This is a genomic window from Cryobacterium sp. HLT2-28, from assembly GCF_004402495.1.
Classification (GTDB): Bacteria; Actinomycetota; Actinomycetes; order Actinomycetales; family Microbacteriaceae; genus Cryobacterium; species Cryobacterium mannosilyticum.
On the sequence record NZ_SOFH01000016.1, the window covers coordinates 1 to 113,413 of the forward strand.

General features: G+C 70.8%; 103 protein-coding genes and 1 pseudogene (1 of these 104 cut by a window edge). 62 read left to right on the forward strand and 42 right to left on the reverse strand.

The features are described 5' to 3' along the window. Positions 1-245 (reverse strand): hypothetical protein (locus tag E3O48_RS17870; protein WP_370249301.1); only part of this gene is annotated, 245 nt, incomplete at its 3' end. A gap of 111 nt (positions 246-356) precedes the next feature. Further along, positions 357-824: a VOC family protein gene (locus E3O48_RS06115; RefSeq protein WP_134537720.1), complete on the reverse strand. Its 468-nt coding sequence runs from the start codon at positions 822-824 to the stop codon at positions 357-359. Between the two features lie 233 nt (positions 825-1,057). Between E3O48_RS06115 and E3O48_RS17600 the strand changes: the two genes are divergently transcribed. The 4 genes from E3O48_RS17600 to E3O48_RS06135 all read left to right on the forward strand — a co-directional run bounded on the left by E3O48_RS17600 (position 1,058) and on the right by E3O48_RS06135 (position 6,863). Then, positions 1,058-3,007, forward strand: coding sequence for a DUF2207 domain-containing protein (locus tag E3O48_RS17600; protein WP_166788633.1), 1,950 nt, complete (start codon positions 1,058-1,060; stop codon positions 3,005-3,007). Further along, on the forward strand, positions 3,007-3,360 hold the full coding sequence (locus E3O48_RS06125) for a DUF6804 family protein (protein ID WP_241974946.1): 354 nt from the start codon (positions 3,007-3,009) through the stop codon (positions 3,358-3,360). Before E3O48_RS17600 ends, E3O48_RS06125 begins: the two co-directional genes overlap by 1 nt. Positions 3,361-3,545: 185 nt before the next feature. Then, on the forward strand, positions 3,546-5,726 hold the full coding sequence (locus tag E3O48_RS06130) for a DEAD/DEAH box helicase (protein WP_134537721.1): 2,181 nt from the start codon (positions 3,546-3,548) through the stop codon (positions 5,724-5,726). A gap of 108 nt (positions 5,727-5,834) precedes the next feature. Continuing rightward, positions 5,835-6,863, forward strand: a complete 1,029-nt coding sequence (locus tag E3O48_RS06135) for a 6-phosphofructokinase (protein WP_134510279.1) — start codon at positions 5,835-5,837, stop codon at positions 6,861-6,863. A gap of 91 nt (positions 6,864-6,954) precedes the next feature. Here the strand turns inward: E3O48_RS06135 and E3O48_RS06140 are convergent, their stop codons facing one another. Further along, a complete protein-coding gene (locus tag E3O48_RS06140; RefSeq protein ID WP_134510281.1) occupies positions 6,955-7,209 on the reverse strand; it encodes a mycoredoxin in 255 nt (84 codons plus the stop codon). A 78-nt stretch (positions 7,210-7,287) separates the two neighbouring features. Between E3O48_RS06140 and E3O48_RS06145 the strand changes: the two genes are divergently transcribed. The 3 genes from E3O48_RS06145 (at position 7,288) to E3O48_RS06155 (ending at position 9,396) form a co-directional block, all read left to right on the forward strand. Then, positions 7,288-7,761: an 8-oxo-dGTP diphosphatase gene (locus E3O48_RS06145; protein ID WP_134537722.1), complete on the forward strand. Its 474-nt coding sequence runs from the start codon at positions 7,288-7,290 to the stop codon at positions 7,759-7,761. A 115-nt stretch (positions 7,762-7,876) separates the two neighbouring features. Continuing rightward, positions 7,877-9,067 (forward strand): inorganic phosphate transporter, encoded by a 1,191-nt coding sequence (locus tag E3O48_RS06150; protein ID WP_134537811.1) that lies wholly within the window; start codon positions 7,877-7,879, stop codon positions 9,065-9,067. Continuing rightward, on the forward strand, positions 9,064-9,396 hold the full coding sequence (locus E3O48_RS06155) for a peptidase (RefSeq protein WP_134537723.1): 333 nt from the start codon (positions 9,064-9,066) through the stop codon (positions 9,394-9,396). The genes E3O48_RS06150 and E3O48_RS06155 overlap by 4 nt, the downstream gene beginning before the upstream one ends. A gap of 95 nt (positions 9,397-9,491) precedes the next feature. Here E3O48_RS06155 and E3O48_RS06160 read toward each other — a convergent pair whose 3' ends face one another. Further along, the gene (locus E3O48_RS06160) at positions 9,492-10,769 is read right to left on the reverse strand and encodes a uracil-xanthine permease family protein (RefSeq protein ID WP_134537724.1); all 1,278 of its coding nucleotides are present in this window, start codon (positions 10,767-10,769) and stop codon (positions 9,492-9,494) included. Positions 10,770-10,829: 60 nt separating this feature from the next. Between E3O48_RS06160 and E3O48_RS06165 the strand changes: the two genes are divergently transcribed. The 3 genes from E3O48_RS06165 (at position 10,830) to E3O48_RS06175 (ending at position 14,415) form a co-directional block, all read left to right on the forward strand. After that, positions 10,830-12,401, forward strand: coding sequence for a carboxylesterase/lipase family protein (locus E3O48_RS06165; protein ID WP_134537725.1), 1,572 nt, complete (start codon positions 10,830-10,832; stop codon positions 12,399-12,401). A 114-nt stretch (positions 12,402-12,515) separates the two neighbouring features. Next, positions 12,516-13,973: an NCS2 family permease gene (locus E3O48_RS06170; RefSeq protein ID WP_134537726.1), complete on the forward strand. Its 1,458-nt coding sequence runs from the start codon at positions 12,516-12,518 to the stop codon at positions 13,971-13,973. Positions 13,974-14,091: 118 nt separating this feature from the next. Then, the gene (locus E3O48_RS06175; RefSeq protein WP_241982429.1) at positions 14,092-14,415 is read left to right on the forward strand and encodes a DUF4190 domain-containing protein; all 324 of its coding nucleotides are present in this window, start codon (positions 14,092-14,094) and stop codon (positions 14,413-14,415) included. Positions 14,416-14,440: 25 nt separating this feature from the next. Here E3O48_RS06175 and E3O48_RS06180 read toward each other — a convergent pair whose 3' ends face one another. The 5 genes from E3O48_RS06180 to E3O48_RS06200 all read right to left on the reverse strand — a co-directional run bounded on the left by E3O48_RS06180 (position 14,441) and on the right by E3O48_RS06200 (position 19,609). Next, positions 14,441-15,187, reverse strand: a complete 747-nt coding sequence (locus E3O48_RS06180) for a FadR/GntR family transcriptional regulator (protein WP_134537727.1) — start codon at positions 15,185-15,187, stop codon at positions 14,441-14,443. Positions 15,188-15,251: 64 nt separating this feature from the next. After that, entirely contained in the window at positions 15,252-16,043 is a 792-nt protein-coding gene (locus tag E3O48_RS06185; protein WP_166788634.1) for a 3-oxoacyl-ACP reductase, read from the reverse strand. Between the two features lie 53 nt (positions 16,044-16,096). Then, positions 16,097-17,458, reverse strand: a complete 1,362-nt coding sequence (locus E3O48_RS06190; RefSeq protein ID WP_134537728.1) for an aldehyde dehydrogenase — start codon at positions 17,456-17,458, stop codon at positions 16,097-16,099. Next, positions 17,455-18,255, reverse strand: a complete 801-nt coding sequence (locus E3O48_RS06195; RefSeq protein ID WP_134537729.1) for a gamma-glutamyl-gamma-aminobutyrate hydrolase family protein — start codon at positions 18,253-18,255, stop codon at positions 17,455-17,457. The genes E3O48_RS06190 and E3O48_RS06195 overlap by 4 nt, the downstream gene beginning before the upstream one ends. Beyond that, positions 18,242-19,609 (reverse strand): glutamine synthetase family protein, encoded by a 1,368-nt coding sequence (locus tag E3O48_RS06200; RefSeq protein WP_134537730.1) that lies wholly within the window; start codon positions 19,607-19,609, stop codon positions 18,242-18,244. Before E3O48_RS06200 ends, E3O48_RS06195 begins: the two co-directional genes overlap by 14 nt. A 218-nt stretch (positions 19,610-19,827) precedes the next feature. Here E3O48_RS06200 and E3O48_RS06205 point away from each other — a divergent pair, with 218 nt between their 5' ends. Next, positions 19,828-21,372, forward strand: a complete 1,545-nt coding sequence (locus E3O48_RS06205) for an amino acid permease (protein ID WP_134510303.1) — start codon at positions 19,828-19,830, stop codon at positions 21,370-21,372. Positions 21,373-21,470: 98 nt separating this feature from the next. Further along, positions 21,471-22,385 carry an alpha/beta fold hydrolase gene (locus E3O48_RS06210; RefSeq protein ID WP_134537731.1) on the forward strand — a complete coding sequence of 305 codons (915 nt, stop codon included), beginning with the start codon at positions 21,471-21,473 and terminating at the stop codon, positions 22,383-22,385. A 29-nt stretch (positions 22,386-22,414) separates the two neighbouring features. On the opposite strand, the gene E3O48_RS06215 is transcribed toward E3O48_RS06210, so the two are convergent. The 3 genes from E3O48_RS06215 to E3O48_RS06225 all read right to left on the reverse strand — a co-directional run bounded on the left by E3O48_RS06215 (position 22,415) and on the right by E3O48_RS06225 (position 25,772). Then, positions 22,415-23,188 carry a glycosyltransferase family 2 protein gene (locus E3O48_RS06215; protein WP_134537732.1) on the reverse strand — a complete coding sequence of 258 codons (774 nt, stop codon included), beginning with the start codon at positions 23,186-23,188 and terminating at the stop codon, positions 22,415-22,417. A 79-nt stretch (positions 23,189-23,267) separates the two neighbouring features. Then, on the reverse strand, positions 23,268-24,143 hold the full coding sequence (locus E3O48_RS06220; protein ID WP_134537733.1) for a fumarylacetoacetate hydrolase family protein: 876 nt from the start codon (positions 24,141-24,143) through the stop codon (positions 23,268-23,270). Positions 24,144-24,191: 48 nt separating this feature from the next. Continuing rightward, entirely contained in the window at positions 24,192-25,772 is a 1,581-nt protein-coding gene (locus E3O48_RS06225; protein WP_134537813.1) for an AlkA N-terminal domain-containing protein, read from the reverse strand. Between the two features lie 238 nt (positions 25,773-26,010). On the opposite strand from E3O48_RS06225, the gene E3O48_RS06230 reads away from it, so the two are divergent. The 5 genes from E3O48_RS06230 (at position 26,011) to E3O48_RS06250 (ending at position 30,328) form a co-directional block, all read left to right on the forward strand. Continuing rightward, entirely contained in the window at positions 26,011-27,405 is a 1,395-nt protein-coding gene (locus E3O48_RS06230; RefSeq protein WP_134537734.1) for an FAD-binding oxidoreductase, read from the forward strand. A 67-nt stretch (positions 27,406-27,472) separates the two neighbouring features. After that, entirely contained in the window at positions 27,473-28,690 is a 1,218-nt protein-coding gene (locus E3O48_RS06235; RefSeq protein WP_134537735.1) for a PrsW family intramembrane metalloprotease, read from the forward strand. 249 nt (positions 28,691-28,939) lie between these two features. Next, complete coding sequence (locus E3O48_RS06240; RefSeq protein WP_134510315.1) at positions 28,940-29,311, forward strand: FKBP-type peptidyl-prolyl cis-trans isomerase; 372 nt, start codon at positions 28,940-28,942, stop codon at positions 29,309-29,311. A gap of 175 nt (positions 29,312-29,486) precedes the next feature. Beyond that, positions 29,487-29,909: a hypothetical protein gene (locus tag E3O48_RS06245; RefSeq protein ID WP_134537736.1), complete on the forward strand. Its 423-nt coding sequence runs from the start codon at positions 29,487-29,489 to the stop codon at positions 29,907-29,909. Continuing rightward, on the forward strand, positions 29,906-30,328 hold the full coding sequence (locus E3O48_RS06250) for a YkvA family protein (protein WP_134537737.1): 423 nt from the start codon (positions 29,906-29,908) through the stop codon (positions 30,326-30,328). Before E3O48_RS06245 ends, E3O48_RS06250 begins: the two co-directional genes overlap by 4 nt. A 99-nt stretch (positions 30,329-30,427) precedes the next feature. Here the strand turns inward: E3O48_RS06250 and E3O48_RS06255 are convergent, their stop codons facing one another. The 5 genes from E3O48_RS06255 to E3O48_RS06275 all read right to left on the reverse strand — a co-directional run bounded on the left by E3O48_RS06255 (position 30,428) and on the right by E3O48_RS06275 (position 34,213). Beyond that, positions 30,428-31,285 (reverse strand): SDR family NAD(P)-dependent oxidoreductase, encoded by an 858-nt coding sequence (locus E3O48_RS06255; RefSeq protein ID WP_134537738.1) that lies wholly within the window; start codon positions 31,283-31,285, stop codon positions 30,428-30,430. 10 nt (positions 31,286-31,295) lie between these two features. Next, positions 31,296-31,721 carry a pyridoxamine 5'-phosphate oxidase family protein gene (locus tag E3O48_RS06260; protein ID WP_134537739.1) on the reverse strand — a complete coding sequence of 142 codons (426 nt, stop codon included), beginning with the start codon at positions 31,719-31,721 and terminating at the stop codon, positions 31,296-31,298. Between the two features lie 74 nt (positions 31,722-31,795). Further along, the gene (locus tag E3O48_RS06265; protein WP_174774765.1) at positions 31,796-32,152 is read right to left on the reverse strand and encodes a protealysin inhibitor emfourin; all 357 of its coding nucleotides are present in this window, start codon (positions 32,150-32,152) and stop codon (positions 31,796-31,798) included. 25 nt (positions 32,153-32,177) lie between these two features. Further along, positions 32,178-33,356 carry a M4 family metallopeptidase gene (locus tag E3O48_RS06270; protein ID WP_174774766.1) on the reverse strand — a complete coding sequence of 393 codons (1,179 nt, stop codon included), beginning with the start codon at positions 33,354-33,356 and terminating at the stop codon, positions 32,178-32,180. 95 nt (positions 33,357-33,451) lie between these two features. After that, positions 33,452-34,213: an SDR family NAD(P)-dependent oxidoreductase gene (locus tag E3O48_RS06275; RefSeq protein ID WP_134537740.1), complete on the reverse strand. Its 762-nt coding sequence runs from the start codon at positions 34,211-34,213 to the stop codon at positions 33,452-33,454. 107 nt (positions 34,214-34,320) lie between these two features. Between E3O48_RS06275 and E3O48_RS06280 the strand changes: the two genes are divergently transcribed. Then, positions 34,321-35,241: an LLM class flavin-dependent oxidoreductase gene (locus E3O48_RS06280; protein WP_134537741.1), complete on the forward strand. Its 921-nt coding sequence runs from the start codon at positions 34,321-34,323 to the stop codon at positions 35,239-35,241. Between the two features lie 426 nt (positions 35,242-35,667). Here E3O48_RS06280 and E3O48_RS06285 read toward each other — a convergent pair whose 3' ends face one another. The 3 genes from E3O48_RS06285 to nirB are packed head-to-tail and all read right to left on the reverse strand — an operon-like array spanning position 35,668 to position 40,636. After that, positions 35,668-36,792 carry a uroporphyrinogen-III synthase gene (locus tag E3O48_RS06285; RefSeq protein ID WP_134537742.1) on the reverse strand — a complete coding sequence of 375 codons (1,125 nt, stop codon included), beginning with the start codon at positions 36,790-36,792 and terminating at the stop codon, positions 35,668-35,670. A 52-nt stretch (positions 36,793-36,844) separates the two neighbouring features. After that, positions 36,845-37,945 carry a uroporphyrinogen-III C-methyltransferase gene (cobA, locus tag E3O48_RS06290; protein WP_134537743.1) on the reverse strand — a complete coding sequence of 367 codons (1,101 nt, stop codon included), beginning with the start codon at positions 37,943-37,945 and terminating at the stop codon, positions 36,845-36,847. Between the two features lie 3 nt (positions 37,946-37,948). Further along, positions 37,949-40,636: a nitrite reductase large subunit NirB gene (gene nirB / locus E3O48_RS06295; RefSeq protein ID WP_134537744.1), complete on the reverse strand. Its 2,688-nt coding sequence runs from the start codon at positions 40,634-40,636 to the stop codon at positions 37,949-37,951. A gap of 233 nt (positions 40,637-40,869) precedes the next feature. Here nirB and nirD point away from each other — a divergent pair, with 233 nt between their 5' ends. The 13 genes from nirD (at position 40,870) to E3O48_RS06360 (ending at position 54,370) form a co-directional block, all read left to right on the forward strand. Then, complete coding sequence (gene nirD / locus E3O48_RS06300; RefSeq protein ID WP_370249317.1) at positions 40,870-41,268, forward strand: nitrite reductase small subunit NirD; 399 nt, start codon at positions 40,870-40,872, stop codon at positions 41,266-41,268. A 70-nt stretch (positions 41,269-41,338) separates the two neighbouring features. Further along, entirely contained in the window at positions 41,339-42,793 is a 1,455-nt protein-coding gene (locus tag E3O48_RS06305) for an MFS transporter (RefSeq protein WP_134537745.1), read from the forward strand. A gap of 113 nt (positions 42,794-42,906) precedes the next feature. Continuing rightward, entirely contained in the window at positions 42,907-45,006 is a 2,100-nt protein-coding gene (locus E3O48_RS06310) for a molybdopterin oxidoreductase family protein (protein WP_134537746.1), read from the forward strand. Next, positions 44,999-46,660: an FAD-dependent oxidoreductase gene (locus E3O48_RS06315; RefSeq protein ID WP_134510743.1), complete on the forward strand. Its 1,662-nt coding sequence runs from the start codon at positions 44,999-45,001 to the stop codon at positions 46,658-46,660. Before E3O48_RS06310 ends, E3O48_RS06315 begins: the two co-directional genes overlap by 8 nt. Positions 46,661-46,769: 109 nt before the next feature. Next, positions 46,770-47,891, forward strand: a complete 1,122-nt coding sequence (locus E3O48_RS06320) for an AI-2E family transporter (protein WP_134537747.1) — start codon at positions 46,770-46,772, stop codon at positions 47,889-47,891. Continuing rightward, a complete protein-coding gene (locus E3O48_RS06325; RefSeq protein ID WP_241982430.1) occupies positions 47,888-48,598 on the forward strand; it encodes a maleylpyruvate isomerase N-terminal domain-containing protein in 711 nt (236 codons plus the stop codon). Before E3O48_RS06320 ends, E3O48_RS06325 begins: the two co-directional genes overlap by 4 nt. Positions 48,599-48,845: 247 nt before the next feature. Next, positions 48,846-49,115 (forward strand): 30S ribosomal protein S15, encoded by a 270-nt coding sequence (gene rpsO / locus E3O48_RS06330; RefSeq protein ID WP_134537748.1) that lies wholly within the window; start codon positions 48,846-48,848, stop codon positions 49,113-49,115. 216 nt (positions 49,116-49,331) lie between these two features. After that, entirely contained in the window at positions 49,332-49,649 is a 318-nt protein-coding gene (locus tag E3O48_RS06335) for a hypothetical protein (RefSeq protein ID WP_134537749.1), read from the forward strand. 1 nt (position 49,650) lies between these two features. Further along, entirely contained in the window at positions 49,651-50,637 is a 987-nt protein-coding gene (locus E3O48_RS06340) for an FAD:protein FMN transferase (protein WP_134537750.1), read from the forward strand. Further along, on the forward strand, positions 50,634-51,191 hold the full coding sequence (locus E3O48_RS06345; RefSeq protein WP_134537751.1) for a ferric reductase-like transmembrane domain-containing protein: 558 nt from the start codon (positions 50,634-50,636) through the stop codon (positions 51,189-51,191). Before E3O48_RS06340 ends, E3O48_RS06345 begins: the two co-directional genes overlap by 4 nt. Further along, the gene (locus tag E3O48_RS06350; protein ID WP_198413031.1) at positions 51,188-52,438 is read left to right on the forward strand and encodes an NADH-ubiquinone oxidoreductase-F iron-sulfur binding region domain-containing protein; all 1,251 of its coding nucleotides are present in this window, start codon (positions 51,188-51,190) and stop codon (positions 52,436-52,438) included. Before E3O48_RS06345 ends, E3O48_RS06350 begins: the two co-directional genes overlap by 4 nt. A 61-nt stretch (positions 52,439-52,499) precedes the next feature. After that, positions 52,500-52,745, forward strand: a complete 246-nt coding sequence (locus E3O48_RS06355) for a ferredoxin (RefSeq protein WP_134537752.1) — start codon at positions 52,500-52,502, stop codon at positions 52,743-52,745. Between the two features lie 89 nt (positions 52,746-52,834). Continuing rightward, a complete protein-coding gene (locus tag E3O48_RS06360; RefSeq protein ID WP_134537753.1) occupies positions 52,835-54,370 on the forward strand; it encodes an amino acid permease in 1,536 nt (511 codons plus the stop codon). A gap of 192 nt (positions 54,371-54,562) precedes the next feature. On the opposite strand, the gene E3O48_RS06365 is transcribed toward E3O48_RS06360, so the two are convergent. Both E3O48_RS06365 and E3O48_RS18310 read right to left on the reverse strand, forming a co-directional pair. Continuing rightward, complete coding sequence (locus E3O48_RS06365; protein WP_134537754.1) at positions 54,563-56,257, reverse strand: alpha-glucosidase; 1,695 nt, start codon at positions 56,255-56,257, stop codon at positions 54,563-54,565. Continuing rightward, positions 56,254-56,411, reverse strand: a pseudogene (locus E3O48_RS18310) (carbohydrate ABC transporter permease); the annotation flags it as partial. The pseudogene E3O48_RS18310 and the gene E3O48_RS06365, both read right to left, overlap by 4 nt. 49 nt (positions 56,412-56,460) lie before the next feature. On the opposite strand from E3O48_RS18310, the gene E3O48_RS06375 reads away from it, so the two are divergent. Then, positions 56,461-57,579: an LLM class flavin-dependent oxidoreductase gene (locus E3O48_RS06375; RefSeq protein ID WP_134537755.1), complete on the forward strand. Its 1,119-nt coding sequence runs from the start codon at positions 56,461-56,463 to the stop codon at positions 57,577-57,579. 67 nt (positions 57,580-57,646) lie between these two features. On the opposite strand, the gene E3O48_RS06380 is transcribed toward E3O48_RS06375, so the two are convergent. Both E3O48_RS06380 and E3O48_RS06385 read right to left on the reverse strand, forming a co-directional pair. Beyond that, positions 57,647-58,882 carry a low temperature requirement protein A gene (locus E3O48_RS06380; protein WP_134537756.1) on the reverse strand — a complete coding sequence of 412 codons (1,236 nt, stop codon included), beginning with the start codon at positions 58,880-58,882 and terminating at the stop codon, positions 57,647-57,649. Between the two features lie 262 nt (positions 58,883-59,144). After that, a complete protein-coding gene (locus E3O48_RS06385) occupies positions 59,145-61,553 on the reverse strand; it encodes an immune inhibitor A domain-containing protein (RefSeq protein WP_198413032.1) in 2,409 nt (802 codons plus the stop codon). A 231-nt stretch (positions 61,554-61,784) separates the two neighbouring features. Between E3O48_RS06385 and E3O48_RS06390 the strand changes: the two genes are divergently transcribed. From E3O48_RS06390 to E3O48_RS06400, 3 genes are all read left to right on the forward strand, one after another. Next, positions 61,785-62,762, forward strand: coding sequence for a dihydroorotate dehydrogenase (locus E3O48_RS06390; protein ID WP_134537757.1), 978 nt, complete (start codon positions 61,785-61,787; stop codon positions 62,760-62,762). Next, on the forward strand, positions 62,759-63,679 hold the full coding sequence (locus E3O48_RS06395) for a dihydroorotate oxidase electron transfer subunit (RefSeq protein WP_198413033.1): 921 nt from the start codon (positions 62,759-62,761) through the stop codon (positions 63,677-63,679). The genes E3O48_RS06390 and E3O48_RS06395 overlap by 4 nt, the downstream gene beginning before the upstream one ends. Positions 63,680-64,008: 329 nt before the next feature. After that, a complete protein-coding gene (locus tag E3O48_RS06400; RefSeq protein ID WP_134537758.1) occupies positions 64,009-66,282 on the forward strand; it encodes a polyribonucleotide nucleotidyltransferase in 2,274 nt (757 codons plus the stop codon). Positions 66,283-66,655: 373 nt separating this feature from the next. On the opposite strand, the gene E3O48_RS06405 is transcribed toward E3O48_RS06400, so the two are convergent. From E3O48_RS06405 to E3O48_RS06415, 3 genes are read right to left on the reverse strand one after another with little or no spacing between them, the layout of a single operon-like run. Beyond that, positions 66,656-67,078, reverse strand: coding sequence for a hypothetical protein (locus E3O48_RS06405; RefSeq protein WP_134510461.1), 423 nt, complete (start codon positions 67,076-67,078; stop codon positions 66,656-66,658). Next, positions 67,075-68,160 (reverse strand): MAB_1171c family putative transporter, encoded by a 1,086-nt coding sequence (locus E3O48_RS06410; protein ID WP_134537759.1) that lies wholly within the window; start codon positions 68,158-68,160, stop codon positions 67,075-67,077. Before E3O48_RS06410 ends, E3O48_RS06405 begins: the two co-directional genes overlap by 4 nt. Continuing rightward, positions 68,160-68,651: a hypothetical protein gene (locus tag E3O48_RS06415; protein ID WP_134510463.1), complete on the reverse strand. Its 492-nt coding sequence runs from the start codon at positions 68,649-68,651 to the stop codon at positions 68,160-68,162. Before E3O48_RS06415 ends, E3O48_RS06410 begins: the two co-directional genes overlap by 1 nt. Before the next feature lie 327 nt (positions 68,652-68,978). Here E3O48_RS06415 and E3O48_RS06420 point away from each other — a divergent pair, with 327 nt between their 5' ends. Beyond that, positions 68,979-69,320: a metalloregulator ArsR/SmtB family transcription factor gene (locus E3O48_RS06420; RefSeq protein ID WP_241974979.1), complete on the forward strand. Its 342-nt coding sequence runs from the start codon at positions 68,979-68,981 to the stop codon at positions 69,318-69,320. 16 nt (positions 69,321-69,336) lie between these two features. Here E3O48_RS06420 and E3O48_RS06425 read toward each other — a convergent pair whose 3' ends face one another. The 7 genes from E3O48_RS06425 to E3O48_RS06455 all read right to left on the reverse strand — a co-directional run bounded on the left by E3O48_RS06425 (position 69,337) and on the right by E3O48_RS06455 (position 77,286). After that, the gene (locus E3O48_RS06425; RefSeq protein WP_198413034.1) at positions 69,337-70,905 is read right to left on the reverse strand and encodes an NADH-quinone oxidoreductase subunit C; all 1,569 of its coding nucleotides are present in this window, start codon (positions 70,903-70,905) and stop codon (positions 69,337-69,339) included. Then, positions 70,902-72,425: a proton-conducting transporter membrane subunit gene (locus E3O48_RS06430; RefSeq protein ID WP_134537760.1), complete on the reverse strand. Its 1,524-nt coding sequence runs from the start codon at positions 72,423-72,425 to the stop codon at positions 70,902-70,904. Before E3O48_RS06430 ends, E3O48_RS06425 begins: the two co-directional genes overlap by 4 nt. Next, entirely contained in the window at positions 72,425-73,081 is a 657-nt protein-coding gene (locus E3O48_RS06435; protein WP_134537761.1) for a hypothetical protein, read from the reverse strand. The genes E3O48_RS06430 and E3O48_RS06435 overlap by 1 nt, the downstream gene beginning before the upstream one ends. A gap of 8 nt (positions 73,082-73,089) precedes the next feature. After that, entirely contained in the window at positions 73,090-74,034 is a 945-nt protein-coding gene (locus E3O48_RS06440; protein WP_198413035.1) for a respiratory chain complex I subunit 1 family protein, read from the reverse strand. Beyond that, positions 74,031-76,052 (reverse strand): proton-conducting transporter membrane subunit, encoded by a 2,022-nt coding sequence (locus E3O48_RS06445; protein ID WP_134537762.1) that lies wholly within the window; start codon positions 76,050-76,052, stop codon positions 74,031-74,033. Before E3O48_RS06445 ends, E3O48_RS06440 begins: the two co-directional genes overlap by 4 nt. Further along, entirely contained in the window at positions 76,049-76,534 is a 486-nt protein-coding gene (locus E3O48_RS06450; RefSeq protein WP_134537763.1) for an NADH-quinone oxidoreductase subunit B family protein, read from the reverse strand. The genes E3O48_RS06445 and E3O48_RS06450 overlap by 4 nt, the downstream gene beginning before the upstream one ends. Positions 76,535-76,791: 257 nt before the next feature. After that, entirely contained in the window at positions 76,792-77,286 is a 495-nt protein-coding gene (locus E3O48_RS06455) for an Lrp/AsnC family transcriptional regulator (RefSeq protein WP_134537764.1), read from the reverse strand. 134 nt (positions 77,287-77,420) lie between these two features. On the opposite strand from E3O48_RS06455, the gene pdhA reads away from it, so the two are divergent. From pdhA to E3O48_RS06475, 4 genes are all read left to right on the forward strand, one after another. Then, positions 77,421-78,530, forward strand: a complete 1,110-nt coding sequence (gene pdhA, locus E3O48_RS06460) for a pyruvate dehydrogenase (acetyl-transferring) E1 component subunit alpha (RefSeq protein ID WP_134537765.1) — start codon at positions 77,421-77,423, stop codon at positions 78,528-78,530. A gap of 149 nt (positions 78,531-78,679) precedes the next feature. Further along, on the forward strand, positions 78,680-79,642 hold the full coding sequence (locus E3O48_RS06465) for an alpha-ketoacid dehydrogenase subunit beta (protein WP_134537822.1): 963 nt from the start codon (positions 78,680-78,682) through the stop codon (positions 79,640-79,642). Beyond that, positions 79,639-81,075, forward strand: a complete 1,437-nt coding sequence (locus tag E3O48_RS06470) for a dihydrolipoamide acetyltransferase family protein (protein ID WP_134537766.1) — start codon at positions 79,639-79,641, stop codon at positions 81,073-81,075. Before E3O48_RS06465 ends, E3O48_RS06470 begins: the two co-directional genes overlap by 4 nt. Before the next feature lie 217 nt (positions 81,076-81,292). Next, positions 81,293-81,955, forward strand: a complete 663-nt coding sequence (locus E3O48_RS06475) for a VOC family protein (protein ID WP_134537767.1) — start codon at positions 81,293-81,295, stop codon at positions 81,953-81,955. Here E3O48_RS06475 and E3O48_RS06480 read toward each other — a convergent pair. Then, positions 81,949-82,581, reverse strand: a complete 633-nt coding sequence (locus E3O48_RS06480; protein WP_134537823.1) for a TetR/AcrR family transcriptional regulator — start codon at positions 82,579-82,581, stop codon at positions 81,949-81,951. The two genes, E3O48_RS06475 and E3O48_RS06480, sit on opposite strands and share 7 nt — an antisense overlap. A 183-nt stretch (positions 82,582-82,764) precedes the next feature. Here E3O48_RS06480 and E3O48_RS06485 point away from each other — a divergent pair, with 183 nt between their 5' ends. From E3O48_RS06485 to E3O48_RS06505, 5 genes are read left to right on the forward strand one after another with little or no spacing between them, the layout of a single operon-like run. After that, on the forward strand, positions 82,765-84,372 hold the full coding sequence (locus E3O48_RS06485; protein ID WP_134537768.1) for a carboxyl transferase domain-containing protein: 1,608 nt from the start codon (positions 82,765-82,767) through the stop codon (positions 84,370-84,372). A gap of 5 nt (positions 84,373-84,377) precedes the next feature. Next, on the forward strand, positions 84,378-86,465 hold the full coding sequence (locus E3O48_RS06490) for a biotin carboxylase N-terminal domain-containing protein (RefSeq protein ID WP_134537769.1): 2,088 nt from the start codon (positions 84,378-84,380) through the stop codon (positions 86,463-86,465). Then, positions 86,462-87,628, forward strand: a complete 1,167-nt coding sequence (locus E3O48_RS06495; RefSeq protein ID WP_134537770.1) for an acyl-CoA dehydrogenase family protein — start codon at positions 86,462-86,464, stop codon at positions 87,626-87,628. The genes E3O48_RS06490 and E3O48_RS06495 overlap by 4 nt, the downstream gene beginning before the upstream one ends. Before the next feature lie 13 nt (positions 87,629-87,641). Beyond that, positions 87,642-88,127 carry a MaoC family dehydratase gene (locus tag E3O48_RS06500; RefSeq protein ID WP_134510476.1) on the forward strand — a complete coding sequence of 162 codons (486 nt, stop codon included), beginning with the start codon at positions 87,642-87,644 and terminating at the stop codon, positions 88,125-88,127. Further along, on the forward strand, positions 88,124-88,936 hold the full coding sequence (locus E3O48_RS06505) for a CoA ester lyase (RefSeq protein ID WP_134537771.1): 813 nt from the start codon (positions 88,124-88,126) through the stop codon (positions 88,934-88,936). The genes E3O48_RS06500 and E3O48_RS06505 overlap by 4 nt, the downstream gene beginning before the upstream one ends. A 112-nt stretch (positions 88,937-89,048) precedes the next feature. On the opposite strand, the gene E3O48_RS06510 is transcribed toward E3O48_RS06505, so the two are convergent. Next, complete coding sequence (locus E3O48_RS06510; RefSeq protein ID WP_134537772.1) at positions 89,049-89,552, reverse strand: glutathione peroxidase; 504 nt, start codon at positions 89,550-89,552, stop codon at positions 89,049-89,051. 347 nt (positions 89,553-89,899) lie between these two features. Between E3O48_RS06510 and E3O48_RS06515 the strand changes: the two genes are divergently transcribed. Then, positions 89,900-91,606 carry a ribonuclease J gene (locus E3O48_RS06515; RefSeq protein WP_198413036.1) on the forward strand — a complete coding sequence of 569 codons (1,707 nt, stop codon included), beginning with the start codon at positions 89,900-89,902 and terminating at the stop codon, positions 91,604-91,606. 67 nt (positions 91,607-91,673) lie between these two features. Continuing rightward, positions 91,674-93,782 (forward strand): transglycosylase domain-containing protein, encoded by a 2,109-nt coding sequence (locus E3O48_RS06520; RefSeq protein ID WP_134537773.1) that lies wholly within the window; start codon positions 91,674-91,676, stop codon positions 93,780-93,782. A 25-nt stretch (positions 93,783-93,807) separates the two neighbouring features. Here E3O48_RS06520 and E3O48_RS06525 read toward each other — a convergent pair whose 3' ends face one another. After that, positions 93,808-95,427, reverse strand: coding sequence for a peptide chain release factor 3 (locus E3O48_RS06525; protein ID WP_134537774.1), 1,620 nt, complete (start codon positions 95,425-95,427; stop codon positions 93,808-93,810). 205 nt (positions 95,428-95,632) lie between these two features. On the opposite strand from E3O48_RS06525, the gene E3O48_RS06530 reads away from it, so the two are divergent. The 3 genes from E3O48_RS06530 (at position 95,633) to E3O48_RS06540 (ending at position 98,850) form a co-directional block, all read left to right on the forward strand. Beyond that, entirely contained in the window at positions 95,633-96,691 is a 1,059-nt protein-coding gene (locus E3O48_RS06530) for an aldo/keto reductase (protein ID WP_134537775.1), read from the forward strand. Between the two features lie 111 nt (positions 96,692-96,802). Next, complete coding sequence (locus tag E3O48_RS06535) at positions 96,803-98,158, forward strand: pitrilysin family protein (RefSeq protein WP_134537776.1); 1,356 nt, start codon at positions 96,803-96,805, stop codon at positions 98,156-98,158. A gap of 89 nt (positions 98,159-98,247) precedes the next feature. Continuing rightward, positions 98,248-98,850, forward strand: coding sequence for a histidine phosphatase family protein (locus tag E3O48_RS06540; RefSeq protein WP_134510483.1), 603 nt, complete (start codon positions 98,248-98,250; stop codon positions 98,848-98,850). 76 nt (positions 98,851-98,926) lie between these two features. Here E3O48_RS06540 and E3O48_RS06545 read toward each other — a convergent pair whose 3' ends face one another. Then, entirely contained in the window at positions 98,927-99,433 is a 507-nt protein-coding gene (locus E3O48_RS06545; protein ID WP_134537777.1) for a GNAT family N-acetyltransferase, read from the reverse strand. A 63-nt stretch (positions 99,434-99,496) separates the two neighbouring features. Here E3O48_RS06545 and dapB point away from each other — a divergent pair, with 63 nt between their 5' ends. Together dapB and E3O48_RS06555 are read left to right on the forward strand one after the other, a co-directional pair. Beyond that, a complete protein-coding gene (gene dapB / locus E3O48_RS06550) occupies positions 99,497-100,339 on the forward strand; it encodes a 4-hydroxy-tetrahydrodipicolinate reductase (RefSeq protein WP_134537778.1) in 843 nt (280 codons plus the stop codon). Next, positions 100,336-100,797: a tetratricopeptide repeat protein gene (locus tag E3O48_RS06555; RefSeq protein WP_134537779.1), complete on the forward strand. Its 462-nt coding sequence runs from the start codon at positions 100,336-100,338 to the stop codon at positions 100,795-100,797. The genes dapB and E3O48_RS06555 overlap by 4 nt, the downstream gene beginning before the upstream one ends. A 25-nt stretch (positions 100,798-100,822) precedes the next feature. Here the strand turns inward: E3O48_RS06555 and E3O48_RS06560 are convergent, their stop codons facing one another. From E3O48_RS06560 to E3O48_RS06575, 4 genes are all read right to left on the reverse strand, one after another. Then, on the reverse strand, positions 100,823-101,713 hold the full coding sequence (locus tag E3O48_RS06560; RefSeq protein WP_134537780.1) for a TIGR01777 family oxidoreductase: 891 nt from the start codon (positions 101,711-101,713) through the stop codon (positions 100,823-100,825). A gap of 15 nt (positions 101,714-101,728) precedes the next feature. After that, positions 101,729-102,154: an OsmC family peroxiredoxin gene (locus tag E3O48_RS06565; protein WP_134537781.1), complete on the reverse strand. Its 426-nt coding sequence runs from the start codon at positions 102,152-102,154 to the stop codon at positions 101,729-101,731. Positions 102,155-102,240: 86 nt separating this feature from the next. Further along, the gene (locus tag E3O48_RS06570) at positions 102,241-102,762 is read right to left on the reverse strand and encodes a DUF4395 family protein (RefSeq protein ID WP_134537782.1); all 522 of its coding nucleotides are present in this window, start codon (positions 102,760-102,762) and stop codon (positions 102,241-102,243) included. Continuing rightward, entirely contained in the window at positions 102,743-103,192 is a 450-nt protein-coding gene (locus E3O48_RS06575; protein WP_134510490.1) for a thioredoxin family protein, read from the reverse strand. Before E3O48_RS06575 ends, E3O48_RS06570 begins: the two co-directional genes overlap by 20 nt. Before the next feature lie 119 nt (positions 103,193-103,311). Between E3O48_RS06575 and dapA the strand changes: the two genes are divergently transcribed. From dapA to miaB, 10 genes are all read left to right on the forward strand, one after another. Next, positions 103,312-104,289, forward strand: coding sequence for a 4-hydroxy-tetrahydrodipicolinate synthase (gene dapA, locus E3O48_RS06580; protein ID WP_134537783.1), 978 nt, complete (start codon positions 103,312-103,314; stop codon positions 104,287-104,289). Between the two features lie 28 nt (positions 104,290-104,317). Next, positions 104,318-105,994: a ribonuclease J gene (locus E3O48_RS06585; RefSeq protein ID WP_134510492.1), complete on the forward strand. Its 1,677-nt coding sequence runs from the start codon at positions 104,318-104,320 to the stop codon at positions 105,992-105,994. A gap of 168 nt (positions 105,995-106,162) precedes the next feature. Next, entirely contained in the window at positions 106,163-109,027 is a 2,865-nt protein-coding gene (locus E3O48_RS06590; protein ID WP_134537784.1) for a DNA translocase FtsK, read from the forward strand. A 3-nt stretch (positions 109,028-109,030) separates the two neighbouring features. Then, positions 109,031-109,630 carry a CDP-diacylglycerol--glycerol-3-phosphate 3-phosphatidyltransferase gene (gene pgsA / locus E3O48_RS06595; RefSeq protein WP_134537785.1) on the forward strand — a complete coding sequence of 200 codons (600 nt, stop codon included), beginning with the start codon at positions 109,031-109,033 and terminating at the stop codon, positions 109,628-109,630. 5 nt (positions 109,631-109,635) lie between these two features. After that, entirely contained in the window at positions 109,636-110,142 is a 507-nt protein-coding gene (locus tag E3O48_RS06600; RefSeq protein WP_134537786.1) for a CinA family protein, read from the forward strand. 168 nt (positions 110,143-110,310) lie between these two features. Then, positions 110,311-110,619 carry a helix-turn-helix domain-containing protein gene (locus tag E3O48_RS06605; protein ID WP_134510496.1) on the forward strand — a complete coding sequence of 103 codons (309 nt, stop codon included), beginning with the start codon at positions 110,311-110,313 and terminating at the stop codon, positions 110,617-110,619. 31 nt (positions 110,620-110,650) lie between these two features. After that, positions 110,651-110,872 (forward strand): DUF3046 domain-containing protein, encoded by a 222-nt coding sequence (locus E3O48_RS06610; RefSeq protein WP_134537787.1) that lies wholly within the window; start codon positions 110,651-110,653, stop codon positions 110,870-110,872. Positions 110,873-111,190: 318 nt separating this feature from the next. Next, complete coding sequence (gene recA / locus E3O48_RS06615; protein WP_134510498.1) at positions 111,191-112,330, forward strand: recombinase RecA; 1,140 nt, start codon at positions 111,191-111,193, stop codon at positions 112,328-112,330. A 5-nt stretch (positions 112,331-112,335) separates the two neighbouring features. Continuing rightward, complete coding sequence (locus E3O48_RS06620) at positions 112,336-113,127, forward strand: regulatory protein RecX (RefSeq protein ID WP_134537788.1); 792 nt, start codon at positions 112,336-112,338, stop codon at positions 113,125-113,127. 132 nt (positions 113,128-113,259) lie between these two features. Beyond that, a protein-coding gene (gene miaB, locus E3O48_RS06625; RefSeq protein WP_134537824.1) for a tRNA (N6-isopentenyl adenosine(37)-C2)-methylthiotransferase MiaB crosses the window boundary here: on the forward strand, positions 113,260-113,413 show its 5' portion. 1,457 nt of this gene lie beyond the right edge of the window; 154 of the gene's 1,611 nt are visible here — the first part of the coding sequence; it begins with the start codon at positions 113,260-113,262; the stop codon falls past the right edge of the window.

The window sequence follows — 113,413 nt, forward strand, 5'->3', positions numbered from 1 at the left end:
CTGAGCAGCCCGAACGCGATCCCGTCCAGGGCCGCGGCTACGGCCTCCCGCGCCCGCCCGATCCGTTGCGCCGGCCCGGCGCCGTCCGGATCAGGCCCGACCGGAACAGGCCCGGCCGGAACAGACCCGTCCGAAACAGACCCGGCCGGGGCGCCAGTCGACTCCGAGCCGGTCAGGCCGAACGCTGACCGATTCGCCGCCCCTGCCGGGGCGGCCTGTGACTGCGGATCCGAGGCTCCTGCCATGTCACCAGTGTACGCCGAATCGAACACAAAGTTGAGACTTTGTCATAAAAATGTCTTCAGAAATCGAGACAATGTTCGAATTAGTGCGTTCAAGCGGTGGTGGCGGGCGCGTCAGGCCGATGCGGCCTTCGACGGGGCGTCGCCCTCGTCGGCCAGCGATTCGGAGAATCGGACGAGGTAGCCGTCCGGGTCCTGGACCAGGAACTGGGACACCCCGGCTCTGGTGTCTCCCGTTCGGTACCACGTCGTTTCCGGGGCCAGGAAGAGCGGCCAGCCCGCCGCCGCGAGGCGATCGACCAGGGGCGCTATCGCCGGAACCGCAACCTGGAAGTTCACGCCGCGGCCGAGGGGCCGGTCCAGGGAGCCCGTGACCCAGTCGCGGCCGATCCCGATTTGGTCGAGCATGAGGTGCGCCGTCCCGCAGCAGAGGTAGGCGAATCCGTCCTCCGGCCGGTCGTAGAGCACCTCGAACCCGCAGAGCGTCACCCAGAACCCGAGGCTGGCCGCGAGGTCGCCGACCATCAGTTCCGGCACGAGGCCGGGGAATTCCCTGATGCTTCGTTCCGTCTCGTTGTCCATGCCTCCCAGTATGGTGGCGGGCGATGGACCAGCGGTCGGGTTCGACGTCGAACCGCGTCAGGCCCGGTTGTCGTCGAGCTCGAACACCTTCAACAGCTCGGCGATCGCCGTCGCGCGCTCCTCGCCGCCCGCCTCGAACATGGCCGTCACGTGGCTGCAGGGCAGCCCAGTTCCCGGTACCCCCTGTGGGGTACCGGCAAATCGGTCGGGGCGCCCTGAGTAGAGTTGGGGGCATGCGTCGACTGGTTCGCCTTCTCCTGTCCGGTTCACTGGTGGTCGCGGTGTCGCTCGGGGCGCTCGTGCTGCTCGGGGGGACGGCCTCATCACCGGCCAGCGCATCGGCGGCAGGAATGACGACCGCCGCGCAACCGGTGGCAGCGCCCGGCATCGTCCGCTCCGGCACCGACGATTTCACCTTCGACTCCTGGCGCTCCGAGTTCCGGCTCGGCCTCACCGCGGACGGCCACTCCAGCCTCACCACCACCGAGACGATCGTGGCACGGTTCCCGGACATCGACCAGAACCACGGCATCCGTCGCGCCATCCCCACCCACTACGACGGCCACCCGACCGGGCTCACCCTGGTCGGCGTCACCGACGAGAACGGCACACCCCGGGCTTTCGAGAGCGAGACCACCAGCGACAACGGGCCCGAGTTCCTCACCGTGACGATCGCGGCCGACGACTTCGTGCACGGCGCGCAGACCTACGTGATCACCTACCGCCAGATCGACGTCACCCTCGTTCCCGACAACGCGAACGACGAGGAGTTCTACTGGGAGGTCAACGGCACAGGCTGGAACCAGCCGTTCGGCGACGTTTCGGCCACGCTGACCGTGGCCGACGCGCTCGTGCCCCGGCTCGCCGGCCGGACGGACTGCTACCAGGGCGGCATCGACTCCTCCGCTGCCTGCGCCGGCCTGACCGGTTCGGCCGACGGCAGCCAGGTCACGGCAACCGCCGGAGCCCTCGGCCCGCACGAGGGGCTCACCATGGTGGTCGCGTTCGAACCCGGCACCTTCGTGCCCCGGGACTCGTCCTTCACGGCGAACCCGTTCCCGAGCATCGGCCTCGGTGCGGCCCTGATCGGCCTGATCGGGGCGATCATCGCCTCCGTGCAGCGGGCCACCCGCTGGCGCAGCGCTCCGGGTCGCCCCACCATCATCGCCGAGTACCTCCCGCCGAAGGGGGTCAACCTGCTCCAGGCCGGCGACGTGTCAGCGGCGTCCGCCAAGGCCATGGCCGCCCAGTTCCTCTCCTTCGCCGTGCGCGGCAACGTGCGGGTGCTCGAGGGTGACGGCAAGAAGCACTACCTGCTCGAGCTGCGGCACTCCCGCAGTCTCGACCAGACCGAGCACGCGGTGCTCGCCAAGCTCTTCCCCGGCCTCGCCCCCGGCACGCTGCGCGACCTGAAGGCGAAGGACACGGGGCTGGCGACCGCGCTCCTGGCCGAACAGCGCTCCAACCGCAAACGGATGCTCAGTGACGGCCTCCGGGAACACAAGGGCGGCTCGACCCGCCGCCGGCTGCTGTTCGCGGCCGTGGCCAGCGCCGTGATCGCGGTCGTCGCGAGCATCATCGGCCTGGTCGCCGAGATCGGCGGAGGCTGGCCGGCCCTGGTGCTCGTGCTGGGCATCCTCTTCGCCGTGGTCACGATGATCATGGCCGGGAGCGTGCGGCCGCTCACCGCGGCCGGCTCCGAGCTGCGCGACTACCTCACGGGCGTCAAACTCTACATCGGCGTGGCCGAAGCCGACCGGCTGCGTGTTCTGCAGAGCCCGGTCGGCGCCCTCCGGTCGCCGTACCGGCCCGACCCGGCCGAGGTGCTGGCCGACGCCGGGCTCGACCCGACCGGCCTGCCAGCCGGCGCGATGGATCCGAACCGGCCGTTGCAGGTGCTGAAACTCTACGAACGGCTGCTGCCCTACGCCGTGCTGTTCGGCCAGGAGAAGGAGTGGTCCGGCGTGCTCGGTGAGTACTACACGCAGAGCGGCACCCAGCCGGACTGGTACGCCGGAAGCGCCGGCTTCAACGCCGGTTACTTCGCGGCGGGCATCAGCTCGTTCGCGAGTTCCACCTCGGCCGCCTGGTCGGGAACGGCGTCCAGCTCGTCCAGCTCGGGCGGAGGAGGCGGGGGTTCCGTCGGCGGGGGCGGCGGCGGCGGCGGGGGAGGGGGCGTCTGATGGGTACTCCCGTTGCTCCCACCTTCACCCGGTCCGCGCTCGCACCCGGCCTGCTCGGCGCCATGGCGCTGCTCGGCGGCCTCGCCCTGCTCGATTCGCCCGGCTACATCGTCATCCGCTACGCCGTGAGCATCCTGGCGCTGATCGTCTGCGTCTTCGCCTGGCAGGCACGGTCCTGGTGGTGGCTGCTGCTGCTCGGCCCGATCGCCGTGCTCTGGAACCCGGTCTTCGTGATCGCGCTGCACGGGCAGGGCTGGGTGTCCGCCCAATTCGCGGCCGCGCTGGCCTTCATCGTCGCCGGCGTGCTCACCAAGGTGCCGGTGCAGCGGGCCGGTGGTGCGGGCGTAGACTGAATCAGCGCCTTGAAAGCCCGGCCACCGTCTTGACCGTGCCGCTCCCCGAAAAACGTGGGCTGCACGAATATGGTTGACGCGGTGTTCGATTCAGGGTTCGGCGTATCGATCGCACCGGCATCCACGGATGCCGCAACACGACGAGCGCGGCTCCGTCTGCCGTGCTGCTGTGAAGTTGGAGAAGAATGGCATACACCCGCCACCAGGCCGCAGGTTCGAACAACCGTGCCGCGGCCGGAGGCCGCGCCAGGCAGCGGCCCCGTTCCCGCGACGACGACGCGCCCATCATCCCCATCCTCGCCCGCAAGGTGCGCGAGGTGGAGGCGAAGGCGCAGACCGGTGGCAAGCTCGGCCCGACCAACCGCACCAAGTACCAGGTCATCGCCCTGCTCATGCGCGAGGAGCGCGCCAGGGTCAAGGCCGACAAGGAACTCACCGACGCGAACCGGGCTGAACTGCTCAAACGCCTCGACGGCATCGCCCAGATCCTCGCGAAGACGGCCGCCCGCGACACCAGCCTGATCACCCTGCTCGAACCCGACGCCGGTGTCTCCACCGTCGCGCAGCGGTTCCGCCGTGACTGGCTGCTCGAATCCGGGGCCGAGCTCAGCCCCGACGAACTCATCATCACCCGCGAACCGGAGGCCAAGCCCGAGGTCGCCGAGAACCAGGTCGTCCCGCAGTCGGTGAAGGCCCGCCAGCTCGCGAACCCGTTCCTGGCCCCCGACTTCAGCGCGGCCCAGGCCCGCCCCGTCGTCTCCGCCCGCCGGCTCGCGAACTGGGACCTGATCGGCCCGTTGTTCAAATCGTTCGAGTACGGGTCCGGCGGCCAGGCCGCCAGCATGGACCTGCCGGAGGCACCCAAGGTCGACCGGCTGTCACCTCCCGGGATGGAGCTGATGCGTCACCAGGCCCGGTTCGTGGAGAACGCGCGTCTCGGCCACCGCAGCTACCTGCTCGCCGACGAGCCGGGGCTCGGGAAGACGGCGCAGAGCCTGCTCGCGGCATCCGTCGCCGGCGCCTACCCGCTGCTGGCCATCGTGCCCAACGTGGTCAAGATGAACTGGGTGCGCGAAGTCGAAATGTGGACCCCGCACCGCCGGGCCACCGTCATCCACGGTGACGGCCAGACCCTCGACGCGTTCGCCGACGTCGTCATCGTCAACTACGACGTGCTCGACCGGCACCGCACCTGGCTCGGCACGCTCGGCTTCAAGGGCATGGTCGTCGACGAGGCCCACTTCATCAAGAACCTGCAATCCCAGCGGTCCAAGCACGTGCTGGCCCTGGCCGAGCAGATCCGCCGCCGCACCCCGGGCGGGAATCCGCTCCTGATGGCGCTGACCGGAACGCCGCTGATCAACGACGTCGACGACTTCCGCGCGATCTGGCAGTTCCTCGGCTGGATCGACGGCGACAAGCCCACCCCGAAGCTCATGCAGCGGCTCGAAGCGACCGGGCTGACCCCCGCCGACCCCGGCTTCTACGCCGAGGCGCGCGCCGCCGTGATCGACATGGGTATCGTGCGCCGCCGCAAGATCGACGTCGCCGCCGACCTGCCGGCCAAGCGGATCGCCGACCTCCCGGTCGAACTCGACGACGACCTGGGCCGGTCCATCCGCCAGGCCGAGCGCGAACTCGCCGCCCGCCTGGTCACCCGGTACAACGGCCTCGTCGCCGCCCGGCACCCGGGCGAGAAGTACCCCGTGCTCACCGAGGAGCAGCGTGCCGCGTTCATCCGCGCCGTCGCCCACGCCGAACTCGAGGAATCCAAGGGCCAGACCACGGGGGAGAACGTCTTCACCATGGTGCGCAAGATCGGCCAGGCCAAGGCCGGCCTCGCCGCGGACTACACGGTCCAGCTCGCGCACTCGGTGGGCAAGGTCGTGTTCTTCGCCAAGCACATCGACGTTATGGACGCCGCCGAGGACATCTTCGCCAAGCGCGGCCTGCGCTCCGTCTCACTGCGCGGCGACCAGACGGCCCTGGCCCGCCAGGCCGCGATCGACTCGTTCAACAACGACCCGGGCGTCGCCGTCGTGGTCTGCTCCCTCTCCGCGGCCGGCGTCGGCGTCAACCTGCAGGCCGCGTCGAACGTCGTGCTCGCCGAGCTCAGCTGGACCGCCGCCGAACAGACGCAGGCCATCGACCGGGTGCACCGGATCGGCCAGGACGAACCCGTCACCGCGTGGCGGATCATCGCCGCCCACACCATCGACGCTCGCATCGCCGAACTGATCGGCAGCAAGCAGGGCCTCGCGGCCCGCGCGCTCGACGGGGCGGAGGACGAGATATCGTCCGCCGACTCCGTTCAGGCCAGCGCATTGATCTATCTGCTCACCCAGGCACTTGACGGGGAGTTGTAGGAGCGCCCCTCACCGGCGTTGATTTGAATCCGGGCCCATTACGGGACCATCATTAGGAGGCGGTGAAGGCGCCGACATGGTTAATCGTGCATGAAGGAGCTGTCACAAATGAAAATTGGTATCCTCACCAGCGGTGGAGACTGCCCAGGACTGAACGCCGTTATTCGCGGCTCCGTCCTTAAAGGCGTTCGCGTTCTCGATGCCGAATTCGTCGGTATTCGGAACGGCTGGAAAGGCCTGGTAGAAGGCGACTTTATGACCCTGGACCGGCACAGCGTGCGCGGTCTTTCCCGCCAGGGAGGCACCATCCTCGGCAGCTCCCGCACGAACCCGTTCGAGGGCGATCGCGGCGGCCCCGTTAACATCCAGAAGACGATGGACGCAGAGGGCATCGACGCGATCATCGCGATCGGCGGCGAGGGCACCCTCACCGCGGCACGCCGGCTGACGGATGCCGGGATCAAGATCGTCGGCGTCCCCAAGACGATCGACAACGACCTCGAGGCGACCGACTATTCGTTCGGCTTCAACACCGCCGTGGAAATCGCCACCGAGGCCATCGACCGCCTCCGCACCACCGCTGACTCGCACGGCCGCTGCATGATCGTCGAGGTCATGGGCCGCCACGTGGGCTGGATCGCCCTGCACGCCGGCATGGCCGGTGGAGCCCACGCCATCCTCACCCCCGAGCAGCCGCAGACCATCGACCAGATCTGCGAGTGGGTGCTGCACGTTCGCGACCGCGGCCGCGCACCCGTGCTCGTCGTGTCGGAGGGCTTCAAGCTCGCCGGCATGGACGAGGCGCTCTCCACCAAGGGCCTCGACGCGTTCAACCGCCCCCGCCTCGGCGGCATCAGCGAAATGATCGCCCCCATGGTCGAGGAGCGCACGGGCATCGAAACCCGCGCGACGGTCCTCGGCCACACCCAGCGCGGCGGCGCCCCGTCGGCCTACGACCGGGTGCTCGCCACCCGCCTCGGCATGGCGGCCGTCGACGCCGTCTACGCCGGCCAGTGGGGCTCCATGGTTTCGCTGCGCGGCACCGACATCGAGATCGTCAGCATCGCCGACGCCACCATCGGCCTGAAGACCGTCCCGCAGGCCCGCTACGACGAGGCCGCGGTTCTCTTCGGCTAAACCCGTCCGGATCGGAACCGAGGGGTCCCGAACCGTTCTTCCCGCACGGGGAAGTCCGGTTCGGGACCCCTCGTCGGTTCCCCGCCCGGAGTCAGGCCAGTTTGGCCTGCACCTGCGCGAGCGACGGGTTCGTCGCCGCCGACCCGTCGGGGAAGAGCACGGTCGGCACCGTGCGGTTGCCGCCGTTGAGGCTCATCACGAGCTCTGATGTGCCGTCGACCTCTTCGACGTTCACCTCGGTGTAGCCGATGCCGACCCGGTCGAGCTGGGACTTCAGGCGAGAGCAGTAGCCGCACCAGGTCGTCGTGAACATGGTGATGGTTCCGGATGCGGGCACGAAGTTCATCCCCGCAGCCTAACAAGGCCCGGCCCGGGCAACGCTGGGAACCCCGCTCCAGCCCGCCGGCGCCAGTACCATGGGGCCATGGCCCTTCCCCAGGTGTGCGTCTGCTACCTCACCCGCCGGAGCCCTGACGGGGCTCTCCAGGTGCTGCTCGGCCGAAAAAAGAAGGGCCTGGGCCTCGGCAACATCGTCGGCCTCGGCGGCAAGCTCGAGCCGGGGGAGACCCCCGTGCAGGCGGCGGTGCGCGAAATCGAGGAGGAGTCCGGGCTGTCCGTCGCGGAGGCCGATCTGTCGCCCCGCGGAGTGCTGACCTACCTGTTCCCGCACCGGGAGTCCTGGAGCCAGGAGTCCACCGTCTTCGTCTGCGCCCGGTGGGAGGGGATTCCGCGCGAGTCCGACGAGCTGGATCCCGAGTGGTTCGACGTGGCATCCCTGCCCGTGGACGAGATGTGGGACGACGCCAGGCACTGGCTGCCGGGGGTGCTGTCCGGGATCCCGGTGCGGGCCACCTTCACCTTCGGCGAGGACCTCGCATCCGTGGTCGCGCGGAGCTGAATTGACCTGCCTGCCTCAGGCTGTCAGGATCAATGGAGAAGCTTGATCGCACGGCCTCCGCGGGGAAGCGAACGGATTCGGCACTCCCACTTCAACACAGTCAAGAGAGATGCCGGTGGATTTCACCCTGATCGTTGTGCTGGTCATCGCACTGGCCCTGGTTTTCGACTTCACCAACGGGTTCCATGACACCGCGAATGCGATGGCAACCCCGATCGCGACCGGCGCCATGCGCCCCAAGGTCGCCGTCGGCCTGGCCGCCGTGCTCAACCTCGTCGGCGCCTTCCTCTCCACCGAGGTGGCGAAGACGGTGTCGGGCGGAATCATCCGCGAGGGCGACGGCGGGGTGCAGATCACGCCGGAGATCATCTTCGCGGGCCTGATCGGTGCCATCGTCTGGAACCTGATCACCTGGCTGCGCGGACTGCCGTCCAGTTCCAGCCACGCCCTGTTCGGCGGGCTGATCGGCGCGGCGATCATCGGGATCGGCTTCCAGTCCGTCGACTACACCGTGGTCGTGGCCAAGGTGATCCTGCCCGCGCTGATCGCGCCGCTCACCGTGGGTGTGGTCGCGTTCATCGCCACCCGGCTCGCCTACTTCATCACCCGGCGGGACACCGGCCGTGCGGACGGCCGGGGCGGTTTCCGCTACGCCCAGATCTTCTCCTCCTCGCTCGTTGCCCTCTCCCACGGCACCAACGACGCGCAGAAGACGATGGGCGTGATCACACTCACCCTGATCGCCGGCGGCGTGCAGTCGGTCGGCAGCGGCCCCCAGCTCTGGGTGATCGTCGTCTGCGCCCTGGCCATCGCCATCGGCACCTACACCGGCGGCTGGCGGATCATCCACACCATGGGCCGGGGCCTGACCGACGTCAAGCCGGCCCAGGGCTTCGCGGCCGAGACCAGCACCGCGGCGACCATCCTCGCCTCCAGCCACCTCGGCTTCGCCCTCTCCACCACCCAGGTGGCCTCCGGTTCGGTGATCGGCTCCGGCCTCGGTCGCCGCGGCGCCACCGTGCGCTGGGGGATGGCCGGCCAGATCGCGCTCGGCTGGGTGCTCACCCTGCCGGCCTCCGCCATCATGGGCGCCTTCGCCGCGGGCTTCGCCCTGCTCGGGCCGGTCGGCATCGTGATCGACCTGATCCTCGGCTCGCTCGTCGTCGTGCTGCTGTTCCGCCGCGCCCAGCGCAGCCGCATCTCGCACGACAACCTGCACGACATCGATGACGCCGGCCGCGTCGTCAAGATCCGCAAGACACCGCGCAAGATCGCGCGCCGGGACCGGAAGAAGGTCGCGCTGTGATCGACTGGGCAGCATTCGTCGTCGTCGCCGGGGCGTCGCTCCTCGGCTCCGTTGTGGTGGTGAGTCTGTACTCCCTCGGCCTGCGGCTGCTGACCAGCGCCGGCCGCGCCCTCGTCGTCGACCCGCAGTCGTTCACCGGAGCGATCACCATCCTCACCCCGAAGCGGGCGGCCAAGGAAGCCAGGCGCGCCCGGAAGACGGCATCCGCGAACCCGCTCACCGTGGGCCAGAAGCGCCTCGCCCTGGTCGGCGCGTACGCCTGCTTCGTGCTCTGCGTCGGCGCGGTGCTCTACGGCGTCTACCTGATCGTGCCGGCCCTGCACCGCTAGCCCCCGTCGGCCCCAGCCGCCCAAACGTTGAATTCGAAACACGTTCTGCCGGGGATGTCGGCGCGGGAAGGGACCGGCGGGGGCGGGGGCCGGAGTCAGCGGTCGGTGCCGCGCAGGCGGCCGACCCAGCTCATCAGGTGGTAGACCACGATCGCGGCGATCGTTCCGAGCGCGATCCCGTTGAAGCTGAGCGCCCCGATGGTGAAGGTGTAGTCGGCGATGCCGATGATCAGCGCCGTCGCGGCGGTGAACTGGTTGACCGGGCGGCTGAAGTCCACCTTGTTGTCGAGCCAGATCTTCACGCCGATGATGCCGATCAGGCCGTAGAGCGCGGTGGTGACCCCGCCGAGCACGCCGGCCGGGATCGTGTTGATCACGGAGCCGATCTTGGGGGAGAGGCCGAGCAGGATCGCCACGATGCCGGCCACCCAGTAGGCGGCGGTGGAATAGATCCGGGTGGCTGCCATCACGCCGATGTTCTCGCCGTAGGTGGTGGTCCCCGACCCGCCGCTGAACCCGGCGAGCATGGTGGCCAGGCCGTCGGCCATCAGGGCGCGACCGGTGTACCGGTTCACCTTCGCATCCGTCATCTGGGCGACGCCCTTGATGTGGCCGACGTTCTCGGCCACCAGCACCAGCACGACCGGCAGGAACGCCGGCAGCAGGCCGAACACGGCGGGGTTCTCGAACGGGTTCGCGGGGCCGGTGAACTGGGGCAGGCCGAACCAGGGCGCCGCGGCCACCTTGCCGAAGTCGACCTCGCCGAACGAGACGGCGGCCAGGTAGCCGATGACGACGCCGATGAAGATCGAGAGCCGGCCGAGGATGCCGTTGAACAGCACGGTCGAGAGGATGACCGCGGCGAGCGTGATGATCGCGGTCAACGGGGCGGCGGCGAAATTGCTCTTCGCAACCGGGGCCAGGTTGAAACCGATCAGGGCCACGATCGCGCCCGACACGACGGGCGGCATCAGGGTGTCGATCCAGCCGGTCCCGGTGAGCTGCACGACCAGGCCGATGACGGCCAGGAGGAATCCGACCACGACGATGCCGAACAGGGCACTGCCCATCCCGGCCGTGGCCGTCGCGGCGGTGATCGGGGCGATGAACGCGAACGAGGAGCCGAGATAGCTGGGCAGCTTATTGCGCGTGATCAGGAGGAACAGCAGGGTGCCGATGCCGGAGAAGAGCAGGGTCGTGCTCGGGGGGAAGCCCGTGAGCAGCGGCACGAGGAAGGTGGCCCCGAACATCGCCACCACGTGCTGGGCGCCGATCCCGATGGTCAGCGGCCAGTTCAGGCGCTCGCCCGGGCCGACCACGTCCTGGGCTCCGACCGTCTTTCCGTCGCCGTGCAGGGTCCAGGGCAGTGCCATGTGTGTCTCGTTTCTTGTCTGACGTCTCCTGCGATCGTAGTGAAGAATTAGGATCGGACGGTGACCCGACCCGTGCAGACCACCCGCGAAGACACGCTCGACGTCCCGATTTCGACCGGCACGGTGCGGGGAATCAGGGAGCGCGGCGTGCGCGCCTGGCGGGGCATCCCCTACGCGGCGCCGCCGGTGGGTGCGCTCCGGTTCCGGGCTCCGCAGCCTGCCCCGGCCTGGCCGGGGGTGCGCGACGCCCAGCGCTGGGGGCCGGTCGCGCCGCAGAGCCACCGCGGCCAGTTCATCGGCGCGCACCCGAGGATCCCGCAGGGCGAGGACTGCCTGAACCTCAACGTGATCGCCCCCGACGCCCCCGTCGACCCGGGCAACCTCCGGCCGGTGATGGTCTTCATCCACGGCGGCGCCTACAGCGTGGGGTCCTCCCGCGAGGTGCCCCGGCAGGGCGAGGGTCTGGTGCGCCGTGGCGGGGTGCTCTACGTCAGCCTGAACTACCGCCTGGGCGCCCTCGGCTACCTCGACTTCAGCCGCTACGGCAGCGCCGAGCGCCCGTTCGAGAGCAATCTCGGCCTGCGCGACCAGGTTGCGGCCCTGCAGTGGGTGCGGGAGAACATCCGCAGGTTCGGCGGCGACCCGGATGCCGTCACCCTGTTCGGCGAGTCGGCCGGCGGGAACGCGGTGACGACCCTGATGACCGTGCCGAGCGCTGCCGGGTTGTTCCAGCGCGCGATCGCGCAGAGCGCCCCGCCGAACGCCGTCTACCTGCCGGAGCAGTCCGGGGAGTGGGCCCGCGACTTCGTCGAGATCCTCCGGCGCGCCACCGGTCAGGGCCCGGACGGCGCGGCCGAGGGACCGGCCGCCGACGCGGCCTCGCTGCTCCTCGCCGTCGACCCGGCCGTGCTCGCGGCGGCGACCACCGAACTCACCCTCCGCGCCCCCGACCGGTACCCCGGCACCATCCCGCTCTCGCCGGTGATCGACGGCACGTTCCTTCCCGAGCGGCCGCTCGACGCATTCAAGGGCGGACGTGCCCACCGGATCCCCCTGATCATCGGCACGAACGCGCGGGAGGGCTCGCTGTTCAGCGGCCGGATCGACATCCTGGCGACCACCCCGAAACGGATCAGCGCGATCTTCGTCAACACCAAGAAGAAGGCCCGCCGGGCGCTCAAGGCGCAGTACCCGGGCATCCCCGCGCTGCGGCCGGCGCTCGACTTCGGCGGCGACTTCTCGTTCTGGTATCCGAGCGTGAAGGTGGGGGAGCGGCACTCCCGTTACGCGCCGGTCTACTTCTACCGCTTCGACGCGGCGCCCCGGCTGGTGCGGCTGCTCGGCCTCGACGCCACCCACGGCCTGGAACTCTTCCCCCTGTTCGACCGGCTCGACGGCTGGTTCGGCCGGTCGATGACCGCGCTCGGCGGCCGCCGGGCGTTCGCGGCGATCGGCGCGAGGATGCAGCGCTGGTGGCTCGCCTTCGCCGCCACGGGGGAGCCGGATGCGGCGTGGCCGCCCTACGACGAGGCCGGCCGTCGCACGCTCATCATCGACGCCGTCGACCGGGTCGAATCCGATCCGCTCGGTGACCGCCGGGTCGCCTGGGGCAGGTTCGTGCCCCACGTCTGACCCTCGCACGGGGCCGCGTCCGGCGGGAGCTCCCGCGGGCCGTAAACTAGGGAACTGAAAATACGCTGAGTCGGACACCAGGAGCACACCATTTCTGCAACAGAGACCCACACCATGACCGAGCCCACCCCGAAGCCGGGCGCGAAGGCCAGGCTTGACCGCTACTTCGAGATCACGGGACGCGGTTCCACCTGGGGCCGGGAGATCCGCGGCGGACTGGTCACGTTCGTCACAATGGCGTACATCGTCATCCTGAACCCGCTCATCCTCGGTGGTTTCAGCGCCGACCAGGCGTCGGTCGACGTTGTCGGCGGCTGGCTGCCCAACGCGCAGGTCGCGGCCGTCACGGCCCTCACCGCCGGCGTCATGACGATCCTCTTCGGCGTGATCGCCCGGCTGCCGTTCGGTTTCGCCGCCGGCCTCGGCATCAACTCGTTCCTCGCGGTCAGCGTCGTCGGCCAGGTCACCTGGCCGGAGGCGATGGGCCTCGTGCTGATCAACGGGCTGATCATCGTGCTGCTCGCCTCCACCGGGCTGCGGGAACTCATCTTCAACGCGGTCCCGCGCCAGCTCAAGATCGCCATCACCGTGGGGATCGGCCTGTTCATCGCCTTCATCGGCCTGGTCGACTCCGGCTTTGTGCGCTCCAGCGGCACGGCATCCCCGCCGGTGCAGCTCGGCGACAACGGCTCGATCGTCAGCCTGCCGACGACCGTGTTCGTGATCGGCCTGATCATCCTCGGCATCCTCGTCGCCCGCAAGGTCAAGGCCGCGCTGCTGATCGGCATCCTCGGCACCACCATCATCGCCGTCATCCTCGAGGCCATCTTCAAGGTCGGCCCGTCGCTCGGCCAGAACCCCGACGGCTGGAACCTCAACGCTCCCGTGCTGCCGACCACCGTCGTCGCCCTGCCCGACCTCGGCCTGATCGGCCAGGTCAGCTTCGGCGCGTTCGACCGGATCGGCGTGCTCGCCGCGATGATGCTGGTCTTCACCCTCGTCTTCACCAACTTCTTCGACGCGATGGGCACCATGACCGGCCTCGCCAACGAGGCAGGGCTCGCAGACGACAAGGGCAACTTCCCCCGGCTCAAGTCCGCGCTGATCGTCGAGGGCGTCGGCGCCGTCCTGGGCGGCGCCACCTCCGGCTCCTCGAACACCGTGTTCATCGAGTCCGGCGCCGGCATCGGCGAGGGCGCCCGCACCGGCCTGGCCAACGTCGTCACCGGCGCCCTGTTCCTGGCCGCGATGTTCTTCACGCCGCTCACCCAGATCGTGCCGCTCGAGGTGGCCGCGGCCGCCCTCGTGATCGTCGGCGCGATGATGGTGTCGCAGATCCGCTTCATCGACTTCTCCGAGTTCTCGATCGTATTCCCGGTGTTCCTCACGATCATCGTCATGCCGCTCACCTACTCGATCGCCAACGGCATCGGCGCCGGCTTCGTCAGCTGGGTGCTGGTGCGCTCCTTCTCGGGCAAGGCGAAGGAGATCAGCCCGCTGCTCTGGATCGTCGCGGCCGGGTTCCTGGTCTACTTCGTCCGCGGACCGATCCAGGCGCTGCTCGGCGCCTGACCGACGGGAACCCCCGGGTCCATTCGGGGGCTAACCCCATGGCCGGCGTTCCGGGGCGGCCGTAACGTGATGGGGAGAGCCGCACCAGCGGCTCTCCCAACCAGAAGGAGCATCACCCATGTCAACCATCGCCCCGGATCAGGCGCCGGTTTCATTTCCCCAGCCGGCACCGGCCACCCCCCAGACGGCCGCCCCGAGCAGCCCCCTCGCCGTGTCCAGCCTCGTGCTCGGACTGGTCTCGATCCTGGCCGGCTGGACGTTCCTGGCCCCGCTCGCCGGGCTGATCACCGGCATCCTCGCCCTCGGCCGGGAGCCGCAGGCGCGCACCATGGCGCTGTGGGGCATCGTGCTCAACGCGGTGATGCTCGCCGGCGCCGTCATCGTCGTGCTGCTCGCGCTGGGCTTCGGCCTCGCGTTGCTGCCGTTCGCCTTCGTCTTCTAGAACCCGCCGGGCGCCCGGCCGAGGATCATTCCAGGAAGCCGCGCAGGAGCAGGGCCGTGCCGGCCAGATGCTCGGTCATCGCCTGCGCGGCCGTATCCGCCCGGCCGGTCAGGATCGCCGTGACGATCTGCTCATGCTGCAGATCCGAGTGGGCGATGTTCGGCCCGAGTGACGGGATGTTGTCGAGCAGCTCGTTCACCCGCATCCGCACCTCCGCCAGCAGCGGCACGAGCGACGCCGACCCGGCCAGTTCGCCGATGGTCAGGTGCAGCCGGGAGTCCAGCCGGCGGTAGTCCTCTCCGGTGGCCCCGATCGAGTCGCTCAGGCTGTTCCAGAGCACCTCGCGCTCACCCGGCGTCAGGGCTCGGGCGGCCGCGTGCCGGGCGGCGCCGACCTCGAGGATCTCCCGCAGGGCCAGGATGTCCTCGATCTCCGCCGCGCCGATCTCGCGCCGGGCCACCAGCTCGCCGCCGGGGTCCACCCCCGGGGTCTGCGCCGGCAGCTCGGCGCTGACGAAGGTTCCGCCGTAGCGGCCGCGCCGTGAGACGAGGTAGCCGGCCTCCGCGAGGGAGGCGATCGCGTCCCGCAGGGTGTCCCGGCTCACCGCCAGCATGGCGGACAGCTCCCGCTCGGCCGGCAGCCGCTCACCCGGGCCGATCAGGCCCAGCCGCACGGTCTGGAGCAGTCGTTGCACGGTCTCCTCGAACGCGTTGCCGCCGTGCACGGGGCGCAGCAGCAGCCCGCTGTCCAGGCCTGGCTGGTCGTCGATCATGGTGTCGTCCCTGCTTCGTGCGTGTTCCCCGGTCACCCGGGCTTTCAGTCCACCACGTTCCGGCTCAGACCGGCGTCACGTAGGCCGAGCTGATGCCCCCGTCGACCAGGAAGGTGGAGCCGGTGATGAAGGACGAGTCGTCGCTTGCCAGGAACGCGACGGCGGCCGCGAGCTCCTCCGGCTCGGCGAAACGCCCCACCGGGATGTGCACGAGCCGCCGGGCCGCGCGCTCCGGATCCTTCGCGAACAACTCCTGCAGCAACGGGGTGTTCACCGGCCCCGGGCAGAGCGCGTTCACCCGGATTCCCTGGCGGGCGAACTGCACGCCCAGTTCGCGGCTCATCGCGAGCACGCCGCCCTTCGACGCGGTGTAGGAGATCTGGCTCGTCGCCGAGCCGAGCACGGCCACGAACGAGGCCGTGTTGATGATCGACCCGCTGCCCTGCCTGACCATGTAACGGAGCGCGGCCCGGCAGCAGAGGTAGACCGACTTGAGGTTGACGTCCTGCACCTTCTGCCAGGCCGGCAGCTCGGTCGTCTCGATCGAGTCGTCGTCGGGCGGGGAGATCCCGGCGTTGTTGAAGGCCACGTCGACGGACCCGTAGGTGAGGTACGCGGTGTCGAAGAGAGCGTTGACCTCATCCTCATCCGTCACGTCGACCCGCACGAAGAGGCCGTCGACGAGTTCGGCCGCGGTGAGCCCCGCCTTCTCGTCGAGGTCGCCGATCACGACGGTGGCACCCTCCGCGGCGAACCGCCGCGCGGTGGCCAGGCCGATGCCGCTGGCGCCGCCGGTGACGACGGCCACCTTGCCGGCGAGCCGCCGGGTGAGGTCGATGGGGGTGAGGCTGCTCATGGGTTGCTCCTTCGATGGACTGACCGGGACTGGGGGTTCCCGCTGGCGGGAACTCAGTCGACGGCGATGAACACGTTCTTCGTCTCGGTGAAATTGAGCGGGGCATCCGGGCCGAGTTCGCGGCCGAGGCCCGACTGCTTGAACCCGCCGAACGGGGTCGAATAGCGCACCGAGGAGTGCGAGTTGACCGAGAGGTTCCCGGATTCGACGGCCCGGGCGACCCGGATGGCCCGGCCGACGTCCCTGGTCCAGATCGAGCCCGACAGCCCGTACTCGGTGTCGTTGGCCAGGCGCACGGCGTCGGCCTCGTCGTCGAAGGGGAGCACGGTCACGACCGGTCCGAAGATCTCCTCCGTGACGGTACGGTCGGTCCGGGACGCGGGGGTGAGCACGGTCGGCGGGAACCAGAACCCCGGCCCGTCGGGCACGGAGCCGCGAATCGCGACGGGGGAGCCGTCCGGCACGAACGCGGCAACGGCCGCGAGATGGCCCTTCGATACGAGCGGGCCCATCTCGGTGGCCGGATCGGCCGGGTCGCCGACCCGCACCCCGGCCACGGCCGGTTCGAGCAGCTCCATGAACCGGTCGTAGACGCCGCGTTCGACCAGGATGCGGCTGCGCGCGCAACAGTCCTGGCCCGCGTTCTCGAACACGCCGTACGGCGCCGTCGCGGCGGCCTTCTCCAGGTCGGAGTCGGCGAAGACGATGTTGGCGCTCTTGCCGCCGAGCTCGAGGGTGACCCTTTTCACCTGCTCGGCGCAGCCGGCCATGATCCGTTTGCCGACCGCTGTCGACCCGGTGAAGACGACCTTGCGCACGGCCGGGTGGGTGACGAACCGTTCGCCGATCACCGACCCGCGCCCGGGAAGCACCTGGAACAGCCCCTCCGGCAGGCCGGCCTCCACGGCCAGCTCGCCCAGGCGGATGCTGGACAACGGCGTCCACTCGGCCGGCTTGAGCAGCACGGCGTTGCCGGCCGCGAGGGCCGGGGCGAAACCCCAGGCCGCGATCGTCATCGGGAAGTTCCACGGGGTGATGATCCCGACCACGCCGAGCGGTTCGTTGAACGTCACGTCGAGGCCGCCGGCCACCGGGATCTGGCGGCCGAACATGCGCTCGGGCGCCGCGGCATAGTAGGAGAGCACGTCGCGCACCTGGCCCGCCTCCCAGCGGGCCTGGCCGATCGGATGCCCGGAGTTGGCGACCTCGATCAGGGCGAGCGTCTCCCGGTCGCCGTCCACCGCCTCCGCGAACCGGCGCAGGATGGCGGCCTTGTCGGCGGGGGCGACGGGCGCCCAGCGCCGCTGCGCGCCCACCGCGCGGGCGATGGCCTCGTCGGTGGCGTCCCGGTCGAGGTGCTCGACCACGGCGACCTCGGTCTCGTCGGCCGGGTTGATGACGGTGTAGCTGCTCACGAGGGGTCCCTTCGGCCGTGGCGGGTGCTGTCGTGGTCGGCCTGGCCGCGGTTGCGTCCGGCGCGGTACCGGTCGGCCGCCTCGACGAGCCCGGTGAACAGGCGCAGGTCGTCGGCCACCTGCTCGGGGTGCCATTGCACGGCAACCCCGAACGAAACGGCCGGGAGTTCGACGGCCTGGATCACCCCGTCGCTGGTGCGGGCGCTCACGACGAGGCCGTCGCCGAGCGCGTCGATCGACTGGTGGTGGTAGACCGGCACGCGGTGCGGTCCGGCGAGGGCGTCGAACAGGCCGTGCAGGCGCGAGTGCGGCTCGACCCTGACGTCGACGGTGTTGAACACGCCCTCCCCGGCCTGGTAGCCGCCGTGGCCGACCAGGTCGGGCAGGTGCTGGTGCAGGGTTCCGCCGAGCGCCACGTTCAGCAGTTGTGCGCCGCGGCAGATGCCGAGGAACGGCAGGCGCCGGTCGATCGCCTGCCGGAGCAGCTCGTCCTCCCAGGCGTCGCGGTCGGGTCGGGGCTCGTCGGTGGCGGGGTGCGCCGTCTGGCCGTAGCGCGCCGGGTCGACGTCCTTGCCGCCGGTGACGACGAGGCCGTCGAGGCTGTCGAGCACCCGGCCGACGGAGTCCGGATCGGCCGGCTGAGGGGGCAGCAGCACGGCGATGCCGCCGGCCCGGATCACCGAGTCGAAATAGACCCGGGGCAGGAACGCGGCCGGCACGTCCCACACCCCGGTGCGGGACTGCTCGAGGTACGTGGTCAGGCCGATCAGCGGGCGGGCCGGGTCAGAGGCGCTCAAAGCCGCGCACCCGCTCCCAGTCGGTCACCGCCGCGTCGTACGCCGACAGTTCGATCCTCGCGTTGTTGAGGTAGTGGTCGACGACGTCGTCGCCGAACGCCTCCCGGGCCACCACGGAGGTCGCGAACAGGGCGGTGGCCTCGCGGAGCGACGCCGGCACGCGCACGGCGTCGCTGTCGTACGCGTTGCCGGTGAAGGCATCGCCCAGTTCCAGCTCGTTCTCGATGCCGTACAGACCGGCCGCGATCAGGGCGCTCACGGCCAGGTACTGGTTCACGTCGCCGCCGGGAACCCGGTTCTCCACCCGCATGCCGAGACCGCGGCCCACCACGCGGAGGGCGCAGGTGCGGTTGTCGAAGCCCCAGGCGACCGCGGTCGGCGCGAAACTGCCCTCGACGTACCGCTTGTAGGAGTTGATGTTGGGGGCCGAGAACAGGGTCAGTTCCCGCATCACGGCCAGCTGGCCGGCCACGAACTGACGGAACACGGTGGACATCCCGTCGTCCGCCGCCGGGTCGGCGAAGACGGCCTCCCCGCCGGTGCCGCGGAGGCTGATGTGGATGTGGCAGCTGTTGCCCTCCCGCTCGTTGAACTTGGCCATGAAGGTGAGGCTCTTGCCGTGGGCGCCGGCGATCTCCTTCGCGCCGTTCTTGTAGATCGAGTGGTTGTCGCAGGTCTCCAGCGCGGTGGCATACCGGAACGCGATCTCCTGCTGGCCCAGGTTGCACTCGCCCTTGACTCCCTCGCAGTACATTCCGGCGCCGTCCATGGCAGTGCGGATGTCGCGCAGCAGCGGCTCCATCCGGGTGGACGCGAGCAGGGCGTAGTCGATGTTGTAGTCCGTCGCGGGGGTCAGGTCGCGGTAGCCCTTCTTCCAGGCCTCCCGGTAGTCGTCGTCGAAGACCATGAACTCCAGCTCGGTGCCGACGAACGGTACCAGGCCGCGGTCGGAGAGCCGGGCGAGCTGGGCCTTGAGGATCTGCCGCGGCGAGGCGACCACGGGCGCGCCGCCCGGCCAGCGCAGGTCGGCGGTGACGAGGGCCGTGCCCGGCAGCCACGGCGCGCGGCGCAGGGTGGCGAGGTCGGGGATCATCGCCATGTCGCCGTAGCCGTGCGCCCAGCTGGACATGGCGTAGCCGTCGACCGTGTTCATCTCGACGTCGACGGCCAGCAGGTAGTTGCAGCACTCGGCGCCGTGCGTCGCGACGTCCTCGAGGAAGAGCCGGGCGGAGACGCGTTTGCCGACCAGCCGGCCCTGCATGTCCGTGAAGGCGACGATGACCGTGTCGATCTCGCCCACCCCGACCAGGCCGGCCAGGTCTTCCAGCGACAGATTTCCGGTGCGGGGTGTCATGAGCTTCTCCTCGATGAGCCGGTCAAAAGGTGAACTTGTCGACCATTAGAACACAGAACACCCGAATCGAGGCAGGCATATTTTAGCTCATCGCCGAAGAAACAATCTCCCAAAGGTATGTACACGCCACCATTGGGGTTCTATAGTCGTGCCAAGAAAACTGACGGCGTTGTTCGGTCCCGGTGGGCGCGCGCAACCAGAGCGTAAAGGAAACCAGGATGTCCAAAGACACCTTGAACGTCTCGGGCGTGCAGTACACGACGGCGGAGGCAGGCTACTTCGAGAAACGCGGGCTCAGGCGCAGCGCGGGCATCTGGGGGCTCTGGGGCCTCGCCGTGGCGGCGGTCATCTCCGGCGACTTCTCCGGCTGGAACTTCGGCATCGACTTCGCCGGTTTCGGCGGGATGCTGATCGCCTTCGCCCTGCTGATCGTGATGTATTACGGCATGATCTTCAGCATCGGCGAGATGGCGTCGGCGATGCCGCACACCGGTGGGGCCTACTCGTTCGCCCGGGCGGCGATGGGACCGTGGGGCGGCTTCGTCACCGGCCTCGCCGAGACGATCGAGTACGTGGCGACCACCGCGGTGATCGTCTACTTCTCCGCCTCCTACGCCGACGGGATCACCAGCGAGCTGCTCGGCGTCTCCCTGCCGGCCTGGGTCTGGTGGGTCATCCTCTACGCGGTGTTCATCGCGCTCAACGCGGCCGGGGCCGCGATCTCGTTCCGGTTCGCGATCGTCGTCTCGATCATCTCGATCGCGATCCTGCTCGTGTTCTCGGCGATGGCGATCTTCTCCGGGCTGTTCAGCGTCGACAAGCTCTTCGACATCGCCCCGGATGCCGGCCAGACCACGTTCCTGCCGCACGGCGTGATCCCGATCCTGTTCGCCCTGCCGTACGCCATGTGGTTCTTCCTCGGCATCGAGGAGCTGCCGCTGGCCGCCGAGGAATCGCACAACCCGGTGCGCGACATCCCGCGGGCCGGGCTCATCGCCCGCACCACCCTCATCATCACCGGCCTGCTCGTGCTGTTCCTCAACACGGGGATCGTCGGGGCCGGGAGCATCGCGACCGCCGGAGAGCCGCTGCTCGACGGCTTCCGCGCCATCGTCGGCGACGGGGCGGCCGCGGTCCTGGCCCTGTTCGCGCTCGTCGGGCTGCTCGCCTCGCTGCAGGGCATCATGTTCGCCTACGGGCGCAACATGTACTCGCTGTCCCGGGCCGGCTACTACCCCAAGTTCCTCTCCCTGACCGGCAAACGGCAGACCCCCGCGATGGCCCTCCTGGTCGGAGCCGTGTTCGGGTTCGTCGCCCTGGTCCTGGTCGACGCGCTCGGCGGCGCGACCGGCGTCGCCGGGGCGATCGTGCTGAACATCGCCGTCTGGGGCGCGGTGATCGCCTACGTGCTGCAGATGACGTCGTTCGTGATCCTGCGGCGCAAGTTCCCGAAGGCCAGCCGCCCCTACCGCAGCCCCTGGGGCGTTCCTGGTGCGGTGATCGCCGGCATCCTCTCGCTCGCGATCTTCTTCGGCTTCTTCATCAACGAGCCGGCCCGGCCGGCGATCGTGGCGATCGCCGTGGTCTACCTGGTGATGCTGCTGATCTTCGCGCTCTACGGGCGTACCCGCCTCGTGCTCTCGCCGGAGGAGGAGTACGCGGTGTCGGGCGGCCTGCACGGCGACCCGCAGAAGGAAGGGTACGGCGGCGCCGTCGAAGAGGAGCTCCTGGCCCTGGACGGACGGGACGAACCGAAGGCCTGACCTCGGCTCGGGTTCGCAGCCGGCGGGGACGCCCGTCCCGTCGGGGCGGGCGTCGCGTGCGCCTCGCGGCGGAATCGCCGGAGCGCTACTCTGACGGCATGTCCACACGGCTGCGCCGAAGCAGGAGCGAACCGGATGCCGACCCCGTCGACCTGGCCGCCGAGCTGGACCGCGCCCTCCCCGACCGGGACTGGACGGTGCTGCCGCCGGAGAGCCGGGTCTTCCGGTTTCCGGCACCGAGCGGCGCGCTGGCCGCCATGGCCCTCGGCGACCCGGCGCATCCGCGGGTGGTGCTCGTGCCCGGCGCCACCGGGTCGAAGGAGGACTTCGTTCTGCTCGCCCCGCTCCTGGCCGAAGCCGGCTACCTCGTCGAGAGCTTCGACCTGGCCGGTCAGTACGAGTCGGCGTCGGCCGGCGCGGCGCCGGGTGAACCGTTCCGCTACGACCTCTTCGTCGACGACGTGATCGCGTTCCTCTCCATCGGCTCCTCGCCCGCCCACGTGCTCGGCTACTCGTTCGCCGGCATCGTCGCCGAGATCGCGCTCGCCGAACGCCCCGACCTGTTCGCGTCGCTGACGCTGCTGGGCGCACCGCCGCAGCCGGGCCAGGTCTTCCGCCGGGTGCGCTGGATCGGCCCGCTGAGCTGGGTCATCACGGCGCGCGGGATCGCCTCGCTGATGATCTGGGGACTGCTCAGCAACCGCAACCACGTGCCGCCCGGCCGCCTGGGGCTCGTGCGGCACCGGTTCGACTACACGGTCAGGCGGAGCGTGGATGAGATCGTCGGCCTGATGAAGCGTTCGCCCGACCTGCGCCGGCTGCTGCTGCGCTCGCCGATCCCGATGCTGGTAGCGGTCGGCGAGCGCGATCTCTGGCCGACCGCCCTGCACCGGGACTTCGCCAACCGGATCGGCGCCGAGCTTCGGGTCTACCCCACCGGCCACAGTCCCTGCGAGACCGCCCCGCACCAGCTGGCCAGGGACATGCTCGCCCTCTTCCAGGGCCGGCTCTGAGCTGGATGCCCTGAACGGATGCCGCTCCGCTAGGCCGGTTCGCGGCGCTCCTGCCCGGCTCGGTCGGCGGCTCCGGCACGCCAGGCACGTCGTGCGGCCCGGATCCGCCATGGCGAGGCCGCGGGCCAGTGCAGCGCGAGGGTGCGGTACGCCCACTCCAGTCGGCGCCGGAGCCCGGCCCAGGTCTGGAACGGCCGGGCCGAGATGCCCACCCGCAGGGTGTGCTGGTAGACGACCGTGATCGACGGTCCGAGGTGGAGGCTGAGGTCAAGGTCGTCGTGGATGTCCGCCCGGTCCCGGTGCACCTGCCCGCGCAGTTCGAGCCAGACGGCCCGGCGCATGGCGAAATTGGAGCCGAAGACCGGCGGCCTGGCCAGCCACAGCCCGATCGCCCGGAAGTAGCCGCCGATGTAGGCGACCCGGCCGAGCCTGGCCAGGGCCGGCGAGCAATCGTAGAAGTCGCCGGGGCCGGTAAGGATGTCCACCTCGGGGGATGCCGTCAGGGTCGCGTCGATCCTGGCGAGCCAGTCGACCGGCGGGATCGAGTCCGCGTCGAGCCGGGCGATCACCTCCCCGGTCGCCGCGTCGAACCCGGTCGACGCGGCCGGCCAGATCCCGGGAATGGGGGCCGGGAGGACGCGGGCGCCGGCGGCGCGGGCCACGGCGGCCGAGGCATCCGTGCTGCTGTTGTCGACGACGATGACCTCGTCGGCAGGGCGGGTCTGGGCCGCGAGCGCGGCGAGGCAGACGGCCAGGAAGCCCGCGTCGTTGTAGCACGGGATGACGACGGAGATCGTAGCCATGACATCCGCCTCTCCGTCCGAACCGGCTTCTGGGGCCGAGCCTACGCTCGCGCCGCCGATCCGGCCGGGCCTGCCGGGCTCAGAGCGCGCGGCAGTGGGTGGTCAGCAGGCCGATCTTGTCGATCGCCACGGTGACGGTCGACCGGTCCCTGAGGAACACCGGGGGCTTCCGGCTGTAGCCGGCGCCGCCCGGGCTGCCGGTGGAGATGAGGGTGCCCGGCAGCAGGGTCGACGTCGTCGACAGGTAGGCGATGATCTCCGCGACCGTTCGCACCATGTCGCCGCTGGAGGCGTCCTGCAGGAGGCGGCCGTCGACGTGGGTGGTCAGCCACAGGTCCTGCGGATCGCCGACCTCGTCGGCGGTGACGACCACCGGGCCGGTCGGAGTGAAGCCGTCGAAGGACTTGCAGCGCGACCACTGCGCTTCGGAGAACTGCAGGTCGCGGGCGGTGATGTCGTTGACGACCGTGTAGCCGAAGACGTAGTCGAGGGCGTCCTGCACCGCCACGTTCCGGGCGGCCCGGCCGATGATGACCCCGACCTCCGCCTCGTAGTCGACCTGGGTGGTCTGGTCGGTCGCCCAGGTGATGGTCGACTCGTGGCCGGTGAGCGAGTTGGGCCAGAGCGAGAACACGGTCGCCGCCGACTCCGAGCGGAGCTTCAGCTCGGAGGAGTGGGCGGCGTAGTTGGCGCCGATGGCGATGATCTGCGGCGGGCGGAGCACGGCGGAGGAGTACCGCAGCTCGTCGAGCGGGGTGAGGGTGGCGCCGTGCGACACGGCGTTCAGGGCCAGCGCGCGCACCCGGTCGTATTCCTCGTCGCCCTTCTCGATCAGGTCTTGAAGGTCGCGCGGGGCGTCGTCGATGATGTCGTCGAGGAACACCGCCGAGTCGTCGAAAACGGCGGCGAGACGGGGGGTGGACTGGCCATCAACTCTGAGGTGCGCGAATTTCACCTGTTCAGGCTATCGGCCGCCGGAGGGGTTTGCCTGTGGCCGGGCCGTTCAGGCCGGTTCCGGCGCGAAGGCGGGCGTGCCGGCCGCCCGCCACAGGTGCATGCCCGCGTAGCTGCGCCAGGGTGCCCAGCCGGCGCCGGCCGCGGCGAGCCGTTTCGGATCCGCGGGAAGGGACAGCCGCGCGGCTCCCTGCCGCAGGGCCAGGTCGCTGGTGAGCAGGATGTCGGGGCTGCCCAGCACCCGCATGGCCACGTAGCCGGCCGTCCACGGTCCGATCCCGGCCAGCGCGACCAGGTTCGACTCCAGTGTCTCCCTGGCCTGGCCGTAGGAGAGCACCAGGTCGCCGGAGGCGAGGGCCTCGGCGACCCGGATGACCGTGTCGATCCGTGCGGCCGGCCCGCGCAGCACGTCGCGGCCGTCGGCCGCGATCCGGGCGGCGGTCGGGAACAGCCGGGTCAGCCCCTGGCCGGCGCCGGCATCCGGGAACGGGTCGCCGAGGGCCTCGGCGAGGCGGGAGAGCGCCGTGCGGGCGGCCGCGACGGAGACCTGCTGGCCGAGCAGGGCGCGGAACAGGGTCTCCTCCGGGTCCATGCTGCCCGGCAGCCGGATGCCCGGGGTTCCGGCGACCGTGGCGGCCAGAAGCGGGTCGGCCGCCAGGGCCAGGTCGATCGCCTGGGCGTCGGCGTCGAGGTCGAGCAGGCGACGCACCCGGCTGACCAGCGGGGCGAGGTCGGCGAGGCTGGTCAGCCGGGCGACGCAGCCGATGAGCGGGGCGGCCGGGGTGCCGGCCAGGGACAGCTCGACCGCGGCGAAGCCGTTCGGCAGCCGGAGGGTGCGAGAGTAGGTGTCCGCGGTGGCCGCCTCGACGCCGGGGATCGCGCGCACGCCGAGGAAGCCGAGCACTCCCGGGCCGTCGAACGGCGCCCGGGCCGGTAGCTGCAGGGTGACGCTTGTGCCGATGCCCGGCTCGCGGGCCGGTTCGTCGCGCTGTGCGGCGGCCCGCTCGGCTCCGTTCTGGCCGGCGTCGTTCCGGCGGGCCCCGCTTCCGCGGGCCCACTTTTCGTCGGCCCCGTGCGGGTTCGCCTTGCCGGCCCGGGAGGCCCACTGCATCCTGCTCCGCAGCTCCGACGGCGTGCGTTCGTAGACGGCGGCGATGGTGTCGTTGAACTGGCGGATGCTGCCGAAACCGGCGGCGAAGGCGACCTCGCTGATCGGAAGTCCCGTGCCGAGCAGCAGCCGGGCGGTCTGCGCTCGGTGCGCTCGGGCGAGGGCGAGCGGGCCGGCGCCGAGCTCGTCGACGAGAACCCGGGTGAGGTGCCGTTCGCTGTAGCCGAGCCGCGCGGCCAGCCCGGTCACGCCCTCCCGCTCGACCGCGCCGTCGGCGATCAGCCGCATCGCCCGGGCGGCGAGGTCGTCGCGGACGTTCCAGTCGGGCGAGCCGGGCACGGCATCCGGCAGGCAGCGTTTGCAGGCGCGCAGGCCGGCCTCGTGGGCGGCGGCGCTGGTGAGGTAGAACGACACGTTCGACGGCTTCGGGGTGACGGCCGGACAGCTCGGCCGGCAGTAGATGCCGGTGGAATGCACACCGGTGATGAACTGCCCGTCGAACCGGGAATCCCGGGACGACATCGCGCGGTACCGCTCGGCGAAGTCCGGGTCGGCGGCCCCGGCTCCTGCCGCGGCGCGCGCCCCGGTGGGGGGAGTCACGGGCGGGCGCGGCGCCTGCTGGCTGAGTTCGGGCGGCTTCACGCTCCCAGCCTGACAGGTCCGGGACCACCCCGATAGCGGGAATCGGACATCACCGCGCCCGGGCCGCTCCCGGAGGCACCGGGCGCCGGGCAGTCCGGCCGGCCGGTACTGTGGCGGGATGACCGCATTGGAGCGACTGCAGGCCGAACTGGGCACCATCGTGAGCGTCGACCCGGCCGAGTTGTCGGCCGCCCGCGCCGACAAGTCCGGGTGGGTGGCCGCCGGGCTGCCGCTGGCGGTGGTGCGGGCCGGAACGGTCGAGCACGTGCAGGCGACGCTGCGGATCGCCTCGGAATGGCGCGTCCCGGTGGTCACCCGCGGCGCCGGGACCGGCCTGGCCGGGGGAGCCTGCGGCACCGACGGGTCGATCGTGCTCAGCGTCGCCGGGATGAACCGCATCCTCGAGATCCGGCCGGAGGACGAACTGGCGGTGGTCGAACCCGGCGTGATCAACCAGCAGCTGAACGACGCCCTCCTCGAGCACGGCCTCTGGTTCGCCCCCGACCCGGCCAGCAAAGCCATCTCCACCGTGGGCGGCAACATCGCGACCAATGCGGGCGGGCTGCTCTGCGCGAAGTACGGCGTGACGAGGGAGGCCGTGCTCGGGCTGACGGTTGTGCTCGCCGACGGCAGCCTGCTCCGCACCGGGCGGCGCACCGTCAAGGGCGTCACCGGCTACGACCTGACCGCGTTGCTGACCGGGTCGGAGGGCACCCTGGGCGTGATCGTCGAGGCGGTCGTGCGCGCCCGGGCGATCACCGCGGGGGAGACGGTGACGATCGGGGCGGTGTTCGCCGACGTCGCCGAGGCCGCCGCGGCATCCGCCCAGGTCACGGCGGCCAGGATCCGCCCGGCCGTGATGGAACTGATCGACCCCGTCGCCCTCGCCCTGATCGCGGCGCACCTCGGGCCGGCGGCGTCGGCCGGGCTGCCGCTCGGCTGGGGCGCGTTCCTGCTGCTGCAGACGGACGGGCCGGCCGCCCGGGCGGAGGCCGAGCAGGCCGTGGCCGTGCTCCGCGCGGCGGGCGGCGAGGCCCGGGTCTCCACGGATGCCGCCTCGGCCGAGCGACTGCTCGCCGTGCGGCGGGCCGCTCACCCCGCGCTGGCAGCCCACGGCCAGGTGCTGATCGAGGACGTCTGCGTGCCGCGGTCCCGGATGAAGGAGATGTTCGATCGGATCGCCGAGATCAGCGCGCGCACCGGCGTGCCGATCCCCACCATCGCCCACGCCGGTGACGGCAACCTGCATCCGAACTTCGTCATCCCCGTCGACCGGCTCCGCGGCGACGACGACCAGGTGGTCCCCGAGCCGATCTGGGCGGCGGCGGGTGAACTGTTCCGGGCCGCGCTCGACCTTGGCGGCACCCTCACCGGGGAGCACGGGGTGGGAGTGCTGAAGCGGCGCTGGCTGGCCGAGGAGCTCGGCGACACGAGCTTCGACCTGCAGCGACGGATCAAGACCGTGTTCGACCCGCTGGGCATCCTGAACCCCGGGACCATGTTCGCGTCCTGACCACGGGACCGGGTTCGCGTGCCGGCCGGCGGCGCGGAACGCCTCGGCCACCAGTAATGTGTTGCGCATGGCTTTCGAGACCCCGGTACCCGAACGATCCTCGGCCGCCCCCGAGGTGAACCCGGCGCTCCACCCGGTGCGGCAGGTCTGGACCACCCCGGTGCGCCGCCCCCGCGCTGCCGCGGTCGGGCTCGCGATCGTCGGGATCGTCGTCGCCGGTGCGGCGCTGCTGCTCGTCCTGGTCTACCTCTCCACCTTCCTCGGCCCCGGCGCGCTGCTCATCTGCCTCGCGCTGGCGCTCGTGCCGCTCAGCGTGATCCTGCTCGCGGTGCGCTGGATCGACCGGTGGGAGCCTGAGCCGAGGCCGGCGCTCTGGTTCGCTCTGCTCTGGGGTGCCGGGGTGTCCGTCGTCTCCGCCCTGGTCTTCGACCTCGGGGTCAAGCTGGCCCTGGCCGCCACCGGCGCGGCCGCGACCGGCGACGGCGCCGACTTCCTCACCGGCGTGATCCAGGCGCCGATCGTCGAGGAGACCGCGAAGGGCGCCGGCATCCTGCTGCTGTTCTGGGCGATGCGGCGCCGCTTCGACGGGCCGGTCGACGGCGTGGTCTACGCCGCGACGATCGCGGCGGGCTTCGCCTTCTCCGAGAACATCCAGTACTTCGGGGTCGCGATGATCGAAGGCGGCGCAGGGACCCTCGGCTTCACCTTCCTGGTGCGCGGCGTGCTCTCGCCGTTCGCCCACGTCATGTTCACCGCGTGCACCGGCATCGCATTCGGGCTGGCCACCCGCCGCCGGGCCGGGGGCGCGGTCGGCATCGTGCTGCTCGGGCTGGTCTGCGCCATCGCGCTGCACGCGCTCTGGAACGGGGCGTTCTACCTGCTCGTCGGCGACACCGGCCTGATCTCCTACTATCTGCTCGTGCAGGTTCCGCTGTTCACCACGGCGGTCGTGGTGGTGGTGCTGCTGCGCCGCCAGGAGGAGCGGATCACGAAGCATTGCCTGATGGAGTACGCGGCGGCCGGCTGGTTCTCCGCGGCCGAGGTCGAGATGCTGGCCACCCCGCAGGGGCGGCGGCAGGCGCGGGGCTGGGCGGCGCGCCAGAGCCGGGACCGGCGCACCGGGATGCATGATTTCATCACGGATGCCACCCGCCTCGCCTTCGCCCGCCAGCGGATGCTCAACGGCAGCGCCGGCAACGTCGACCGAGCCGACGAGGCAGAGCTTCTGGCGCTGGTGCAGCACGATCGGGCCGCCCTGGTCGGCGCAGCCGGACCGGTGCGCTGACCGGGGCACGCGGCATCCGCCGGGGTTGACCCGCGCGGCAGATCCGCGGCGGGTCCCTGGCAGACGGCGGGTCCCTGGCAGACGGCGGGTCCCTGGCAGACAAAGAACTCGCCGCCCGGTGGTGTGGCAATGCCGACGACTCTCCCGGAGCGGCGAGTTACTGACTTCATAGTGCGCCTCCCGGCCCCGTTCGCGCAAGGGGGAATTTCCCGGTGTGCGATCGGCGGCCGGATCGGGTTGGATAGGACCATGACTGATTTGAACTCCAAGCCCGAACTCGACGCGCCGGAGGGCCCCGCGCCCGAGGCCCTCACCGTTACCGACATCGTGGTTGGCGAGGGCGCCGAGGCGACCCCCGGCGCCACCGTCGACGTGCACTACCTCGGCGTCGAGTACGACACCGGGGACGAATTCGACTCGTCGTGGAGCCGCGGCCAGTCGATCAACTTCCCCCTTCGCTCCCTGATCGCCGGCTGGCAGCAGGGCATCCCCGGGATGAAGGTCGGCGGGCGCCGCAAGCTCGTCGTGCCGCCGCACCTGGCCTACGGCCCCGCGGGCGGCGGACACCGCCTCTCCGGCCAGACCCTGATCTTCGTGATCGACCTGCTCGGTGTCAGCTAGGACTCGAGCACCGGTGGTCGAGCCTCCGGTGGTCGACCGTCTCGAGACCCGCCCAAGGGGCTGGTCTCGGCACGCTCGACCACCGGGATGCGGCTCGACCGCACGGAGCCGGCGCTGCTGCGGGTTCCGGGAAGATGGTTACCCCGACAACGCTCGTGGGCGGAGATAATGGGCCATGATCTCAATCGACTGCGCACGCGCCCTGGCCGACGCCGGGCTGCGCTGGCGCCCGGTCTCGGGAGACGCTTTCCGGATCGATCGTTCGGGCTTCGAGAACGACGTCTTCACGGTCAGCGACATGACCATCGAACCGCACGAGTTCGACACCGGCACCATCCTCGGCTTCAACGGCACCACCGAGTGGGCACTCGATTCGCTGGCCCTCGAGGACGCGCTCTGGCTGCCGCGCGAGGACCAGGTGCGCGACCTGCTCCGCAGCACCTTCCGCTCGCTCACCCGGCTCGGCGAAGACGCCTACCGGGTGCGGATCGCTGTGGCCGGCGCCGACGAGAGCCATGACGCGGCCGACCCGGCGGATGCCTACGCCCTGGCGCTGCTGCGGCTGATCCGGCTCTCCGGCGACGACCTGGTCTCGTGAGCCCGACCGGCCCCGAGTGGTGGGAGATCGTGCTCGGCGTTGCCGGCGGCATCCTGCTGCTGTGGCTGGTGCTGGTCGGCCTGCTCTGGAGGGCGGCCCGCAAACAATCCGACCCGACCCGGCTGCGAGACGCGCTGCGCCTGATCCCCGACGTGGTGCGGCTGCTTCGGCGCCTGGCGGCCGACCGGACCGTTTCGGCCGGGGTGCGGGTCTGGCTGGTCGTGCTCCTCGGGTATCTCCTCTCGCCGATCGACCTGGTGCCGGACTTCATCCCGGTGCTGGGCTACGCGGACGACGCGATCATCGTGGCCCTCGTGCTGCGGTTCGTCACCCGCCGCGCGGGCGCGGAGGCGATCGAGCGGCACTGGCCCGGCACTCCGCAGGGACTCGCGGCGCTGCGCACCCTGGCCGGGATCTGACCAAGAGCCTGGCTCCCCGAGCCGGTGGGCCGGGGCCGGGCGATCCGGTCGCTGGGCGATCGGGTCGCTGGGCGATCCGGTCGCTGGGCGATCCGGCCGCTAGGCGATCCGGTCGCTGGTGAGTCGCTGCACGGCCGAGCCGTCGAGGTCGGCGAGCTTGACGCCGACGAACTGGCGGGCGGCATCCGAGGTCTGCACCCGGAAGGGCGGGACGTCGCCGTCGAGCAGGGCGGCGACCACGGAACCGGCGCTCTCGGCCGTCTGCGCCGAGGCGAACGAGGAGCCCGCGCGGGCGAGGTAGGCGGCGAGGCCGGCCGCGTACGGGTCGCCGAAGGCAGCCGGCGCGGTCGGATCGAAGCCCACGTTGGCGACGAACGAGGTCGCGACGGCGCCGGGCTCGACGACGGTCACCGACACGCCTGCCGACCGGACCACGGGCGCGAGGCTCTCCATGAATCCCTCCACGGCGAACTTCGCGGCGCAGTACGCCTCGTTGAACGGCTGCCCGATGACCCCGCCGACGCTGGTCACGGTGATCAGCCGGCCGTGGCTCGTGCGCAGATGGGGGAGCGCGGCCCGGGTGACTCCCACGACCCCGAAGAAGTTCACTTCCATCACGGCCCTGACCTGGTCGATGGTCTCGTTCTCGATCGTGCCCAGGTGGCCGGAGCCAGCGTTGTTGACCACGGCGTCGAGGCGGCCGTAGCGGCCGACGATCCCGGCGACCACCTCGGTCACCGACTGCGCCTCGGTCACGTCGAGGCGCCGGATGTCGAGGGTCACCCCGGTCGCGTCGGCGGCGTCGAGCAGCGCCCGCGTGCCCTCGAGGTTGCGCATGGTGGCTACGACGGTGTGGCCGGCCTGGGCCGCCGCGATCGCGGCGTGCAACCCGATTCCCGAGGAGGTGCCGGTGATCAGGACGACGTTGGGCGTGTGTCCGGCAGGTGAGTTCGTCATGCGGGCGAGCCTAGTAGCGGTCGGGTTCCGGGCCGAGCTGGAAGCGCCGTCCGGTGATCACCTGGGGGGTGATCTCCACGTAGATGTACTTGAGGGTGGGGATGAGGGGACGCAGCGGCAACTGGTCGGCGGCCTCGATCTCGTGCTGGGTGTCGAGCACGCGGGCTTGTCCCCGCACGACGACGCTCCAGGCCTCGTCGCGGCCGATTCCGTCGGTCTCGAAGGCGACCTTGTCGTTCACGGTGAGTTCGAGCAGTTTCGTGCCCTCGGCCGTGCGGAAGACCAGTCGCCGGTCGGAGGCGATGAAATTGACCGGGTAGATGTCGGGTTCCCCGGAGATGCTCATCGCGAGGCGCCCGAAACTCGACGAGATCAGGAGCTCCCAGCATTCGTCTTCGCTGAGGTGCCGGACCGGATACAGGTCGTTGGTTTCCATGCCCCATATTCCCACGCCATCGGGTCGGATGCGAGCATGTGTCCCGGCAATCCGCCGCCGGGCCCGGGCAGCGGTCATCCGGGAGGCTGGGAGTCGGCTCCAAACCCGCCGAGTGGCGAGTCAGGGGGATGACCGGTCCCGGCCGGCCGTGGTCCTGACCCGGATTCGGCCCGCTGGGACGCCGTGACCCGGTCGACGAGTTCCTTCCACGGCCCGCAGACCTGCGGTTCGGCGAGGACCACCTCGTTCGGTGCGCACCGGATGCGGTAGACGAACCGGTCCGGTTCGGGTGCCCGCGCGCTCACCTCGGCCCAGGGCAGGGCCGTGATCAGCTCGGCCCAGTCGGCGGCGTCGGGCTGCGCGTCGACGTCGACCTCCCAGGTGGTGCGGATGCCGGCGATGCCCCCGCTCCGTGACACGACGACCTTCATGCGGCCGATGCTACTCCGGCCGTTGCTACTCCGGGCGCCGTGCTTCCGGGCGCTGTTGCTCCGGGCGCTGTGCTTCCGGGCGCGTCGTCCCGCCGGGTCGGCCGGTCGCGAGCCCGGCCGCCAGGCCGGAGCCGAGGCCGACCGTGGTCCAGCCGGCCACGACCGCCCGGTGTTCCTCCGATCCGATCCCGTAGCGTTTCACGGCCGCGCGGGCAGTGGCCCGGGCGAAGGCGGCGAAGGTGACGGAGTTGCCGAGCGTGCCGCTGGTCAGGGCGTCATACCAGATCTGCCCCGGCGCCTCCCACGCGTTGCCGCCGAGGGCCTCGGCGACCAGGTAGAACGCCCGGTTCGGGATGCCGGAGTTCAGGTGCACCCCGCCGTTGTCGTCTTCGGTCTCCACGTAGCCGGCCATGCTGTCCGGTTGCGGGTCCCGGCCGAGCACATCGTCGTTGTAGGCGGTGCCGGGCGCCTTCATCGACCGCAGGGCGACCCCCTGCACCTGGTCGGTGAAGAGTCCCTCGCCGATCAGCCAGCCGGCCTCGGCCGTCGACTGGCCCCGCGCGTGCTGTTCGACGAGCGAGCCGAACACGTCGGACATCGACTCGTTGACGGCCCCGGACTGGCCCTGGTAGGTGAGATTCGCGGTGAACTGGGTCACGCCGTGGGTGAGCTCATGCCCGATCACGGTCAGCGACGCGGTGAACCGGTTGAACACCTGGCCGTCACCGTCGCCGAAGACCATGCGTTCGCCGTCCCAGAAGGCGTTGTCGTAGTTGCGCCCGTAGTGCACGGTGGCGTCGAGGGACAGCCCGCGGCCGTCCACCGAGTCCCGCTGGAAACGGCTCCAGAACAGGTCGTGCGTGCTGCCGAGCCCGTCCCAGGCCTCCTGGACCGTGACGTCGGGCACGGGAGGATGCCCCTCGGACCGCACCAGGCGACCCGGCAGGCGCTCGAGGCCGGCGGCATCCGACACGCTGCGGTCGATCCGACCCGGCACCCGCGCCGGCCCGCCGCCTCGCACGTCGGGCCGGTGGGGCGGATGCGCCACCTCGCGGTGGGTGCGCAGCGGGGAGTCGCGGAGGAGGGACTGGCGGGCCGCCTCGGCGGCCGCGGCGAACCGCGGGTCGTCGAGCCGGGCGAGCCGCACCAGCAGATAGGGCGGGACGATGGCGCATCGGGTCGGGGCGTGCACGCTTCCTGTCATGGCTCGAGTGTGTCACCTGCCGGTGACAGGCGCACCCCTTGCGCCCCCATTGCTCCGGGCACTCGGACGGGGACGCGCGCGTGCCGCGCTGCCGGTCAGATCGCGGACCAGCCGCCGTCGGAGGCGAGCACGGTGCCGGTGACGTTGGCCGAGTCGTCGCTGGCCAGCCAGGTGATGGCCGCGGCCAGCTGCTCGGACGTCGCGATCGGCGGCACGATCGATTGCAGGATCGGGCCGAGGGCCTCGCCGGCCAGAGCCGACTTGAACGGCGCCTCGATGTTGGTGGCGACCCCGCCGGGAGCCACTGCGTTCGAACGGATGCCTTTCGCGGCATACATGACGGAGGTGTTCCGGGTCAGCCCGATCACCGCGTGCTTGGACGCCGTGTAGGCCACTCCGGCGCAGCCGCCCCGGATCCCCGCCTCCGAGCTCACGTTGACGATCGAGCCTGAGCCGGCCTCGAGCATCCGCGGCAGCACCGCGCGGGTCAGCCGCATCACCGCGGTGACGTTCACCCGGAACACCCGCTCCCAGGTCTCGTCGTCGACCTCGCCGAGCGGGAGGAAACCGTCCATGATGCCGGCCACGTTGGCGAGCACATCGATCCGGGGTCCCGCGGCCTCGACAATCCGCTGCGTCGTCTCCTCGCTGCTCACGTCGCCGGCCACGGTGATGAAACCGAGGTCGGGGAACTCCGCCACCAGCTCGCTGAGGCGATCGGCGACGATGTCGGCGACGACGACGGTCGCACCCTCCTGGGCGAGCCGGATGGCGGTCGCTCGCCCGATGCCCGACCCGGCCCCGGTGACGATGGCGGTCTTCCCGGCGAAGCGGTCGGCGGAGGGTGCGGCGCTCATCTGGTGCTCCTTTGCTGTGCGCGCCCGCGATGAGCGTGCGCCCCAGTTATAGCACCGGCCTCGGCGGCTGAGAAGACTGCGCCGGATGCGGTCCGTAGACTCGCAGCATGCGTTTCGGAATCGTCATCCTCCCGCAGGACCCGTGGCGGGTCGCCAGGCTCAAATGGGAACGGGCGGAGCAGCTCGGATTCGACCACGCCTGGACCTACGACCACCTGTCCTGGCGCAGCCTGGCCGACCAGCCGTGGCACGCGACCATCCCCACGCTCACGGCGGCGGCCGTCGTGACCGAGCGGATCCGGCTCGGCACCTTCGTCTCCTCACCGAACTTCCGGCATCCGGTGCCGTTCGCCAAGGAACTCGCCACCCTCGACGACATCGCGGACGGCCGCCTGCTCCTCGGCGTGGGCTCGGGCGGCACCGGCTTCGACGCCTCCGTGCTCGGCCAGCCCGGGTACTCTCCGCGCCGGCGCCACGAGCGGTTCGCGGAATTCGTCGACGCGCTGGACGTGCTGCTCCGGCACGAACAGCCCGGCGGCACCGGAACCAGCACCGGCAGCACGGGTATCAGCTTCGTGGGCGAGTGGGCCAGCGCCGTCAATGCCCGGATGGTCGGGGAGCCCCGCCAGCGGCCCCGGCTCCCGTTCGTGATCGCGGCCAACGGGCCGAAGGGGCTGCGCCTGGCCGTGCGGCACGGCGCCGGCTGGGTCACCACGGGAGCCGACGGCGTCAGCGGCGACGACTGGTGGGCCTCGGTCGAACGGCTTGCGGCCCGACTCGACGAGACCGCCCGCGCCGAGGGGCGCGACCCGGCCACGATCGACCGGTACCTCAACCTCGACAGCGGCGGGTCGTATTCGCTGGCGAGCGTGGCGGCGTTCGACGACGCCGTCGACCGGGCCGCAGCGCTCGGCTTCACCGATGTGATCAGCCACTGGCCGCGCGCCGACGGCATCTATGCCGGCTCGGAGGCCGTGCTCGACGAGGTGGCCGCGAGCATCCGCCGGCGGCGCACGGCTGCCGCCTGACCGCCTCCGGTCGGGCATGGGGCGGCCAGCGCCGGCCCGGCGTTCGGACCCTGGTCGAACCCTTTCAGACGGTGAGGGAACAGACCGGTGATTCCTCGGCCGGAGGACGTCGATGAACGCAACCTGGACCTCGCACACGCCCCCGTCGAATTCGACGGAGATTTTTGCCAGATCGCCCTCTGTGGGGCGGTTTTCGGGCGGCTGAGCCCAAAATCTCCGTCGAATTCGACGGGCCGAGCGGATGCCTCGTGCGGCAGGCTCGCGCGGCGGGGGCACCATCCCGGGGTGCCCCTGTGCACCCGTGCGACGCCGAGCGCTCCATTTGTGCCGCTGCGCGCCCGGCGCACCCGGAGCGCAGCGGCGCAGGTGGCGCGCTCGGCGCCGGCGCCGACGCCAGCGCCGCTCACCGTCCGGCCTGACTGTGGATCAGACGTCGATCCGGTAGCCGCGTTTGATCACCGTGGCGACGAGGCCCGGCGCGGGCAGGGCCTGCCGCAGCCGGCTGATCGCCACGTCGACGGCGTGGTCGTCGGTGATGTCGGGCAGGGCCATGGTGAGTTCGGCCCGGGAGATCACGGAGCCGCGCCGGTCGAGCAGGGCGCGTAACAGGGTGAGCGAACCGGGGGCGAGCACCGTTTCGGCGCCGCCCAGCCGGAGCAGCCGGCCGCGGAGCTCGACCGGGCCGTGCCGGGTGTCCAGCCGGAACACGCGCTTGTGTTCGAGGTGGTCGCAGACCTGGCGGATCAGGGCGCCCATCCGGAACCGGTCGGGCACCAGCGGTTCGATCCCGGCGGCCCGGAGCGGGCCGGCGGTGACCGGGCCGACCGCCGCGGCGACGACCGTCTCGCTGAGGGCGTCGAGCAGGTCGTCCAGCCGGCCGATCCCGTCGGCCGCGCCGAACAGCGCCTCCACGGCGGGGGCGCTGGTGAAGGTGACCGCGTCGACCCCTCCGGCGCAGATCAGGTCGACAAGTTTGAGCACCCGTCCGGAGTCCTCCGGCAGCAGCCAGCGGTAGGGCGCCACGGTGAGCACGCTCGCGCCCGCCGCCCGCAACCGGTCGAGTTGCGGCTCGTCGGTGTAGCCGTGCAGCTGGACCGCGACGGTGGTGCCGGCCGCGTCGTCCCTGAGCACATAGTCGACGAGGGAACGGGTGGTCTCCTCGTCGCTCATCCCCGAGTCGTCGAGCCCGGCGGCCCGCACCGCTCCGCGGGCCTTCGGGCCGCGCACGAGGATGCGGGAGTGCTCGAGGGTGGTGGTGAGGTCGTGGCCGAGTCCCGCGGCATCCGCCGCCTCGAACCAGCGACGGATGCCGTAGGAGGTCGTGGCGAGCAGCACGTCCGGCCGGGCGGCGATGATCAGCCGGGTGTCCTCGGTGAGCCGGGCCTCGTCGGCGGTGGCGGCGATGCGGATGGCCGGGGCGTGGATGACCTCCGCCCCGCGTCGTTCGAACGCGGCGATGAGGTCCTCGGAGCGCCGGTCGCTGGTCACGGCGATCCGGAAGCCGTCGAGCTGGTCGGGGCGCACCCCCGGAAGGGTCGGGTCACTGCCCATGTCGCTGATGGTGTCTCCGGTATCGTTCGGGCGGGCGGCCCGCTGGTGCGGGCTACCCAAGATCGGCGAGTTCGGCGGCGCTCCGCATCAGCTCGACGGCCGCCGTGTCATCCTGCTGGGCCAAGCGTACGACCTCGCCGAACACCAGCACAGCCGGCGACCGGACGCCGAGCGTGCCGGCCACCGTGGCGACCTCGCCCAGGCTGGTGATGGTCGTGCGCTGCCGGGTGGAGTACCCCTGCTCGATGATCGCGACCGGCATGCCCGCCGTCATCCCGTGCCGGGCCAGGCCGCCGGCCAGGTGCGGCAGGGTGCCGATGCCCATCAGCACCACGATCGTGCCGTCTAGGCCGACCAGGTGCGCGAGTTCGGCGTCGCTGAGCGGGGCGTGCCCGGAGAGCACCGTGAAGATGCGGCTCACGTCGCGGTGGGTGACCGGGATGCCGGCGGCGGCGGGCACCGAGATGGCGCTGCTCACCCCCGGGATGACGGTGACCGGGATGCCGGCGGCCCGGCAGGCGATGACCTCCTCACCGCCGCGGCCGAAGACGAACGGGTCGCCGCCCTTCAGCCGTACGACGGTCCGGCCGTCCCTGGCGCTGGCCACCAGCATCCGTTCGATCTCGGCCTGCGGCACGGCGTGGTGGCCGGGGGTCTTGCCGACGTCGACCAGTTCGGCGCCGGGGCACCAGTCCGCGAGCCGGTCGGTCGGGCCGAGGCGGTCGTGGTAGACCACGTCGGCGTCGCGGAGCGCGCGCCTGGCGGCGAGGGTGAGCAGGCCGACATCGCCGGGCCCGCCGCCGACCAGGCTGACCCGGCCGAGGGGTGCGACGGCCGCCGCCCGCTCCCGGGAGAGCCAGACCCGCGCCGTGGCGCAGGCGTCGGAGACGATACCGTCGGTGGCCACGGAGACGTCGACCAGCACGACCAGGTCGACGGCGGAGACGAGGTCGCGCCAGCCGTGCGGGAAGTGCGGGTATTCGACCGGGCGTACCTCGGGGTGCGGCCGGTCGGGGGTGCGGCCGTCGACCGGGGTGGTGGCGAGGTAGACGGTGGCTCCCGCGGCGAGGTACCGGGCCAGCACGCGCCTGGCCGGCCGGGGCCCGCCGAAGACGAGCACCCGGCGCCCTGCGAGGTCGAGGTTGATGTCCATGGTTCACGCTCCGATCGGTTGGCTGCGGGGCAGGCCGGCAGCGGGGCCCGCTGCCGGATCGACCGGGCGGTCGGACGGGCGGACCGGGATCGTCGTTCCGGAAAGCAGCACGGGCCCGGCCGCCGCGGCGGCGCGTTCGTCAGGGCGGGCCGGACGAGGCTGGCCGCGCTCCAGCACCTGCACGACGGCAGGGTCGCCGGTTTCGGGCGCGTTCACGAACGAACGGAACCGGCGCAGCCGCTCCGGGTCCTTCAGCGTGGCCGCCCACTCGTCCTCGTAGTTGCCGACGTGTTCGAGCATCGCGCGTTCCAGTTCCTCGGCGATGCCGAGGGAGTCGTTGACGACCACGTCGCGCACGTGGTCGAGGCCGCCGTCGAGGTCTTCCTGCCAGCGGGCGGTGCGCTGCAGCCGGTCGGCGGTGCGGATGTAGTACATCAGGTAGCGGTCGATGTAGCGCACCAGGGTGTCGTCGTCGAGGTCCTGGGCGAGCAGCTGGGCGTGCGCGGGCTGGAAGCCGCCGTTGCCGCCCACGTAGAGGTTCCAGCCGAGGTCGGTCGCGATGATCCCGACATCCTTGCCGCGGGCCTCGGCGCACTCGCGGGCGCAGCCGGACACCCCGAGCTTGAATTTGTGCGGTGCGCGCAGCCCGCGGTAGCGCAGCTCCAGGTTGATCGCCATGGCGACGGAGTCCTGCACGCCGAACCGGCACCACGTCGATCCGACACAACTCTTCACGGTGCGCAGCGACTTCCCGTAGGCCTGCCCGGACTCGAAGCCGGCGTCGACGAGGATCTTCCAGATCTCGGGCAGCTGCTCCAGGCGGGCCCCGAACAGGTCGATCCGCTGCCCGCCGGTGATCTTCGTGTACAGGCTGAAGTCCGCGGCGACCTCGGCGATCACCTTGAGCTCGGCGGGGGTGATCTCGCCGCCCGGGATGCGGGGCACCACCGAGTAGGTGCCGTCCTTCTGCATGTTCGCGAGCGCCCGGTCGTTGGTGTCCTGCAGCGCGCCCCGGCCGGAGTCGAGGATGTAGCCGGACGTCTGGGTGGCCAGGATCGAGGCGATCACGGGCTTGCAGATGTCACAGCCGAGGCCGCTGCCGAACCGGTCCATGATCTGCTCGAACGAGGTCAGCTGCAGGATGCGCACCGACTCGAACAATTCGCTGCGGCTCTGCGCGATGTGCTCGCAGAGCGCGCGGGAGACGTCGATTCCGGCCCGGGTCAGCTCGGTCTCGAGGATCTTCTTGACCAGGGGGACGCAGGAACCGCACTGGGTGCCGGCGCGGGTGCAGGCCTTGAGCGGCCCGAGTTCGGTGCAGGCCTCGCTGTGGCCGGCCGCCTCGTCACCGCGGATGGCGGCGCGCACGGCGCCGACCGAGACGTTGTTGCAGGAGCAGAGCTGCACGTCGTCGGGCAGGTCGGAGCCGGCCGGCGGTTCGGCGCCGGCCGCCGAGAGGTAGGCGCCCGGTTCGGCGGGGAGCTCCCGGCCGAGCAGGGGGCGGAGGGAGGTGTACGGCCCGGCGTCACCGACGAAGATGCCGCCGAGCAGCGTCTTCGCATCGTTCGTGACGACGATCTTCTGGTAGAGACCCCTGGCCGGGTCGGCGTAGACGACCTCGAGGGCGTGCGGGGTGGCGGCCAGGGCATCGCCGAAGCTCGCGACCTCGACCCCGGACAGCTTGAGCCTGGTGGCGTCGTCGATGCCGGGGAACACCGCGGCGCCGCCGTGCAGCCGGTCGGCGACGACCTCGGCCATCGCGTTGGCCGGCGCAACGAGCCCGACGCAGACCCCGCCGATGCTGGCCACCTCGCCGATCGCCCAGATCCCGGGGACGGAGGATCCGCAGTCCTCGCCGACCGCGATCCCGCCGCGCGGGCCCCGTTCGAGCCCGGCCAGGCGGGCGAGTTCGTCGCGGGGGGTGATCCCGATGGAGAAGACGACCAGGTCGGCGTTCAGGGCGGTGCCGTCGGTGAGGCTGACGCCGAGCACGCGGCCGGTCGGCGAGGTGAGGATCTCGGTCGGCCGGTTGCCGAGGGCGAGGCCGATGCCCTGGGCCTGGATCAGCCGGCCGAGGGCCTGGCCGGCGCCCTCGTCGAGTTGGGCGCTCATCAGCCAGCGGCCGGAATGCACGATCGTGGCGAGCCCGCCGAGCCGGGCCAGCCCGCCCGCGGCCTCGAGGCCGAGCAGCCCGCCGCCGACGACGACGACGTTCGCGGGCCGGCCGAGCCGGTCGGCGAGCCGCGTCACCTCGGTGCTGAGGAAGTCGACGTCCTCGATCGTGCGATAGACGTGGCCGGCCGAAGCATTGGGGATCGGCGGGACGCTGGCGGCGGAGCCGGTCGCGAAGACGAGCTCGTCGTAGCCGACGGTCTCACCGCCGTCGAGGGTCACGGTGCGCGCCGCCGGGTCGAGCCCGGTCACCCGGCACTCGCCGCGGAAACGGATGCCGGGGGAGCCCCAGAGGGCACGGTCGCCCAGGGTGAGGTCCTCGGCGTCGACCAGCCGGCGGGACAGCGCGACCCGGTCATAGGGGAGGTGCGGCTCCTCCCCGATCACCGTGACGCTGTGGCCCCCGGTGCCGCGGGCCGCCATCGCCTCGGCGAACCGGTGCGCGGCCGGGCCGCCGCCGATCACGATCACCCGGCGGGAGGCGCCGGACTCAGCGGGGATGCTGCTGACGTTTTCCATGGCTGAGCCTTCCGGGTTGGGGGTGCGGCCAGCCTAAGAGGGGCGCGTTTCCCCTCCGTTGCGCCCAGGTAACAATGTGTGACCGCGACCTCACGGCGCCGCCCAGGGCCGGTGAGGTTCTTTTCACGCAAACGTCACGGTGGGTGCCGGGCGGCGAAACACGCGCTGTTTAGCGTGGGGACACCGACGAACCCCCGAGCACGTCCAACCCGTCAAGAAAGGTCTGGTGCCCCGTGTCCACAGTCACCCGGATCGACCGCCCCGACGCATCCGTCGCCGGGGACACGACCCCGCACGCCTGGACCAGCGTCTGCGCCCTGGCGCAGCTCGAACCGCTCTGGGGCGAGGCCGCCCTCATCGACGGGCAGCAGCTCGCCCTCGTGCTGCTGCCGCACGGCCACCTGTACGCGGTGACCAATGAGGACCTGGCCACGGGCTCCTTCGTGATGAGCCGCGGCATCGTCGGGTCGAAAGGCGACCGGCCCACGATCGCCTCTCCGCTGCACAAGCAGGTCTACGACCTCGAGACCGGCCACTGCTTCACCACGGCCGAGTACGCGCTCCGCACCTTCCCGGTGCGGGTGGACGCGGGCCTCGTGCAGGTGCGGCTGGATGCCGGCCAGGCCGGCTGACCGTTCCGTTCCGTTCCCTTTTCCCACCCGCTCAACCCTTCCCCTACCCCTTTTCCCAGAGGAGCACCTGATGAGCCCCAGCAGCACACCCCCCGCGACCGCCGCCGTGATCACCGCTGCCGTGATCACCGCCGGCGCGCCGACCGTCCCGGCCCCGCACCCCAGCAACGACGCGCTCGGGCACCGGCCCGGCCGCTGGATCGACAACTGGAACCCGGAAAACCATGTGCAATGGGAGGGCGGCGGCCGGGCCATCGCCGCCCGCAACCTGAAATGGTCGATCTTCGCCGAGTTCCTCGGTTTCGTCGTCTGGCAGCTCTGGAGCATCGTGGTGGTGCAGCTCCCGACCGCCGGCTTCACCTTCGACACCGGCCAGATCTTCTGGCTGATCTCGATGCCGAGCCTCGTCGGCGCCACCCTCCGCTTCCCCTATACCTTCCTGGTGCCCCGCTTCGGTGGGCGCAACTGGACCATGATCTCCGCCGCCCTGCTGCTGATCCCCGCCATCCTGCTCGGCATCTGCGTCGGCAACCCGGAGACCCCGTTCCCCGTGATGCTGCTGGTGGCGGCGCTCGCCGGGTTCGGCGGCGGCAACTTCGCCAGCTCGATGTCGAACATCACCTACTTCTACCCGCAGAGCCAGAAGGGCTGGGCGCTCGGCCTGAACGCCGCCGGCGGCAACCTCGGCGCCGCGATCGCCCAGCTCGTCGTGCCGATCGCGATCACCCTCGGCGCCGTCGGCACCCTCAACCTGCCGTTCGCCGGGTTCATCTGGGTGCCGTTCATCCTCGTCGCCATCTGGGGCGCGTGGAAGTATATGGACAACCTCTCCAACGCGAAGGCCGACTTCGCCGCCTCCGCCGCGGCCGTGCGGGAACCGCACCTGTGGATCCTCGCGGTGCTCTACATCGGCACCTTCGGCTCCTTCATCGGCTTCGCGAGCGTGTTCCCCAAGCTCATCGCCGACCAGTTCCCCGTCTTCTCCAGCTTCGCGGTCGGCTCCGCGTCGCTGTCGCTCGCGTTCCTCGGCGCGCTCGTCGGGTCCCTCGCCCGCCCGGCCGGCGGCCGGCTCGCCGACCGGTTCGGCGGGGCGCTGGTCACCGTCGCGGCCTTCGGCACCATGGCCGTCGGCGCGCTCCTGGTGATCTGGACGCTGCCGCTGGGCAACTTCTGGGCCTTCCTCGCGGCGTTCCTGGTCATCTTCGTCGCCGGGGGCGTCGGCAACGGCTCCACCTACCGGATGATCCCCAGCGTGTTCGCCGCCCGCAGCGGTGTGACGGATGCCCACCGGGACTCGGGCGATGTCGGCACCCAGCGCAAGACCGCCGCGGCCCTCGGCATCATCTCCGCGGTCGGCGCCTACGGCGGGTTCATCATCCCGCAGGTGCTCGGCTACTCGAAGACCACCACCGGCGACTACACCGGTGCGATCTACGGTTTCGTCGGCGCCTACGTCGTGATGATGGCGGTCACGGCCTTCGTCTACCTGCGCCGCGGCTCCTCGGTGGCCGGGCACCGTATCTAGTACCACCCACCACCGCCCCGCCGCCGGTGATTGAGTCTGTCGAAATCAGCGGCGGAGGTCTCGACAGGCTCGACCACCGCACCGCCCCGCCCCGCTACCGTTGGAGGAACCCCGTGACACCGACCACCGCGACCCACTGCCCGTACTGCGCACTGCAGTGCGCCATGACGCTCACCGGCGACGCCGGCGGCGTCACGGTCGCCGGGCGGGACTTCCCCACCAACCGGGGCGGCCTGTGCAAGAAGGGCTGGACCTCCGCCGAACTGCTCTCCTCACCCGAACGAATCCTCGAGCCGATGCTCCGGCAGCCCGACGGCAGCTTCGCCGTCGCGACCTGGGACGACGCGCTCGACCTGGTCGCGGCACGGCTGGCCGCCGGCCGGGCCGGGCACGGCGCCGACTCGGTCGGCGTGTTCGGTGGCGGCGGGCTGACCAACGAGAAGGCCTACCAGCTCGGCAAGTTCGCCCGGCTCGCCCTCGGCACCTCCCGGATCGACTACAACGGCCGGTTCTGCATGTCCTCGGCCGCGGCGGCCGGCAACCGGGCCTTCGGCCTCGACCGGGGACTCCCGTTCCCGGTCGAGGACCTCGACGACGCCTCCACCATCCTCATCCTCGGCTCCAACGTGGCCCAGACCATGCCGCCGTTCATCGGGCACCTGGCGGGCGCGCGTGCCGCCGGCGGCCTGATCGTCGTCGACCCGCGCCGCACCGCGACCGCCCGGCTCACCGAGAACGGCGCCGGCAGCCATCTGCAGCCGACCCCCGGCAGCGACCTCGTGCTGCTGCTCGGCCTGATCAACATCGTCATCACCGAGAACCTCGCCGACCTGGACTACATCGACCGGCGCACCGTCGGCTTCGACGAACTGCGCCGCAGCGTCGGCCAGTGGTGGCCCGAGCGGGTGCAGGCGCAGACCGGCGTGCCCGTCCGGCAGCTGCGCGACCTGGCCCGGCGGCTCGCGGCCGGCGACGGCACCTACATCCTCACCGGGCGCGGCGTCGAACAGCACGTCGACGGCACCGACACCGCCACCGCCGCGATCAACCTGAGCCTCATCCTCGGCCTGGTCGGCACCAGCCACTCCGGCTACGGCACGCTGACCGGCCAGGGCAACGGGCAGGGCGGCCGTGAGCACGGCCAGAAATGCGACCAGCTGCCCGGCTACCGCAAGATCACCGACCCGGCCGCCCGCGCGCATGTCGCCGGGGTCTGGGGAGTGCACCCCGACAGCATCCCCGGGGCAGGCATCCCCGCGGTCGAACTGCTCGCCTCGATGGGCGAACCCGACGGCATCCGCACCCTGCTCGTGCACGGGGCGAACGTCGTCGTCTCCGCGCCGAACGCCGAGCGGGTGCGCGCGGGCCTCGCCGCCCTCGACTTCCTCGTCGTCTGCGACTTCTTCTTCTCCGAGACGGCGGCGCTCGCCGACGTCGTGCTGCCGGTCACCCAGTGGGCCGAGGAGGACGGCACGATGACCTCGCTCGAGGGACGCGTCATCCGTCGCCGCACCGCGGTGGCCGCCCCGGCCGGGGTGCGTAGCGAACTCTGGATCTTCCAGGAGCTCGCCCGCCGGCTGAACGCCCCCTCCAGCTTCCGCACCGACCCGGCCGAGGTCTTCGACGAGCTGTGCCGCGCCTCCGCGGGCGGCCCCGCCGACTACTCCGGGCTCAGTTACGGGCTGCTCGACACGGGGGAGCCGGCCTACTGGCCCTACCCGGCCGGGTCCACCGGCACGCCGCGGCTTTTCCAGGAGCGCTTCCGGCACGCCGACGGCCGCGCCCGGATCCACGCCGTGCGCGCCGGGGTGACGGATGCCCCTGCCCAGACGGGCGGCATCCTCACCCTGATCACGGGGCGCCTGCTCGAGCACTACCAGTCGGGGGCGCAGACCCGCCGGGTGCCCGAGCTGGTCCTGGCCAGGCCGGAGGCGCGGCTGCAGCTGCACCCGGCCACCGCGGCCCAGCTCGGCGTCGCCGACGGAGGCTGGGTGGACGTGACGAGCTCCCGCGGGGTGGTGCGCTGCCGGGCCGAGGTGACCGGCGACATCCGCCATGACACGGTGTTCCTGCCGTTCCACTTCCCCGGCGAGCAGAGCGCCAACCGGCTCACCGCCGACACGACCGACCCCGTCTCGGGGATGCCCGAATTCAAGCGCACGACCGTGCGGGTGCGCGCCCTCGCCGGCGGGGAACGAGGCACCCATGGCTGAGCCGGCCCCCGAACGCATCGTGCTGGTTGGCTACGGACCGGTCGGCGCCCGTTTCGTCGAGGAACTGCTCCCCGTCGTGCGCGCCGGCCTCGCCACCCTCACCGTGGTCGGCGCGGAGGCCGCCGACGCGTACAACCGGGTGCTGATCGCCGACTACGCTGTCGGCCGGGCCGGGCGTGAGGCCCTCGAGGTCACCGACACCGCGGCCGCGGTCGCCGCCGGGGTGAGCATCCGAACCGGCACCAGCGTGACCGCGATCAGCCGCACCCGGCGCACGGTCACCCTCGGCACGGGCGCCGAACTGCCCTGGGACCGGCTCGTGCTCGCCACCGGCGCCCGGGCCAATGTGCCCACCCTCGACGGCGTCACCCGGCTGCGCCGCAACCTGATGGCGCCGCCGGCGGATGCCGCGATCCTGGACTCGGCAGGCGCGGCCCTTCCCCGCGGTGTGGTCGCGCTCCGCGACCTGGACGACGCGCACACCGTGCTCGGCGCCGTGCGAACCGGCGGCCGGATCGTGGTGCTGGGCGCCGGCGTGCTCGGGATGGAACTCGCGCTCGCGGCGGCGAAGGGCGGCGCCGAGGTCTGCGTCGTCTACCACGGCGAGATCCCGATGAACCGCAACCTCGACCGCGGCGGCGGCACCGTGCTCGCCCGCGCGGCCCGCGCGGCGGGGGTCAGCATGGTCAACCACTCCCGGGCCGAGAGCGTGCTGTTCCACGTCGACGACGACGGAGCGGCGCGCTTCGACGCCCTCATCTGCGCCGACGGCAAGCAGATCGGCGGCGACCTGCTCGTGCTCTCCTGCGGCACCGGTGCCCGCACCGAACTCGCCCACCTGGCCGGCCTCCCCGTCTCCACGGGCATCCTCGTCGACGAGTCGCTCCGGAGCTGGGCCGACCCTGCCATCCATGCGATCGGCGACTGCGCCCACGTCGCGGTGCCGGCCGCGCCCGGCGCCTCCCTCGCCCGTCCGGCCGGCGGTCCGACCGGGCTGATCGGGCCGGGCTGGCGCCAGGCGCACCGGCTCGCCGCCGATTTCACGGCCCGGCTCACCGGCCGGGCGCCCGGAACGGCTTCCGACACCACGCCGGCGGAGCTCGGGGCGCCGGGCGGCCTTGCCGCACAGGCCGCAGCGGTCGTCATGCTCAAGGCCGAGGGCGTCGACGTCGTCGCGGGCGGCGACACCGCACCGGACCCGTGGGACAGCGAGCCCGCCGGCCACTCCGACGGATGCACGGCCACCCCGGTCAGCGTTTCCCAGTGGGCTGACCCCGAGCACGGCCGCTACGTCAAGATGGTCACCCGCGGCGGCATCCTCACCGGCTTCGTCTGCGTCGGGATGCCGCGCACGGCCGCCGAACTCACCCTGCTGTTCGAGCGCGGCAGCGAACTTCCCGCCGACCGCTCGGTGCTGCTGCGCTTCGACGGGCCCGACGACGTGCCCGGCGCGGGCGGGGACGCCTTCGCCCCCGACGCGACGGTGTGCTCGTGCAACGGGGTCAGCGTCGGCACGATCGCGGATGCGGCCGCCGCCGGCAACTCGACGGTCGCCTGCATCGCCGCCGCCACCAGGGCCGGCACCGGCTGCGGCGGCTGCAAGGCCCGGATCGGCGAGGTCCTCACCCGGTTCGCGGTGCCGACCCCGTCGTAGCGGCGGGAGTGTGCGTTGAGTCGCGGAGAAAACACCTCCGTTGTCGCCACGAGGGTGCTTTGTCCGCATCTCACCCGCGACCGAGCGGGAGGGTGATTATGGTGGAGGCATGCGCGCAGACGACAGCATCGGCCGGGACCCGCTCCGCTCCCTGCTCACCGACAGGTTCGGCCGGCTGAGCATCCGTTGCGGCCAGCTGATCGTGGTCCTTGCGCTCGGCTGGGTCGTGCTGTTCGCGCTCGTGCAGGTGGAACTCGTGGTCATCCCGCTGCTGGTGTCGCTGATTCTGGCCGCGGCGCTCAGCCCGGTCGTCGGCTGGCTGCTCCGCCGGGGGGTGCCGGCGATCCTCGCCACCTGGATCACCCTGCTCGCGGGGGTGCTCGTGCTCGGCGGCATCGTCACCCTGATCGTGTTCGCGGTGCGCAACCAGTGGGCCGCGCTGGCGACGGCGGCCTCCGAGGGGCTCGACGAACTGCAGGGCTTCCTCGTCGACGGCCCGTTGTCGTTCGACGCCGCCCAGTTCGGGGCGGCCCGGGCGGCGCTGGTGGACGTCCTGACCAGCAGCCAGTTCGGCACCGGTGCGATCGCCGGGGTGTCCGCGGCCGCTGAGGTGCTGACCGGCACTCTGCTCGTCCTGGTGATCGTGTTCTTCTTCCTCAAGGACGGGCCGGCCATCTGGGCGTTCGCGCTCCGCCCGCTGGCCGGCGCCGGCCTCGAGCGGGCCCGCCGGATCGGCGCCATCGCACCGAAGGTGCTCGGCGACTACGTGCGCGGCACCGCCATCATCGCCCTGTTCGACGGCGTCACCATCGGTGCCGGGCTGGCCATCCTCCAGGTGCCGCTGGCGCTGCCGCTGGCGGTGATCGTGTTCCTCACCGCGTTCGTGCCGCTGATCGGCGCGACGATCGCGGGCATCCTCGCAGCCCTCGTCGCACTGGTGGCCAACGGCCCCGTCGTCGCCCTGATCGTCGTTGCGATCGTGGTCCTGGTCAACCAGCTCGAGGGAGACCTGCTCAACCCGCTCGTGATGGCCCAGTCGCTGCGGCTGCACCCGCTGGTGATCCTCGTCGCGCTCACCGCGGGAACCATCCTCGGCGGGATCGCCGGCGCCGTGCTCGCGGTCCCGCTCGTCGCGGTCACCTGGGCGATGGTCAAGGTGTGGGACGGCCCCGACGAGTCCCTGACCCGGCGGGCGCCGTTGCCGTTCCGCCGGAAAAGGGCCGGAGCGTGACGGGCCGGCGCGCGGCGGTGCAGGCCGGGGACCAGAGCGAGGACTGGGCCGGGGACCGCGCCGCCTTCGCCGCCGCCGCGCACTGGTTCGCCGCCATCACCGCGACGATCGACACGGAGTGGAACCGGCCCGCGCTCGGCGACTGGACCGTGCGTGACCTCGTCGGGCACACCAGCCGGGCGCTGCTGACCGTGGAGGCCTACCTCGGTGCGGGCGCCGGTGCCACTGCGGCTGCCGGCGCGCCTGTCGGCGCGGCCGCCGGCGTGACCGCGGCTGCCGGCGTGACGGTGGCCTCGCCCGTCGACTACTACCGCCTCGCGATGGCCTCGGTGGGGGAGCCGTCGGCCGTGGCCGCGCGCGGGCGTGATGCCGGGCGGGCGCTCGGCGACGACCCGGCCGGCGCGGTGGCGGCAATCGCCCGCCGGGTGCTGGCCCAGGTCGACGCGGCGAAACCGGACGACCTCGTCGTCACCCCCGTCGGCGGAATGCGCCTGGCCGGCTACCTGGCCACCCGCACCTTCGAGCTCACCGTGCACACCTGCGACCTGGCCGCGGCCCTCGGCGTGCCGGCCTCGGTTCCGGATGCCGCGGCATCCGCCGGCCTGCACCTGCTCGCCGACCTCGCGGTCGAGAAGGGGCTCGCCGCTGCACTGCTGCGGGCCGCCACCGGACGCGGCCCGCTGCCGGCCGGCTTCACGGTGCTCTGACGGCGGGCGTCCCCGTCGCGGCGCACCTTTGAGCAGCCGGCGCACGGTGGAAGGTGCGCCCGCTTGCCGACGGCGTGCCGCGAGCGTGACGGCGGCGAGCGGGCAGGGCGAGCGGGTCGCCGCACGGGGAGCCCGGGCATCCGCGACTCTGCTAAACTCGGTGGGTTGCCGTTTGACGGCCGCGGATCAAGAGAGCCCAGGCATTCGGCCCCGGGCACCGCGCAGTGAGAGAAAGGGGATCCCATCTATGGCACTCGAAGCCAATGCTAAGAAGGCGATCATCGAAAAGTACGCTACCCACCCGGGCGACACGGGTTCCCCTGAAGTTCAGATTGCCATGCTCACGCAGCGCATCCTGGACCTCACGGAGCACCTCAAGGAGCACAAGCACGACCACCACTCGCGTCGTGGCCTGCTCCTCATGGTTGGTCAGCGTCGCCGTCTGCTCGGCTACCTGTCCGACATCGACATCAGCCGCTACCGCAAGCTGATCGAGAACCTCGGACTGCGCCGCTAGGGCAGCTTTTCGCAGACAACGCGAACTTCTTGCTCGCAAGAGCGTCGAAACGGGTCGTCACCCTCGGGTGGCGGCCCGTTTTCTGTGCCCGGGCCGCCTGTGTGCTCCCTCAACGGGTTCTCCTCAACACCCGGCGTGCTGGGGGCGTCGTCATAGGAAACCCATAGGCGGCGCCCGCAGTCTCGTTACCGTAGACGAGAGAAGGGCGGCACGGACATGAACTCACACGAACGCGGCAGGCGCCTCAGCAGGATCGTGACGGGAACGATCGGGCTCCTGGCCGTGATCGCGGCCTCCGCGCTCGGGCTGCACGACTGGGCAGACACCCTCGCCACCAAGGCCGCAGCCGGCACCACGAGCCAGGTCACCCAGCCGTCCACCGGAGACCGGGAGAGCAACGGGGAGAGTGAGGGCGAGAGCGACGACGAGGGCAGCCCAGACGACGGCGGCTCGGCGTCGACGCCGCTGCAGAACGTCGCCCCGGTCTCGCCCGGCAACGGGCGCACCCCGCACGCCACCACCAACGGGTCCTGAGATGACCACCTCCACCCTCGACTGGCCGCTCTGGTCCACCACGGCCCGCCTGGTCGTCACCGACCCGGCCCGGCTCATCGAGGCGCGCGCGCTCACGGATGCCGTGCTCGCCAAGATCGAGACGGCAACCAGCCGGTTCCGCCCCGACTCGGAGCTCGCGGCCCGGTCCGCCGAGTTCACCTGCGGCGCCGAGGTCAGCGACACGCTCGCCGGCCTCGTCCGAGAGGCCCTGGTCGCCGCCAGGCAGACCGACGGTGACGTGGACCCGACCCTCGCCCACGCGCTCGACGCGGTCGGCTACGACCGGGACATCCGTCTCGTCTTCGACGACGGTGTGCCCGTGCGGGCGATCGCGTCCACCCGCCCGGGCTGGCAGGGCGTCACCCTCGCCGGCAACCGGCTGACCGTGCCGGCGCACCTCGCACTCGACCTGGGCGCCACGGCGAAGGCCGTGGCCGCCGACCGGGCCGCCCGCGAGGTGTTCGACGGCCTCGGCTGCGGGGTGCTCGTCGGCCTCGGCGGCGACATCGCCACGGCCGGACCCGCGCCCGAGGGCGGCTGGCAGGTGCGCGTGCAGGATGCCCCGCTCGACCCGAGCGCGCAGGTCACCCTGAACAGCGGCATGGCCATCGCCACGTCGAGCACGCAGCGGCGGCGGTGGACTCGCGCCGGGCAGCCTCAGCATCACATCCTCAACCCGCGCACCGGCCGGCCGGCCGAGCCCGTCTGGCGTTCAGTCAGTGTCGCGGCCCCGAGCTGCCACCGCTCGAACACCCTGAGCACCGCCGCGATCGTGCGCGGCGGGGCCGCCGTCGGCTGGCTCGGCGCTCTCGGGGTTCCGGCCCGGCTGGTCGCCGCCGACGGTGCCGTGGTCACGCTCGGCGGGTGGCCGGACGACGAGCACGCCGCCCCGGCCGCAGCCACACCCGCGGCCGCACCCCACTCCGCAGCCGCGACACCGGCAGCCAGGCCGGGGGGAGCATCATGAACGAGGCGCTGTGGGCCCTCGGACGTTCGACCGGTGTGGTCGCCCTGGCGCTCTTCACCGTGTCGGTGCTTCTCGGCATCGTCAACCGGTCCGGCCGGTCGCCGGCCGGGCTGCCGCGGTTCTCCGTGGCACTCGTGCACCGCAACGTGTCCCTGCTCGCCACGGTGTTCCTCGGCGTGCACCTGCTCAGCCTGGTCGGCGACTCCTACGCCCAGCTGCGGCTGGTCGACTTCGTCGTGCCCTTCCTCGGCCCGGCGAAACCGTTCTGGCTCGGCCTGGGCACCGTGGCCGTCGACCTGCTGCTCGCCGTCGTGGTGACCGGCCTGCTCAGGAGCCGGGTCGGGGTGAGGGTCTTCCGGGCCGTGCACTGGCTCACCTACCCGCTCTGGCCGGTCGCCCTGGCCCACTCGATCGGCAACGGCACGGATGCCGGCCAGGCCTGGTTCGTCATCTTCGCGCTGGCGTGCACCGCGTCGGTCGGGGCCGCCGCGCTCTGGCGGCTGACCCCGGGTTTCGTGGAGTTCCGCTCCGTGCGGGTGGAGAAGAGCCCGTGAGCGTCGCCGAGGCCGCCGAGGCTACTATGGCCGCTGCCCGGGTGGCCGCGCCGACCGGGACGGCGCGCCTGACCCTGGCCGGGTCGCCCGACCTTGCCACCCACCTGGCGACCTTCGGGCCGTTGCCGGTGCGCGCCGGGCCGGCGGTCCTGCTGGGCGAGTTGCGTGCATCCGGGCTGGAGGGGCGCGGCGGCGCGGCCTTCCCGGCCTGGCGCAAACTGGCCGCCCTGCCCGCCCGCGAACGGGCGCGGGGCCGCCGTGCCGTGGTCGTCGGCAACGCCGCGGAGGGCGAACCGCAGAGCTTCAAGGATGCGACGCTGCTCCGGGTGGCCCCGCACCTGGTGATCGACGGCCTGCTCACGGTCGCGGCCGCCGTCGACGCCCACACCGTCCACCTCTACGCCCGATCGTCGGTGCTGGAATCGGTTTCCCGCGCGCTGGCCGAGCGCCGGGATGCCCGGTCGATCCAGCTGCGGGAAGCCGCGGACGGCTTCATCGCCGGCGAGGCATCCGCCGTCGTCAGCGCCCTGGCCGGTCGCAGCCCCGTGCCGCAGGACCGCACGGTGCGGCTGACCGAATCCGGCCTCGGCGGCCGGCCCACCCTGCTGAACAACGTGGAGACGCTCGCGCACATCGCTCTGATCTCCCGCTTCGGCGCGGCCTGGTTCCGGTCCATCGGCACCCCGTCCGACCCTGGAACCCGCCTGATCACCGTCGGCAGCGACGGGAAGCCGTCGACCGTGCTGGAGATCGCCGGGGGGAGCAGGCTCGGCGACGTCCTGCGCTTCGCCGGGATCGACCCCGGCTCGCTGTCCGCCGTGCTGGTCGGCGGTTACCACGGCGCCTGGCTGCCGGCGTCGGCCCTCGAGGCACGGCTGGACCGGCAGGACCTGGCCGTCTTCGGCGCTGCCCCGGGCGCGGGCATCCTGATGGGACTCGACGCCCGGCACTGCCCGCTCACCCTCGCCGCCGCGATCGCGACCTACCTGGCCGGAGAATCCGCCGGCCGGTGCGGTCCGTGCGTGAACGGGCTGCCGGCCATGGCCGCGGTGCTCGGCCGCCTCGCCCGCGGCGACCAGGACCCTGCCCTGGCCGCCGAGGTGCGCCGCCTGGCCGGGCTCGTCGCCGGCCGCGGGTCGTGCAACCACCCCGACGGCACGGCCCGGTTCGTGCTCAGCACCCTGACCGTCTTCGCCGAGGATGTCGCAGCCCACCAAACGGGGCGCTGCAAGAAAGACCACTCATGACCCGCGACGGTGACCGCAGCGCTCTCCCGCGCCAAACGGGGCGCTGCAAGAAAGACCACTCATGACCCGCGACGAGCCCCGCACCCTGCTGCACATCGACTGGACGAGATGCGACGGGCGCGGGCTGTGCACCGAGATCCTGCCCGAACTGCTGACCCGCGACGACTGGGGTTTTCCGCTGGCGCCCCGGCACGGGTCCGACGTGCCCGTGCAGGACCGGCTGGTCGACGACGCCGTCGAGGCGGTCGCGCTCTGCCCGAGGCTCGCTCTCTCCCTCCTCCAGGATCAGGGGCGGCCGGGCCTGTAAAAGCGGGGCGGTCGCGCCGTCGGGCACCCGGACGGGGGCCGCGGGGCCGTAGCATGGACCGGTACCCAACGGAACGGACACCCCCCGCTATGAGCCTCTGGCGCACCAAAAGCATTGAGGCCTCCATGGCCGACTCCCACGAAAAAGGCCACAGCCTCAAGCGAACGCTGGGCACCTGGGACCTCATGATCATGGGCGTCGCGGTCGCGGTGGGCGCCGGGATCTTCTCGGTCGGCGCGAAGGCGGCCGGAAGCTACGCCGGCCCATCCGTCACCCTCGGTTTCCTGCTCGCCGCCATCACCTGTGCGCTGGCCATCATGTGTTACGCCGAGTTCGCCTCTGCGGTGCCGGTCGCCGGCTCCGCGTACACGTTCACCTACGCCACCCTCGGCGAACTGCTCGCCTGGATCATCGGCTGGGACCTCATCCTCGAAATGCTCACCGCCGGCGCCGTGATCGCGAAGTACTGGGGCATCTACCTCAGCAAGGTCTTCGAACTGGCGAACTGGGATGTCCCGGCCACCATCTCGGTCTTCGGCCTGCAGGTGAGCTGGGGCGCCTTCGTCATCGTCGCCATCTTCACGGCGCTGCTCGTGCTGGGCACCAAGCTCTCCGCGCGGGTGGCCAGCGTGTTCACGATCCTCAAGGTCGCGATCGTGCTCTTCGTCATCGTCGTCGGCGCGTTCTACATCAAACCGGAGAACTACACTCCGTTCATCCCCGAGGCCGTGCCCGGCACGGGCGGCGACGGGGACGTCTGGATGCAGTCCCTGTTCTCCTTCATGACCGGCGCGCACCCGGCCCAGTACGGCATCTTCGGCCTGCTGGCCGGCGCATCGCTCGTCTTCTTCGCGTTCATCGGCTTCGACGTGGTCGCCACCAGTGCCGAGGAGGTCAAAAACCCGCAGAAGACCCTGCCGCGCGGCATCTTCGCCGGCCTGGCCATCGTGACCGTGCTCTACCTCGGTGTCAGTCTCGTCCTCACCGGCATGGTCCCGTACACGGTGCTCGCCGACGACCCCAACGCCTCGCTCGCCACGGCGTTCATCGCCGTCGGCGCCGGCTGGGCAGCCCAGGTGATCTCCGTCGGCATCCTGGTCGGCCTGACCACGGTCATCATGGTGCTGCTGCTCGGCCTCTCCCGCGTGCTGTTCGCGATGAGCCGCGACGGTCTCCTGCCGCGCAGCCTGAGTGTCACCTCCGCCAAGCGCGGCACGCCGGCCCGGGTCCAGATCATCGCCGGCACCGCCGTCGCCCTGATCGCGGGCTTCACCGACGTCGGAGTGCTCGAGGAGATGATCAACATCGGAACGCTCTCTGCGTTCGTGCTGGTGAGCATCGCCGTGATCGTGCTCCGCAAGAAGCGGCCCGACCTCAAGCGGGCCTTCTCGGTTCCGTTCTCGCCCTACCTGCCGATCCTCTCGGCCGTGCTCTGCTTCTGGCTGATGCTCAACCTGACCACGCTCACCTGGGTGCGGTTCGCGGTCTGGCTCGCGATCGGGCTGGCCGTGTACTTCGCCTACGGCCGCCGCCGGTCCGTCGTCGGCATCGAGGCGAAGCGCGTCTACGACGCCACCCTCCGCGAGGAGGCCATCGCCGAGGAAGAGGCGATCCGCCGCCCGTAACGGCCAGGGTGCGCCTCGCGGCGCAGATTGGGGAAGCCGGCGCACGGTAGAACCTGCGCCAGCCGGCCAAAGGTGTGCCGCGACGTTCCGGAAGGCCGCAGACCGGCCTCCGCGGCACCGGTTAACGCCGGATGCCGGCGAGGAGGTCCGCAGACCACCTCGCCGGCATCGGCGTGTTCCCGGCTGGTTCCCCTACAGGCGGTACAGGCGGGCCTCCCACGGCCGGAGCGCCGCGGCGGCGACGGCGTCGTCCGGGTAGTTGCCGAGGACGAGTTCGGCCCCGGACATGTCCACCGGCAGCGGGGCGTCGAGTGGTTCATCCGACGCGTTCGCCACGACGAGCAGCGTCTCCTCGCCGAGGGTGCGGGTGAACGCGTAGAGCCGCTCGTGCTCCGGCTCGAGCAGGGTGAACGAGCCGAGCGCGACGACGGGGTTCTCGTGGCGGAGGACGATCAGACGCTGGTAGAACCGGAACACGCTCTTCTCCGCCGCCCGGTCGGCCGCCACGCTGATCTCCCTGTGGTTCGGGTTGACCGGGAGCCAGGGTGTGCCGGTGGTGAAGCCGGCCTGCTCCGTCGCATCCCACTGCATCGGCGTGCGCGCGTTGTCCCGGCTCATGGTCTGCACCCCGGCGAGCACACTGCCCGGGTCCAGGTCGAACTCGTCCACGGCCTCCCGGTAGTGGTTGAGCGACTCGAGGTCGCGGTAGTCGTCGATCGAGTCGAACCGCACGTTGGTCATGCCGATCTCCTCGCCCTGGTACACGTAGGGGGTGCCGCGGTGCAGGTGCAGCACCAGTCCCCACAGCGTCGCCGACTCGTAGCGCCAGGAGGTGTCGTTGCCGAACCGGGAGACGAGCCGGGGCTGGTCGTGGTTGTTGAGGTAGAGGCTGTTCCAGCCCGTCTCGGCCAGGCCGTCCTGCCAGTGCGCCAGGTTCTTCTTCAGCGCCGGCAGGCTGCGGGGGAGCACGTCGAACTTGTTCGCGCCGTGGTCGAGGCCGACGTGTTCGAACTGGAAGATCATGTCGACCTCGCCGCGGGCCGGGTCGGTGAAGAGCACGGCGTCGTCGGTGTCCACGCCCGGCATCTCGCCGACAGTGAGGTGCTCGCCGGTCCTCCCGGCGAAGACGGCCTCGTGCATCTCGTGCAGGTAGTCGTGGATCTGCGCTCCCATCGGGGAGCCGCCGCCGGTCGCGGGCGCCGGGCCGTCGATCAGCCCGACCTGCTTCGCGATGTAGTTGATCACGTCCATCCGGAACCCGTCGACGCCGCGGTCCAGCCACCAGTTCATCATCGAGTAGACGGCCTGGCGGACCTCGGGGTTCTCCCAGTTGAGGTCGGGTTGCTGCTTCGCGAAGAGGTGCAGGTAGTACTCGCCGGTCGCCTCGTCGAGGGTCCAGGCCGGGCCGCTGAAGGCGCTGCCCCAGCCGTTCGGCGGACCTTCGTCGCCCCGGGGCTTCCGCCACCAGTACCAGTCTCGTTTCGGGTTGGTCAGGGAGGAGCGCGATTCCCGGAACCAGGCGTGCTCATCGCTGGTGTGGTTGACCACGAGGTCCATCACGATTTTGATGCCGCGCTCATGCGCCTCGGCCAGGAGCAGGTCGAACTCGGCCAGGCTGCCGAACACGGGATCGATCTCCTGGTAGTCGCTGATGTCGTAGCCGTTGTCGTGTTGCGGCGACGGGTAGACGGGGGAGAGCCAGAGGGCATCCACTCCCAGCTCGGCGAGGTAGTCCAGTCGGCCGCGGATGCCGCCGAGGTCGCCGATGCCGTCGCCGTCGGAGTCCGCGAAACTGCGCGGGTAGACCTGGTAGACCACGGCGCGGGTCCACCACGGGGCTGCGGCCCCGGCGTCGGCGAGCGTGGCTGCGGGGGTGGTGCTGGTCATGTGATGGATCCTCTCATCACGCCGGAGATGACCCGGCGCTGGGCAAAAACGTACACGATCAGGAGCGGCGCCATGGCCATCAGGTAGAAGACGGCAGGGTGTGGGAGCCGGGGTCGGGGAGCACGACGAGGGGCAGAATAGGATCGGGCATGGCACCGTTGGAACCGCCATCCGGTGCACGCCGCGCGAGCGAGAGGCTGGAAATGCAGTTCGGAATCTTCACGGTCGGCGACCTGACCACCAATCCCACGACCGGCCGCACTCCGACCGAGCACGACCGGATCACGGCGATGGTGGCGATCGCGGTCAAGGCCGAAGAGGTCGGCCTCGACGTCTTCGCGGCCGGGGAGCACCACAATCCGCCGTTCGTGCCGTCGTCGCCGACGACCCTGCTCGGCTACATCGCTGCCAAGACCGAGCGCATCATCCTGTCGACGGCGACGACCCTGATCACCACCAACGACCCGGTGAAGATCGCCGAGGACTTCGCGATGCTGCAGCACGTCTCCGACGGCCGGGTCGACCTCATGCTCGGCCGCGGCAACACCGGCCCCGTCTATCCGTGGTTTGGCCAGGACATCCGACAGGGCATCCCGCTCGCCCTGGAGAACTACGCGCTGCTCCGCCGGTTGTGGCGGGAGGACATCGTCGACTGGGAGGGCCAGTTCCGCGCGCCGTTGCAGGGCTTCACCGCCACGCCGCGCCCGCTCGACGGGGTTCCGCCGTTCGTCTGGCACGGCAGCATCCGCAGCCCCGAGATCGCCGAACAGGCCGCCTATTACGGTGACGGCTTCTTCGCCAACAACATCTTCTGGCCCAAGGAGCACTACCAGAAGCTGATCGGGCTCTACCGGGCCAGATTCGAGCACTACGGGCACGGCACCGCAGACCAGGCCATCGTCGGCCTCGGCGGCCAGGTCTTCATGCGGGCGAAGTCGCAGGACGCCGTCGACGAGTTCCGCCCGTACTTCGACAACGCCCCGGTCTACGGCCACGGGCCGAGCCTGGAGGATTTCACCGAGCAGACCCCGCTCACCGTCGGCAGCCCGCAGCAGGTCATCGACCGGTATGCCGGCATGCGCGACTTCTTCGGCGACTACCAGCGCCAGCTGTTCCTGATGGACCACGCCGGCCTGCCGTTGAAGACCGTGCTCGAACAACTCGACATCCTCGGCGGCGAGGTCGTTCCGGTGCTCCGCCGGGAACTGGCGAAGAACCGTCCGGCGCGCGTGCCGGATGCCCCGACCCACGCCAGCCTCACCGCCGCGGCCGCTGCCCACCAGGGCGTGGCCGGGGCGGCGGCCGCCGTCCGGGCAGGCTGACCGGTCGGGGCCGGATCGAGCCGGTCGGCAGCGCACCACAATCGAGGAGGTGGCGGGCTGGGCGACGCTACTCGGTCAGACTGCCCGCTGCGGGCGGGTTCGCCACCGGACTCGAACCGGCCCGGCGGGTGCTTACTTCGTCGGCGATCACCACCAGCGCCACGACCGCATTGGTGAGCCAGAGCAGTGCGAGTCCGTCCACCGGTGGAAGGACGGTCGCGGCGGCCAGATAGGCAGCGGCCAGAACCGCGATGCCGGCCAGATGGGATCTCAGCCACGGGCGCCCGATCGACCGTTTGAACAGGAGATTCCCGATCAGGTAGAGGGCCGGGGCACCGACCACGACGGCGAGGCCGGCGGCGCTAGGCGGATCCTCCGGGTGCACGAGCACGAGTTCATCGCCGACCGCGCTGAGGACAACGCCCGCGACGATGGGAATGTGCAGGTAGACGTAAGTGAGCCGGGCGATCGGTCCGGTCAGCTCCGAGGACCGGATGAAGCGTGAGCCGTGCTCCGCTCCGTGGCTGAAGTACAACAGCCAGAACAGAATCGTGCTCACGAACGCGGCCAGAACCCCGCTGACGGCGGCGAGGCTGAGTTCGCCCTGGCTGAAGGCGGTCCCGGTCACCAGGATCGACTCGCCGAGCGCCAGGATGATGAAGAGCCCGCTGCGCTCGGCAATGTGGCCACCGGACACCGACCAGGATGACGTCGGCGAGGCCCCGAGGAACGGCGTGTAGTAGCGCGCCGAGGGGCCGAGGACTTCGACCAGGATCGCCGTGGCCCACAGAACGAGTTGTGCGTCGCCGCCGAGAACGGCCCCGAGAATCCACAGCGGCGCGGTGACCAGAAACCAGATCGTGATCCGGGTGATGTTCATCCCGTTGGCCCTGTCCACGGCGCGGTAACACCAGGCCAGGAAAGTGGTGCGGCCAACCTGCATCACGACATACGCGATGGCGAATCCCAGCGCCCGGTCGCCGAATGCCCCGGGGATCGAGGTGCTCAGCACCAGGCCGAGCAGCATCAGAACGAACAGCATCAGGCGCACCGGCCCGGTCTCGGGGTCGAGCCAGTTGGTCGCCCAGGCGGTGTACATCCAGACCCACCACACGGCGACCAGGATGACCGCTGCCTCGGCCAGGCCCCGCACGTCGAGATGGTCCACGATGGTGTGGGAGAGCTGGGTGATCGCGAAGACGAAGACGAGATCGAAGAACAGCTCGATGAAGGTCACCCGGTCCTGGCCCTCGCTCTCATCCCGGGCACGGAACAGGCGTGGTCGATTCAGACTCAGCGTCATCCGTTCTCCCTCCGCCGTGCCCGCAGCACCGGTGCAGGACAGGCCCAGAATACTGGAGGCGACGGCGCCGAACTAGGGACAGCAGGATGCCGGACTCACCTGCGCGGTGAGCTTCTGGCCTTCCGTGAGGAGGGGTTCAGTTCGGATCCGCCCTGTCCGCCGGCGCATCTCGCGAGCGCGAACCCGGCGAGCAGGAGCATGGCTCCTGCCCACCGGGTTCGCGCAGCGCCCGAACGGGCACGTTCGGCTGTGGCGATTCGGCTCAGCTCCTCGGTTTCGTGCCCGAGAACCGAACCGTCATCGATGTGCCGTTCTGCTTGACGACCTCGACCTTCACGCCGGCGTTCGCGACCTTCACGCCCTGGCCGATCGCCGCGATTCCCTCCCAGTTCTTCGTGTCGTCGAAGACCGGCTGCGCGGCCTGACCGCGGATCAACGACGGCGTGCTCTTCTGGTTGAGGGTGAACGAGTCGGCCCGGGTCAGGCTGAACGGTGCGTCGTAGAGCTGGACCCGGTTTCGCCATGGTGCCCCGTTGAGACCGATGATGGGCTGAGGGTGGGCGTCGACGTACAGGTTCCGTCCTGCCCCTGGGTGCGCGCTGACATTGTTGTCGGCCTGCGAGGTGTCCCAGTAGGAGATCATCAGTCCCTGCTGGTAGGGGAAGTGCTCCACGAGGTCGGGCTTCGTGTTCGCGAACCCGAAGTTGTACGGTCCCGTCTTGAGATAGCGGTCATAGGCGACGTGTGAGCGATTGCCGGCGATGTAGTAGTTGTCGTACTCCGCCGTTTCGACACCCGTGGTGCGGATGAAGCCGCTCGCCGTCCAGCCCGGATCGAGCGTCTCCGCCCCGTCCGAGAAGAGAACGGTCGATCCGGCGGCGATGCTCACGTCGTCGACGAAGATGCCGGACGGCAGGCTCGCATCGGTTCCCTGGGCCGCGCCGTCGGTCACGTAGCTGAAACGCACGCTGACCGTCTTGCCGGCGAAGGCGGCCAGGTCGAAGCTGGCGGGCTGCCAGCCGGCGCTGAGGCCGTCGATGCCGTTGCCCTCCGCCGCGTTCGCAATGGAACCGGGAACCGCCTTCCAGCCCGTTCCGTCGTCCACTTCGACGTAGGCGTAGTCGCACGGGTCCGGTCCGCAGTCCTCGATGTTCCAGTTGGCCTGGAAGGTGAGGGACGCGGAGCCGGCCGGGAGGGTCACACTGCGGGCGAGGGTCTGGTTCAGATCGTCGCCTTGACCGCTCCACCACTCGTACGACCCTGCCACCGGGGTGACGAGCGTGTTGGTGACGACCTTCTTGGGAAGCACGACGACCGCGGCCTGCGCCGTGGCCGAGTTGTACTCCTCCGGGCCGAGCTGGAGGGTCTTCTTCTCTCCGGCGAGCACGACCTCGTAGTCGAGCCAGCCCAGCTGCAGCTTCTCCCAGGCTCCGATGTCGCCCGGTTTCTCGCCGAGCGCCTGGCCGGCTGCGCCCAGCCGGCTCTGCGACATCAGGGTCCACCACTCGTTGTTGTTGCTCGGGCCGCCTGCGGTGTCGTAGTCGTCCGGGAGCCCGAGGTCGTGGCCATACTCGTGCGCGAATACGCTCAGCCCGCCGTTCTCCGGCTGGATCGTGTAGTCGCCCACCCACAGACCGGTATCGGCGATCTCGGTGCCGCCGAGCAGGTTGTCGGCCGGACCGGACTGTCCGGCCTGGTTGAAGTAGGCGTACCAGCGGTGGCTCCACACGGCATCCTCGCCCTGGGTCGGGTCGCCGTCGGCCTGGTCTCCGCCCGAATGCACGACCTGGAAGTGGTCGATGTAGCCGTCCGGTTCGTTGAAGTTGCCGTCCTGGTCGAAGTCGTAGCGATCCCACTGGTCGTAGCCGGCGAGGGCCGCCTTGATCTGCGCCTCGGTCTGGCCCGCGGACTCCTGGTCGGCGACCCACTGGTTGATCCCGTCCCGCACCAGGTCCCAGGTGTTGCTGCAGACATTGGAGGCGCAGGGGAAACCGTTCGAGCGGCCGTAGCGAGCCTCGTTGAAGGGAACCTTCACCCAGTCTGACACCTGCCCGTCGACGCTGTACCGGCCGGACGACTGGGCCTCGTAGTAGGTCTTGAGCGACTCCACGCCCGCTCCGGCGCCGAAGTACAGGTCCTGGAAGTGGGCCTGGCCGTAGTCGGCCTGCCAGACGGTGCTGTTGTCGACCGTGCGGTCCGGCTGCGGGATCGCGTTGTGTAGCGGGCCGGTGAACACCGACGGCCCCGGGGTCGTCGGGTCGGTGTCCTGGTCGGGATACGCAGGGTCCCGCTGGTCGCCGAACTCGGCCAGGATCACGAAGATCTTGTCGGTCTTCTCCCGGGCGATCTCGACGAACTTGTCCTGCTTCTTGCCCTCGCGAGCCTTTCCGTTGAGGCGGACGACCGTGCTCCCCTCGCTCTTGGTCGCGGTGGCCTCACCCTTGAGGACCTGCTGCACCGCCTCCTCGCGCAGCGCGCGGCGCTTGTCCTCGGCCGGGTTGGGCAGCTCATCGGACGCGCGAGCAGCGGCGGTGTCCGCCGGGGGTGCTGCCGACGGCGGGGACGCGGCCGCGGTCAGCGGGCTCCCTCCCACGAGGCCGGCGGCGACGAGCGCCGCTCCAGCCAGGGTCGCGACGAGCATGGACATTCTTCGGCTGGGCTTTGGGCTCATGAACTGGTCCTTTTCGTGGTGTGACACGGCGAAAACCGTGCCGCGAAATTGCGCAGTGGCCCAAACCTAGTGCGCGGTTCACCCTCGAACGGGGTTGGTTATAACGGTTGGGTCACGACGTCGCCGTTCGCCGGACCAGGCCGGGCGCCGATTTTGGCCGGGCGCCGCCCGCGCGGGATACTGATCGGGCGGCCTGGAACGGATGCTTCCAGCCCCCGGAAGCAGACCACCATGACCAGCGTGCCCCCGCAGTCCCCGACGGATGCGCGTGAGGCATTCTTCGCCGCCCGCAGGGCGATCCCCTCCTCGGTCGACCTGTCCGTGCGAATCGGCGCACTCACCCTGGCCAACCCGGTCATGCCCGCGTCCGGCTGCTTCGGCCCGGCGCTGGGCCGGCTCATCCCGGCCGGCGAACTCGGCGCCGTCGTCACCAAGACCGTCTTCGGCAGCCCCCGCGGCGGCAATCCGGCGCACCGCCTGACCGAGATCCGCGCCGGGATGGTCAACAGTGTCGGCATCCCGAGCCGTGGGGCGTCCGGCTACCTGGCCGAGTTGCATCCGCGCTACCTGGCCCTCGGCGTGCCCGTCATCATCAGCGTCGGCGGCCACCGCCCCGGCGAATACGCACCGGTGATCACCGACCTCCGCGGCGCGGGCGACGCGTACGAGCTCAACGTGTCCTGCCCGAACCTGGACCGACTCGGCACGGACATCGGCTCAGACCCCGACGCCATCTCGGCCGTGGTGCGCGCGGCCCGCGAGTCCACCGACAAACCGCTGATCGTCAAGCTCCCGGTCCTGGCCTCCTCGATCGCGGAGTGCGCGCTCGCCGCGAAGGAGGCGGGAGCCGACGCTCTCTGCGTGGCCAATTCGATTCCTGCCCTGCCGCTCCAGCCGCACACGCGCAGCCCGGCCCTGGGCAACGTGATCGGCGGGCTCTCCGGCCCGTCGATCCGCCCGATCGTGCTCCGGCTGGTCTGGCTGGCCTCCCGCGCCGTGCAGATCCCGGTCATCGCCTGCGGCGGGATCGAGACCGCCGACGATGCCCTCGACTACTTCTCGGTCGGGGCGCGGGCCGTGCAGGTGGGCACCGCGAACTTCGGCCGGCCATTCGCCATGGTCGAGATCGTGCGCGCGCTGCAGGAACGCTGCGCCGACGACGAGGTGGCCGGCATCCGTGACCTGATCGACCTGTGGAGGGCTCAATGACCGGTATGGCTTCCCTCGCCCGCGAGGCGCTGCGGCGCCAGCAGGCCTTCGCCGCGGCCGATGAGGCCGCCCTCGACGGCCTCATCGCCGTGCGCCCTCCCGCCGCGGAACCTCGGCCGGAGCCGGTCTGGGACGACGCCAGGGTGCTCGAACACACCGACGTGGGCGAGCGGTACCGTCGCCTCCTCCTGTCGACGGGCACCATCGCCCGCACCGCGCTCGCCGGTCAGTTCCTGATGATCACGGTGCCGCCCAGCGGCGGGGAACGGATCCTGCTGCCGCGCCCGATGGCGATCCACCGCCGGCACCCCGAGGCAGGGACCGTCGAGGTGATCTACGGTGTCTCCGGCCGCGGCACCACCGCGCTCGCCGACGTCGCCGTGGGGGCCGGCCTGCTCGTCACCGGGCCGCTCGGCCGCGGGTTCGAGTTCCCGGAGGGTGCCCGCACGGCGCTGCTGATCGGCCGGGGTGTCGGCGTCTGCGCCATCATGGGCTCGGTCGAGGATGCCGCGGCGCGGGGCATCCAAGCGACCGTGGCGCTCAGCGGCCGCACCCTCTCCGACCTGATCGGCGTCGCCGACTGCGCCGAACTCGGCGCCGCCGTCATCCCGGTCACCGACGACGACGGGTCGAGCGCCATTCCCGCGCTCGCCGCCCGGCTGCGGGCCGAATTCCGGGCCGCGCCGCCGGCGGTGATCCTGGTCTGCGGGGCCGGCGTGCTCGCCCGCCTCGCCGCCGAACTCGGCGCCGAGTGGGAGGTGCCGGTGCAGGTCTCGCTCGAGGCGCACATGGCCTGCGGCCTCGGCTACTGCCATGGCTGCGCCGCCCCGGTCGCCACCGACCCGGAAACGGAGGGGCCGCTGGTCTGCGTCGACGGCCCCGTGTTCGACGCGGTCCTGCCCGCAGCATCGCGCTGACCGCGCCCCCGGCCGTTCGCGCCGCCACCGCCTGATCGAGAGGCGCTCTGTTAGACTGGTGGAGGTCAATCTCCGGATCGGCCGAACACAACGGAGCAGGTCGGCGGAACGCTGGCCCTCGGTGGTGGTTTCCCAACGCGAGTGGCAGCATCCGCGGCTGGTGAATTTCTACTGGTGGCCAGCTCGAGCACAGTGTGACGCACCGGTTTCCGGTTGAGCAATCAGCCGAACGGCGCTCACGGGCAGTGTAGTTCTGCCGTTGCCTGCTCAGACGCCCCACTCGCGCGCCATCCGGGCAAACGAGTCTAAACAAAGGAGAGAACCCCCATATGGAGGGTCCAGAAATCACGTTCGCCGAAACCGTTATCGACAACGGCAAGTACGGCACGCGCACCATCCGCTTCGAAACCGGCCGTCTCGCCCAGCAGGCGCAGGGCTCGGCCGCCGCGTACATCGACGAAGAGACCATGCTGCTCTCCGCGACGAGCGCGAGCAAGCAGCCGAAGGAGAACTTCGACTTCTTCCCGCTGACCATCGATGTCGAGGAGCGTATGTACGCTGCCGGCCGCATCCCGGGCAGCTTCTTCCGTCGCGAAGGTCGCCCGTCGACCGAGGCGATCCTCACCTGCCGCCTGATCGACCGGCCGCTGCGCCCGTCGTTCGTCGACGGACTCCGCAACGAGATCCAGGTTGTCGTGACCGTGCTGGCCATCGCGCCCGACGAGTACTACGACGTGCTCGCGATCAACGCGGCGTCGATGTCGACCCAGCTCGCCGGCCTCCCGTTCTCCGGTCCGATCGGTGGCGTCCGCGTCGCCCTCATCCCCGACGAGCACGGCTCCGGCCAGTGGGTCGCGTTCCCCAAGCACTCGCAGATCGTCGACGCCGTGTTCAGCATGGTCGTCGCCGGCCGCGTGGTGACCGACGCCACCGGCGCGCAGGATGTCGCGATCATGATGATCGAGGCCGAAGCCACCGACAACGCGTGGAACCTCATCAAGGGCGGCGCCATCAAGCCGAACGAAGAGGTCATCGCCGAGGGCATCGAAGCCTCAAAGCCGTTCATCAAACAGCTCATCGAAGCGCAGCAGAAGGTCGCCGCCTCGGCCGCCAAGCCGACCGGCGCCTACCCGGTGTTCCCGTCCTACCAGCCGGCCACCTACGACGCCGTCGCCGCCCTCGCGTACGACCAGCTGAAGGCCGTCTACCAGATCGCCGACAAGATCGAGCGCCAGAACGCGGATGACGCGCTCAAGGCATCCGTCAAGGCAGCCATCGCCGCGAAGGTCGAAGCCGGCGAGCTCGAAGCCGGCTCCAACGCTCAGGTTTCCGCCGCGTACAAGTCGGTCACCAAGCTCGTCGTGCGCTCCCGCGTGCTCAACGAGGGCATCCGCATCGACGGCCGTGGGCTCGCGGACATCCGCCCGCTCGACGCCGAGGTCGCCATCATCCCGCGCGTGCACGGTTCGGCGATCTTCCAGCGCGGCGAGACCCAGATCCTGGGTGTCACCACGCTGAACATGCTCAAGCTCGAGCAGACGATCGACTCGCTGAGCCCGGTCACCAAGAAGCGCTACATGCACAACTACAACTTCCCGCCCTACTCGACCGGTGAAACCGGCCGGGTCGGAACGCCGAAGCGCCGCGAGATCGGCCACGGAGCGCTCGCCGAGCGTGCCCTGGTCCCCGTGCTGCCCACGCGCGAGGAGTTCCCGTACGCCATCCGTCAGGTCTCCGAGGCGCTCAGCTCCAACGGGTCGACCTCGATGGGCTCCGTCTGCGCGTCCACCCTCTCGCTGCTCAACGCCGGAGTGCCGCTGCGCGCCCCGGTCGCCGGCATCGCGATGGGCCTGATCAGCGACACCGTTGACGGGAAGACCCGCTACGCGGCTCTGACCGACATCCTCGGCGCCGAAGACGCCCTCGGCGACATGGACTTCAAGGTCGCCGGCACGAGCGAGTTCGTCACCGCGATCCAGCTGGACACGAAGCTCGACGGCATCCCCGCCTCGGTGCTCGCCGGCGCGCTCACGCAGGCCAGGGATGCTCGTACGACCATCCTCGCCGTGCTGAACGCCGCCATCGACGCCCCCGACGAGATGGCCCCGACCGCGCCCCGCGTGATCAGCGTGCAGATCCCCGTCGACAAGATCGGCGAGCTGATCGGCCCGAAGGGCAAGACGATCAACGGGATCCAGGACGAGACCGGCGCCGACATCTCCATCGAGGAGGACGGCACCGTGTACATCGGCGCCGTCGACGGACCGTCGGCCGAGGCCGCCCGCGCCATGGTCAACTCCATCGCGAACCCGACCAACCCGGAGGTCGGCGAGCAGTTCCTCGGCACCGTCGTGAAGATCGCCGCCTTCGGCGCGTTCGTCTCGCTGCTCCCGGGCAAGGACGGCCTGCTGCACATCAGCGAGGTGCGCAAGCTCGCCGGTGGCAAGCGCGTGGAGAACGTCGAAGACGTGCTCGGCGTGGGCCAGAAGGTCCTCGTGGAGATCACCAAGATTGACGACCGCGGCAAGCTTTCGCTCGCCCCGGTTCTCGAGGAATCGGCCGACGCCGACTCCGAGGACGCATCGGTCACCACCGAGGCGTAGTCTGGTAGTTCTGCCGACAACCTCTCGCCAGGTTAGTCGGTGAGACGGGAAGCCCGTCCTGCTTCTGCAGGGCGGGCTTTTTCGCGCCGGCCCCGCTCGCGGGCGCCCGATCCGGGCTTCGCGGATCGTCCCTGCTCTGCTCGCGGCTCAGGTTGCGGAACTCGGCGCGTCGTGGAGCATGCGCCGGCCTCCGAACGGTGCGCCGCGAGAGGCGCGGATGCCCCGATCGCGACGAACGCGCGGATGCCGGGGAATACTGGGCTAATATGGTTTCGCACCCGCTCCCGTCCCCCCACGGTCGAGCGGGTGTTCTACGTGCGGCTCAGGCGCGGCCCGGAATCACTCGCGGCCCGGAATCACTCGCCGCCCGGAATCACTCGTCGAGGAGTTCGGTGATCGAGCGGAGCATCTCGGGGGACACGTCGCCGAGGGTTCGGGCGGCGAAGCTGACGACCCGCTTCGCCCGCAGTTTCTTCACGAACGCGAGCTGGGCATCCACCCGCTCGGGGATGTCGTCGTCGGAGCCGAGCAGGTAGGCAGGCGGAATCCGGAAGAACTCGGCGATCCCGGTGAGCAGGGCCATATCGGTGACGAGCGGCCCGGTGCCGGCGATCATGTAGGCCCAGCGCGCGCGGGAGAGGGAGAGTCCGTGCTCGGCCAAGCCCTCCGCGATCGCCCGGTAGGTGTACGGAGTGTTCCCCTCGGCGACGACGACGTCGAGCAGCAGAGTGAGCTTGCGGGCGAGTTCCTGCTGGGGGGTCAGCTCGTCGTCGAGTGGCACGGGTGCGGATGTCATGGCTGGGGGCCTCTCAGACGCGTCGTGGGGGGTACGGGGGTGGCCGAGGCCGGCGTGGCGCCGCCGGTGGCGGCCGCGGTGAGGCGCCTCGGATGGGTTTCGGTGCGGTCGGCGTGGGTCTGCCGTTCTACCGCGTCGAGGAGGGCGCGTTCGGCCGCGGTGGCCTCCCGCGGGTGGAGAAGCAGGCTGTCGCGCACCTCGACGTAGCGCCGGTAGAGCCTGGCTCCCGGCTCACGCCCGAAGGCGAGGCGCAAGCGCGGCGAGGCCGCCTCGAGGCTGAGTTCGGGGGAGTCCTCGATCAGGCGCTCCCAGAGCGGGGTGATCCGCCAGAGCAGCACGCGATCCCTGCCGGTTCGCCACGCACCGGCCACGGCGTCGACGACGGTCGTGAGGCCCAGGCCGATCGACACGCAGATCGGGGCGGCGAGGAGGGCGGTGAAGTACACGCCGCGCGATGACTCGGTGAAGGTCGAGTGCGGATCCTGGCTCGAGTCAATCGCGCTCCATACGCTGAGCACCGCATAGGTCAGGACGGCCAGGCAGCCCAGGGACACGAAGGCCAGGGAGACCCGGGTCACAATCCGGTGTTGACGGGGATAATCGGCCAGGCAGGCGACCAGGACCGACACGGCGAAGTAGGCCAGGGCGAACCAGGTGGTGATGGCGTAGAGGGTGTAGTCCCAGCGGTCGAAGTCCATCGTGCGAACGTCGCTCGTCAACCGCCAGTCGCTGCCGAAGAACAGCACGGCCTGGGCGCCGATGACGACAATGACGGCGATGACGGTCGACCGCCGGCCGGCCCGGGAAATGCCGCCCTCCGTGGTGGCGAGCTGGACCAGGCTGTTCATCAGCGCGACCGCGATGATCACGGTCGCATGGAAGAGGAAGAACGTCGTGTTCACGCCGCCGAGGACCGCATCGACGGCGTCGTAGACCGGCTGCGGCTGCAGGGTCATCGTCAGGGCGAAGACGGCCAGGAACCAGAACAACAGGCGGCGACGGCCTCGGATGGCCGAGGGCAGGCAGAAGAGTGCGGCGAGCCAGAGGATCGAACAGACGGCGAGTTGGAGGAGGACGATCATCAGAGCACCCGCCCGAAGCCGGTCCGGGGGCCGTTCCGGGCATCCGTGCGGTCGTCCAGCATGATCAGGGCGAGCTCGTCGCCGATGGCCTCGGCGAGGGCCTCCTGCTCGTCGGTGAAGGAGCTCCGGGAGAGTGCGTGCACGATCGCGTCCATCGGGATCAGCGGGGCGAGCAGGGCGACGCGGTCGGCGGTGAGGAGTTCCTTCTCGTGCCGGAGGATCATGTGCCCGTACTCGTGGTTGATGAACTGCTGGCGGTGCACGGCAGACTCCGTCGGCGCGTAGTGCACCCGCTCGAAGTCCTCGCCCGCGATCTCCAGCCACAGGCCGCAGACGCCGGACGTGATCAGGTCGGCGCTGGCGGGGCGGAGGAGGATCTTCCTCTGCCGAACGCCCTCCATGTGCCGGTGGAGCTTCTCGGCGGTGAGCGGGCGCGGCAGGTCGAGCGCCTCGACCAGCCGGCGGGCCCGCTCTCGGCGTTCTTCGCGCATCACGCAATTCCCTACTCGGTGGATCGATGGTCCCAAGGCGTGTCGCCGTGCGTTGGACATGTCTAATTCGTGCTACCGTTGGATTCGGTTGGACATGTCTAGGCTACCGGTTTCCGGAAGCTGCCAGGACCCCTGTACGGCCTGCGCGTCACGTGCCGGACGCAAGTTGGGGGGCGCGTGGTCGTTTGCGTGACGCGGTGCGGTCGGGGTGGGACCGCACCGCGCACCGCATCTCGCCGCCCACGGCGCATCGTGCGCCGACCCGTGGCGGACGGGCGGATCCCTCATCTATTTGAAGACATTATAGATTAGCGATATGCTCAGACGGTGTCGACCACCGGACTGCCCATGGCCCTGCTCAAGGCCGAACTGTTCAAGTCGCTCGGGCATCCCTTGCGCGTGCAGGTGCTCGAGCAGCTGTCCGGCGGCGAGCGCTCCGTCGGGAGCCTGGCCGAGGCGCTCGGTTCGGAGCTCTCGAATCTCTCCCAGCAGCTCGGCGTGCTCCGGCGGGCCGGGGTCGTCGTCACCCGACGCGAGGGCAACACGATCTATTACGGACTGCGCGACCCGATGGTCGCCGAACTGCTCGCCGTCGCCAAGCGGATGCTGGTGGCCACCCTCGAGGACTCCAACGCGCTCCTCCGCACGATCGAACAGGACGTGTCCTGACCGTCGTCACCGGTGGTTACAGGTCGTTCCCGGCGTAGGACTGGTTGAAGCTCTTGTTCACCAGGGGGAAATCGGGCACGATCGTCTCGGCCAGTGCCACCGGCAGGGCCGGCCAGTTGAAGTACGACGGGTCGACGATCTTCACCCGGGTCAGACGGCCGTCGTCGCCCAGTTCGACCCGGTGGCAGATCGTGCCGCGCCAGCCCTCGACCAGGGAAACGCCGGTGCCGGAGCCGACGGGGGCGACCGAGCGGCCGCTGCCCAGCCGGCCGTCCAGGCGGCGGATGAGGTCGGTGGCCACGCTGATCGACACCGCCAGTTCCCCCGCGCGCACCCGGTAGCGCCCGAGCACGTCGCCGCCGGAGTCCGTGACGACGTGGAACGCCTCGCCGAGGTCGACGAACGGGTGGTCGCGGCGGGCGTCGGCGTCGATGCCGGACGCCCTCGCCACGTAGCCGAGGGTGCCCATCGCCTCGGCCTGGCCGGTCGAGAGCGGGGCGGTCCCGGTGAAACGGTCCCGCACGATGGCATGGCCGAGGGTGATCGCGATGATCTCCTGCATGTCCGCCTGCACCTGGGCGAGCACCGCCGGGTCGGGCAGGGCGAGCACCGCTGCGCCGCCGATGGTCAGACCGCCGCGGAGGAAGCGGTGCCCGGTGACCGCCTGGTTCTGGCGGAGCAGGGTCTCCCGCAGCCGCTGGGTGTGCGAGTGCACGATGCCGAAGCCGACGTCGTTGGCCAGCGAGCCGAGGTCGGAGACGTGGTTGTAGATGCGCTCGAGTTCGAGCAGGAGCGCGCGCAGCATCCGGTCCTCCTCGGACACCTCGATCCCGGCGGCGGCCTCGACGGCCATCAGGCAGGCCACGGTGTGGCCGGCCACGGTGTCGCCGGTGACCTGCTCGGCCAGTTCGACCGCGTCTTCCGGCCGGCGGCCCTCGAAGAGCCGCTCGACACCGCGGTGCATGTACCACTGGCGGGCCTCCATCCGCACGATGGTCTCGCCGACGACCGAGAACCGGAAATGGCCGGGGTCGATGATGCCCGCGTGGATCGGGCCGACCGCGATCTCGTAGACGCCGGGACCCTCGACCTCGACGAACGGGAACGACTCGGTGTCGGGCAGGAACTCGGGGGTGACCCGGGCGCCGCGGCGCATCGGGTACCAGCCGCGCGGCCAGTGGCCGTGGCGCACCAGGCGGAACGGCTGCGGGTGGTCGGCCGGACGCACCCCGAACAGGTCGCGCATTCCGCGTTCGAAGTTGCCGGCCGGGTAGGAGAGATCGGCCAGGCTCGGCACCCAGGCGTCGTCGTAGGGGACCGGCACGACCAGGTCGACCTGGCGTCGCGGGTAGACCGCCGCGAAGGAGTAGACCACCCGCAGCGCGTCGCCGTCGTCGTGGCAGGTGATGATCGCGAGCCGGTTGCCGTCGGCGAGCACGGCGGCGGCCGTCTCACGCAGGTCGTCGCGGGTGAGCAGGCGCACATCGGGTGCGCCTGCGGCCGCCGGGTTCGGGCCCGCGGTCGGTGTCGGGCCTGCGGTCGGTGGGTTCGGGCCGGCGGTCGGCGTCGGGTCGGGTGTCGTCACTGGGCTCCTCCCAGAACCGCGGCCGCGCGCGCCAGGAGCGTGCCGACCGGCTCGGCGATGAAGGCCACCACGGCGGTGGTGGCCAGGGCGAGGATGAGCGGCAGGCGCGGTCCGTGCGCCGACCGGTCCGGCGCCGCGCGGACGGCGATGGTGCCTGCCGGGACGGTGCCTGCCGGGTCGGTTCCCGGCAGGGCGGGGCCCGCCGGGTCGGTGCCGGGAGCGGCAGCCGGGGCGCCGATCGTCATCGCGACGGTCAGCCGGGTGAGGGCTGCGAAGATGACGAGCAGCAGCACGAGCGCGATGCCGACGACGACTCCCATCCCGGTGCCGAAGCCGGCGACGATGATGCCGACCTCGGAGAAGAAGATGCTGAACGGGGGGAAGCCGACCAGGGCCGCCATGGCGATCAGCCACGGAACGGCCAGGCCGGGGCGACGCACGAGAAGTGCCCGCACGTCGTCGATCCGGGGGGTGCCCTCCACTTCGAGGATGCGGCCGGAGAGCACGAACAGGGTCGCCTTGGTCAGGCCGTGGCCGAGCACGTAGAGCAGCACGGCCGGCAGGGCGGCGGGGCCGATCGCGGCTCCCACGGCCATCATCCCCATGTGCTCGATGCTGGAGTAGGCCAGCATCCGTTTGAAGTCGCGCTGGCGGATCAGGAGGGCGGCGGCCACGAACAGGGAGAGCAGGCCGCCGACGCTGAGCATCACCCGGAGGAAGTCCGGCCCGATCACCGCGTCGGTGATGGTCTGGATGCGCAGGATGGCATAGAGGGCCACCGCGAGCAGCACGCCGCTCATCAGGCCCGACACCGGCGCCGGGGCCTGGCTGTGCGCGTCGGGCAGCCAGCTGTGCATGGGCGCGAGTCCGGCCTTGGTGGCGAAACCGAGCACGGCCAGCGCGCCGCCCGCCCGGATCAGCGCCGGGTCGAGCGGCAGGTCGGTGCGGCTGAGCACCAGCCAGGACAGGGTCGGCTCGCCGGTGCCGCGCGAGGCGGCGTAGATGAGCACGATCCCGAGCAGGGCGATGGCGACGCCCACGGAGCCGAGGATGACGTATTTCCAGGCCGCCTCCAGCGACGACCGGGTGCGGTGGTGACCGACCAGGAAGGCGGTGGTGATCGTGGTGGCCTCGACCGCGGCCCACATCAGGCCGATGTTGTCGGCCAGGACGGCGAGGGACATCGCGGCCAGGAACACCGAGATCAGGGCGTCGTAGGAGCCGGCGAACCGGCCGGGGGCTTTCTCGGTGTGGCCCAGCCCGCCCCAGGTCGACACGAGGCCGACCGCCCCGACGACGGTGAGCATGTACGCGGAGAGAGCGTCCGCGCGGAGCAGGCCGCCGCCGAGGCTGGGGACCTGCCCGTCGAGCACGGCGCCGACCAGCAGTAGACCGGAGAGCAGCACGGCAGTGCTGGATGCGATGGGGCCGAGGCGACCGAGCGGGCGGGCGCCGCCGGTGAGGCTGAGCGCGGCGAGGACGGCCGGAACGGCCAGGGGGGTCCAGAGGGCGAAATTCATCAGTCGTGCAACTTTCTGAGCTGATCAATGTCGGTGTTGCCGAACTTGTTGCGCATCCGGCCGGCGAAGACGTAGAGGATCACGACGACAAGCAGCACGTCCAGGGAGATCCCGAGTTCGAGGAACAGGGGAACCCCGCCGGAGGTGAGGAACGCGACCGTGGCGATGCCGTTGTCGAGCACGAGGAAGCCGATCAGCTGCGACCCGGCCTGCCGCCGGGTGATCAGCAGCAGGAACCCGATCAGCACCATCGCCAGTCCGATCGGGGCGGCGTGGGCCGAGATGCTGGTGTCGCCGCTGAGCAGCCGGCTGGCGACGACGTAGCTGAGGATGGTCAGCAGCGCCACGGTGAGCAGGCCGGCCGTCGGGTTCAACCGCGGCGCCTCATCAGTGCGGGTGGTGGCGCGGGTCTCGTGGGCGAGCACCCAGGGCAGGGCCATCCCCTTGACCAGCAGCACGAGGACGGAGACGATGATGACCTCCGCCTCGCCCTCCTCGAGGCCGATCACGGCCACCAGAGCGGCCAGCGCGAAGCCCTGCACGCTGAGCAGGCGGATCGAGGCGAGCAGGGAATGCCGCCAGACCATCAGGGCGCTGGTCAGCAGCAGCGCGCCGGTGCAGAGGCCGATCAGCTGGGGGAAGACGGTGGCGAACACGGATGCTCCTAAGCGACCAGGTAGGAGGCGGTCACGGCGAGCAGGGCGAGGGCGAACGACCCCGCCAGCAACTCGGGCACCCGGAACAGGCGCACCTTGGCGAGGAAGACCTCGCCCACGCTCAGGGCGACGCCGAGGAGGAGGATCTTCGCGGTGACGGCGCCCAGTCCGACCAGCACGCCGGGCAGGGAGAAATCGGTCAGCACACCCCACGGCAGGATCAGGTTGCTGAGCAGGCCGAGCAGGGCGGCGAGCTTGAGCCAGGAACCCAGCTCCAGCCAGGCCAGGTCGCGCCCGGAGGCCTCCAGCACCATGGCCTCGTGCAGCATGGTCAGCTCGAGGTGGGTGGAGGGATTGTCGATGGGCAGCCGGCTGGTCTCGGCCATGATGGCGATGGCCAGGGCGACCATGGCCAGCAGGCTGACCGGCGAGATGATCACGGCCGGGTTCTGCAGCCGGGTCTCCACGATCAGGGAGAGGGTGGAGGTGCCGGCCGGGATCGACAGCGCGTAGACCGCGAGGAGCAGGGTCGGTTCGACCAGGGCGGCCACGGTCATGTGCCGGCTGGAGCCCATGCCGCCGAACGCGGTTCCCGCGTCCAGGCCGACCAGGGCCAGGGCCACCACGCCGATCAGCATGATCGAGACGATGACGAACAGGTCGCTCGGCACCAGGGGCAGCGGGAGCGTGCCGACCAGCGGCAGCAGCACGCAGAGCAGCAGGCTGGAGACGAGAAGGGTGACCGGGCCGGCCGCGAGCATCCAGCTGCTGTCGCTCGCGCGCACCGGGTCCTTGGCCACGAGCTTGCGCACGTCGCGCCACGGCTGCCAGATGCCGGAGCCCGCGCGGCCCTCGAGCCGCGCCCGCACCTGGCGCATCACGCCGATCAGCAGGGGCGAGAGGAACACGAAGAGAACCAGCTGCAGCAGGGCGATCGCGATCGCCGGGATCACAGGGACACCACGATCAGCACGACGAGCAGGGCGACGAAGGAATAGGACAGGTAGCGGTGGATGCTGCCGTTCTGCGCCCGGCGGGCCAGGACGCCGAAACGCTGGGCGAGGCCGAGCACCGGGCGGTAGAACCGGGTCTCGATCACGTCGGAGACGCTCTGCTCGACGTGCACGCGTTCGACGAGGTAACGGGACTCGCCGACGTGGGTGACCTCGACGTCGCGGGTGGGCCGGAGCACGTCGTCGAAGACGCGCACCAGGGGCTCGGCGTAGGAGGTTGCCGTGTACTGCATCCGCGGCCGCAGCCGGGAGCCGCCGCCCGCCCACGGCAGGGGCGACACCCGGGTGGGATGCCGCCGGGCCGAGATGAGGATGGCCGCCAGCACCGGCACGAGCACGAGCGCGGCGAGGGCGACGAAGGTGGTCGGGTCCAGGACCACGTCGATCCCGCGGGCGTCGACGCCCGCCAGCCCGATCGTGCGCACATCGGGGGTGAACGCCGGGCCGACGGCCGAGGCGAGGGCCTCGGTGAGCGGTCCGGGCAGCAGGCCGAGGCCGATCACGAGGAGGGCGCCGATGATGAGCGGGATGCGCATGATCAGGGGGACCTCACGGGCCGCCGTCGCCTGCGCGGAGCGGGGGCGGGCCAGGAACGCGATGCCGTACGCCTTGACGAAGGTGAGCAGGGCGAGCCCCGCGGTGAGGGCGATCACGGCCACGGCCAGCGGCATGGCCACGGACGAGGTGACGGAGACGACTTCCCCGCCGACCCGGGAGCCGTGTACGAGGGCCTGGAGCAGCATCCACTCGGCCACGAATCCGCTGGTCACCGGCAGGGCGGCGGCGCCGAGGGCGGCCGCGCCGAACGCGCCGGCGGTCCAGGGCATGCGGCTGCCGAGCCCGCCGAGCCGGTCGAGGTTCATCTCCCGGGTGGAGCGGGCCACGGCGCCGGCGCCGAGGAACAGGGTGGCCTTGAACGCGGCGTGGCTGACCATGAGCAGCAGGGCGGCGAGGAGCGCGGCGTCGGCGGCTCCGGTGGCGTGGTCGCCGCGCAGGAGCACGGAGGCGCCCAGGCCGAGGAAGACCAGACCCATGTTCTCGGTCGTGGAGTAGGCCAGCAGCACCTTGAGGTTGCTCGCCACCGAGGCCTGCAGGATCCCGTAGAGGGCTGAGACGGCGCCGAGCGCCATGATCAGCACCCCCCACCAGGCCGGGCCGTTCGGCAGCAGGCGCACGCAGACCAGGAGGGCCCCGTAGACGCCGATGTTCACCATGGCGCCGCTCATCGCGGCGGCGACGTGACCGGGGGCCTCCGGCAGCACCCGGGGCACCCAGACGTGCAGGGGCACGAGTTCGGCCTTGCCGCCGAAGCCGAGCAGGAGCAGCACGAAGGCGAGGCTCGCCTGCCAGGATGCCGGATCCAGGGTCGCGAGCGCGGCGAATCCGGTCCCGCCGGTGGCGCCGGCCAGCACGGCGAAGCCGGCCAGCACGAAGAAGAAGCTCAGCTGGCTCATCGCCGAGTACCAGACCAGGGCGGACGCGACCGTGCCGCGGGTGGCGTGGTGGGCCAGCAGGAGCGCCGTCGACCCCAGCGTCATGATTTCCCAGAACAGCAGGAAGGACACCACGTCGGTGGCGGCCGGCACGAGCTGCATCCCGAACAGGAACACGGCCATCGAGGCCCAGGCGGTGCGGGAGGCCGAGGCGACCCGGGCGGAGCCGATCCCGAACAGCGACGCCAGCACGCCGACCACCGACACGACCACCATGACGAGGCCGCCGAGCCGGTCGGGGGAGAGCACGAGAGGGTCCATCGGCAGGGCGGTGGGGATGGTGAGCGCCCCGCGACCGCCGGTGAGGGCGATGGCGCCGGTGATGACCCCGGCGGCGGCGAGCAGGGCGCAGAGGATGCCGCTCACCCGCGAGCGCCACCGGGCGGACGGCACCAGCAGGGCGGACGCGACCGCCGCGGCGAGCAGGGCGACCTGGCCGAGCATCCCGGCCTCGACGGGCGTCATCGACCAGTCATCCGGCGCAGGGCCTCGACGATGAGGTCAGGGGCGGGCGGGTTGCCCGGCACGGAGAGGTCGACGTCGACGAATTCGGACACGGGGCCGGCGATCCCGTACCCCTCCGCGAAGACGCCGCCGGTGATGGCGCAATCGCCCACGGCGATCACGAAGCGCGGGGTCGGGGTGGCGTCGATCGTGCGTCGCAGCGGTTCGATCATGTTGCGGGTCACGGCTCCGGTGATCAGGAGCACGTCGGCATGCCGCGGCGATGCCACAAGACGGATGCCGTACCGCTCCACGTCGTAGACCGGGCCGAAGGCGCTCGCGACCTCCTGGGCGCAGTCGTTGCACCCGCCGGCGTTGATGAACCGCACCTGCACGCTGCCGCCGAAGACCTCGGCTCCGGCGAAGAGCGTCGGGGCCGGCGGGGCCGGTTCGGCGATGCGCCCGCTCTGCCGGATGAGGCGGGCCAGGCGCGAGACGCTCACGTCAGGCCCCGGTGATCGTGCGGATGCTGGCGGTCATCGCGTTCTCGGTTCTCGCTGCGGGCGGTGCGTTCGGCGCCGGCCCTGACTCGACAGTAGCAGCGCGGACCCGGCGGGCATCAGGTCGAATCGCGCGCTAAACATCATTACTTCTTTATATACCTATATGATGAATTTATCAAATAGATGCGCGGGCGCCGGCTGGCGGGGGAGCCTCGCCGGGAACGGGCGGCGGGCCACCCGCCCGGGCGCCGCGGGGGCTAGGAGTCCGGGCGGTTGGCGCCGGAGTCGCGTCCGGCGCGCTCGAGCAGCGGCGTGACCCGAAAGGGGATGAGCTCGCCCATCGCGAGCGACGTCTCGGTGCGCTCGACGCCGTCGCAGGCGAGGATGGTGCCGTCGATCCGGAACAGGTCGTCGGCATCCGTGCAGACCACCCGCACCAGCAGGTCGGTCGATCCGCTCATCCCGTGCGCCTGCACGATCTCGGGGATGAGGGTGAGCTCGGCGATGATCTGCGTAAGCCGTTTCTGCTGCACGTGCACCTCGATGAAGGCCGTCAACGGGTAGCCGAGGGCGACCGGGTTGATCCGGCGGTCGAAGGAGAGGAACGCGTTGGATTCCTCGAGCCTGGCCATCCGCGCCTGCACGGTGTTCCGGGACAGTCGGAGTTGCTGCGCGAGGGCGACGAAGGTGCTGCGCGGATCGACGCACAGGGCGCGGAGCAGCTGCAGGTCGACTCTGTCCAGACTGTGCATAGTGCACGAGATTAGCACGCCGGTTGGTCCCTGAATAGAGCAGAATGCCCAGTCTCAAACGGGATGGTTGTGCTCTGTGCCGCATGACCGTACGCTCGGTGCAACTTCGGCAACGACGCTGGGAGCGGCTCACCATGTCAGAATCTTTCCCGGGGGAAAACCCCGTCACTTTCTTACAACTCGTCTCACCTGAGGGTGTGCGGGTGGCTTCGGAAACAGCCGATCCCTGGCTCGACGATGTCTCGGGGGCCGACCTCGTCGCCCTCTACCAGGACATGGTCGTGGTGCGGCGGATCGACACCGAGGCCACGGCGCTGCAGCGCCAGGGGGAGCTCGGCCTCTGGCCGCCGCTGCTCGGCCAGGAGGCAGCCCAGATCGGTTCGGCCCGCGCCCTGCGGGCGGACGACTTCGTCTTCACCAGCTACCGCGAGAACGCGGTGGCCTGGTGCCGCGGGGTCGGCCTCACCGACATCGTGCGGGTGTGGCGCGGCAACGCACAATCCGGCTGGGATCCGTACTCCGTCGGGATGGCCACCCCGGCGATCATCATCGGCGCCCAGACCCTGCACGCGACGGGCTGGGCCCTCGGCGCCCAGCACGACGGCACGGACTCGGTGGCCGTGGCCTACTTCGGCGACGGCGCCACGAGCGAGGGCGACGTGAGCGAGGCGCTCGTCTTCGCCGCCAGCTTCCAGGCCCCGGTGATCTTCTTCTGCCAGAACAACCAGTGGGCGATCTCCGAACCGGTCGGCCTGCAGTCCCGGGCGAACCTGGTCGACCGGGCCCTCGGCTTCGGCATCCCCGGCATCCGGGTCGACGGGAACGACGTGCTCGCCGTGCTCGCGGCCACCCGGATGGCTCTCCACCGCGCCCGCACCGGCGGCGGACCCACCTTCATCGAGGCGGTCACCTACCGGATGGGCCCGCACACCACGGCCGACGACCCCACCCGTTACCGGCCCGCCGCCGAACTGGAGGAGTGGAGGGCGAAGGACCCGATCCTGCGCCTGGAGCGGCTGCTCGACTCGCTCGGGCTGCTCAGCAGCGAGCTCGCCGACCAGACCAGGGGGCTCGCGGATGCCGCCGCCGCCGAGCTGCGGGCCGGCTGCATCGGCCTGGCCGACCCCGAGCCGCTCACGGTCTTCGACCACGTCTTCGCCACCCCGAACGCCACGCTCGACCGGCAGCGCGCCGAGTACGCCCACTATCTCGCAAGTTTCGACTCCACCGGAGGGAAGGCCTGATGACCATGACGACCATGATGAGGCCGGCGGCATCCGCCCTGCTCGGCCAGACGAGCGGCTCGGGCGGCTCCGCCCCGCGCCCGGGCGAGAGCCTGCCGGGCGCCCCGCTCAGCACTCCCGTTCCGCTGGCCGGCACGACCACGCTGACCATGGCCAAGGCCATCAACGCGGGGCTCCGCCAGGCCATGCTCGACGACCCGAAGGTGGTGCTGCTCGGCGAGGACATCGGCCTGCTCGGCGGCGTGTTCCGGGTGACCAGCGACCTGCTCGCCGAGTTCGGCGCCCGCAGGGTGATCGACACACCACTGGCCGAGTCCGCGATCATCGGCACCGCGGTCGGCCTGGCCTACCGCGGCTACCGCCCGGTCTGCGAGATCCAGTTCGACGGTTTCATCTTCCCCGGCTTCGACCAGATCGTCAGCCAGGTGGCCAAGCTGCACTACCGCACCCAGGGGCGGGTGAGCATGCCGATCACCATCCGGGTTCCCTTCGGCGGCGGAATCGGCGCCGCCGAGCACCACTCCGAGTCCCCGGAGGCCTACTTCACCCACACCTCCGGGCTGCGGGTGATCGCGGTCTCCGACCCGCAGGACGCCTACGGGCTCATCCGCCAGGCGATCGCCTCGGACGACCCGGTGCTCTACTTCGAACCCAAGCGCCGCTACCACGTCAAGGGCGAGGTGTCGCCGGAGCTCGGCGCCCCGATGGAGCGCGCCCGGGTCGTGGCCGCCGGCACCGACGTCACCCTGCTGTGTTACGGGGCACTGGTGAGCACCGCGAAGGATGCCGCGCTCGCCGCCGACGACGAGGGCGTGTCGATCGAGGTCATCGACCTGCGCTCGCTCTCCCCGGTGGACTACGAGACCGTCGAGGCATCCGTTCGGAAGACCGGCCGGCTCGTCATCACCCACGAGGCCGCCCGCTCAGGCGGCCTCGGTGGGGAGATCGCCGCCGTCGTCACCGAGCGCTGCTTCGACTACCTCGAGGCCGCCCCGGTGCGCGTCACCGGCTTCGACATCCCGTATCCGCCGGCGAAGCTGGAGAGCCACCACCTGCCCGACCTGGACCGGATCCTCGACGGCGTCGACCGCGCCCTGGGGCGGCAGCGATGATCAAGGTGTTCCGGCTTCCCGACCTCGGAGAGGGGCTGACCGAGTCCGAGATCGTGGCCTGGCGGGTGTCTCCCGGCGACACGGTCGAGCTGAACCAGCTCATCGCCGACGTGGAGACCGCCAAGGCCGTCGTCGAGCTACCGTCGCCGTTCGCCGGGGTCGTCACCCAACTCCACCAGCAGCCGGGAACGGTCGTGCACGTCGGCGAGCCGATCGTCTCGTTCGAGGTGGCGAGTGCCGAGCCGGCCGAACCGGCGGGCGGCACGCCCGGCCAGGCGGATGCCGCGGCTCCGGCCGAGCCGGCCGAGGAGCGCGAGGCCGTGCTCGTCGGCTACGGCGCGGCCCCCGAGCGTTCGGGCCGGCCGCACCGGCGGGCCCGCTCGGGATCTGCGGATGCGGGCGGGCAGGCTGCCGAGGCGCCTGCCTCGGCTGAGCCCACCGATGTGGAGCCCACCGCCGTTGAGACGGCCGCCACGGAGACGGCCGCCACGGAGACGGCCGCCATGGAGCGAATCGCCGTTGAGCCCAGCGAGCCCGCTGCGGCCCGGCCCCGATCGACCCCGCCCGTGCGCGCCCTCGCCCGGGTGCTCGGCGTGGACCTGTCCCACCTCACCGGCACCGGACCGACCGGCCTGATCACCAGGGAAGACGTGCGCGCCCAGCTCGCCCGGCCCGCGGAGGCGCCCGACGGGACCGAAACCGGCGCCCCTGTCCCGGCACCCGGCCCGGGGCAACGGGAGACCCGCAGTCCCATCCGGAGCGTGCGCAAGCACACCGCCGCGGCCATGGTGCGGAGCGCCTTCACCGCCCCGCACGTCACCGAATTCCTCACCATCGACGTCACCCCGACCATGGAGCTGATCGACGCGCTGAAGACGAACCGGTCCTTCCAGGGGATGCGCATCGGCATCCTCGCCGTCGTCGCGAAGGCGCTATGCCTCGCCGTCGCCCGCAACCCGGACGTGAACACCCGGTGGGACGAGGCGGCCGGCGAGATCGTGCAGTTCCACCACGTCAACCTGGGCATCGCGGCCGCCACCGCGCGCGGCCTGCTCGTGCCCAACATCCCGGACGCCGGCCGGCTCGGCCTCGCGGACCTGGCCGCGGCGCTCGCCGAACTCACCGAGGCGGCGAGGGCCGGCACGACCAGCGCGGCGTCGCTCCGCGGCGGCACGATCTCGATCACCAACGTCGGCGTCTTCGGCATCGACGCCGGAACGCCGATCCTCAACCCGGGCGAGGCCGCCATCCTGGCCGTGGGCGGCATCCGTCGCCAGCCCTGGGAACATCACGGCGGGATCGCGCTGCGCCAGGTGATGACACTCAGCCTCTCCTTCGACCACCGGCTGGTCGACGGCGAACAGGGCGCCCGGTTCCTGGTCGACATCGGCACCATCCTGTCCGACCCGGCCATGGTCCTCACCATGGTCTAGCCGGTGTTTCCTGGCCGGCGCCGCAGGGGACCCGCGCCGCGGGAGGCCGACCGCGCCAGTTCCGCCGTTGCGCTGCCGGTGTGCCTGGGGCGTTGCGGCGGAACTGGCGCGCTCGGGAATGAGCGGCCGGAACGGGTGCGCTGGCGGCGGTGGCAGACCCCGCACCCGCCGGTCAGCACCGGTTGACCGGCCACGGGTGACGGAGCAGAGTGGGGGTATGAGCCCAGCGAGCACCGTCCTCACCACTGTCCAGACCGAGTCCGTGCTGGCCGGGGGCGCTTTCGTGCACCTGGACGGCACCCTCCACGGCGCGTTCCGGACGGCCGACTTCGCCTCCGCCGCCCGCCTGGTCGCGGCGATCGCCGAGGCGGCGGATGCGGCGAACCACCACCCGGAGGTGCGCCTCGGCTACGGCACCGTCGGCATCCGGCTCCGCTCCCACGACGCCGGCGGAGTGACCGAGCGTGACCTCGCCCTGGCCCTGCGCTGCCAGGAACTCGCCGACGCGGAGGGCGCCGAACGCGCCCGGCCGGCCCCGGCCCGCTACGACGTGGCGATCGACAGCACCGACGCCGACGCGATCCGCCCGTTCTGGCAGGTCGGTCTCGGCTACGTCGAACTGGACACCGCCGACGGCATCGAGCTCGTCGATCCGCGCGGCGATGGCCCGAAGGTCTGGTTCCAGCACATGGAGATCGCCCGCACCGACCGCAACCGGATCCACCTCGACGTGTACCTGCCCACGAGTGACGCCGAGGAGCGGGTGCAGGCGATCATCGAGGCCGGCGGCCTCCTGCTCACCGACGAGCACGCCCCCGACTGGTGGGTGCTGGCGGATGTCGACGGCAACGAGCTCTGCGTCTGCACCACCGTCTACTGACCGGCGGGCACACCCAGGGCGGCGAGCGCCATCTCCTCGAGCACGGGCCGCACGGTGCGCGCCGAGGACGCCTGCATGCTGTGGGGCGTGGAATTGAGCAGCCCGAAGGTGGCCTGGGCACGGATGCGCAGCAGCTTCGCGTCGACCTCGGGGTGCACCTTCCCGAGCAGGCGCACCCACAGCTCCACGTAGCTCCGCTGGAGGGCGCGCACCTCGTGCCGCTCGGCTTCGGCGAGGCTGTCCAGGTCCCGGTCCTGCACCCGGATGACGTCGGGGTTGGCCAGGGCGAAGGCCAGGTGGAAGCGCACCAGCGAGCGGAGCGCCGCCGCGGCATCCGTCGCCGTCGCCACGACCGTCTGGCCGCCCTCGACGAGGTCGGCGCTCGCCCCGACCAGGAGCGCGGCGAGCACGGCCTGCTTGCCGCTGAAGTGCCGGTAGACGGCCGGGCCGCTCACACCGGCGGCCGCGCCGAGATCCTCGATCGACACGCCGTTGAAGCCCGACCGGGCGAACAGCGCCGCGGCCGCCTCGAGCAGGGCCTGGCGCCGGTCGGCCTTCGCCCGGCTCCGCGGCGTGGGCGGTGGCGCGGGCGAAGGTGAGTGCGCGGGCTGCGCGGCGGGTGGAATGGCGGGCGGAACGGCGGTGGCCACGGGCGGCTCCTTTCCGGCAGGGTCTGGACTTCTCAGTTACGAACCGCTAACCTGAATTTTCGGTTAGGGATCACTAACTGTATCGGATGTCCGGCGAACTGCCTCCCGGTGTGAAACCCGGGTGCCGCGCGGCGGGCACGCTCGAACGGGAAGCTGTCGATGGAGACACTCGCGAGTCGGATCGACCCGACCAGCCCGGCATTCGCCGAGAACGAGGCGGCCCAGCGGGCCCTCGTCGCCGACCTCAGGCAGCGGCTCGCCGTCGCGGCCCTCGGCGGCCCGGAGAAGTCCCGCCAGCGACACCTCGCCCGCGGCAAGCTCCTGCCCCGCGACCGCATCGACACCCTGCTCGACCCGGGCAGCCCGTTCCTCGAGATCGCCCCGCTCGCCGCGAACGGGCTCTACCAGGACGCCAGCCCCGGCGCCGGGATCATCGCGGGCATCGGCCTCGTGCACGGCCGCCCCGTGCTCGTCATCTCCAACGACGCCACCGTCAAGGGCGGCACCTACTACCCGATGACGGTCAAGAAGCACCTCCGGGCGCAGGAGATCGCCCTCGAGAACCGGCTGCCGTGCGTCTACCTGGTCGACTCCGGCGGAGCGTTCCTGCCGATGCAGGACGACGTCTTCCCCGACCGCGACCATTTCGGCCGTATCTTCTACAACCAGGCCCGGATGTCCGCGGCGAAGATCCCGCAGATCGCGTCCGTGATGGGCTCCTGCACCGCCGGCGGCGCCTACGTGCCCGCGATGAGCGACGAGACGGTTATCGTGCGCGGGCAGGGCACCATCTTCCTCGGCGGCCCGCCGCTGGTGAAGGCGGCCATCGGCGAGATCGTCACCGCGGAGGAGCTCGGCGGCGGAGAACTGCACGCGAAGACGTCCGGCGTCACCGACCACCTCGCCGAGAACGACCGGCACGCCCTGCAGATCGTGCGCGACATCGTCGAAACCCTGCCTCGCCCCCTCGCCCCGGCCTGGGCCGTGCGGCCCGTCGTCGCCCCCGCGGCCGACGAGGCGGAGCTCTACGGTGTCGTGCCCGTCGACGTGCAGGGCCGCTACGACGTGCACGAGGTGATCGCCCGGCTCGTCGACGGCAGCGAGTTCCACGAGTTCAAGAAGGAATACGGCAGCACCCTGATCACCGGCTTCGCGCACCTGTACGGCCACCCGGTCGGCATCGTCGCCAACAACGGCGTGCTGTTCTCCGAGTCGGCGCAGAAGGGCGCCCACTTCATCGAACTCTGCGACCAGCGCGGCATCCCGCTGATCTTCCTGCAGAACATCTCCGGCTTCATGGTCGGGCGGGACTACGAGGCAGGCGGCATCGCCAAGAACGGCGCCAAGATGGTCACCGCGGTCGCCACCGCCCGGGTGCCCAAGCTCACCGTCGTGATCGGCGGCTCCTTCGGCGCCGGCAACTACTCGATGTGCGGCCGGGCATACTCGCCGCGGTTCCTCTGGATGTGGCCCGGCAGCCGCATCTCGGTGATGGGCGGGCCGCAGGCGGCCTCCGTGCTCGCCACCGTGAAACGCGAGCAGCTCGAGGGCGCCGGCGAGGAGTGGCCGGCGGAGGCGGAGGCCAGGTTCAAGGCGCCGATCATCGAGCAGTACGACCACCAGGGCAGCCCGTACTACTCCACGGCCCGGCTCTGGGACGACGGCGTCATCGACCCGGCCGACACCCGCACGGTGCTCGGCCTCGCCCTCGGCGTCGTCGCCGCCACCCCGCTGCCCGAGACCGCCCTCGGTCTCTTCCGGATGTGACCGCCATGACAACCTTCGACACCGTGCTCGTCGCCAACCGCGGCGAGATCGCCTGCCGCATCATCCGCACCCTGCGCAGGCTCGGCATCCGTTCGGTCGCCGTCTACAGCGACGCCGACCGCGGCGCCCGGCATGTGGCGCTGGCGGATGTCGCGGTGCGGCTCGGCCCCGCCCGGGCCCAGCTCAGCTACCTGGACCAGGGCGCAGTGCTCGCCGCCGCCGCGGCCACCGGCGCGCAGGCCATCCACCCCGGCTACGGCTTCCTCAGCGAGAACCAGGCCTTCGCGCAGGCCTGCGCCGACGCGGGCGTCGTCTTCATCGGGCCGAGCGTGCACGCGCTCACCGTGATGGGCGACAAGATCCGGGCGAAGAACCACGTCGCCGAGTCGGGGGTGCCCGTCATCCCCGGGGTGTCCCTGCCCGGCCAGACCGACGAGCAGCTCATCGCGGCCGCGCCGGGCGTCGGCTACCCGATGCTGATCAAGCCGTCGGCCGGCGGCGGCGGCAAGGGCATGGTGCGGGTCGACCGGCCGGGCGACCTCGCCGAGGCGCTGGTCACCGCCCGCAGGGTGGCGGCGGCCGCCTTCGGCGACGACACCCTCCTGATCGAACGCTTCGTCAGCACCCCCCGGCACATCGAGGTGCAGGTGCTCGCCGACACCCACGGCGGCGTCATCCAGCTCGGCGAACGCGAATGCTCGCTGCAGCGCAGGCACCAGAAGGTGATCGAAGAGGCGCCGTCGCCGCTCCTGGACGCCGCCACCCGGGCCCGGATCGGCGAGGCTGCCTGCGCGGCCGCCCGCAGCGTCGGCTATGCCGGCGCCGGCACGGTCGAGTTCCTCGTCTCCGATGCGGCGCCGGGCGAGTTCTTCTTCATGGAGATGAACACCCGGCTCCAGGTGGAGCACCCGGTCACCGAGATGATCACCGGCATCGACCTGGTCGAGTGGCAGGTGCGGGTCGCCGCGGGGGAGCGACTCGACCACCGGCAGGAGGACGTCGTGCTGACCGGGCATGCGATCGAAGCCCGGGTGTACGCGGAGAACCCGGAGCGCGGGTTCCTGCCGACGACGGGCACCGTGCTCGCGCTCCGGGAGGCGACGGGCGAGGGCATCCGGGTGGACAGCGCGCTCACGGCCGGCCTCGTCGTCTCCGCCGACTACGACCCGATGCTCGCCAAGGTGATCGCCTGGGCTCCCGACCGGGCCGGTGCGCTCGCCCGGCTCGACCGCGCGCTCGCCGACACGCTCGTGCTCGGGCTGCGCACCAACGTCGAGTACCTGAGGTTGCTCGTGCAGGACGCCGACGTGGCCGCCGGCCGCCTCGACACCGGGCTGATCGAGCGCAAGCTCCCCGGGCTCGCCTTCCGCGTCGTCGACGACCATGTGCTCGCGGCCGCCGCCCTGTTCCTGCACCGGGCCGCCTGGGCCGTCCCGCCGGGCGCCGACCTGGCCTGGTCCCGGCCCACCGGGTGGCGGATGGGCCCGCACGTTCCCACCCGGTACGTGCTGGCAACGAACGCGACCGAGTCGGTCACCGTGACGGTCGAGGGGTCCCCGGCCGGGGCATCCGTCTCGATCGCCGGCCGGCCGGCCCTGCCCGCGAGCCTGTCCCCGGCACGCCATCCGGAGGAGGCGTTCGGCGTCGAGGTCGACGGCGTGCTGCGGATGCTCTCCATCGCCGAAGCAGACAACGGCGCCGGCCTCCGGCTCTGGATCGGCGGCGACGGCTTCTCGGTCGACGTCGTGCACCGCACGGGGGCGGAGATCCTGGCCGACGAACTCGCTGGCCTGGGCCAGGTCGCGGGCGCGGCCGGACCCGACGTGCGCACGCCGATGCCGGGCACCGTCGTCGCCGTGCACACGGAAAGCGGCGCCCTCGTCGCCGTCGGGCAGGCCATCCTCACCGTGGAGGCCATGAAGATGGAGCACCAGCTGACCGCGGCCACCGCGGGCATCGTCACCCTCACCCTCAAACCCGGCGACCTGGTCAGACTCGACCAGATCGTCGCCACCGTCACCGCCGCGCCCGATCCGGGCGCGCCAGGGCCGGACACCGCCACCGTCAACGCAGACAAGGGAGCACCACAATGAGTTACGAACTGACCGACGAGAACCGGAAGCTGCAGGCCATGGTGCGCGACTTCGCCGACACGGTCGTCGCTCCCGCCGCCTACGAGTACGACACCAAGCGCGCCCTGCCCTACGGCATCATCGCCGAGATGGGGGAGATGGGCCTGTTCGGCCTTCCCTTCCCGAAGGAGTACGGCGGTCAGGGCCGGGACTACTTTGCCCTCTGCCTCGCGGTCGAACAGCTCGCGCGCGTCGACCAGAGCATCGCCGTGACCCTCGAGGCCGGCGTGGGCCTCGGCATCATGCCGGTGTACCGCCGGGGCACCGAGGAGCAGAAGCAGGAGTGGGTGCCGCGCCTGGCCAGCGGGTCGGCGCTCGCCGCGTTCGGCCTGACCGAGGCGGACGCCGGCTCGGATGCCGCGGGCACGAAGACCACCGCAGCCCTCGAGGGCGGGGACTGGGTGATCAACGGCACCAAACAGTTCATCACCAACTCCGGTTCGGAGATCACCCGGCTGGTCACCGTGACCGCGGTCACCGGCGAAGAGACCCGGCCGGACGGTTCGATCAAGAAGGAGCTGACGGCGATCCTCGTGCCGACGCCCACGCCCGGGTTCACCGCGCTCCCCGCCTACGACAAGGTCGGCTGGCACACCTCCGACACCCACCCGCTCGTCTTCGAGAACGTGCGCGTGCCGGAGGCGAACCTGCTCGGCGAGCGGGGCCGCGGCTTCGCGAACTTCGTGCAGACCCTGGACGAGGGCCGCATCGCCTTCGCCGCGCTCTGCACCGGCGCCGCGGCCGGCTGCCTTGAGGAATCCATCCGCTACGCGAACAGCCGCAACGTGTTCGGCCGGTCGATCGGGTCCAACCAGCACATCGCCTTCAAGATCGCGCGGATGCAGGCGCGCGTGCACACCGCCCGGCTCGCCTGGCAGGACGCGGCCCTGAAAATGGTCGCCGGACAGCCCTTCAAAATGGAGGCATCCATTGCCAAAATGGTGGGCAGCGAAGCCGCCATGGACAACGCCCGCGACGCCACCCAGATCTTCGGCGGCTACGGCTTCATGAACGAGAACCCGGTGGCCAGGCACTACCGCGACTCCAAGGTGCTCGAGCTGGGCGAGGGAACCACCGAGGTGCAGCTCATGGTGATCTCCCGGGCGCTGGGCTTCACGGGTTAGGAAGGGACGACGGATGACCGACGAACGCCGCAGCATCGAACAGCGCGGCCTGTACTACGAGGAGTTCGACCCCGACGTGCGCTACCTGCACCGCCCGGGCCGCACGGTCACCGAGGCGGACAACGTGCTCTTCACCACTCTCACCATGAACACCCAGGCGCTGCACCTGGACGCAGCCTGGTCGGCAACCCAGCCGTTCGGGCAACGGCTGGTCAACTCCATGTTCACCCTGTCGACCCTGGTCGGCAGCTCGGTCGCGCAGCTCACCCAGGGCACCATCGTCGGCAACCTGGGGTTCTCCGAGGTGACCTTCCCGCATCCGCTCTTCCACGGTGACACGCTCTACTCGGAGACCATCGTGACCGGCAAACGGTTGTCGGCCTCCCGGCCCGGCCAGGGTCTCGTCACGCTCAGCCACACCGGGCGCAACCAGACCGGCGACGTCGTCGCCACGGCCGTGCGCACGGTGCTGGTCTGGTGCGAGGAGGTGGCCCCGTGAGCTTCGACCTCGGGCCGGCGCTGCTGTTCTGCCCGGCCGACCGCCCCGACCGGTACCGCAAGGCTGCCGACCGGGCCGACGCGGTGATCATCGACCTCGAGGACGCCATCCTGCCGGCCAACCGGGCCAGGGCCCGGGGCGCGCTGATCGGGCATCCGCTCGACCCGGAGCGCACGATCGTGCGGGTCAACCCGGTCGGCACCCCCGACTTCGCCCTCGACCTCGCCGCGCTGGAGGAGACCGCGTACCGCACCGTGATGCTGCCCAAGACCGTGGATGCGTCCCAGTTGCGCCCGCTGGCCCGGTTCGAGGTGGTCGCCCTCTGCGAGACCGCGGCCGGGGTGCTCGCCGCCCCGTCGATCGCGGCCGAACCGAACGTCGTCGCGCTGATGTGGGGCGCGGACGACCTGGTGGCCTCCCTCGGCGGAAGCTCGAGCCGGTTCGCCGACGGCAGCTACCGGGCCATCGCCCGGCACGCGCGCTCGGCCGTGCTGCTGGCGGCCGGGGCGCACGGGAAGGCCGCCGTCGACGGCGTGTTCCTGGCCATCCCCGACCTGGCCGGCCTGGCCGCCGAGGTCGCCGACGCCGTGGCGAGCGGGTTCCGGGCCACCGCCTGCATCCACCCGAGCCAGGTGGCCGTGATCCGGGATGCGTTCCGGCCCACCGAGGAGGAGGTCGCCGCCGCCTGGGCGCTCCTGGAGGCCGCCGCGGGCGAGGACGGCGTCTTCGCCTACCAGGGCCGGATGATCGACTCGCCCCTGCTCCGGCACGCCGAGGCGGTGCTGCGGCGGGCGGCGCCGACCGACTGACCCTCCGCCCCGCCCCCGGCCGCCCCACCTCGCCGAACTGTGAGGTGTGCAGGTTTTCGGCCGCGAAAACGGTGCACAACTCACAGTTCGGCGGCGCGGTGAGGCGGCGCGGTCAGGCCGCGCTGGCGGCGAGGGTCTTCTCGATCGCGCGCACGATCTCGTCGGATTCGGGCTCGACGGTCGAGGCGAACCGGTCGACGATCTCCCCGGTCGGGCTGACCAGGAACTTCTCGAAGTTCCACTTGATCAGGCCGGGGAGCAGGCCGCTCTTGAACTTCGTGAGCTGGGCGTAGAGCGGATGCTGGTTCTTGCCGCGCACGTCCACCTTCTCGGTCAGCGGGAACGTGACGCCGAAGTTGAGCTGGCAGAAGGATTCGATCGACGCCTCGTCGCCGGGCTCCTGGCCCAAGAACTGGTTGCACGGCAGGCCGAGCACGACCAGGCCGTCGTCCGCGTACTTCTCGTAGAGCGCCTCCAGGCCGGCGTACTGCGGGGTGAACCCGCACTTGGAGGCGACGTTCACGACGAGCACCGTCTTTCCCCTGAACTGCCCGAAGGAGGTCTCGGTGCCGTCGATGAGGGTGAGGGGGGTCTCGTAGAGTGCGCTGGCTGACATGAGGCGATGCTAACGGTGCACCCTTCGAGATCGCTGGGCGGACGGCCGGGGCAACGAGGCAGGACACGGCAACCGGGGCGCCGAACTGCCGTCCGCGGCCCGGTGCGGTAGGCTGGGGAGTCGCCATCATCGCGCCTGCCCGGCATCGGCAGCCACCAGATCGCGACTCCGCCGCCCTCGAGCCGGCCCCGGGCACTGTTGCCCATCGGGCGGCCAGACCGGCCACGTCCCCCAGGACGAGGCGCGAATCCGAACTTTGCACCACCCGTTCACCAGGACCGCACACCGGCCCACCTACCGAGACCTGACTGCCTTGCGCGCGGTCTCACCCTGAGAAATGAGTTTCATTGACCAAGCACCAGCTTGACCTGTCCACGCCGCCGGCGCTGCCGAAGCGAGGCCTCCGGATCACCCCGCTCGGCGGCCTCGGTGAGATCGGCCGCAACATGACCGTCTTCGAGCACAAGGGCAAACTGCTCATCGTCGACTGCGGCGTGCTCTTCCCCGAAGAGACCCAGCCCGGCATCAACGTGATCCTGCCCGACTTCTCCGCCATCCGCGGGCGGCTGCAGGACATCGAGGCGATCGTGCTCACCCACGGCCACGAAGACCACATCGGCGGCGTCCCGTACCTCCTGCGCGAGCGCAAGGACATCCCCATCATCGGGTCCGAGCTCACCCTCGCCTTCCTCAGCGCCAAGATGGAAGAGCACCGCATCGTCCCGCGCCTGATCCAGGTCAAGGAAGGGCAGCGCCGCAAGGCCGGCCCGTTCGACCTCGAGTTCCTCGCCGTGAACCACTCGATCCCCGACGGGCTCGCCATCGCCATCCGCACCGAGGCCGGCCTGGTGCTCGCCACCGGCGACTTCAAGATGGACCAGTTCCCGCTCGACAACCGCCTCACCGACCTGCCCGGCTTCGCCAGGCTCGGCGAGGAGGGTGTCGACCTGTTCATGACCGACTCGACCAACGCCGAGGTTCCCGGCTTCACGATGACCGAGGAAGACATCCGTCCGGCCATCGATTCCGTCTTCCGCACCGCACCGCGCCGGATCATCGTCTCCAGCTTCGCGAGCCACGTGCACCGCATCCAGCAGGTCATCGACGCCGCCGCCCGCCACAACCGCAAGGTCGCCTTCGTCGGCCGCTCGATGGTGCGCAACATGGCCATCGCCGAGAAGCTCGGCTTCCTCAAGGTGCCCAAGGGCCTCATCGTCGACGTCAAGGCGTTCGACCGGATGAAGGACGACAAGGTCGTGCTCATCTGCACCGGCTCGCAGGGCGAGCCGATGGCGGCCCTGTCGCGCATGGCGAACCGGGAACACCAGATCAAGATCGGCGAGGGCGACACCGTGCTCCTGGCCAGCTCGCTGATCCCCGGCAACGAGAACTCGATCTACCGGGTCATCAACGGCCTCACCCGCTGGGGTGCCAACGTCGTGCACAAGGGCAACGCCCGGGTGCACGTCTCCGGTCACGCCAGCGCCGGCGAGCTCGTCTACTGCTACAACCTCGTCAAGCCGAAGAACGTCATGCCGATCCACGGCGAATGGCGCCACCTCAAGGCCAACGGTGAACTCGCCGTTCGCACCGGCATTCCGGAGGAGCAGGTCCTGATCATCGAGGACGGCGTCGTCGTGGACCTCGTCGACGGCCTGGCCCGGATCACCGGCCGAGTCGCCTGCGAACTCGTCTTCGTCGACGGCATGACCGGCAACGGCGGAGTCACCGTCGGCAGCGGCGCCACCGAGGAAGCTCTCGCCGACCGCCTGCAGCTCTCCAACGACGGTGCCGTGACCATCCTCGGCATCCTGGACACCCGCACCGGCGTGCTCACCGAACCGGTCGAATTCATCGCGCGCGGCTTCGTGCAGGACAGGGAATGGATCGCCGGCGCCACCAAGTCGATCGACGACGCCCTCCGCGCCGCCAACAAGATCAAGATCGTCGACGGGCCGCAGCTCGAGGACATCTTCACCCAGAGCGTGACCCGGTGGATGCAGCGCAAGTACCGCCGCATCCCGGTGATCACCTCGGTCGTCGTCGACGCGTGAGCGGATGCCGCCGGGCCCCCAGCCCGGCGGCCTCCGTCTTCGCCGAACCCGGAAGTGATATCGCCCCATGACTCCTGAACTGCCCAGCCGGAAGAAGGCGCGTCGTCGAACGCGCCGCCGGTCGATCGTACTGGTCTCCGCCGCCGTCATCGTGGCCCTGCTCGCGACGACCCTGGTCGCCTTCGTCATCAGCCTGCCCGACGACCTGGCCATCGGCCGGTTGTCGCAGAAGAGCAACGTCTACGCCACCCGGAGCGACGGCACGCCGCAGTTGCTGGCGTCGTTCTACGACCAGAACCGGGTCGAGGTCGCCTCGGATGCGATCAGCCCGTTCGTGAAGGATGCGGCGACCTCCGCCGAGGACCCCGGCTTCTACGACCACGGCGGCGTGGACATCTGGGGGACGGTCTCCGGTCTCGTGTCGACCCTGGTGACCGGGACGGCCCGCGGCGGGTCGTCGATCACCCAGCAGTATGTGAAGAACGTGCTCGTGCAGAAATGCGAGACCCTGGCCGACGAGGCGAAGCGGGCCAGCTGCTACGACACCGCGACGGAGACGAGCCCCGACCGCAAGCTCAAGGAGATGAGCCTCGCGATCGGGCTGGAGAAGAAGTCCTCCAAGGCCGACATCCTGCGCCAGTACCTGAACATCACCGGTTTCGGCGGGTCCGTCTACGGCATCGAATCCGCGGCGAACTACTACTTCAACACGACGGCCGCCGCGCTGACCCTGCCGCAGGCGGCCAGCCTCGTGGCGATCGTGAACAACCCGGTCAAGTTCCAGCTCGACAAGCCGGAGAGCGCCACCAACGGTGCGGCCACCGGCTACGCGGACAACAAGGAACGGAGGGACTACATCCTCGGCGAGATGCTCAAGCACAAGAAGATCAGCACGGCCGACCACGACGCCGCGATCGCCTCGCCGATCACCCCGACCATCACCGAACCCAGCACCGGCTGCCAGAGCGCCGCCGGCAGCGCCTACTTCTGCGACCTGGTGCTGCGCACGCTGCGCAACGACCCGGCCTTCGGCGCGGATCGCGCCACCCGGCTGGCCAACTTCCGGCTCGGCGGCTACAACGTCTACACCACCCTGGACCTCGACCTGCAGGCCGCCGCCGAGACGACCATGACCGAGAACGTCCCGAAGTCCTTCGAGGACTGGGATGTCGGCGGCGTCATCTCGAGTGTGGGCGTCGGCACCGGACGGGTGCTCGCGATGACCCAGAACAAGGATTACACCCAGGATCCGGCCGTGGCCGCCGCCAACCCCAATGCCACGGGCATCAACTTCAACACCGACTCCGACCAGGGTGGGTCGAAGGGGTTCCAGACCGGGTCGACCTACAAGGTCTTCACCCTGGCCGAATGGCTCAAGGAGGGCAACTCCCTCGCCGACTCGGTCAGCTCCCGGCAGCGCTCGGACTGGGGCGTCTTCCAGGACAGCTGCAACGGACCCCAGGAATACGGCACGAGTTTCGACCCCAACAACGACGCCTCCTACGAGAACGGGTCGTACTACTCCGCCCTCCAGTCGACGATCAGCTCGATCAACACCGGGTTCATCGGCATGGCGAAGAAACTCGACCTGTGCGGCATCCGCAAGACCGCCGAAGCCTTCGGCGTGCACCGGGCCGACGGGGATCCGCTCCAGCAGGGTGCCGCGTCGGTGCTCGGCACCAACGAGATCGCCCCCCTGACCATGGCGGCCGCGTACGCCGGGATCGCCAACCAGGGGACCACCTGCAGCCCGATCCTGATCGACCGGATCGTCGGGCCGGACGGCGCGGAGATCCCCGCCCCCACGTCGACCTGCACGCAATCCGTCAGCCCGGACGTCGCGGCCGCGATGGCCTACGCGATGCACCGGGTGATGACCAGCGGCACGGGGACGGCCTCGAACCGGGCGACCGACCCGGAGGTGCCGATGATCGGCAAGACCGGCACCACCGACGAGAACAAGGACACCTGGATGGCCGGGGCGAGCACCAAGGTCGCCACCGTCGTCGGCGTCGTGACTGTGTCCGGCGCCGGGCAGGACCAACGGGACACCTACTTCGACAACGGCCAGGCAGCCACCGCCCGGCACCGGATGTGGCCCGACATGATGAGCGTCGCCAACGAGAAATTCGGCGGCGACGAGTTCCCCGAGCCGCCGCGGAGCATGACCCGCTGACCTGCCCCGGCGGTTCGCCCCCGGGTCAGTGCGCGGCGGCCACCTCCGGGCTGCCGGTGGCAAGGTCCTCGAGCAGCAGTTCCGGGTGGTCGCGCACCGTGTTGCGCAGTCGCCAGACCGTGCTGAACAGAGCGAGCAGGGTGCCGTCCGAACGCATCAGCACCTCGACCTGCCGGTCGTGGCCCAGGATCAGCGCGCTCTCCCGGTCGGTGCGCCTGGCGATCTGGTAGGGCAGGGCCTCCGAACGGATGGCCGCGCCGAAGTCGTGGGTCATCCGCTCCTCGACCACCTCGAACTGCATCGGCCCGACCGCGCCGAGCACGGGGGACTGGTCACCGCGCAGATCGGAGCGCATCACCTGGATGACCCCCTCGTGGTCGAGCTGGTCGATCCCGCGGCGGAACTGCTTGTGCTTGCTGCTGTCTGCCGAGCGCACCACCCGGAAGTGCTCCGGGGCGAACATCGGCAGCGGCGGGTACTCCACCGGGTCGCCCTCGAAGATCGAGTCGCCCACCCGCAGTGCTGAGGCGTTGACCAGGCCGACGATGTCGCCGGGCCAGGCCTCATCGGCCACCTCGCGTTCCCGGCCGAACAGGTGCTGCGCGTACTTCGTGGCGAACGGCCGGCCGCTGGCCGCGTGGGTGACGATCATGCCGCGGCGGAACTGCCCTGAGCAGACCCGGACGAAAGCGACGTGGTCCCGGTGGGAGGCGTTCATGCCGGACTGCACCTTGAAGACGAAGCCGGAGAACGCGCTGCCGACGGGGCGGTGGCCGCCGGAGGCGTCCTCGCGTGCCTCGGCGGCCGGGGCGAAGTCGACCAGGGTGTCGAGGATGTGCTGCACCCCGAAGTTGAGCACGGCGGCGGCGAAGAGCACGGGGGTGGTCTCGTTGGCCAGGAACCTGGCCTCGTCGTGGTCCTGGTCCTCCTCGGTGAGCAGCTCCGACTCCTCGGTCGCGGTCTGCCAGGCGTCGCCCTCGGCGGCGGCGGCGACATCCGCGCTCACCCGTTCGAAGCCGGCGGCCTTCGCGCCGCCGGCGGTGCGGGTGAACCGCACGAACTCGTGGCTGGAACGCTCGATCACGCCGCGGAAGTCCCCGGCGATCCCGACCGGCCAGGTCAGCGGAGTGGGGATCAGGCCGGTGCGCCGGCGGATCTCATCCATCAGGTCGAGCGCCTCGGCGCCGGGGCGGTCCCACTTGTTGATGACGGTGATCACGGGGAGGTTGCGCTGCCGGCAGACCTCGAACAGCTTCATGGTCTGCACCTCGAGGCCCTTGCTCGCGTCCACGAGCATGACGGCGGCGTCGACGGCCGAGAGCACCCGGAAGGTGTCCTCGGAGAAGTCGGCGTGGCCGGGGGTGTCGACGAGGTTGATCACGGCGTCGCGGTACTCGAACTGGATCGCCGCGCTGGTCACCGAGATGCCGCGGGCCTGCTCCATCGCCATCCAGTCGGACACCGTGCCGCGGCGCCCCGCCTTGCCGTGGGTGGCCCCGGCGGTGGTGATGGCACGCGCGTGCAGCAGCAGCGCCTCGGTGAGCGTCGACTTCCCCGCGTCGGGGTGGGAGATCACGGCGAACGTGCGGCGTCGTCGAGCCTCAGAGAGTACCTCGGGCGTGGACAGGCCGATGGGCTGCGTCATGGATCCTTCTTTCACGGGCGATTCAGGCCGGCGGAGGCGACGCCTCTGCGGCGGCCAGGTCAGAATCGTTCCCCTCCAACTCTAACTTGACCCGCGAGAGGCTCGTTTCGGGCCCGGGACCCCACGGTTTGGTAACGGTTAGGGCGTGTCCTTTGTCTGAACGGGTGCGGGGGTTATTGTCGGCACTGAGCGGAGGGAGTGACGGATGCCCCGACCGGCCATGCACGGACACGGCACGCGGCCCGTGAGCGCGCCGTCCACCGGGCCGGCAGCGTTGCAGGGCCCGCCCGCCATCTCGCTCCCCATCCCCGTATCCGTCTCCGTGCAGTCCCTGCCGACGCCGAAGAGCCTCCGCCGCACCATCGCCGACACCGACCTCACGGTCCACCCGCTCGCCCTCGGCACGAGCGTGTTCGGCTGGACGGCAGACGGGGAGACCAGCGCCCGGGTGCTCGATGCGCACCGCGACCTCGGCGGCAACTTCCTCGACACCGCCGACAGCTACACCTCCGGGCGAAGCGAGGTGATCGTCGGCAACTGGCTGCGCTCCCGCGGCGCCCGCGACGGCACCGTGATCGCCACCAAGATCGGCAAGAACCGGGACAACCCCGGGCTGTCGCCGCGCAGCATCATCGGCGCCGTGCAGGCCTCGCTCGACCGGCTCGGCACCGACTACATCGACCTTCTGCACTTCCACTTCGACGATCCGACCGTTCCCCTGGAGGAGAGCCTCGGCGCCGTCGACGTGCTCATCCGCAGCGGCCAGGTGCGCTACCTCGCCGCGTCGAACTTCTCCGCCGAACGCCTGATGGAGGCCCGGGTGCTCGCCGCCAACGGTCTGCCCCGGTTCGTGGCGCTGCAGACCCAGTACAGCCTGCTCCACCGCGCGCCGTTCGAGTCCTCGCTGGCGCTGGTCACCCGGGCGCAGGGCATGTCGGTGCTGCCCTACTTCGCTCTCGCGCACGGCTTCCTGGCCGGCCGCTACCGGTCGAAGGCCGACCTGCAGAAGACGACCCGCGCCGCCCGCGCCGCCAAATACGTCACCCGCACCGGGCTGCGGATGCTCGCGGTCGTCGACCGCATCGCCGAGGAGCACGCCGTGGCCCCGGCGACCATCGCGATCGCCTGGCTCCTCGCCCGCGGCCAGGTCGTCGCCCCGGTGGCCAGCGCCAGCCACCCCGACCAGGTGGAGGCGCTCCTGGCCGCCGCCGGCATCCGCCTGACCCGCGGCGACATGGTGGACCTGGACCGGGCCTCGGCCTAGCGACGCCGCCGCGACGCCCAGGGGCGACGCCCGCCCTGGCGGAATCGGGTCGCCCGCGGGCGCGAGTCGGGCCTCGGCCGCGCAGGCCCGGTGACGTAGGGTGGGGGAGATATGAACGGTGCCGTTGAGTTTCCCCTGGACCTGGCCGAACTCTCCTTCCGAGCGGCCGGTGAGTCCCTCGTACGCCGCAGCGTGCTGCCGAGCGGTGTGCGCATTGTCAGCGAGCACGTGCCCGGCAGTCGCAGCCTGACCATCGGCTACTGGGTCGCCGTCGGCTCCCGCGACGAGGAGCCCGGCCATTTCGGGTCGACCCACTTCCTGGAGCACCTCCTGTTCAAGGGCACGGCGAAGCGCACCGCGCTGGACATCGCGATCGCCTTCGACTCCGTCGGCGGCGAGCACAACGCGATGACCGCCAAGGAGTACACCTGTTACTACGCCAAGGTGCAGGACCGTGACCTGCCGATGGCGGTCGAGGTGCTCACCGACATGCTCACCTCGTCGCTGCTGGACCCGGTCGAGTTCGAGAACGAACGCGGCGTCATCCTCGAAGAACTCGCCATGGCCGACGACGACCCGTCGGACGTCGCGAACGAGCGTTTCTTCGAGGCCGTGATGGGGGAGCATCCGCTCGGCCGGCCGATCGGCGGCAGCCCCGACACGATCCGGGCCGCCACCCACGCCGCCGTGCACGAGCACTACCGGGCCAACTACCGACCCCAGGACCTCGTCGTCACGGTGGCCGGGGCGGTCGACCACGACGTGCTCGTCGCGTCCGTGACTCGTGCCCTCGCCCTGGCCGGCTGGGACCTGAGCGAATACGCCGCGCCCGTCGGCCGCCGCTCCGGCAGCCCGGCGGGCATCAGCCAGGGTGCCCGGCTCACGATCGTTCCGCGGCCGCTGGAACAGGCCAACCTCCTGATGGGGTTCCCCGGCCTCCTCGCCACCGACGACCGGCGCGTCACGATGAGCGTGCTGAACTCCATCTTCGGCGGCGGCATGTCCTCCCGGCTGTTCCAGGAGGTGCGGGAGAAGCGCGGCCTGGCCTACTCGGTCTACTCCTTCGCCCCCGGCTACTCCGACGCCGGATTGTTCGGCATGTACGCCGGCTGCACGCCGGCGAAGGCCGGCCAGGTCGCCGAGCTGATGCTCAGCGAGCTGCACCGGCTCGCCGAGCACGGCGTCACCGCCGACGAGATGAAGCGGGCGTCGGGCCAGCTGTCGGGGGCATCCGCCCTCGCCCTCGAGGACTCCGACACCCGGATGTCCCGGCTGGGCCGTTCCGAGATCACCCTCGGTGAGTTCATCGACCTCGATGAGGCGCTCCGCCGCCTTGCCCTGGTCACCGCCGCGGACGTCCAGGCGCTGGCCGTCGACCTGGCGGCCGGCCCGCTATCGATCGCGGCCGTCGGCGCGCTGGAGCCCGACGCCTTCGCGGCCATCCTGCAGGACCCGCTCCGCTCCTGACTCCCCGCCAACCGACTCCGGCGCAGACGCCGGCATCCGACCCGGCCGCCCACCGCTCACCCGGGCGCCGTGAATCGAAAGAGAACAACTTGCCCCACTACATCTACCTCGTGCGCCACGGTGAACAGCAGGATGCCGAACACGGCCTGCCGGACGGCCCGCTGTCCGCGCGCGGCAAGCGCCAGGCCCAGCTGATCGCTGAGCGCCTCGGCGGGGTGCCGTTCACGGCCGCGTACCATTCCCCGCTGCAGCGGGCCGCGGAGACGGCGAAGATCATCGCCCAGCGCCTGCCCGCGCTCACGCCCGAACCCTCGGCGCTGCTCTTCGACTGCATTCCGTCCGGCAGGGCGCCGGAGACGCCGACGGCCTACGCCCCGTTCTTCGGTGCGGTCACCGAGGCGGAGATCGAGGCCGGGAGCGCCCAGATGGAGGACGCCGTCGCCGAGTTCCTCCAGCCGAGGCGCGGGGAACACCACGACCTGCTGATCACCCACAACTTCGTCATCGCCTGGTTCGTGCGCGAGGTGCTCGGCGCACCGGACTGGCGCTGGATCAGCATCAACCAGGCCAACTGCGGCCTCACGGTGCTGCACCAGAAGCCCGGCCGGCCGTGGACCATGGTCACCCACAACGACACCGGGCACCTCCCCGTGGAGCTGCGCACCGGCCTGCCCGACCCGCTCCTTTTCTAGCGGCGCGCTTCCAGCGGCGCGCTTCCAGCGGCGCGCTCCCGGCGGCGCGCTCTTGGCGAAGCGCGCCCGGACGGCCTCAGACGAGGAGCTTGCGGTACCAGTTGGTGGCGTTCGGGTTGTCGTTGTAGGGGGTGCAGTCCTCGTACCCGGCGCTCGAGTAGAGCACCCCGGCCGCTGTCAGGCTCGCGTTCGTGTCGAGCACGAGCTCGTCGGCGCCGAAGTCCCGCGCCCGCCGTTCCAGCTCGGCGAGCAGGACGCGGCCCCAGCCCCGGCCACGCACCTGCGGCTGCAGCCAGAGGTGCTTGACCTCGTAACGCACCCGGCCGGCCGGCGAATCCGCGATCCGGCGGATGCCGCCGCACCCCACGAACGCGCGTTCCCGTTTGCCGGGCTCCTCGCTGACCAGCAGGAACACCCCGTTCGGCTGCACGAACTGGCCCGGCGTCGGGAAGGTGGTGCGGTAGGCACCCTGATCGGCCGGGAAGCTCGACTCACGATCACTGAAGTACTGGGTGAGCAGCACGATCGAGCCGGCATCCGTCACCGACACGTCGCTGAAGGCCGGGGCTGGAGAATCGGACATGGGTCAAGGCTACTTCGCCCGGCCGCTGCGGCAATGGCCCGCCGCCCTTGGTAGATTGGACCCATGACAACACGGGTGGCCATCGTCGGCGTAACGGGAACGATGGGCCGCCTCGTCGCCGCACTGGTCGAGAAGACGGACGGCTACGACCTCGTCGCCGGGCTGAACTCCGCCAGCGACCTGGCCGAGATGCTCGGCGCCGACGTGGTGATCGACCTGACCGTGCCCCGGGCCAGCCAGGGCGTCGTCGACTTCGCCGTCGACCATGGGCTCCGTGTGCTCGTCGGCACCTCCGGCTGGTCGCAGGAGCGGATCGACGCCCTCGCCCGCCGCATCGCCGGGCGCGACGACACCGGCGTGGTCATCATCCCCAACTTCTCCATCGGCTCGGTCATCGGCACCGCGCTCTCGGCCATGGTGGCCCGGTTCTTCGACTCGATCGAGATCGTCGAGGCGCACCAGGCCGGCAAGGTCGACTCGCCGTCGGGCACCGCGGTGCGCACGGCCGAACTGATCGGGCGGGCCAGGGCCGGCCTCGGGCCGGTGTCCGCGCCGCACATCGACCAGCGAGCCCGCGGCCAGCAGGTCTCCAGCGTCCCGGTGCACAGCCTCCGGCTCGAGGGGCTGCTCGCCCGCCAGGACGTCATCTTCGGCGGCACGGGGGAGACCCTCACGATCAGCCACAACACCCTCTCCGCGGCTGCCTACGAGCGCGGTATCCTGCTGGCCCTCGCCGCGGCCGTGTCGGCGCGCGGCGTGACGGTCGGGCTCGACCAGGTCGTGGACCTCGGCCTCGGGGAGCCGGTCCGGCCGGATGCCCCGGCGGAACCGGGACCGGACGACTCCACACCCGACGGCGCCGTTCCCGACGGCTCTGTTCTCGACAGTCCAGGCGCCGGCGCATGAAGGGCCGCCTGGCCGTCGTCCCGATGGCCCTCCTCCTGGCGTTCTACCTGGTCCTCGTCGGCTGGCGCGCGGTGCTGTTCGTGCAGAGCGGCGACCCCGTCGGCATCCTGATCGGGGTGGCGCTGATCATCCTGCCGCTGATCGGGGTCTGGGCGCTCGTGCTCGAACTCCGGTTCGGCCGAGACTCCGAACGCCTCGTGCGGCAGCTGGAGTGCGAGGGCGGCCTCCCCGTCGAGGACCTGCCCACCCGTCCGAGCGGACGGCCGCTCCGGGACGCCGCCGACGCGCAGTTCCCCCGGTTCACGGCTGCAGTGGATGCCGCCCCCGGCGACTGGCGGGCCTGGTTCCGCCTCGGACTGGCCTACGACGCGTCGGGGGACCGTCGCCGGGCCCGCGGCGCCATCCGCACCGCCATCGCCCTCGAACGCTCCATGCACGCGGTCGCGCCGCCCCGGTAACGGTAGTGTGACGCGCCGGGCCTGGTCAGGGCTGGGCGAGCATCCAGTCGACGGCCTCGGCCGCGGTGCGCTGGGAGAAGACGAAACCGTCGTTCTGCAGCAGGGTCGAATCGACCTGCTGGTCGGCCAGCAGCAGTGCGCGCGCGGCGTCCTGCAGGGCGAGGGTGAGCACCAGCTCGGGCACCGGGATCCGGAACGGGCGGTGCAGGGCCGTGGCCACGGCCTTGATCACGTCGTTCGAGCTGGCGGGGGTCGGGCCGACCAGGTTCACCGAGCCGGACAGTGCCGAACCGAGCAGGTGCACGATCGCGGCGGCCTCGTCGTGCAGGCTGATCCACGGCCAGTGCGCGGTGCCGCGGCCGAGCGGACCGGCCACGCCCAGGCGGACCAGCGGCAGCAGCGGCCGCAGCGCGCCGCCCCGGGCGATGACCAGCCCGGTGCGGAAGGTCACGACCCTGGTCTGCTCCGGCGCACGAGCGGCCTCGGCCTCCCAGGCGGCGACGACGCCGGCCAGGAAATCGGTGCCCGGAGCGGACTGCTCGGTGAGCACCTCGCCGGGGCGGTCGCCGTAGATGCCGACCGCGGAGGCGTTGAGCAGCACGGCCGGCGGGTGGGCGCTTCGCCGCATGGCGTCGGTGAGCGTGCGGGTGGCCTGCACCCTCGACTCGAGGATCTGCCGCCGGTACCCGGGGGTCCACGGCAGCCGGGCGAGAGACGCGCCGGACAGGTTGATCACCGCATCCACCTGCCCGAGCGCGGCCTCGTCCAGGGTCAGCGCGGCGGGATTCCAGCGGAATTCATTGGGCGTCCGCGGGTCGCGGCGCACCAGGCGCGCGACCGTGTGGCCCGCCGCGCCGAGCTGGCGGCAGACCTCGGTGCCGATCAGGCCGGAGGCCCCGGAGACCAGAACTCGCATGAACGCCCGGCCCTGCTAGGCCAGCTCGGCTTCGATCGTGATCGGGATTCCGGCCAGCGCCTTGGAGATCGGGCAGTTGGTCTTCGCGTCCGCGGCGAAGGCCTCGAACTCCTCCTCGGTCAGGCCGGGCACGCTGGCGCTGACGAGGAGATGACTGCCGACGACGCCGACCCCGGCCTCGAAGGTGACCGCCGCGGTGGTCTGGATGCTCTCCGGCGTGTGACCGGCTGCGCTGAGGCCGTTGGCGAGGGCCATCGAGAAGCAGGCGGAGTGGGCCGCGCCGAGGAGTTCCTCCGGGTTGGTCGTGTTCGGGCTGCCGACGGACCTGGCCTGCCAGGTGACCGGGAATTCGGCGGCGTGCGATGAGTCGAGGGAGACGGTGCCCTGGCCGGACTTCAGATCGCCGGTCCAGACGGTGGTCGCTTCGCTGGTCAATGCCATGGTGTTACCTCCTGAGTGAACCTCCAGCCTAGCCATGGGGGCCGGCGGCAGGGGGCCTTCCCGTCTGGGAATCGGCAGGGAGGCCGCTACCCGGCGCTGGCCGGCCCTCGGCCGAGCAGCCCGGACCGCACCAGCAGCAGGTACAGCTGGCAGCCGAGGCAGTAGTCGAACACGGCGTTGAGGAAGGCCGCGACGAACGCGGCCGCCGCGGCGATGCCCACGGCCGGCGCCAGGCCGACCAGGCCGAGCACGACGCCGACGAGGGTGACCAGCAGGCCGACGCCCTGCGCGAACGTCGGCGGGGCGGGGTTCTCCAGTTCACCCGGCGGGGCCAGCCGGGGCCGCACGAAACGCTTGAACAGCAGACCCCAGGGGTGCCGGCCGGCGCCCGCGATCGCGCCCCAGGCGAACAGGGCGGCCAGCACGACGAGGAGCGAGAGCGCGGCGGCGGATGCCCCGGTCAGCGACAGGAACACCACCACGAGCAGCAGCACGGCGGTGATCCCGGCGCCGAACCGCGGGCCGCGCGGGTCGAGGTCGGGCCGGCGGGGGCGGGGCGCACCCGCTCCGGCCGCGGGCGTGCCGGGTTCAGCGGGCAAGAGTGGCATGGCGGCTCCCGGGGAGGTCGTCGAGGTGGGCGATGATTCCGGCCTTGTGCGGGGCACCGCCGACCCGGGCCTGCACCCGCCCGGTCCGGTCGAGGATCAGCGTGGTCGGGGTCTGCAAGACCTGGAACCGGCGGGCCAGGTCGGCCCGGTGGGTGAGGTCCACCTCGACGTGCACGACGCCGGGCCGGGACCGGGCAACGCCGGCGAGCATCCGGTGGGTGCCGGGGCAGCGGGAGCAGTGTTCGGTGGAGAACTGCACCAGGGTGGCTTCCGCGCCGAACTGGGCGGTGCTGGCGACATCCGCCGGGGTGAGCGCGGGCGCCTCCGCCACCTCGGTGAAGCGCCCCTGCCGGGCGCGCCAGGCCAGGCCGAGGCCGGTCGCGGCGGCCACGAGCGCCAGCACACTGCCGAGGGCGAGAATCGGATCCATCCCGCAACGGTACGGGCGTCCCGGACCGGCCGGGGGAGTGTGACGACAGGTTACGGCGCAGGCCCGGCCGCGCCGGGCACCGCGTGCGCTCTCGCACCGTGACCGATAGCCTGTAATTCGTGTCTACGTCCTATAACCCTTTCGGCCAGGTCCTCGTCGCCCTGGTCACTCCCTTCACTGCCGACGGCGAAGTCGACTGGGCGGGAGTGGCGAAACACATCGACGACGTGATCACCGCCGGCGCCGACGGCATCGTCGTCACCGGCACCACCGGGGAGACGTCCACCCTGACCGATCCGGAGAAGATCAGGCTGGTCGAGGTCGGCAAGGACGTCGCGGCCGGCCGGGCCAAGATCATCACCGGCGGCGGCTCCAACGAGACCGCGCACGCCATGCAGCTCGCCCGCCAGAGCGAGAAGGCCGGCGCCGATGGCAACATGATCGTCACCCCGTACTACAACAAGCCCACCCAGTCGGGCATCCTCACCCACTTCCGGATGATCGCCGACGCCACCGACCTGCCGGTGATCCTCTACGACATCCCCAGTCGCACCGGCGTCCCGATCAACTACGAGACCATCCTGCGCGCCGCGAAGCACCCGAACATCCTCGCCGTCAAGGACGCCAAGGGCGACCTGGCCCAGGTCAGCCGGGTGCTCAATCAGACCGACCTGCTCTACTTCTCCGGCGACGACCCGAATGTGCTGCCGCACCTGTCGATCGGGGCGACCGGCCTGATCGGCGTCACCGCGAACATCGCGGCCACGCCGTACCGCCAGATGGTGGATGCCGTCAACGCCGGCGACCTGAAGACGGCGACCGCCGCGCACCGCCAGCTCGAACCCCTCGTGCGGGCCTGCATGACCCACGTCCCCGGCACCGTCGCGGTCAAGTACATCCTGCACGGCCTCGGCCGGATCGGCAGCCCGCGGGTGCGCCTGCCCCTGGTCGGCCCGGAGGACTTCGAGGCCGCGCAGATCGAGGACGAGATCGACCTGGTCAAGAACATCCCCGGGGTCGACTTCTCCAACTTCCGCCCCGACCGCAACGCCGCCGCGGGCGGCGCGCTGCCGAAGATCGCCGGAACAACACGCTAATCACGCCACCGACCCCCTAGGAGGGCCCATGCCCATCGACGTCTACGACCCGGCCCCTCTCGAACCGGGCACGCTGCGGGTCATCCCGATCGGGGGTCTGGGCGAGATCGGCCGCAACATGACCTCGTTCGAGATCGACGGCAAGATCCTCATCGTCGACTGCGGGGTGCTGTTCCCCGAGGAGCATCAGCCGGGCGTCGACCTCATCCTGCCCGACTTCAGCCCGATTAGGGACCGCCTCGACGACATCCTCGGGGTCGTGCTCACCCACGGGCACGAGGACCACATCGGGGCCGTGCCGTATCTGCTCAAGCTGCGGCAGGACATCCCGTTGATCGGGTCGGGGCTGACCCTCGCCTTCATCGAGGCGAAGCTCAAGGAACACCGGATCACCCCGTACACCCTGCAGGTGAAGGAGGGCCAGAAGGAACGCCTCGGCCCGTTCAACCTCGAGTTCGTCGCCGTCAACCACTCGATCCCCGACGCCCTGGCCGTGGCGATCAAGACCGTCGCCGGCACCGTGCTGCACACGGGCGACTTCAAGATGGACCAGCTGCCGCTCGACCACCGGCTGACCGACCTGCGCGAATTCGCCCGGCTCGGCACCGAGGGCGTCGACCTCTTCCTGGTCGACTCCACGAACGCGGATGTCCCGGGCTTCACCCCCTCCGAGCGCCTGATCGGCCCGGTGCTCGAGGACGTCATCGCCCGTGCCCCGCGCCGGGTGATCGTCGCCAGCTTCTCCAGCCACGTGCACCGGGTGCAGCAGGTGCTCGACGCCGCCTACGCGAACGACCGCAGGGTGGCCCTGCTCGGCCGGTCGATGGTGCGCAACATGACCATCGCCGCCGAGCTCGGCTACCTGCGGGTGCCGGAGGGGGTGCTGGTCGATTTCAAGAAGGCCGGCAGCATCCCCGACGACAAGATCGTCTATATGTCCACCGGGTCGCAGGGCGAGCCGATGGCCGTGCTCAGCCGGATGGTGAACATGGACCACCAGGTCGAGGTGGGCCTCGGCGACACGGTCATCCTCGCCTCCAGCCTGATCCCCGGCAACGAGAACGCGGTCTACCGGATCATCGACGGGCTGACCAAGCTCGGTGCCACCGTCGTGCACAAGGGCAACGCGAAGGTGCACGTCTCCGGGCACGCCGCCGCCGGCGAACTGACCTACTGCTACAACATCCTCAAGCCGAAGAACGTGCTGCCCGTGCACGGGGAGTACCGCCACCTCGTCGCCAACGCCAAGCTCGCCGTAGAGACCGGGGTGCCCGACGCGAACGTGATCCTCGCCGAGGACGGCACCGTGCTCGACCTGCGCGCCGGCGTCGTGCGGAAGGTCGGCCAGCTCGACCTGGGCTACGTCTACGTCGACGGGTCGAGCGTCGGCGAGATCACCGACGCCGACCTCAAGGACCGCCGCACCCTCGCCGAGGAGGGGTTCATCTCGATCATCATCGTGGTCGACGCCTCCACCGGCAAGGTTATCGTCGGCCCGGAGATCCACGCCAAGGGATTCGCCGAGGACGCCTCCGTCTTCGACGCCGTGCGGCCCAAGATCGAGGCTGCCCTGGCCGAGGCCGCGCAGAACGGGGTGCGCGACACGCACGCCCTGCAGCAGATCGTGCGCCGCACGGTCGGCCGCTGGGTGAACGTGGCATTCCGCCGCCGCCCGATGATCGTCCCGCTGGTGATCGAGGCGTAGCCCGCCCTGGCGCTCAGACCGGAGAAATTCGCGCCACGCGGGTTTCCCGGGCGCCGGGCACGGCGTGTCGCGAAAAACTCCATCCCGAACGTGCGGGACGACAACCGGGCGCAATCGCGTGGGCGTGGGGTGACCCGGATGTCCGAGGGCGACGGTACCGTAGATTCCATGGCTACGAGCACTAAGTCGACCGGGCGCGCCCGCACCTCGCCTGCGCGCGGCACGGCCGCGCGAAAGCCCGCCCAGAAGACCCAGACCCAGAAGACCGTCAAGTTCACGGCTGGCGACCCCGGCCCCGGACTGTTCGCCCGGATCTGGATGGCGCTCGCCCACGTCACCGGCGGCGCCGCGCGCGCCCTCGGCCCCGAACAGCTCTCCAAGGAGGAACGCCGAGACGGCCTGCCCTTCTTCCTCGTACTCCTGGCCATCGCGGGCGCGGTGATCGAATGGTTCCTGATCAACAGTCCCGTCGCGCAGACCCTCGACGCCTGGACCTTCGGCGGCCTGTTCGGCCGGGTCGCATTCGCGCTGCCCGTGATCATGCTGTTGTTCGCGGTCTGGCTTTTCCGCAACCCCAGCTCGGTGCACGACAACGGCCGGATCGGCATCGGCCTGTCGCTGCTGCTCGTGTCGGTCTCGGGCCTCTGCCACATCTTCGGCGGCCAGCCGGCGCCCAGCGACGGCATGGAGGTGCTCGCCCTGTCCGGCGGTGTGATCGGCTGGATGATCGCCGCGCCGCTGATCTACCTGACCACCGCCATCGGCGCCACCATCGTCGTGATCCTGCTGCTGGCCCTCAGCCTCTTCATCATCACGAAGACCCCGCCGAACCGGATCGGCGCGCGCAGCCGTGAGCTCTACGCCTGGCTGTTCGGCGCCCAGCTCCCCGACCCAGAGGAACGCGCGGCCGCCCGTGAGGCGAAGCTGGAGAAGACCGTGCAGGTCGAATTCGACGGCGTCGACGAGGACACCAGCACCCTGCCCTGGTGGCGGCGCAACACGAGCAAGCGCGAGGAAGACCCCGATTTCAGCAGCCCGGTCAGCACGGATGCGCACCCCGCCGGCGAGGCGGAGCCGCCGGCATCCGACCCGCTGAGCACCCTGCTCGGCGGCGACGGCCGCGGCAGTTTCGCCACCGCCCTGGAGGGTGCCCAGCCGGCTGCGGGCGGCGACAAGGACCACGGCGACTCTGACCACTACGGCACCGAGGTGCTCGAAGACCTCATCCGCGCCGAGGACGCCATCAAGCGCTTCACCGGCGAGATCGACGTGCAGCGCGGCTCGGCCACGGGCCTGTACGCCGACGACCCGACCGGGCTCACCGAGGTACTCCCCGGTTTCGACGAGCTCGACGCGGCCGCTCTTGCCCCGCGCCCCGAAGCCGCCGCCCCGGAGCCGGCAGCCCCCTACCAGCTGCCGTCGAACACGACGCTGACCAAGGGCCCGCCGGCGAAGGCCCGCTCTGCCGCGAACGACGAGATCGTGAAGTCGATCACCGAGGTGCTCCGCCAGTTCCAGGTCGACGCGAAGGTCACCGGGTTCTCCCGCGGCCCCACCGTCACCCAGTACGAGATCGAGCTCGGCCCGGGCGTCAAGGTGGAACGGGTCACCGCGCTGAGCAAGAACCTCTCCTACGCGGTCGCCTCGAACGAGGTACGCATCCTCTCGCCCATCCCGGGCAAGAGCGCCATCGGCATCGAGATCCCCAACACCGACCGCGAGATCGTCACCCTCGGTGACGTGCTCCGCTCCGGCACCGCGACCAACAGCACCCACCCGATGACCATCGGCGTCGGCAAAGACGTCGGCGGCGGATTCGTCATCGCCAACCTTGCCAAGATGCCCCACCTGCTCGTGGCCGGTTCCACCGGCTCCGGCAAGTCGAGCTTCGTGAACTCGATGATCACCAGCCTGCTGATGCGCGCCAAGCCCAGCGACGTGCGGATGGTGCTGATCGACCCGAAGCGGGTCGAACTCGCCGCCTACGCCGGGGTGCCGCACCTGATCACGCCGATCATCACCAGCCCGAAGAAGGCCGCCGAGGCCCTGCAGTGGGTCGTCAAAGAGATGGACATGCGCTACGACGACCTGGCCAGCTTCGGCTTCCGCCACATCGACGACTTCAACAAGGCCGTCGTGAACAACGAGATCGTGCTGCCCGCCGGCAGCGCCCGCACCCTCAAGCCCTACCCCTACCTCCTCGTCGTCGTCGACGAGCTCGCCGACCTGATGATGGTCGCCCCGCGCGACGTCGAGGACTCGATCGTGCGCATCACCCAGCTCGCTCGCGCCTCCGGCATCCACCTCGTCCTGGCCACCCAGCGGCCCAGCGTCGACGTCGTCACCGGCCTGATCAAGGCGAACGTGCCGTCCCGGCTCGCCTTCGCCGTGACCAGCGTCACCGACTCCCGGGTCATCCTCGACCAGCCGGGCGCCGACAAGCTGATCGGCCAGGGTGACGCCCTGTTCCTGCCGATGGGGGCGTCCAAGGCCATCAGGGTGCAGGGCGCCTGGGTCAACGAGGCCGAGATCGAACGGGTCGTCAAGCACGTCACCCAGCAGGCCCGCCCCGACTACCGGCCGGATGTCTCGATGGTCGCCCCGCGCAAGGAGATCGACTCCGACATCGGCGACGACCTCGAGGTGTTGCTCGCCGCTGCCGAACTCGTCGTCTCCACCCAGTTCGGCTCCACGTCGATGCTGCAGCGGAAGCTGCGGGTCGGCTTCGCCAAGGCCGGCCGGCTGATGGACCTGCTCGAGTCCCGGGAGATCGTCGGCCCGTCCGAGGGCTCGAAGGCCCGGGACGTGCTCGTCACGGTCGAACAGCTGCCGAGCGTGCTCGCACTGCTCCGCGGGTCGGACGAGCAGCACCACGCGGCCAGCGCGAACGCGCAGGCCGCCGCGGCACACCAGGCCGACAGTGCCCCTGACTCCCGGTACGCCGGCGACCCGGTCGCGAAGATGTCCGAGGGGTACCCTGAAGAAGAGGCTGCCCCCGATGAGGATGCCTGGCAACTGACCGACAGGGAATGACCGATGGCCACACCACTCACGCCCGTCGCGCGCCCCGGCAACTGGAATCTGCCCAACCTGATCACGGTGGTGCGCATCCTGCTGGCACCCGTGTTCATCTGGCTGCTCCTGGCCGACGCCGGCCAGGACGGCGCCCTCCGCTGGGCCGCCGCAGTGCTCTTCATCCTCGCCATCGCGACCGACGGGATCGACGGCGCGATCGCCCGCCGCAACAACCAGGTCACCGACCTCGGCAAGCTCCTCGACCCGATCGCGGACAAGGTGCTCACCGGTGGGGCGCTCGTGTCCCTGTCCATCCTCGGCGAATTGTGGTGGTGGGTGACCATCGTCATCCTCGTGCGCGAAATCGGCATCACCGTCTTCCGGTTCGTGATGCTGAAGGACCGGGTCATCCCCGCCTCACGGGGCGGCAAGCTCAAGACCGTGCTGCAGTCCGTGGCGATCTCGCTGGCCCTCGTGCCGCTCTGGCTGCTGCTGGGTGACTGGGTGCACTGGGTGAATGGGGCGGTCATGGCCGCGGCGCTGGTCGCGACCGTGATCACCGGGGTCGACTACCTCCTCGCCGCCCGCCGCGACAACCGCGGCGCCCCGGCCGCGCCCTGACGCCGATGACCGCTGTGCCCGACCTGACGGCCGATCTGATCGGTGCGCTGACCGCGGCCGGCCTGACCATCGCCGTCGCCGAGTCGCTCACCGGTGGCCTGCTCACGGCCGAACTCATCCGGATCCCCGGGGCGTCCCTCTGCGTCAACGGGGGAGTCGTGGCCTACCAGACCGAGCTCAAGCACACCCTGCTCGGCGTGGACCCGGCGCTCCTGGCCGAACACGGGCCGGTGCATCCGGAGGTCGCCATCCAGATGGCCCGCGGTGTGCGCACCAGGCTCTCGACGGCCGGCCGCGACGCCGACCTGGGCATCGCGACCACCGGCGTCGCCGGCCCAGACCCGCAGGGCGGGCACCCTGTCGGCACGGTCTTCCTCGGGCTGTCCCGCGGCGGCGAGGGGTGGGCGATTCCGCTCCGCCTGGCCGGTGACCGGGCGGCGATCCGGGCGCAGACCGTGGCCAGGGCGGTCGAAGCTGTGCACACCCTGATAGCCGGTTCCCGCCCGGAATAGTTCATGCGACACGGCGGTTACACCGAGCAGATTCACAAGAAAAGCCCAGTAGTCGTCGGTAGTCTCGGGGTGTCGGATGAATGTAGTACTGTAGGCCATCCGCCACACCAGACACCAGATGACCGTAGTTCACAAGTGGTACTGAAAAGGTACGAGAAGGAGGTTCCGATGATTCTTGTAAGACAGGAAATCGGCGATGTGCTCAGGGACTTCCGCCTGCAGAAAGGGCGCACTCTGCGTCAGGTTGCGAGCAAGGCCAGCGTGGCCCTCGGCTACCTGAGCGAGGTCGAACGCGGTCAGAAGGAAGCGTCCTCCGAAATTCTGGCCTCCGTCGCAGACGCGTTGGAGACCCCGATCTCGGTCATCATGCGCGAGGTCGGCGACCGTCTCGCGGTCATCGAGGGAATCGACCGTTTCCCCGACACCGTTCCGGACGAACTGGTCGCCAACTTCGACACCGGTCTGATGGTTCGCTGACGCTTGCGGCAGCGATTCCTGTGCTCCCCGCATGCGCCTGAGTGAGTTCCGGCAGGCCCTGAACGACGAGTTCGGCGAAGGTTACGGTCGCGTGCTCACCCGGGACCTCATCCTCACCGCCTTCGGGCGCACCGCCGACCAGGCACTGGCCGGCGGTGCGTCGGCACGCGATGTGTGGCTTGCGCTCTGCGCCGAAACGGACGTCCCGAAGAGCCGCTGGTACGGCGCGGGGCTTCCCGCCGCGCGGAAATAGCACCCGCTCCGTCGACACCCGCTCCGTCGACACCCGCTTCGTCCGGCGCGGCGCCGGTGAGTTTCGACGACACGCCCGATTCGAGAGCCAAAAGCTCGAATACGTGTTCGCATCTTGCTAGGCTCCTCAACAGCAGACGTCGACGACGGATTGTGCACGTGCACCGCGGTTTCCGGCCGATGTCGGAGGTGCGGCGTACAGTCGGTTTTCGTCAGAGACAGACAGCGAATGCCTTGTCGAGAGCGGCACCCGGGGTCTTCCCGGTCGCCGCGGTCGACAGCCTATAGGCGCCGAAACGCACGACCGAAGGAGTCCACCATGGCATCAGCAGCAGACCGCGAGAAGGCACTCGACACCGCGCTCGCCCAGATTGACCGCCAGTTCGGCAAGGGCTCGGTCATGCGTCTGGGCAGCGACGAGCGCGCCCCCGTCGAGACCATCTCCACCGGATCCATCGCCCTGGACGTCGCGCTCGGGATCGGTGGGCTCCCGCGCGGCCGCATCGTCGAGATCTACGGCCCGGAGTCCTCCGGCAAGACCACGCTGACCCTGCACGCGATCGCCAACGCGCAGAAGGGCGGCGGAATCGCCGCTTTCATCGACGCGGAACACGCCCTCGATCCTGAATACGCGAGGAAGCTCGGCGTCGACATCGACGCCCTCCTGGTCTCCCAGCCCGACACGGGTGAACAGGCGCTCGAGATCGCCGACATGCTCGTGCGAAGCGGCTCGATCGACCTGATCGTCATCGACTCCGTCGCCGCGCTCGTGCCCCGCGCCGAGATCGAGGGAGAGATGGGTGACTCGCACGTCGGACTCCAGGCCCGCCTGATGTCCCAGGCGCTGCGCAAGCTCACCGGTGGCCTCAGCCAGACCAACACCACCATGATCTTCATCAACCAGCTGCGCGAGAAGATCGGCGTGTTCTTCGGCAGCCCCGAGACCACCGCCGGGGGAAAGGCGCTCAAGTTCTACGCCTCGGTCCGACTGGACATCCGCCGGATCGAAACCCTCAAGGACGGCACCGAAGCCGTCGGTAACCGCACCAGGGTCAAGGTCGTCAAGAACAAGATGGCGCCGCCGTTCAAGCAGGCCGAATTCGACATCATCTACGGCATCGGCATCTCCCGGGAGGGCAGCCTGATCGACTTCGGCGTCGACCAGGGCATCGTCAAGAAGTCCGGAGCCTGGTACACCTACGACGGCGACCAGCTCGGCCAGGGCAAGGAGAACTCCCGGAACTTCCTGCTCAAGAACCCCGACATGGCCAACGAGATCGAGAAGAAGATCCTCTTCAAGCTTGGCGTCGGCCCCGAAGGTGCCGCAGCCAAGAAGGCCCAACTCGCAGCCGACGCCGCTGCAGCCGCAGTCACGGCTGCCGCCGCAGCCGCGGCCAAGGAGGCCGGCCTGGACGCCAAGTCCGTCCCGGCGAAGCTCGCAGCGCGCAAGGGCGCGTAGCCGCGATGGTTCACTTCGAACCGGCCGACGAGGTCACTCCGATCAGCGCGGCCCGCGCGAAAAGCAAGGCTCGGGCCGCGGCGAAGGCCCTGTCGGCCGAACCGGCCGCGGAGGACTTCGCCGCGGGAACACCGGCACTGGCCCCGGTCACCTACCTGCGCGGTGGGGCCCCGGCCGGTTCAGCCCCGAATGGTTCAACCCCGAATGGTTCAGCCCCGACCGCGGCGCCGCCCGAGGCGCACGAGGCAGACGAGGATGCCCCGGGTGCGGCTTCCTCGGCCACCGCCGAGGCCGACGCGGCGGCCGAACGGGAATACGCGGAGCAGGTGCTGCTGCAGCGGCTGCGCGCACGCTCACTGTCGGCCACCGAGGCACGCACTGTTCTGGCCGGCACCGAGATCGCCGAACACGAGATCGACGAGGTCATCGACCGGTTCGCCGAACTCGGCTACATCGACGAGGGCAAGCTGGCCGACCAGATCCTGCACAGCCACCACGAACGCAAGGGCCTGGGCCGGTCCGGGGTGCAGGCCGAGATGCGCCGCCGCGGCCTCGACCACGACCTGATCCTCGAAAAGCTCGAAGAGCTCCCCGACGACGAGGCGGAACGCGCCATCGAACTGGCCTGCAAGCGGGTGCAGCAACTGGGCCGCCTCGACGACCAGACCGTCGACCGGAGGCTGACCGGGTTCCTCATGCGCAAGGGTTACGCCTCGTCCGCAGTGCGCCTGGCCGTCAAGGCCGCCCTGGCGTCCCGGTCCGGTTCCGGGGGAGCATCACGGGTGCGGTTCCGCTGATCCGGCGGTCCTTTCCCGCGCTCAGGGTTCGACGCGTAAACTGAGGCCACTATGACCCGCAGTACCCCCGCATCCCCATTCTCCGGCGCCGTGACGCTGAGCCCACCGGCAGCAAGCACCGAGGACGACCCGATGACCCGCACCCGCACCCTGATCGCGCCGTCGAGCGCGGCCCGCGCCGCGGACGGCCGGGTGCGCACCTACGAGGTGCGCACCTTCGGCTGCCAGATGAACGTGCACGATTCCGAACGCCTGAGCGGTTCGCTCGAGGCGGCCGGTTACGTCC

What these genes read in the sequence shown, in the direction of transcription:
- pgsA (WP_134537785.1), top strand. Translation starts at nt 109,031, where the DNA reads ATGGCCACACCACTCACGCCCGTCGCGCGCCCCGGCAACTGGAATCTG.
- E3O48_RS06225 (WP_134537813.1), bottom strand. Translation starts at nt 25,772, where the DNA reads ATGTCGTCCCGGGATTCCCGGTTCGACGGGCAGTTCATCACCGGTGTG.
- E3O48_RS06115 (WP_134537720.1), bottom strand. Translation starts at nt 824, where the DNA reads ATGGACAACGAGACGGAACGAAGCATCAGGGAATTCCCCGGCCTCGTG.
- E3O48_RS06525 (WP_134537774.1), bottom strand. Translation starts at nt 95,427, where the DNA reads ATGACGCAGCCCATCGGCCTGTCCACGCCCGAGGTACTCTCTGAGGCT.
- E3O48_RS06535 (WP_134537776.1), top strand. Translation starts at nt 96,803, where the DNA reads ATGAACGGTGCCGTTGAGTTTCCCCTGGACCTGGCCGAACTCTCCTTC.
- E3O48_RS06485 (WP_134537768.1), top strand. Translation starts at nt 82,765, where the DNA reads ATGGAGACACTCGCGAGTCGGATCGACCCGACCAGCCCGGCATTCGCC.
- E3O48_RS06590 (WP_134537784.1), top strand. Translation starts at nt 106,163, where the DNA reads ATGGCTACGAGCACTAAGTCGACCGGGCGCGCCCGCACCTCGCCTGCG.
- E3O48_RS06265 (WP_174774765.1), bottom strand. Translation starts at nt 32,152, where the DNA reads ATGAAGGTCGTCGTGTCACGGAGCGGGGGCATCGCCGGCATCCGCACC.
- E3O48_RS06585 (WP_134510492.1), top strand. Translation starts at nt 104,318, where the DNA reads ATGCCCATCGACGTCTACGACCCGGCCCCTCTCGAACCGGGCACGCTG.
- E3O48_RS06575 (WP_134510490.1), bottom strand. Translation starts at nt 103,192, where the DNA reads ATGGATCCGATTCTCGCCCTCGGCAGTGTGCTGGCGCTCGTGGCCGCC.
- E3O48_RS06455 (WP_134537764.1), bottom strand. Translation starts at nt 77,286, where the DNA reads ATGCACAGTCTGGACAGAGTCGACCTGCAGCTGCTCCGCGCCCTGTGC.
- dapB (WP_134537778.1), top strand. Translation starts at nt 99,497, where the DNA reads ATGACAACACGGGTGGCCATCGTCGGCGTAACGGGAACGATGGGCCGC.
- E3O48_RS06185 (WP_166788634.1), bottom strand. Translation starts at nt 16,043, where the DNA reads ATGAGCAGCCTCACCCCCATCGACCTCACCCGGCGGCTCGCCGGCAAG.
- E3O48_RS06130 (WP_134537721.1), top strand. Translation starts at nt 3,546, where the DNA reads ATGGCATACACCCGCCACCAGGCCGCAGGTTCGAACAACCGTGCCGCG.
- E3O48_RS06520 (WP_134537773.1), top strand. Translation starts at nt 91,674, where the DNA reads ATGACTCCTGAACTGCCCAGCCGGAAGAAGGCGCGTCGTCGAACGCGC.
- E3O48_RS06125 (WP_241974946.1), top strand. Translation starts at nt 3,007, where the DNA reads ATGGGTACTCCCGTTGCTCCCACCTTCACCCGGTCCGCGCTCGCACCC.
- E3O48_RS06470 (WP_134537766.1), top strand. Translation starts at nt 79,639, where the DNA reads ATGATCAAGGTGTTCCGGCTTCCCGACCTCGGAGAGGGGCTGACCGAG.
- E3O48_RS06200 (WP_134537730.1), bottom strand. Translation starts at nt 19,609, where the DNA reads ATGACACCCCGCACCGGAAATCTGTCGCTGGAAGACCTGGCCGGCCTG.
- E3O48_RS06415 (WP_134510463.1), bottom strand. Translation starts at nt 68,651, where the DNA reads ATGCGCGAAGAACGCCGAGAGCGGGCCCGCCGGCTGGTCGAGGCGCTC.
- E3O48_RS06570 (WP_134537782.1), bottom strand. Translation starts at nt 102,762, where the DNA reads ATGCCACTCTTGCCCGCTGAACCCGGCACGCCCGCGGCCGGAGCGGGT.
- E3O48_RS06375 (WP_134537755.1), top strand. Translation starts at nt 56,461, where the DNA reads ATGCAGTTCGGAATCTTCACGGTCGGCGACCTGACCACCAATCCCACG.
- E3O48_RS06430 (WP_134537760.1), bottom strand. Translation starts at nt 72,425, where the DNA reads ATGAATTTCGCCCTCTGGACCCCCCTGGCCGTTCCGGCCGTCCTCGCC.
- E3O48_RS06475 (WP_134537767.1), top strand. Translation starts at nt 81,293, where the DNA reads ATGAGCCCAGCGAGCACCGTCCTCACCACTGTCCAGACCGAGTCCGTG.
- E3O48_RS06355 (WP_134537752.1), top strand. Translation starts at nt 52,500, where the DNA reads ATGACCCGCGACGAGCCCCGCACCCTGCTGCACATCGACTGGACGAGA.
- E3O48_RS06490 (WP_134537769.1), top strand. Translation starts at nt 84,378, where the DNA reads ATGACAACCTTCGACACCGTGCTCGTCGCCAACCGCGGCGAGATCGCC.
- E3O48_RS06400 (WP_134537758.1), top strand. Translation starts at nt 64,009, where the DNA reads ATGGAGGGTCCAGAAATCACGTTCGCCGAAACCGTTATCGACAACGGC.
- E3O48_RS06205 (WP_134510303.1), top strand. Translation starts at nt 19,828, where the DNA reads ATGTCCAAAGACACCTTGAACGTCTCGGGCGTGCAGTACACGACGGCG.
- E3O48_RS06465 (WP_134537822.1), top strand. Translation starts at nt 78,680, where the DNA reads ATGGCCAAGGCCATCAACGCGGGGCTCCGCCAGGCCATGCTCGACGAC.
- E3O48_RS06160 (WP_134537724.1), bottom strand. Translation starts at nt 10,769, where the DNA reads ATGGCACTGCCCTGGACCCTGCACGGCGACGGAAAGACGGTCGGAGCC.
- E3O48_RS06495 (WP_134537770.1), top strand. Translation starts at nt 86,462, where the DNA reads ATGAGTTACGAACTGACCGACGAGAACCGGAAGCTGCAGGCCATGGTG.
- E3O48_RS06280 (WP_134537741.1), top strand. Translation starts at nt 34,321, where the DNA reads ATGCGTTTCGGAATCGTCATCCTCCCGCAGGACCCGTGGCGGGTCGCC.
- E3O48_RS06530 (WP_134537775.1), top strand. Translation starts at nt 95,633, where the DNA reads ATGCCCCGACCGGCCATGCACGGACACGGCACGCGGCCCGTGAGCGCG.
- E3O48_RS06555 (WP_134537779.1), top strand. Translation starts at nt 100,336, where the DNA reads ATGAAGGGCCGCCTGGCCGTCGTCCCGATGGCCCTCCTCCTGGCGTTC.
- E3O48_RS06545 (WP_134537777.1), bottom strand. Translation starts at nt 99,433, where the DNA reads ATGTCCGATTCTCCAGCCCCGGCCTTCAGCGACGTGTCGGTGACGGAT.
- E3O48_RS06340 (WP_134537750.1), top strand. Translation starts at nt 49,651, where the DNA reads ATGACCACCTCCACCCTCGACTGGCCGCTCTGGTCCACCACGGCCCGC.
- pdhA (WP_134537765.1), top strand. Translation starts at nt 77,421, where the DNA reads ATGTCAGAATCTTTCCCGGGGGAAAACCCCGTCACTTTCTTACAACTC.
- E3O48_RS06315 (WP_134510743.1), top strand. Translation starts at nt 44,999, where the DNA reads ATGGCTGAGCCGGCCCCCGAACGCATCGTGCTGGTTGGCTACGGACCG.
- E3O48_RS06145 (WP_134537722.1), top strand. Translation starts at nt 7,288, where the DNA reads ATGGCCCTTCCCCAGGTGTGCGTCTGCTACCTCACCCGCCGGAGCCCT.
- E3O48_RS06405 (WP_134510461.1), bottom strand. Translation starts at nt 67,078, where the DNA reads ATGACATCCGCACCCGTGCCACTCGACGACGAGCTGACCCCCCAGCAG.
- E3O48_RS06365 (WP_134537754.1), bottom strand. Translation starts at nt 56,257, where the DNA reads ATGACCAGCACCACCCCCGCAGCCACGCTCGCCGACGCCGGGGCCGCA.
- E3O48_RS06385 (WP_198413032.1), bottom strand. Translation starts at nt 61,553, where the DNA reads ATGAGCCCAAAGCCCAGCCGAAGAATGTCCATGCTCGTCGCGACCCTG.
- E3O48_RS06175 (WP_241982429.1), top strand. Translation starts at nt 14,092, where the DNA reads ATGTCAACCATCGCCCCGGATCAGGCGCCGGTTTCATTTCCCCAGCCG.
- E3O48_RS06560 (WP_134537780.1), bottom strand. Translation starts at nt 101,713, where the DNA reads ATGCGAGTTCTGGTCTCCGGGGCCTCCGGCCTGATCGGCACCGAGGTC.
- E3O48_RS06500 (WP_134510476.1), top strand. Translation starts at nt 87,642, where the DNA reads ATGACCGACGAACGCCGCAGCATCGAACAGCGCGGCCTGTACTACGAG.
- E3O48_RS06235 (WP_134537735.1), top strand. Translation starts at nt 27,473, where the DNA reads ATGGCTTTCGAGACCCCGGTACCCGAACGATCCTCGGCCGCCCCCGAG.
- E3O48_RS06215 (WP_134537732.1), bottom strand. Translation starts at nt 23,188, where the DNA reads ATGGCTACGATCTCCGTCGTCATCCCGTGCTACAACGACGCGGGCTTC.
- E3O48_RS06445 (WP_134537762.1), bottom strand. Translation starts at nt 76,052, where the DNA reads ATGACGCCCGTCGAGGCCGGGATGCTCGGCCAGGTCGCCCTGCTCGCC.
- E3O48_RS06270 (WP_174774766.1), bottom strand. Translation starts at nt 33,356, where the DNA reads ATGACAGGAAGCGTGCACGCCCCGACCCGATGCGCCATCGTCCCGCCC.
- nirB (WP_134537744.1), bottom strand. Translation starts at nt 40,636, where the DNA reads ATGGAAAACGTCAGCAGCATCCCCGCTGAGTCCGGCGCCTCCCGCCGG.
- E3O48_RS06395 (WP_198413033.1), top strand. Translation starts at nt 62,759, where the DNA reads ATGACCGGTATGGCTTCCCTCGCCCGCGAGGCGCTGCGGCGCCAGCAG.
- E3O48_RS06255 (WP_134537738.1), bottom strand. Translation starts at nt 31,285, where the DNA reads ATGACGAACTCACCTGCCGGACACACGCCCAACGTCGTCCTGATCACC.
- E3O48_RS06260 (WP_134537739.1), bottom strand. Translation starts at nt 31,721, where the DNA reads ATGGAAACCAACGACCTGTATCCGGTCCGGCACCTCAGCGAAGACGAA.
- E3O48_RS06610 (WP_134537787.1), top strand. Translation starts at nt 110,651, where the DNA reads ATGCGCCTGAGTGAGTTCCGGCAGGCCCTGAACGACGAGTTCGGCGAA.
- E3O48_RS06230 (WP_134537734.1), top strand. Translation starts at nt 26,011, where the DNA reads ATGACCGCATTGGAGCGACTGCAGGCCGAACTGGGCACCATCGTGAGC.
- E3O48_RS06620 (WP_134537788.1), top strand. Translation starts at nt 112,336, where the DNA reads ATGGTTCACTTCGAACCGGCCGACGAGGTCACTCCGATCAGCGCGGCC.
- E3O48_RS06380 (WP_134537756.1), bottom strand. Translation starts at nt 58,882, where the DNA reads ATGACGCTGAGTCTGAATCGACCACGCCTGTTCCGTGCCCGGGATGAG.
- E3O48_RS06360 (WP_134537753.1), top strand. Translation starts at nt 52,835, where the DNA reads ATGAGCCTCTGGCGCACCAAAAGCATTGAGGCCTCCATGGCCGACTCC.
- E3O48_RS06285 (WP_134537742.1), bottom strand. Translation starts at nt 36,792, where the DNA reads ATGGGCAGTGACCCGACCCTTCCGGGGGTGCGCCCCGACCAGCTCGAC.
- E3O48_RS06410 (WP_134537759.1), bottom strand. Translation starts at nt 68,160, where the DNA reads ATGATCGTCCTCCTCCAACTCGCCGTCTGTTCGATCCTCTGGCTCGCC.
- E3O48_RS06600 (WP_134537786.1), top strand. Translation starts at nt 109,636, where the DNA reads ATGACCGCTGTGCCCGACCTGACGGCCGATCTGATCGGTGCGCTGACC.
- rpsO (WP_134537748.1), top strand. Translation starts at nt 48,846, where the DNA reads ATGGCACTCGAAGCCAATGCTAAGAAGGCGATCATCGAAAAGTACGCT.
- E3O48_RS06320 (WP_134537747.1), top strand. Translation starts at nt 46,770, where the DNA reads ATGCGCGCAGACGACAGCATCGGCCGGGACCCGCTCCGCTCCCTGCTC.
- E3O48_RS06305 (WP_134537745.1), top strand. Translation starts at nt 41,339, where the DNA reads ATGAGCCCCAGCAGCACACCCCCCGCGACCGCCGCCGTGATCACCGCT.
- E3O48_RS06135 (WP_134510279.1), top strand. Translation starts at nt 5,835, where the DNA reads ATGAAAATTGGTATCCTCACCAGCGGTGGAGACTGCCCAGGACTGAAC.
- E3O48_RS06335 (WP_134537749.1), top strand. Translation starts at nt 49,332, where the DNA reads ATGAACTCACACGAACGCGGCAGGCGCCTCAGCAGGATCGTGACGGGA.
- recA (WP_134510498.1), top strand. Translation starts at nt 111,191, where the DNA reads ATGGCATCAGCAGCAGACCGCGAGAAGGCACTCGACACCGCGCTCGCC.
- E3O48_RS06240 (WP_134510315.1), top strand. Translation starts at nt 28,940, where the DNA reads ATGACTGATTTGAACTCCAAGCCCGAACTCGACGCGCCGGAGGGCCCC.
- E3O48_RS17600 (WP_166788633.1), top strand. Translation starts at nt 1,058, where the DNA reads ATGCGTCGACTGGTTCGCCTTCTCCTGTCCGGTTCACTGGTGGTCGCG.
- cobA (WP_134537743.1), bottom strand. Translation starts at nt 37,945, where the DNA reads ATGGACATCAACCTCGACCTCGCAGGGCGCCGGGTGCTCGTCTTCGGC.
- E3O48_RS06275 (WP_134537740.1), bottom strand. Translation starts at nt 34,213, where the DNA reads ATGAGCGCCGCACCCTCCGCCGACCGCTTCGCCGGGAAGACCGCCATC.
- E3O48_RS06245 (WP_134537736.1), top strand. Translation starts at nt 29,487, where the DNA reads ATGATCTCAATCGACTGCGCACGCGCCCTGGCCGACGCCGGGCTGCGC.
- E3O48_RS06510 (WP_134537772.1), bottom strand. Translation starts at nt 89,552, where the DNA reads ATGTCAGCCAGCGCACTCTACGAGACCCCCCTCACCCTCATCGACGGC.
- E3O48_RS06345 (WP_134537751.1), top strand. Translation starts at nt 50,634, where the DNA reads ATGAACGAGGCGCTGTGGGCCCTCGGACGTTCGACCGGTGTGGTCGCC.
- E3O48_RS06390 (WP_134537757.1), top strand. Translation starts at nt 61,785, where the DNA reads ATGACCAGCGTGCCCCCGCAGTCCCCGACGGATGCGCGTGAGGCATTC.
- E3O48_RS06180 (WP_134537727.1), bottom strand. Translation starts at nt 15,187, where the DNA reads ATGATCGACGACCAGCCAGGCCTGGACAGCGGGCTGCTGCTGCGCCCC.
- E3O48_RS06565 (WP_134537781.1), bottom strand. Translation starts at nt 102,154, where the DNA reads ATGGCATTGACCAGCGAAGCGACCACCGTCTGGACCGGCGATCTGAAG.
- E3O48_RS06210 (WP_134537731.1), top strand. Translation starts at nt 21,471, where the DNA reads ATGTCCACACGGCTGCGCCGAAGCAGGAGCGAACCGGATGCCGACCCC.
- E3O48_RS06170 (WP_134537726.1), top strand. Translation starts at nt 12,516, where the DNA reads ATGACCGAGCCCACCCCGAAGCCGGGCGCGAAGGCCAGGCTTGACCGC.
- E3O48_RS06605 (WP_134510496.1), top strand. Translation starts at nt 110,311, where the DNA reads ATGATTCTTGTAAGACAGGAAATCGGCGATGTGCTCAGGGACTTCCGC.
- E3O48_RS06140 (WP_134510281.1), bottom strand. Translation starts at nt 7,209, where the DNA reads ATGAACTTCGTGCCCGCATCCGGAACCATCACCATGTTCACGACGACC.